Source organism: Mycobacterium ostraviense, assembly GCF_002705925.1.
GTDB classification, from domain to species: Bacteria; Actinomycetota; Actinomycetes; order Mycobacteriales; family Mycobacteriaceae; genus Mycobacterium; species Mycobacterium ostraviense.
In genome coordinates, this window is sequence record NZ_NKRE01000001.1 from 5813185 (window position 1) to 5918302 (window position 105118).

Sequence of the window (105118 nt, forward strand, 5' to 3'; positions counted from 1 at the left end):
GGCGCGGTGCATCAGCGTCATGGCTTCGGCGGCAGCGGTGCCCTCGTCGAGCATCGACGCATTGGCGATCTCGAGGCCGTTGAGGTCGGTGATCATCGTCTGAAAATTGAGCAGCGCTTCCAGGCGCCCCTGACTGATCTCGGGCTGATAGGGCGTGTAGGCGGTGTACCAGGCCGGGTTCTCCATGATGTTGCGCAGCAGCACGGGCGGGGTGAACGTGTCGTAGTAGCCCTGCCCGATCATCGACACCGCGACGGTGTTGGCGTCGGCCAGTGCCCGCAGCTCGGCCAGCGCCTCGGCCTCGCTGGCGGCGGGCGGCAGCCGGTCCAAGCCCGGTGCGGTGCCAGCTTCGGTGAGGGCGTCGAGGATGCCGGCGGGAACCGCCTTGGCCGCCAAGTCGTCGAGCGTGTCGACACCGATGACCGCCAGCATCGTTGCGACGGCGTCGTGGTCCAGCCCGATGTGGCGGTCTGCGAACGTTGAATGGTCGGACACGGTGAACTCCTGAAGGGCAAGGGACTAGCGGCCCTCTCCCTCTGTCTTCACCCGTGCACCAGGCGCCTGAGAGATTCGGCGCCATGGCTGGGGGCGCCTTTCCCCATCGGCGGGTGAGGACCCCCGTGGGTCGCCACCGCTTTCCAGAGGCATCGTTGTCCGGCGCGGTCCGGGTGCCTGAGAGGTTGACGGAGAGGTGTTGCTCCTTCGGCGTCCGTAGCTGGCGGCCACGGAACTCTCCCGCGCGAGAGCGATGCGGAAACCAGTTTACTCGGCTCGCCGATCACCGCCGCGACAGCGCATGCCCGGCCCGTGCTAGCCGATCTTGCGATCGCGCTGCTTGCGGCGCGAAGCCAGCTCGTCTTCCGGAGCGGCGATGGATTCACCGCCGTCGGCGCGCTCGCCGTGAAATTCGGCGATGACGCCGGTCAGCTCCCGCATCGCGCCCGAAACGGCGATACCGAACACGCCCTGGCCGCCCTGGAGAAGGTCGACGACTTCCTCGGCGGAGGTGCATTCATACACCGTGGTGCCGTCGGAGAACAAGGTGATGTTGGCCAGGTCCTGGACACCTCGCTGGCGCAGGTGGTCGACGGCAACCCGGATGTTGTGCAGCGATATGCCGGTATCGAGCAACCGCTTGACGATCTTGAGAACGAGAATGTCCTTGAACGAGTAGAGTCGCTGGCTTCCCGATCCTGCCGCACTGCGGATCGAGGGGACAACCAGCGATGTGCGCGCCCAATAGTCGAGTTGACGGTAGGTGATGCCGGCGATTTGACAGGCACTCGGTCCGCGGTAGCCGACCAGCTCATCGGGCACCGAATCGTCGGGAAACAGCCCCGGCTGAACGGGTTCGGTCGCGTCGCCGTGAGCACCGTGGGCCGCGGTAGTCGCGTGGTCTGCAAGATCGAGCTGTTCTTGACGTGGCCGTTCGCTCACGGTGCTTCCTCTCGCCGATCGCGCTCTTGTCACTAGCTGCGTCATTGGCTGCCTCGGCAACCATGTTTGCTCAGGTCCGAGTGCTTGTGAGCATACGCTGTTGGACTGTTTCGGTGCGCCAGTTGATCATCAAGTCGTCATCAAAGTATCGCTGTTGTCTGACCCGCAGCGCGCCATCCGCCAGGCGTGTCGAGCCCGCATCGCGTGAGATGAGACGCATCCGTGATGTAGCCGACTCAACCGCGAGGTGGTCGCTGCTGTGCATGCCGCCGGGTCAGGTCGCATTGCCCGACGCTAGGTGGCCTTGAAATCGTCGGGTGACACGCTGTCGAGGAACTCTTTGAACTTCTCCACCTCGTCCTCGCGGACCGCGCTACCGGCTTCTTCGTCGCTCTCGTCGGGGATCAGCAGCCCGGCCTGGGCCAGCACGGCCTCCTCGACGTAGATCGGAACTCCGACGCGCAGCGCGATCGCCACTGAGTCGGAAGGACGAGCAGACACCTTGATATCGCGATCGAAGATCAGATCCGCGTAAAACGTGCCTTCGTGCAGATCGACGATGCGCACCTCCTTGAGCGAATGCCCAAGTGCAGCAATGACATCCCGGATTAGGTCATGCGTCAGCGGTCGGGGAGGCTCGACGCCTTGCTGCTCGAGCGCAATGGCGGCTGCCTCCGACTGGCCGATCCAGATCGGCAGATAGCGGTCACCGTCGGCCTCGCGCAGTAACAGCACCGGCTGGTTTTGCGGTTGCTCGACGCGAATGCCGACAACGCGAACTTCACCCATCTGTGTCTGCCCTCCGCCATGCCGCCGTTTCCGTTCAGCGCGGCGACGCGGTGTACGTTCCTTGCCGCGTCGTCGAATACACGCTGTCGAGGAAAGTCTAATCCTCAGCGATGCAGAACGTCGCGTACTGCGGACTTGATCAACGAGGTGTGCAAAGTAATAGCGAGCGCGGCGACCTCTCGGGCTAAGTCGTCGGCGCGGTCACGGGCTCCGGCCTTGTCCGCCTTGACCAACGGGCCGGCGATCTGGGCGATCAGGTCGGACTGACGATCGGCCGCGGAGCGAAATGCGCGCAGGTGCCTGGGCTCCACGCCGTAGTCGGCGAGTGCGTGCGCACATTGCAGGATGACGACCGCGTGCTCGTCGAAGAAGCCGCCCGGGCCGGTTTTGATCACTCCGGCTTTCAGGAGAGCAGTCAGCAGGTCGTCGTCGACTCCGGAGCGGTGTAGGAGGTCTTCTCGGCTGAGTCGAATGCGGGTCGGCGACACCGCCGCCGCGTCGGACCCCGTGCCGGCGGTGCCGTCGTCGCTTACCGGGACCAATCGCGGTACGCCATAAGGGGATCCGAACGGTGGCAGCTCACCGTCGGGCTGAGCGTCCAACTGCGCCCTGATCACCTTGAGCGGCAGGTAATGATCCCGCTGAGCGGTTAGGATGAAGCGCAGCCGCGCGCAGTCGTATGCGGTGAACCTTCGATAACCCGAGGCGGCGCGCTGCGGCGTCACCAGCCCCTCGGCCTCCAGAAACCGAATCTTGGAGATCGTGACATCGGGAAAATCCGGTCGCAGCAGCTCCAAGACTGCGCCGATCGACATCCCGACCAGGGCGGGGCTATCCGGTGCGCTCACCGGCTTCCGGCGCCCCCGTCGTCGTCACCTTGCTTGGGTCCGGTCAAGAAAACCAAGCGGAATTTGCCGATCTGAACCTCATCGCCGTTTGCCAGCACGGCCGAGTCCACCGGCTCACGGTTGACGTACGTGCCGTTCAGGCTTCCGACGTCGACGACGCTGAACTCGTTGCCTTCCAACCGGAATTCGGCGTGGCGACGACTCACCGTGACATCATCGAGAAAGATGTCGCTGTCGGGATGCCGGCCGGCGGATGTGATGGGCTGATCGAGCAGAAAGCGCGACCCCGCATTGGGTCCCCGTTTGACGACCAGCAACGCCGAGCCCGCCGGAAGGCCTTCCACCCCGGATACCGCGCTCTCGGTTCCCGCCTGTGCGGGAGCTTCCAGTTCGCTGAGGAAGTCGGCGCGGAAGACTGAGGTGGTCTCCACGGTGACTTCGTCAGAGGTCTGGTCCTGCTCTCGTTCTGCGTCCATGTCCGTCACCCGCTGCTCCTCACTGGCCGCTGTGGCGTTGTTCGACCGGGCCGATCGGCCGGTGCCTCCCTCGGATTTACCGCCTGTATTACCTTTACTGCTTCTGGTACTGCTTCTCGTACTGCTTCACGTGCCTGCCAACGGCGTCTGACGCTGATGTCTCGACCGTACCCCGCATGTGTCGGCCTCGGGGCGGCGACGTGCTCACCACTGCAGGATCGTAAGCCCCACACGGCGCCTTCTCCTAGCCTTCTCGGAGGGCTTCGCTGAGGCCGTCGCCGAGGCCCATGGCATGGTCCGCATTGTGGGCGCACCCGCCGGCACGGACCTTAGCAACCGTCATTCGGTAATGGTGCCGCGGTAGGCCTCGGCGTCGAGCAGGGCCGCCAAGGCTGCTTCCACGGCGGCGGAACTTTCGACCTGAAGGTCCAGCAGCCAGCCGTCGCCGTACGGGTCCGAGTTCACCAATTGCGGTGTGCCTTCCAGATCGCTGTTGACCGCAGCGACCGTGCCGGATACCGGCGCGTACAGGTCCGACACCGATTTCGTCGATTCCACCTCGCCGAAGGATTCCCCCGCGGTCACCTCATCGCCCACGGCCGGCAATTGAACGAAGACGACGTCGCCCAGCGCGGACTGCGCGAAGTCGGTGATCCCGACCCGGACGGTGTCGTCCGCGGTGTGGCGAACCCACTCGTGTTCGGCGGTGTAGTGCAGATCGGGTGGGATATCACTCACGGTAATCCTGTTCTGGTCGGGCTTATTTGACGGGCTGAGCGTATTGGTGCGGTTTCGGTTGTCGCAAGGCGGTCACATCCACCCGGTCGGCCTGTTGCACCGACATCCGTCCGCCGACGCGTTTGATGCTGTCCACCGCACCACCGGGAATGTTCATGGCCGCGGCCAGCGTCGGTGGATCGCCAATCGCCAGAACCGAATAGGGCGGAGACAGCGCTTTGGTGTCGATGGTCAGCGCGCCCGGGGAACCGACCACCCAGGTGTCGACTCCGACCCGCGCCGACTCGTGTGCGTCGCTGATCTGGATCGCCTCCGCTCCGGCAGCACGCAACTCGTTGATCACGTCGAGCATTGCGTCCGGGGCCACACCGGGACCGGGATCTTCGATGCGCACCGTGACGCCGGGTCCGGTGGCGCCTACCGCGCCCACCAGGATCGACAGCGCCGCCAGTCTGGCCTGCGCGCTTTCGATGGCGGCCTGGTCGTTGTTGCCGGAGGCCTGCAATGCGTTGAGGGTGTTCTGCAGATCCGCCACCTCGGTGTTGAGGGTGGCCTCACGCTGCCGCAATGAATCGAGCAGCACCAACAGATCCGCGGGGCGAGCCGTGTCCAGCGAATCACCGGACTCGGTCTGGCGGACCTGGGTGACGATCGCGACCCCGAGCACCAGGCACAACAAGATTGCCAACGCCCCGAACAGCATTCGGGAACGGCTACCCCGCAGCATCGCGGACAGTCCCGTCCGGCGCAGCGGCCCGATCTCGGGGCGAGGACGGTCGGCGGGCAGTTCGTGACGGCCGCGCCGCGCTGCTTCGTGGGTGTTGCGCTCGGCTTTGGAGTGGCCGTGCCGGGTTGGTGCGCAGCGGCTTTCGTCGCCGGCGCTGTCCGGAGGGTCCTGACTCACGCTGACCTCATCTCCGTCAGGCTCCGAACAGCCGGCGCCGCAGCGCGGCGGTATTGCCGAAGATGCGGATTCCCAGGACCACGATGATCGCCGTGGACAATTGCGTGCCAACGCCCAATTGATCACCCACATAGACGATCAATGCGGCCACCAGGACGTTGAACACGAACGACACCACGAAGACCTTCGGATCGAAGATCCGCTCGAGGTAGGCGCGCAACCCGCCGAATACGGCGTCGAGCGCGGCGACCACTGCGATCGGCAGGTACGGCTGGATCGCCTCGGGCACGCTGGGGTGGAAAACCAATCCCAGCACGATGCCAAGGGCAAGCGCCGCGATACCGATCATGCCCGCCGCAGTCCCGTCCACGTCACTCCCGCGGCAACCACTTTCACCAAAGTTCTTCTCACTAGGACCCAATCTGTTTGGCGAACTTGACGTCCCGGATAGCGCCGGCCGGTAGCGCCAGACCGTCGGAGGCGTTGACGCTGACGCCGACGCCGTAGGAGACCTCCAGCAGTCGAAGGCGGTGCAGACCGGGACTGCGGTCGAAGACATCTTGCATCGCATGCGGTGGTCCGACCGCGAGGATGGTGTAGGGGCTGCTGGTGGGATTGTTGTCGACGAGGATCGCTCCCCCGGCCTGGCGAATGGTCACATTCGGCCCGATCCGGGCGCCGTCGACCGAGATTGCCTCCGCGCCACTGGCCCACAAGGAGTTGACCACCAGCTGCAGGTCGCGGTCCAGGATGATTTGCTGGGTGCCGCTCACCCGCTGTTTGGAGGCATCGGAGAGGTTCGGCCCCACTCCCGGATCGGTCACGGTCACCGTCAACCCCGGACCGATAACCGGCATGCTGGCCGCTGCCAGGCTGAGGGCATCCAGACGGGTGAGCAGTCGCTGCCCCTCGGCGTCGTCGGCCAGCGCCAGCCGTTGCACGTCGTCGACCTTCGCCGAAAGCACGCTGCGCTGCTGGGCCAACCTGGAAGCAGCGGCCTGGGTTGACCGCACATTTGCGACAAGCAGCTGCTGGGCCGCGCGCACCCCGGGTGCCAGGGAGCGGGCCTGCGCCACCGCGGCCGCGAACACCGCTGCGACCAGAGTCGCGGCCAATGCCTGCCACAGCCAGCCGAAAGCGCCGGCACGACCATCTTTGGGCGCGGCGGAGCCATCCCGTTTGGCGGCTGCCGCAGCGTAGCCGGGGTCGAGATGTTCGGACAGCAGCGCGCGAAGCAGCGACGGTACCGGGTTGTGCTTGGGCCGCGTCGCCGCATGCGCGCTGTAGCCGGCGTTTGGGTCATAACCGCCGAGCGCTCGGTCAACCTCGGCCATGGCCGCCCGCTTTTCGCGCAACTGGTTGATACGCCCGGTGCTTGAGTTTGGGCATCCGCCGAACCACCATCGTCATCTGTACTACGTACAGCACAAACGCCCACAGGTAGGCATACATACCCCAGATCAGAAACGCCCAGCCGCAGGCGCCGAGGACGCGGCTCCATAACGCTTCCCACTGCCCCAAGAGCAGTATCGGAAAGCCGGCCATCAGCGCGAAAGTCGCCGCCTTGCCAATGTAGGTGACCGGCAGCGCCGACAGGCCGCGACTCCACAGCAGCGGCAGCGTCGCAGCCAGCGCGGCGTCACGCGCCAGCAGCGTGAGCACAAACCACCACGGCACGGTCCCGCTCAACGCCAACACGATGGGTACGGTCACCATGTAAAGCCGGTCAACTGCCGGGTCCAGCAACACGCCTAGCCGCGACGACTGGTTGAGCAGCCGGGCGATCTTGCCGTCTGCCCAATCGGACGCGCCGCTGAACACCAAGATCGCCACCGCCCAGCCATGGATGTGGGCAATCAGCATGACGTAGACGAACACCGGAATCAGCGCCAGGCGGATGGCGCTCAACACGTTAGGTACCGTCAGCACCCGATTGTGGGTGAGTACCGGCTCCATGAGCCGTGACCTTAGCCCGGCGACGATCCGGTCCGCACGGCGGACCGGTGTGGGGGTACCCCCGGCCGCGGAGCGTAACGCTGTGGCGATTTCCGGCACCGATTTTCGCACTGGCGTTACAGTCGGCGGCTCCAGCCCGACAGGCTCAGCGGAACACACCCGGCAGGCTCAGCGTGGACAACGTGTCGTCGGACAGTGGGTTGTCGTTGACCATGTAGGTCCACGTCGACGTCGGCCGCGCCAGCTTGGACAGATCCAGCCCGGGCTCTTCTTCGAGAACATTGGCCGTTTCGAAGGTCTGCTGTGCGGCCTCGATCGCATCTGCGGCCAGCGACGCGAACGCATCCACCGCCAACCGGTGGAACTCGTCGAGCGGGTTCTGCCGACCCAGCGCTCGCAGGTGGATGCTCTCCCGGATGTCGGCCAGATACGCCAGGTGATCGGCCCAGCCGCGGTCGAGGTGGTAGAGCATGATCAGCCGGCAGATCTTCTCGAGGCGCTCTTCGGACTCATCCTTGGGCATCGCCTGGGCCAGCTCCTGGTACCTCTCGGGCGCCAGTTCGGCCAGTTCCTCACGCGCGGTCGCGGTGCGCAGCAAGGTGTTTCGTCGTTCGACGATGATGGCGCGCTGTTGGGCGATCAACTGGTTGTAGCGCCAGGTGTTCGCATGCACGTCCAGCAACCGGCCTTCGGCGACGCGCTGGGCATGGTCGAGCAAACTACCGGTCTTCGGACTGACGATTCGGCCGTCCTCGTCGGTATCCATCGGCAACTTGTTGGTGTCGAGGTTGGCCGCGACGACGTCGTCTTCCCAGCTCGAGAAGAACACCGACGACCCTGGGTCGCCCTGGCGTCCGGCCCGCCCGCGCAACTGGTTGTCCAACCGCTGGGTGTGATGGCGGCCGGTGCCGACGACATGCAGGCCACCCAGTTCGGCGACCCGGTCATGGTCGGCTTCGTCGGAGCCGCCCAGCCGAATGTCGGTGCCGCGTCCGGCCATCTGTGTGGACACGGTGACCGCACCGAATTTGCCGGCCTCGGCGATGACCTGCGCCTCCTCCGCGTCGTTTTTCGCGTTGAGCACCACTGCGGGAACGCCGCGCCGCAGCAGCCTTTCGTGCAGCTCCTCGGATTCGGCAACGTCATGCGTGCCGACCAGCACCGGCTGCCCGGTGTCGTGTACTTCGGCGATATGCGCGACGATCGCGTCGTTCTTGGCCGCCGCGGTGATGTAAACCCGGTCGGCCTCGTCTTCTCGGATGTTCGGGGTGTTGGGTGGTATCGGCGACACACCGAGCTTGTAGAACTGGCGCAGCTGTTCACCGGCGGCCAACGCGGTACCGGTCATACCGCACACCGTGGCGTAGCGGTTGATCAGCGCCTGGACCGTGATGGTGTCGAGCACCTCGCCGGTTTCGGTGGTCTCGATGCCCTCCTTGGCTTCGACGGCCGCCTGCAGCCCGTCCGGCCAGCGCTGCAGTTGCGCGATGCGCCCGCGCGAGGAATTGATCAGATGTACCGCGCCGTCCCGGACGATGTAGTGCACATCGCGCTGCAACAGCACATGCGCGTGCAGGGCGACGTTGACCTCGGTCAGCGTGGTGCCCACATGCTCCTCGGAGTACAGGTCGATGCCACCGAGCGCCTTCTCGACTTTGCGAGCGCCGGTCTCGGTCAGGTGCACATTGCGGCTGTCGGAGTCGGTCTCATAGTCGGTGCCAGGGGCCAACTCGGCAATCAGGCGGATGATTTCCAGCCGAGGCGTCTCCCGGTGGGTGGTGCCGGCCAGAACCAGGGGCACCAGCGCCTCGTCCACGAGCACCGAGTCGGCCTCGTCGATAAGAGCCACGTCCGGGTTGGGCGATACCAGGTCTTCCACGTCGGTGACCAGCTGATCGCGCAGCACATCGAAACCGATCTCGTTGACCGAGGCATAGGTGACATCACAGCCGTATGCCGCCTTGCGGTCCTCGCTGGCCGACTCGGCCGTGATCCATCCGACGGTCAGGCCCAACGCCTCCAACAGCGGACCCATCCACTCCGCGTCGCGGCGGGCCAAGTAGTCGTTGATGGTCACGACGTGGACATGCCGCCCGGCCAGTGCATAGCCGGCGGCCGCGATCGCGCCGGCAAGCGTCTTGCCCTCACCGGTCGCCATTTCGATCACGTCACCGGCGAGCATGCGCAGTGCACCCAGCAATTGCACGTCGAACGGCCGCAGGCCGGTCGCGCGCTCGGCTGCTTCCCGGGCGATGGCCAGAAACTGGGGGATGTCGGCGGAGTCCGCGAGATCGTCGAGGTTGAGCAGCCCGGCCGCGCGGCGCAGCTTTTCGTCGGTGAGGTCGGCGGCTTCGTCGTCGTACTCTGCCGAAGCGGTCACCTGGGTCAGGGACCGGTTGCGATTCTTTTCCGTACTGGCGCCGAGAAGTCGCCAAAATCGGCTGCTCAGCCGGCCTGGTTCAGCGCGTGTGGTCTTGGGCACACGTCAACGGTACGTGACCCCCCGGCCGGTGCGAGCGCACGTGGTTACCGGCGCCGCGCGCAGCCTCGGCAGAACGGATCTTTGCGCATCAGGCCAAGTTCGACCGCCGCGGGTACGCGACGGTAGGGTCGGTCAGCACATTGACGACCGACGGCAGACCACTGGCGAAGGCCCGCTGCAGCGCCGGGCGCAGCTCGGCGGGCGTCGACACCAGCTCACCGTGCGCACCCAGGGCACGCGCCACCTCATCGTAGCGGGTTCCCGGGCGCAGCTCGGCCACCACCGAGTAGCCGTACAACGCCTCCATCGGGTGCTTCTCCAAACCCCAGATGCCGTTATTGCCGACTATCGACACGACCGGCACATCGTGCCGAACCAGGGTGTCCCACTCCATGCCGCTGAACCCGAACGCGCCGTCACCTTGCAGCAACACCACTTGACGCTGCGGTCGGGCCAATTTTGCGGCCAAGGCGTAACCGGGCCCAGAACCCAGACAGCCGAAGGGACCGCTGTCCAGCCAGCAACCCGGCTGATAGCTGTCGATCACCCGCCCGGCGTAGGACCCGAAGTCACCGGCGTCGATCACCACGGTGGCGTCGCGGTCCAATAGCGGAGCCAACTCGGCGTAGACCCGCATCGGATGTAGCGGGATCCGTTCCTCGGCAAGCTCGACTTTTTCCGCGTCGCGGGCCGCGGTCTCGGCGGTCCGAAGCTCATCGATCCAGTCCCGGTGGTCGGCGTCGCCGGGTCCGGTCAGCGCCGACAGGATCGCGCTGAGATCCCCGTAGAGGCCGGCCGCCACGGCACGCGGATGACCGCGCTCCGGTTCGGCGCGGTCGGCGACGACGAGCTGGGTCTGCGACCCGAACACCCCGCCGAATCCCAGACGGAAATCCATGGGCACACCGACAATCAGCGCAACGTCGGCCTGCCCCAACGCTCTCGAGCGTGCCCGGGAAAAAGCCAGCGAGTGGTCAGCGGGCACCGCGCCACGGGCCATCCCGTTCATCAGCACCGGAATCCGGCGTTCCTCGGCAAGACGCAATAGCGCAGCCTCCGCGTGTCCCCACCAGACGTTGGTGCCTGCCATGATGACCGGACGTCGGGCCGCCGAGAGCAGGCCGGCGGCCCGGTCCAGGGCGTCACCGTCCGGGCGTGCGGCCGTGGGTAAGCCCGTCAGGGCGCCGGGACGACCGTCATCGTCGGACATGGAGAACACGTGGTCCATCGGAAAATCCACGAAGGCCACCCCCGACGGGGCACCAACCGCGGCCTGCAATGCGTCGTCGACCAGCCGGCCCGCATCGTCGGCTGACTGTGCGGTGGCGGCAAAGCGGGCCAGCGGCGCGACAAAAGGTATGTGGTCGATCTCCTGCAAAGAGCCCATCCCCCACCGCAATGCCGGCGCCCGACCACCGAGCACCACCAGCGGCGACTGGTTCTGTTGGGCGGCAGCCATCGCGCTCATCCCGTTGGTGACGCCCGGACCCGCGGTAAGTGCGGCCACCCCGGGCACCCTCGTCACCTTGGACCAGCCCTCGGCGGCGAAGGCGGCACTTTGCTCATGACGGGTGTCGATCAGCCGGATGCCTTCCTCGCGGCAGCCGTCGTAGACCGAAAACAGGTGTCCGCCCGACAGTGTGAAAACCGTGTCGATACCGCTGGCTTTGAGCCGTCGCGCTATCAGCCGTCCCGCATGCATCGTCTGGGCCGGGGCGGCGCCGGCGCTCATATCCGTCATATTTCGAAAGCCTATCTGCATCCTTCCGGTACCTTCGCCGAAGGATTTCTGTTCAGCAGCCGCCTGAACACCTCGACCGTGAGGAGCATCGACCTTGGGCCCGAAGCCGTTTACTCCCTCGATCGACTGGTCGGGGGCATTTGTGGATTCGCTGTACTGGATCGGCAAAGCCTGGGCGATCAGCGCCGTCTGTGTCCTGGTCGTGCTGGTTCTGCTCAGGTTCCTGACGCCCTGGGGGCGACAGTACTGGCGGATCACGCGTGAGTACTTCGTCGGACCCAGGAGCATTGGGGTGTGGCTGATGCTGGGTGTGCTGTTGCTGTCGGTGGTATTGGCCGTGCGCCTGAATGTGCTGTTCAGCTACCAGGGCAACGACATGTACACCGCCTTGCAGAAAGCATTCCAAGGTGCCGCCGCCGGCGATGAGGCGGTGAAACGCTCAGGCGTGCAAGGGTTTTGGATGTCGATCGGGGTTTTCAGCGTCATGGCCGTGATACACGTGGTCCGGGTGATGGCCGACATCTATCTGACGCAGCGCTTCATCATCGCCTGGAGGGTGTGGCTGACCGACCACCTCACCAGGGACTGGCTCGACGGCAGGGCCTATTACCGGGATCTGTTCATCGACGAGACGATCGACAACCCGGACCAGCGTATCCAGCAGGACATCGACATCTTCACGGCCGGAGTGGGTGGCACGCCCAACGCACCGTCCAACGGGACGGGTAGCACGCTGCTTTTCGGAGCCGTGCAATCGATTATCTCGGTGATTTCCTTCACCGCGATCCTGTGGAACCTCTCCGGAACCCTGAATCTGTGGGGCGTCTCGTTTCCCCGGGCAATGTTTTGGACCGTTCTGGGTTATGTTCTTGTCGCCACTGTCATTTCCTTCGTCATCGGGCGTCCGCTGATCTGGCTCAGTTTCCGCAACGAAAAGCTCAACGCCGCTTTCCGGTACGCGCTGGTGCGACTGCGAGACGCCGCCGAAGCCGTGGGCTTCTACCGCGGTGAGCGGGTCGAGGGCGCGCAATTGCAGCAGCGGTTCCGGCCGGTGATCGACAACTACCGTCGATACGTTCGCCGCAGCATTGCTTTCAACGGATGGAACCTGTCGGTGAGTCAGACGATCGTTCCGTTGCCGTGGGTGATCCAGGCACCGCGATTGTTCGCTGGGCAAATCGAATTCGGCGACGTGAGTCAGACGGCCACCGCGTTCGGCAATATCCACGACTCGTTGTCGTTCTTCCGCAACAACTACGACGCGTTCGCCTCATTCCGCGCGGCGATCATCCGGTTATACGGCCTGGTTGACGCCAACGAGAAGGGGCGCGCGCTGCCTGCGGTGCTGACCCGGCCAAGTGACGACGAGTCCGTTGAGCTCAACGAGATCGAAGTTCGCACCCCCGCTGGAGATCGGCTGATCGATCCGCTCGATGTGCGGCTGGACCGTGGCGATTCGCTGGTGATCACCGGCCGTTCCGGGTCCGGCAAGACCTCGTTGCTGCGCAGCCTGGCCGAACTGTGGCCGTACGCCTCGGGAACACTGCGCCGTCCGGACGGCGACAACGAAACGATGTTCTTGTCCCAGTTGCCGTATGTGCCGCTGGGCACTCTGCGGGATGTGGTGTGCTACCCGAATCCCCCATTCGTCATCCCCGACGACACCGTGCGCGACACGCTCACCAAGGTGGCCCTCGCGCCGCTGTGCGACCGGCTCGAAGAAGAACGCGACTGGGCCAAGGTGCTGTCCCCCGGCGAGCAACAGCGCGTTGCCTTCGCCCGCATCCTGCTCACCAAACCCAAAGCCGTATTCCTTGACGAGAGCACATCGGCGCTCGACGCGGGTCTGGAATTCGCGCTCTACGAACTGCTGCGGCGCGAGCTGCCGGATTGCATCATCGTCAGCGTCAGCCACCGCCCCGCGCTTGAGCGCCTGCACGACCAACAGCTCGAATTGCTGGGCGGCGGTCCATGGCGGCTGAGCCCGGTGACGAAGGAGCCGGTGCGGGTCTAGTCGCTGAATCCCGCGCCCACACTCAACGCGCCTGCGCGCCCCCAGCCCGCCGGGCCGCGTGCGCTCCGGCGCGGCGCCCGAAGAACGAGCCCTCGCCCAGCTGTGTGCCACTGGCATACCCCTTGCCGTCCTGGGCGATGTTGGATGCACACGCTCCGGCCGCATACAGCCCGGGTATCACCGAGCCGTCTTCGCACAGCACCTCACCGTCCACCGACGTGGCCAGCCCACCGAGGGTGAAGCCGGCATACATCGCCTTACCCAGTGACATGTCGAACGCTCCCCACGGTCCTTTGTCTTGTGGCGCAAGGAATTCCGGCTGCTTGTGAAAGTCGGGATCTTCGCCGCGCGCGGCATAGGTGTTGTAGCGGTCCAGGGTCGCCGTCAGGTTGCCTCGCGGAATGCCCAGCGCAGCTTCCATCTCGGCGACCGTTTCCCAGCCGTCGATCAATGGGACCAGCGGCATCGTGGGACGTTCCAGGTGCGCCTCGTCGACGATCAGATACGCCGCGCTGTCTGGCTGGTCCAAGATGAAACCCGCAGTCCGCGAGTGGTAGGAATCCTCGGCGACGAACCGCCGCCCGAGCTTGTTGACGATCACCCCGGTGAGCAGGATCGCCGGCGGGTACGGCGGAGCGGTGATGAAAATCTGATCCATGTGCTCGGTGGCACCGCCGGCCGAAACGCCCAACCGGATGCCCAGGCCGTCGTCATAGGTGTTGCCCAGCACGAACGGTTTCTCGGCCAGTTTCGGGGTGTACTTGGCCACCATGTCCGGGTTCATCACGAATCCCCCGGCGGCGATGACCACCGATTTGGCTTTGATCGCCCCGGTTTCGGAGAACCGCTTCCACATCACTCCGGTCACCGCCCCCAAGCCGTCCACAATGAGTTCGGTGGCCCCGGTCTCGTAGCGGATTTGCACGCCCAAACTCGCCGCTCGCTTGAGTAGTAGATCGATCACCATGCTGGCGCCGCCGGTGTCGCCGGGCATGGGCACCTTATGGCCACGCGGCGCCGGCACCGCCTTCTCGAAGAAGGGCCAGACCTTCTCGTTGCCGGTGAACATCAGCCCCTCGGTGTTGGGCTGGATCACCGCCTTGCCCGGGAAGTAGCTGCGCTCGAACTGAAAGCCCAGGTCTTCCAGCCAGTTGAAATGCTCCACACTGCCGTCGCAGTAAGCCCGGATCTTGGCGTGATCGGGCTGCCGCGACACCGCGACCAGATACTTATACATCTCGTCCGGCGAATCAGGATGACCGGTCGCCTGCTGGACCGCGGTGCCGCCGCCCAGGTAGAAATGCCCGCCGGCAAGCGAAGTGGTGCCGCCCGCCGCAGCGGCCCGCTCGAGTACCAGCACCCGCGCGCCCGCCGCAGCCGCCGTCACCGCAGCACAGCCGCCGGCGATGCCGAAACCGATCACCACCACATCGACGTCGTCCGACCATGACGCCACCGAGTCCGCACTGACTGTCGCTGGTAGGTCGGTGCTCACCGTTGCTCCCGTTTGATGTAGTCGTAGAACGCCCTGATCTCCGGCGAGAAATACGCGATCTCCACAAACGGCACCCCGGCCTGCGGTGCCGCCAGGTAGGCAAACTGAATCCCGCCAGGCATCACACCCCGCTGGACCACGGTGGCGCCGTTCTCGGCCGCCTCAACCAGGGCAGCCTCCAGCCGTTCCGGGCTCTCGGCTTCCATGCAGATGTGGTGCAGACCGGGACCAGAGTCACGCAGAAAATCACTATAGATATTCTCCCCGCGGACCGGGGAGATGAGCTCTAACTGCATGTCGCCAAGGTAGCTCAGGGAGATGCTCGCGACGAAGTCGGCAGGTTTGCCGTAGTAGCTGCAAGTATCGGCAGCAAAGTGCACGTCGGGTATCCGCACCCACTTCCGGACACCCAATAGGCGGGTGAGCGCTGTTTCCGTGGCATCCAGGTCCGTGGTCACCCATGCGATCTGCGTCGGCGACGGAACGGGAAAGTTCATCGTTTCGCAGGATAGCTCAGCTTGGTGGCACCAGAAAGGGCCCGCAGGAACTTTGCCGTCATCGCCGGCAGCTGGCCCGAATGAGGCGGATGAACACGTTCTAATTCTTGGTGATTACCGCGTCCTCAATGCTGAGCCAAGACGTCGACCAGTAGCCGTATCTGACTGTCGAAGACCTGACGCGGCTCGGTCAGCGTGTCGGCGCCGTCCTGTCCGAACACCTCCAGGCTGATCGCACCCACCACACCAGCCCACAGCAAGAAGCACTTGGCGACCACACGGTCGTCGCCGGGAAAGTCGAATTCCCGTCGGAGTCGCTCGAAATCGGATGACATCGGCTGGGAGGCAACGTCATTCGTCAAAACGATGTCGCCGGTGGCAATCGCCGCCGCAATTGCGTCGAAGAATGCTCGGACCACGCGGGTACCGACACCGACGGTGCGTTCTGGTGGCGCGTGATACCCGGGGACGGGGCTGCCGTACAGCAGCGCCCACTGCGCCGGGTGCGCGACGGCCCAGCAGCGGACGGCATGGGCGATGGCGATGACATCGTCGCTCCATGAGTCGAGGCCGGCCTCGGCGCGAGCGCGGTCTACGGTGTCGGCCAGATCGGAGTATGCGTCGACAAGTAGCAACGTCAGGAGCTCGTCGCGGCTGGATACGTACCGATACACAGCCGAGGAAACCATGCCCAGGTCGCGGGCGATCGCACGTAGCGATAGCCCGGCTGCGCCGTGATCCACCAGGTGGCGGCGGCCGAGCTCGACGATCTTGGCCTCGATCTGCTCCCTGGCCTCCTGGCGTTTGCCCACGCCGCAATTCTGACATAACCGAGATCACCGCTCTTGCTTTTGCTTCAGGGTTATGGCAGCGTAACCAGTATCGAGAGCAGTGCTCTCTGAAGGTTTCACAAACCTCGGGAGGCTCGGAAGGAGCGCCATGACCACCCGCTACCAAACGCCCACCCGGACCGCCCGTGCCGCCAACACCGCTGTCCGTTGGCTGGCGGAACTCGGGATCAGCATCTCCGGCACCCGGGTGCTGCGCGTCCGGGGCCGCAAGACGGGCAAACTCCGACCCGTGGTGGTCAACCTGCTGACTGTCGACGGCGTGGACTACGTGGTGTCACCCCGCGGCGACACGCAATGGGCGCGCAATGTCAGAGCGGCAGGTGTCGTCGATGTGGGTCCGCGTTGGCGTAGCGAGAACGCCACGGTCAGCGAGCTGGCCGACGATGCCAAACCGAAAGTCCTGAGCCGCTATCTGGCCAAGTGGTATTGGCAGGTCAAAGGGTATGTCGGAGGTTTGACCCCGCAATCCGGCTATGACGAGTTGCGCGCCGCGGCATCGTCGATCCCGGTGTTCGCCCTGGGCAAGGCCGATTGCTAGCTGGCGGCGGGGACGCCGAGGTCCTGACGGAGCTGATCAGAGGCCGCTTGCCAGGAGACGGCGGCGGGATATTGCCCCCAAATACTGTTGAATATTCCGATCAGCTGTCCGGGCCCGTTGCCGATCAAATACACCGGGCCACCGGAGTCGCCCTTCTGGCTGGCGACGCCGCCGGTCATGGTGAACCAGCCGTTGTTGACACTGTCGATGGTCCCGCAGGTTTCCCCGGTGCTGATGCCGAAATGGCAAACCGCTTGGCCCGGTTGGGCGACCACGCCGGGCCGCCACGTCAACTGCCGTCCGCCCGGCAGGACGTCGCTCACCCTGACGCCGTCGACCAGCGCAATCGCCTCGTAGTCGTCGATCGACTGGTCGGTAGCCACAGTGGAACCGCTTGGGGTGTTGTCACGGAACGCCCTCAGGTGCCCGATGACGTTGTTGTCGCGGTCACTGACCGCTCCCTCGCCCCGGCAGTGACCTGCGCTGAAAGCCATGCGCAGCTTGGCGTCGACATATGCCAGAGTGCAGATGTGAATATCCTGGTGGATTTCCATGCCCGGGAACACCAGCGGCGGCTCCGCGTAGGCGGTAGGACCCAGCCCACACGCCAGCGCCGCGACAGTAGCCGATACTGCGAATGCGCGCAGTGCCAGGCGGCGCACCATGGACTCCATCCTTTCAGGGCCGGCATGCCGACGGAATCTGAAATTACGGCGTACCCGACGGATTATTTTTCGTCATCGCCGCCGCCCGCGTTACCGTTCCGGGCGAGGCGCGCTACCGCGACGAGGCGACAGCCACGGCGCCGTCGGCCGCGGCGGCGGCCCTGCGCGGCTGCCAGCCCGGAGGTCCGAAGACGTAGCCGAGCCGATCACGCAGCCGCGTCGCGGATCGGCAATCGCGCGCGATCGCCATATATTCGTACGTCTGCAGTTTCCAGATGTTGAAGGTGTTTACCTGCTTGGTCAGACCGTAATGGGGGCGGAAAACCTCAGCCTGGAAACTACCGAACAGCCGATCCCAGATGATCAGGATGCCCCCGTAGTTCTTGTCCAGGTAGATCTGGTCCATCCCGTGGTGCACCCGGTGATGCGACGGCGTGTTGAAAATGAACTCGAACCACCGCGGCAGCTTGTTGATCCGTTCGGTGTGTACCCAGAACTGGTAGATCAAGCTCACCGAGAAGGCGAAGAACACCATCCAGGGCGGCACACCCAAGAGCGGCAACGGCACCCACATGAGGATCTCGCCGCTGTTGTTCCACTTCTGGCGGAGCGCGGTGGCAAAGTTAAAGTATTCGCTGGAGTGGTGGGCTTGGTGGGTGGCCCAGATCAACCGGACCCGGTGGGCGATCCGGTGGTAAGTGTAATAGAGCACGTCAACACCGACGATGGCAATCACCCAGGTGTACCACTGGCCCGCCGAAAGGTGCCACGGGGCAACATAGGCATAGATTGCCGCGTAGCCCAGCAACGCCAGGCCCTTCCACGCTGCGGTGGTGGCAATCGAAACCAGGCCCATCGAGATGCTTGCCACGGAATCACGGGTGAGGTAGGCGCCGGTGGCCGGCCTGGGCCTTTCGGTGGCGGCCGCCTCGATTCGTTCCAGTTTGCGGGCGGCGGTCCATTCGAGGGCCAAAAGAAAGAGAAAAAAAGGAATGGCGAACAACGCCGGGTCCCGCAACTCCGCGGGCAGCACGGACCAGAAGCCCGTCAAAACACTCACGTTAGACAGACTACTGATAATCCGATCGGTGGCCCAAGGGTCGCCGGGCCCGCGGCCGGAAATCGATCCGGCTCGGCCTAGCCGATCGCCTTCGAGATCGCATCACGGGCACGGTCGAGCAGCGACGCGAAAGGTCCAACGACAAAATTCAACTTCGCCGACTCCACGCCCGGGTGTGGCCTCGTCGGCGCGAGGGCCTGGGCCACTTGCACCGCCTTTGTCATGCGCTGCCGCTCGTCGGCGCCGAGTTCGCGCTGCAATGTGGTGAACTCTTCGTTCTCCTCACGTTCGGCATGTTCTACCACCGCCTGCCGTAGGTTGGTGAGCTCGTCGATGAACTTCTGCGAGGCGATGTCCAGCTTTTCAAGTCTTTTCAAGGCTCGACAGCAGCTTCTTGGCGTCGTGCTCTTCTCGTAGTCGCGCATCTGCGATCTCGTCGCCGCCAGCCACCTCGCGACGGACGCGGGGATGAATGATCATCTCCTCGGCGGTCTCGTGCACGGCCAGGAGCTGGCGCAAGTCGTGAAAGGCGGTCTCGCGCGCTGTGGGGTCCGACGCGTGCAGCACGTCGTCGAACATGTCGTTGATCAGATCGTGCTGAGCTTTGAGAAACTTGACCACTTCTTGTGGCGTCTCGACAAGCATTTCGGCCATGCGACAAGACCTCCGGTGTGATGGGATTCGCGCTGTGGGCTGTGCGCGTATCGACTGGCCGAATACCCGCAGCGAGACCGGCCGAAACGGTCAAGCGCTCGACCCTGATCGACGGAGGTTACCCGGGTGGATGCTCCAGACCGGCCACAAAACCGACGCCGCGTTGGCCCGGATATGTCAGGAGCTGACCCGTTGACCCGCGTGTTGGTGGTTGGCTCCGGGTTCGCGGGACTGTGGGCGGCATTGGGCGCTGCCCGACGACTCGAGCAGCTCGCCGTCCCGCCGGGGACGGTCGACATCACCGTGGTGAGCGACAAACCGTTCCACGACATCAGGGTGCGCAACTACGAAGCCGACCTGAGTGCCTGCCGCATCCCACTCGCCGACGTGCTCGATCCGGCCGGCGTTGCGCATGTCACCGCGAACGTGACTGGAATCGACGCCGGCGCACGCGAGGTCACCACGTCGAGTGGCAAGACATATCGCTACGACCGATTGGTGCTCGCGGCGGGCAGTCGACTGGTCAAACCCGACGTACCGGGTCTGCGCGAATTTGGATTCGATGTCGATACCTACGACGGCGCAATCCGGCTGCAGCACCACCTCAAGAGACTCGTCGATGGCCCTGCGACGACCGCGGTGGCGACCGTGGTGGTAGTCGGCGCGGGACTGACTGGTATCGAGACAGCTTGTGAGATGCCGAGCCGGCTGAGGGCGTTGTTCGTCCATAGTGAGGCGGCTCCCCGGGTGGTGTTGGTTGACCATAACCCGTTCGTCGGCTCCGATATGGGTGGCTCAGCGCGGCCGGTGATCGAGCAAGCCCTGGCCGACAATGGCGTCGAGACCAGGACCGCGGTCAACGTGGCGAAGATAAGTGCTTCGGGCGTATCGCTCTCGTCGGGTGAGCACATCGCAGCGGCCACCGTCGTGTGGTGCGCCGGCATGCGGGCCAATTCGCTTACCGGGCAACTACCGGCGACCCGCGATCGACTCGGTCGCGTCGAGGTCGACGATTACCTGCGGGTGGTGGGCGTACCAGCCGTCTTTGCTGCCGGTGACGTAGCCGTTGCCGAGGTGGATGACGAGCACGTGTCGGTGATGTCGTGTCAGCACGGACGGCCGATGGGCCGCTACGCCGGCTACAACGTGATCAGCGACCTGTTCGGCGAGCCGCTGTTGACGCTTCGAATCCCTTGGTATGTAACCGTTCTCGACTTGGGACCAGCAGGCGCCGTGTACACCGAAGGGTGGGATCGCGAAGTGGTGTCGCGTGGCGCCGAGGCCAAGGCGACCAAACAGACGATCAACACCCGGCGCATCTACCCGCCGCTGACCCGAAACCGCGCCGACCTGCTGGCCGCCGCCGCGCCAGCACTGCAGGCCCGGCCCTGAGCGGTCCCCACATGGACGTCAAATCAGTCCGACGGCGACATCGGCAACATCGGATTGGTTTGTTCACCGGCATACCAGTGCACTGCGTAAATGCCCGGTTGCAAAGACAGTTCGGCCACCAACCGCTCCAGCTTGGCCGGTGTGTGGCCGTCCATGAGTAGGTGAGCGGTCAACGCGATGTTGTCGTCGGTGGCTGTGCCGGTGTGGATGCCGCGCAGCGTGATGTCGTTTCGAGCCGTGTGTTGCACGATCTGAGCGCGCACATACTTCGCGGACTTGGGGCGGCAGAGCACCTGCAGCTGGTAGGGCCGTAGGCTTTCGTCTTCTTCGACGGTGTTGTCGTGGTCGATCAGCCGCCCCAGCGGGCGGCCGAAGAGATGGATGGTGACGACGGTGGCGGTGGCGATCAACGCGAATACCAGGTGCCCGGAGGCGGCGAGCACACCGACCGCAGCCGAGCACCACAAGGTGGCAGCGGTGTTGAGGCCGCGCACGTTGAACCCTTCCCGCAGAATGACCCCACCACCTAGAAACCCGATGCCCGATACCACGTACGACGCGACCCGGGTCGGACTGCTGTCCTCGGTGGCGGCCGCATACAACACGAAAAGGGTCGCTCCGGTGGCCACCAGAGCATTGGTACGCAGCCCGGCCATGCGCGCCCGCCACTGCCGCTCGAGGCCGATCAGGGCCCCGCAGCCTACGCCGACGGCGAGCCGGAGCGTGAATTCGGCGATGCTGAGGTTCTGCACGGCACTGCGTTCCCTTCTGTCCCAGTGCGAGGGCGACGGCAGCTAAGCACATGGCGGTTAACGACGGGTGGCGAGCGGGCGAACCGGTTGCGTTGCGGCGCTGACCAGAACGCGAAACATGCTGGTCCTCAAGCGATTTGAGTCCGAGCAAGGCCGCGTCAGGGCTAGGTCACGTCGAGTTGGCCGGAGTGGCATGGCCCGTGGCGCCGGCCGCGCCGGCTCCTCGCCCAACCCCCTATCAGACGTGGCTCAGGTGGTGCGGGCAGTAGTATGTCGCCGAGATCACCGCGAACTGCGATGCGGCCTCCATGTTGAATCCGGGATTGTGGACCTTCACATCGTGGACGACTTCCAGTCCCGCCTCGCCGTTATCCAGGCACCCGCATACCGCCTGGGCGGATCCGATCGCTGCCGCCGCATTCGGATAGGTGATGCCGGCTTGTTGCAGTGCGGCAAGGAAGCCCGCGTCGTCAGCAGCGCTGGGCTCCTGCGGATCGGCATAGGCAGGTGCCGCGAGTCCGATCATGGCCGGCAGGGCCAGTAGCGTTAGCAGCTTCTTCATGATTTTCATTCCTCCGTCCCCGGTAGCTTGCGGTTGCCCGGTTCTGATTTTGGTTGATATCCGAACTGCCCTGTCCGGTAATGCTTTTGCCGCGACCAATCGACACCACAACCACACCAGGCCGTAGACTGGCCGTGGCGTTACGGCCCTTGGCATCAAAGTCGATCAACATAGAGCTCCAGCCACTTATCATCCCAGCTGTGCATCCGAGGGCACCACTTTGGGTTTATCGCCCTTGGACAGGTGCACTGCGTGAATGCCCGGCTTCTTAGCCAGTTGCTCGAGCAGATTGTCAAGGCCTTCGGGGTCGACGCTGTGATGCTGGACGCTTTCAGGCTTCTCCGATATCTGCGCGACCAGACGCTTGAGTTTGTCCGGCGACGTGGCGTCCTTGAGGTCTTTGAGCGGGGTGATACGGCCGCGGACCCCGGTGCCGCTGACGGCGCTGGGAGCACCGGCGCCGAGGGCACTTCCGAGCATGCCCGCCAGCGCCGTCGAGCTGAGTAGTCCTCCCTCGCCGAGAGCGGCGGCTGGCACGGCCTCCGGTCCGGCGGCCGATAATGCGGCGGCCACGGTCCTGATAGCGGGCGTGGCTGTCGCCCAGCTGGGTGGAACGCTCAACGAGCCGACCAGAGTACCGCGTCCCCAGTGCGCCGTCACGTCGCCCGATGTCGCGCCGGTCAGCCAGCCTCGCCCCCAGTGCGGCGCCAGCCCAAGCCCGGCGCCCAGCCCCTCTTTCGGGATTGCGCCGAGTCCGCCCGCTGCCGAGTGCGGGGCGAATTTGAGGAACTGTGATGCGGGGAAGTTCACCAGCAATCCGATGCAGTTGAAGATCGTGGTGAAGGCCACTGGACCTCTGATGGCCAGAAACAGGCGGAGATAGTCCGCCGCTGCGGTTGGTCCGAAGATGCCGTTCACCAGGTCGTTCATGGCCTTTGTGTAGGCGGTGCTGAGGTCGGCGCCGATTTGCAGCAGCCATGAAAGTGGATCGCCCGAAGCCAGGACGGACTGCGCGGCGGTGCCGGCAGAGGTTCCGGCGGCTTGGCCGGCCGCAGCGGCTTGGCTGGCCAAGCCGGCCGCGTTGACGACTTGCGGCGGCTCGGTGAACGGCGTCAGCTGGCCAGCAGCCGCCGAGGAACCGGCGTAGCCGTCCATCGCGACGGCGTCTTGGACCCACATTTGGCCGTATTGCGCCTCGGTAGCCGCGATCGCCGGGGTGTTCTGGCCGAAGATGTTGGTCGCCACCAGCGACGCCAGTTGACTGCGGTTGGCCGCGATGTCCACCGGCGGCACGTGCTCGGTGAACGCCGTTTCATAGGCGCTGGCTGCCGCGGCCGCCTGGGCCGCCGCTTGTGCGGCCTGTGCGGCGGTGCCCTGCAGCCATGTCACATAGGGTGCGGCCGCGCCCGCCATGGCCAGCGCCGACGGACCTACCCATGGCCCGCTGGTCAGGTTGTCGATAATCGACGAGTAGGCGGCGGCGATGGACTGCAATTCGGCGGCCAGCGCGTCCCAGGCCGCTGCGGCGGCATGCATCGGGCCCGAGCCCGGGCCGCTGTACATGCGGCCCGAATTGATCTCCGGTGGAAGTGCTGCGTAGAACACGTCTGTACCCCTTACCTGGCCGGGTGCTTTGAGTGGCCCGAGCTGGGCCACGGCTCGTCGTAAACGCCGGTCATGACCGTCACCGCCGTCATTCGTCGAGCGCCGGAATAACGATGATGGTGGCGGTGGCGGAGTCAGCCTCGGCGGCGACTACGCCGCCTAATGAATGTGCCGTACCACTGCCTGCGGAGCCGAAACTGGTAGCAGCCAGGGCGCGGCCGGCCAAGCTCGACAGGGCCATTTGGCCGAATACGCCGGCCTCGCCGGAAAACGCCGCCGCGGCCGGGGCGGCGGCCAAGTTGGTGGGCAGCAGTGAGGAGACCAGTCGCATCGCGGGGGCGGCTTGCGTCCAACCCTGGGGCACCGACATGCTGCCCACCAGGGCCGCCCGCCCCATCGCCCCCGTGACCGAACCGCCGCCTGCGCCGCTGGCGGTCAGGTTTGCGCCCAGCGAATCAGCGATCGGCGCCAAGGCCCCGGTGATGGGCTTGGCGGGGGCGAAGAAGGCCTGCAAACCCTGCCCGTTCTGCGCGTAGGCGTAGACCTGCCCGAAGGACAGGAATGGGCCACCCGGTATAGAGGCGAGGCCCTGTAGCGAGTAAGGCCCGTTCAGGGCTGCCATGATGATGTTCCAGTTATCGATATCGGTTGGCAGCCACGGCGGCAAGGCCGGCAACGGCAATAAGGATCCCGGCAACGACGGCGCCGCCGTCGGCAACGACGTGGTCGAGGCCAGGCTTTGCAGCGCGTTCGGCACCGAGGTGATCAGCTGGGACAGCTGTGTCGTGATGTCGGAAGCCGCAGCCGTGCCGGTTGCTTGCCCCACGGCGGCGGATTGAGCCGCCGCTGCCGACGGGTTTGTGGTCTGTGGCGGCTCGGTAAACGGCGTCAGCTGAGTGGCCGTGGCGGAGGAGCCGGCATAGGCATACATTGCGGCGGCGTCTTGGGCCCACATTTCCAGGTATTCGGCCTCGGTGGCCGCGATCGCCGGAGTGTTCTGCCCGAAAATGTTGGTGGCGATCAACGTCATCAGCAGCGCTCGGTTGGTCGCGATCACCGGCGGCGGCACCGTCGCCGCAAACGCCGTCTCATAGGCGGCGGCGGCCACCGCCGCCTGGGCGGCGGCTTCCTCCGCTTGGACGCCCGTGGTGTTGATCCACGCCAGATACGGCGCGGCTGCGGCTGCCATCGTGATCGACGACGGACCCGTCCACGGTCCGATCGTCAGGCTCTCGATGATCGACTTAAACGAGGCGGCCATAGACTGCAACTCGGCAGCCAACTCCGCCCAGGCCGCTGCTGCGGCCAACATCGGGCCAGCCCCCGCCCCCATGTACATCCGCCCCGAGTTGATCTCCGGCGGAAGCGCCCCAAAATCTATCACTTGCTGCCTCCGGTTCTCCGCTGACCGCCATAGTAATCACGGCCGTGTAGTTCCGTACGTAAATTGGATCAGCTCTTACCGATCTCATTATTCGACCCGTCGACCGTGTCACGATTGATTCCGCGCGCTTGCGTCGATCTAGGTCCTCCCGGTATGAATCTTCTGCTGGTCCAGAGTGCGATTGTGGCCGCCCCCAAGCGGCCACCACCGTCATACTGCACAATAATTATTTGCGTTGCGTTCCCAGCGTGTAATCACGACGTTAAAAGTAGCCTTCACCGCATCGTTGATCGCTGGAAAACTCTCAGCTTAGCTATCACTTCAGCCGTCCAGATCACCTAAGTGAGCGCTTGCGGCTATTCGCCCGGAGAACAACGAATTAAACGGTTAGGTGACCCCGCGCGACACAGGCAAAACCGTGAACAGAGGAAATCCGGCGATATTGTACGTGTGTCGGTCAATACGATTGGCCACCATTGCCGAAGAGCATCGACGTGCCACCCGGATCACTATAATTACGATTTCTGCCCATTCGTATCGGCCCGGAAATCAAAAACTGCAAATAATCGGATTATTGCGAGGCGTTCTTGGGGTAAACGCCGGCCCGCGACCTCCTAGATTTGATCCTGCTGGCAAGAAATCGATTGCTAGTCCGCACGGCAACTGAATGTCACGCCACCGGGCAGCGACTGACTGGAGTCCATCGCGCACGACAGCCGCGCTCGGCCGCGCAGGCCACGATCTGGGCCTTGACACCTGATCGCCATGACGTGCTCCTCTTTGCTGAAAGAGAGGACGTTACCGATGGCCTCGGGAACGTACTGAATATTTCGCTGTCACTCCACTGGGTGGTTGCTGGAGAATTCCTGGGAGGCTGTCAGGTCGCGTCGCCCGGAGGCGCAACCCCATGCTTACCGAGTCAGCGGCCGGTAACGGCGACTAAGTCATCGGTGCATCGGTGCGCACCGATGCCGGCGACTAGCCCGCTGCGGGAGGTCGCGCGACGAAGGTGGGGCGGAAGCCGTACTGGGGTACAGCGCGTCCGAAGGGCTGACCGGCCATGTTGCCGAACGGCACACCGGGCATACCGGCCGCCACCGCCGGCGGAGGGGCGACCATCGGCGTGCCTCCCAAAGCCGAACCCAGCGGGCTGTGCAGCGGCGCGGCCGCGGTCCACGCCGGCGGTACCGACAGCTTGCCGACAATGCCCGCGTTGCCCAAACCGGCCGAAACGGCGCTTCCGAGGCTGCCAGTGGACGCAAGCGGGCCCGCCGCCAGCCCACCGCCGACTCCAGCCGCGGCCGCACTCGCATCCTGAGCCGCATCCGCAGCTACTGCGCCAGCCAGGACGCTAGCCATGAAGGGTGCAAACGTGCTACCTGGGACGAAGAGCCCAGTCGAAGTGATGGTGTTCCAGACATTCGCGTTGGGCCCCCAGACGTTCCACAAGGTCTGCCACCAAGCAGGTCCAGACCCGGTCAGCAGGTCCCAAATCACCTGTAGCCAGGATGTGCTGTTAGGGCCCGAAAGTCCCTGCAATGCATTAGGAACCATGGAAATCAGCCCGGACAGCGTGCTCGGCTGATTGCCGGCCGAGTTGCCGGCGGCCTCGGTGACCGCAGCCGCCTGGGCGGCCAGCCCGCTGGGGTTGGTTGACTGCTGAGGCTCCACGAAGGGGCTCAGCTGAGTGGCGGCAGCCGAGGATCCGGCGTAGCCGTACATCGCCATGGCATCTTGGGCCCACATTTCGGTGTACTGTGCCTCGGAGGCTGCAATGGCCGGGGTGTTCTGGCCCAGGACGTTTGTGGCGATCAAGGCCATCAGTTGAGCACGGTTGGCCGCGATCACCGGCGGAGGGACGGTCGCGGCGAAGGCGGCTTCGTACGCTCCCGCGGCGGCCTCGGCTTGTACCGCGGTCTGTTCTGCCTGGACCGCGGTAGTGTTCATCCACGCCACGTAGGGGGCGGCGGCGGCCGCCATCGATGCCGATGCCGGGCCGTACCATTCTTCCCCGGTGAGCGCCGCGAGCACCGAGTGATAGGACAATGCGGTGGCGCGCAATTCCGCAGCCAGGCCCTTCCAGGCTGACGCCGCGGCAAGCATCGGGCCCGAGCCAGGCCCCGAATACATGCGGGCGGAATTGATTTCGGGCGGCAGCATTGCAAAGTCCAGGGCGACGGTCATCGCTGGCCTCTTTTCTCATCGGCTGTAGTAGTGCTGTTGGCGCCGGCGGCCGCAACTGAACCGGCGCCTGGACGACCCGACGTCGCGGTACCTGATCGGTGGACTGCCATCACCTGTGCGGCCACCGCCAGATCCGGACTGGGGCGTTGAATCGTGTTGTGCTCGATCGAGTTTGATTCGTCGCTTGCAGGATTTATCCTCCGCAGTGGCAATGGCCAGTTGCCGAGTGCGGGTGCGGTGTTCGTGTGGCACGGCGCCGGGGGTCGTAGACGGCACAGCTGCACGGGTGATCGCAAACGACATCAAACTTCTCCAGGACGAAGGACCCAACCCGGATCGATGGTGTTATTCATGTGCTCTATCGCCACGTCTCCAAATGCGGAGCCGCGCAACTAGAGAATCAGGCGAACCCGTTCAGAAGGTGAAAAAGGCGCCGGGGTCGGATCGGAACGAAATGCTCGTCGGACTCGGATACGGACTATCGCCGGGACTCATCTCGCTCTCACCTCCTCAGGGCCAGGGCACACGGGGATGCCAGGCAGATTGCACACGGGGTGAGAGCCCAGGGGAACAACTGAGCGCGGCACCCCTCTCGTCAGAGCTTTGGCACCACACGGCGTATCCGGCTAGCCGAAGCCGGAAGCCACTTGGGCTCAACCCTTAAGCCGGGAAGAGCTGTCCTGACCCTGGGCGTCTTTCGACGTTCGAGGTCAGTGGCCTGTATCCGTGCAGACGCCTCACCTAGCGAGGTGCATGCAAGAGCAATCGTGACACTTGTGGCGATGGGAGTCAACCCAACCCGCCGATAACGGCAATACCCCGCTGGTGAACAAGCGGCAACTATTCGCCGTATCAGGTGGGGGTATGGTAAATCGCGCATATTGCGGTGCCCGGTCAAGCCGACCGTACCGACGTCTGGTCGCAAACCGCCTGTGCGACACGGTATCCCGGAACACCCTGGGGTGCGCCGGCGATGTCCTGGCGACAGGGCCAGCGATGATGAGCCGGACCAACTGCCCGGGCCCTGATCCGGATCTCGTTGCGAGACACTGGCACCGGAGCCGCGTGGAACTGCCGGCAGTTGCAGGTGCGTGCCCGCGAACTTCACCACCAACATCGGCCTCGTCGTCAGCCCGCGGCGGGCGGCCGGGACATAATCGTCGGCCTGAACCCGTACCGAGGACCACTGCCGAAGCTGTGTCCGTAGACACCCGGGGCGGGCATCCCCGGCACGCCAGGTGTACCGGCTGCGGCGTCGGGGACACTGGCGGTGCTGGTCCAGCCACCACCCGGGGCGGCGGCACCGGCGTGGTTCACCACCTGTGTGGCCGCCGTCCAGCTCTCCGGCACGGACAATCGACCGACCAGCGCCGCCCGATTGAGCCCCGTCACAACGCTGCTCACACCTGTCGGCGTCGGCGCCGGCGCCGACGCCGAGGCCAATCCGGGGAAGTTGAAATGGCCGCCGTCGGGTGGCGAGATTGCCGGCAGCCCGCCGGCCTGCAATGAGTTGAGGTCTGCCATGGCACCCGTGATTGCCGGCGTGATCAGGTCCGGGCTTACATAACCGGCTGACGTGAAGCCGTTGACCAGCGAGGAGTTGAAGAAGGTCCCGTAGGGGTTGCCGTCGGCGCCGTCCAGGAAATTCAGGATATCGGCGAGTATGTTTCCCAGCACCGGAAGGTCAGCCGCAGAATTCACAGCTTCAGCTCCGGACAGGGCCGATGCCGGCGACGCGAGTCCTTGGAGTGCGGACGGCACTGCCGACATCAGTTGCGGCAGCTCCGACTGCGTCACAGTAGCCGCCGCGCTGCCGGCGGCTTGAGCGACGGCCGCCGCCTGGCCGGCCTGCCCTGCTGGGTTGGTGGTCTGCGCCGGCTCGCTAAACGGTGTCAGCGTCGAGGCCGCCGCAGCGCTGGCCGCGTAGCCATACATCGCCGCCGCATCCTGAGCCCACATTTCCCCGTACTCGGCCTCGGTGGCCGCGATCGCCGGCGTGTTCTGGCCGAATATGTTGGTGGCGACCAGCATCATCAACCGCGCGCGGTTAGCCGCGACCACAGCCGGCGGCACCGTCATCGCAAAGGCGGCCTCGAATGCACCCGCCGCCGCTGCTGCCTGAGCGGCAGTCTGCTCGGCCTGGACACCGGTGATGCTCACCCATGCCGTATACGGGGTCACTGCAGCCGCCATCGATGCCGATGCCGGGCCAAGCCAGCCTTCGCCGGTCAGCTCCGAGATCACCGCATCGTATGAGGCTGCCGTCGAACGCAGTTCGGCTGCCAGCCCATCCCAGGCCGTCACGGCAGCCAGCATCGGCGCCGAGCCCGGTCCGGAATACATGCGCAGCGAATTGACTTCCGGTGGAAGCGCTCCGAAATCCATCATCTTCACCTCCTTTTATCCGACTAGAGCTTCGGTGGCCGCGTCGGCCACTTCGGTCGTGGTGTGGCAACCAACGATCTTCGGCGCGACGGCCGTTGGCGGCTTCTGATCAGCCGCAACTGGTCGTTGGCCGTGGGTGGCGAATCGCGTTGTGGTTACCGCAGTTACGTCGTTGACTGCTTCGTGCAGCGATTCCTGTTGTGTCCTAAGGAAATACATCGGACTTCTCCTCTTGGAGGTTAGTCCAACCGGGCTACGGAGCCTCGCCGCTGGGGGTGGTGTCGGGCAGTTACCAAGAGCACGTACGTTTGCTACGTAGCGCGCCTAGGGTACTCGGCGCCAGCCGATTCAGACGGTGGACAAAGCGCCGTTGACCAGATCGGGATGAATCGGTCATGACTTTCATAGAGCCGCTATTGATCGGGTCCGTTCGGCCCACCTCCTGTCATGATCGGGGCACACGAGGGTGCCGCCGCGGTTGCAAGATCCCGGATGAAGTCACCCTCGTGGAATTTGCCAGGAGCGCCACCCCGGTCGTCCGAGCTTCAGCACCACACAGCGTATCCGGCCGTAGCCGCCGCGGAAGCCAGTTGGGCCTAACCCATAGGGACCGGCACCGGGTAAATCTCGAACCCCTTATCGGCGGTGTGGGGCAATGGCCATTCTCCGTGCGGAAACCCAGGCTCACGTGGGCACACCGGCACTTCTGTGGCACCGCGAGCACTAGGTCAACATCGCCGTTGCACGGTGGGTGACTCAGCGGAAAAGTCTAGGTTCTCCAAATGGGAACCGGTCACGACGGCCGCGCGGGTGCGCTAAACGCTTGCGTTGGAAGGTTAGCTGTCGACGTAACGCGAGACAGCCGCTACGTCGTTGTCTTCTTCTCCGCCACTGCGGCGCTGAGGCCTTCGGCAAGGTCCTCGCGGGTGAGCTCCTTGAACCGGAGCATCTGGTCCTCGCTGAAATCGGTCAGATCGCTGTTCAGTACGGCATCGAGATCAGCGTCGTCCAGGCGGAAACTACGGTGATCGCGGGCTTTCTCGACGACGTTGCGCACGAAGCCGGCGTTGCCGAGCATGTCGATGCCCCGGATCAGATCGCCGTCCTCGGAGTAGGTTTGGTCGTTGTAGAACTTGGTGTACGACGGCAGCAACACCTGGGCGGCTGCGTCGGTGATGACGTCTTCATTCTCCCGGCCCATCAACCGGGTCAGCGCGATCAACTCTTGCGGGGTGTAGCTGAAGAACTCGATCACGGTCGAAAACCGCCGTCGTAGACCTTGATTCACTTCAAGCATCTTTTCCATTGCCTTGGCATAGCCGGCGCCGAAGACCACGAGTTCGTCGCGGTGGTTCTCCATGTAAATCAGCAGGGTGTTGATGATCGCGTTGCCGTAGGGGTCGCCCTGGGAATAACCACGCTCGTGCAGTGTGTGCATTTCATCGAAGAAGACCGCGCCACCCAGCGCACCCTCGAGCATTTCTTCGGTGTTCTTCTCGGCATCGGCCATGTACCGGCCCAACAACTTGGTGCGACTGGTCTCCACCACCAGCGGCTTGCGCAATACCGTCAACCCGCAGAGCTGCTTGGTGAATGCCCTTGCCACCGAAGTCTTTCCAGTACCCGGCGGCCCCAGCAGCAAGGTGTGACGCGATGTCACCGGAACGGGAAGCCCCATCTTGGCCCGCGCCAAGTTCACCTTGGTCGTCGCTTTGATGAGTTTGATTTCCTTCTTGGCCTTTTCCATGCCGAGCATCGCGTTCAGCTCGGCATCCCCTTCCGCCAAATACTTTGCGGCCATCTCGGCATGGCGAGCAGCCTCAGTTTGGGCGCGGGTCGGCGCACTATCCGGATCCCACGGATCTTTGCGCGCTTCAATAGTTTCCGGATCGGTTAGTACCAGCCGGAAGTTCGGATTGTCCAGAGCTTCGCGGGCCGGGGTGAACTTGGGGTCGCGCGAATAGACCCGGCGCAACAGTTCAACGGCTTCCTCCTCGCGGCCCACATGCCGCAAGCACATGCCCTGCGTGTAGAGCGCGATGTTGGCTGCACCGGGCACCCGGTCCCCCTCGATGGCTTCTTGCGCTCGCCGGAACGCCTCCTCGAAGACGCCCAGTGATGCCAGCGCGGTGGTCGCCATCGCCGCGCCGGCGGCCTTCAGTTCCGGGTGACGCCATGGCGTTGCCTCGGGAAACTGGTTGAGCACGTCGGGCCAGCGTTTGGTGCGGAAGTAGAGCACGCCCCGCACATAGCTGACCAGTTCGGTGTCGAAAGGATGGCGGGGGTCGGTGGCGTCGAGTAGTTCGGCCGCCTCCTGGTAACGCCTGTTCTCGGCGAGGACCGCAGCGTATGCGCATGCCAGCGAATCAACGCTGGTGACTGCCAGCCGCAGAAACAACCCGTCGGAGACCTCGGGACGGAACTGCAGGTCCGTCACGCCGAGACGGCGGGTCTCCCAACCGAATGTCCTGACCGCCGCCCAGGCGCCGGCGAGCACTTCGATGCTCTGGTCGCCAGCGAGGATTCGGGCCAGCCAGGCATCACACATGCCGGGATCCAGCTTGGTGGCGGTGGTGAACATTTGCGCCGCCACTTGTGGGTTGTGGCTGGGTTGTAGGCTATTGACCGAGATTCCAGAGGCGAGCAGACCGGCGACCAGGGCGTTGCGGGCATCTTCAGCGGTTGACTGCGGGCGAGTCATTGCCCTCCGGACGAGCTTGCTGCGTGCTCCTGTACTTGGTCCACAGGCAGCTCAAGCTCGTCGTAGTCACGCAATTCGCGACTGGGCACGACCAGTCTGGAACGTTTCCCCGGCACCGGCAGGCTCGCGCGTACGGCGGCCAGCTGGCGGCCGGTGAGGCGGTTGAGCCCCGCCGTGAGCTCCTTGGGCAGACGTGAATCGCTGTGATAGCGAACCCACGCCGACATCTGCGGCCGACCGGCACGCATCGTCAGCCGTACCGTGATCACCGTGGCGCCCACCTCCGGGGTGTCCGGCAACCACAGGTGGTCCAACGTCTCGGAAGTGATGTCCGACGGCGTCACCCAGAAACTGGTGACGAACCCATTGAAATGCTTGAGGCGACGCCAACCCGGCCGGCGCCAGGTCGGCTCCAAATCTGCCAAGACCGCGCTGTCGACCTCGGCCAACTCATCAGCGGTCAGCGGCCGCGCCGCGCAGGTTTGACCGTCCAGATCCTGAACCAACCGCTCAGTGGCCGCCACCAACGTAGAGGCCAACGAATCGCGGGAGGCGACCGCGGCCACGTTGCGCTGCGGATCCATCCGCAACACCAACCAGGTACGGCGCCGGTTGGCGGTGGGCTTGTCCCCCACCACTCCCCACTCCTCAGGACCCCACTCGTCCAATGAAGCCGACGCTTTGGCGGCCTCGGCGCCGCCGCGCACTTCCACCGATACGATGTCAATGCCATCGAGTTGGATGTCGAACTGTCGTAAGTTTTCAGCAACCGCGCCCACCGGCAACACCGCCGACTGCGAGGTCCGATGACGATGTCGGCCCGGCTGGTCGCCCTCACCACCGTCGACCTCGATCACTGTGAGCAACTGGCCCTGATATTCACGCACTCCGACGGTGTCACGTCCGAAGTGGCGCTGGTGATCGATGGCCGGCGTACACCCCGCGCCCAGTGCCGTACCCGGATCGGCAGACCGATCCCACAGCCAGGTGGCGATACCCGAGGTCACGGTGATCCCGTGATAGGTGACGATCGACAACAGTGTCAGCACCACCGCAAGGCCTACCCCGACCCACCATGCGACGCGGTACTGGCCCTGCCACGAGTCTGGGCAGTGGCTGGCGACCACGAGTATGACCACGTCCGCCAAGAACACCGTCGTCAACCGCGGCCACGACAAAGCCAACCCAAACCTATGCTGAGCCTTCATCGCTGCTTCCGTGATCGTCGCATCAACGTTGCTGTACCGAACACCGCACCGCCTATCAATAGTGCCCCGGTCAATCCCCCGGCAGCCACCCAAACCGGGACCATATTGCGTTCGGTGGGTGGTTTCGGCAGCGCCAGCGGCGCTGACAGTTGCTTCGGCGGCTGGACCGGCCCTTCTGGCACATCCCAGGTCAGGGCTGCCACCGGGTCCACCACACCGTAGCCGACTTGGTTGTCCACGCCGCGAGCGGGCGGCCGGGCGGTGTGAATCAATCGGTTCTTGACCTGGTAGGCCGACAATTCGGGGTACTTCGCCCGGACCAGGGCCACTACCCCGGACACGATCGCGGCGGAGAAACTGGTGCCGGCCGGAACCAGCAACGTGTTGTCCGGGCCGTCAATCGCGTTGATCAAGCCGTCGTCTCGAGGCGAAAGGCCGACGACGTCGGTCCCCGGTGCGGCAATAGACACCCACGGCCCGGCAATGCTCATTTGACTCATCGGCTGACCATTGGCGTCGACTGCGCCGACCGTCAGGACGTAGTCGCTGAACCACGACGGGGTCACCACCGTGGTGACCGCGTTCCAGTCACGGGGATCGCTGGGCTGCAACGGATCGAAAACCGGGTTCTGTTTGCAATCCTTCTTGCTGCTGTCGCCGGCCGCGGCCACGATGACCGCGTTCTTGTCGACCGCCGCGTAGTGGACCGCCGCCCCCAACACCCGTTGATCGATCACATTGCGGGCGCTCATGCATGTCACGTCGGAGATGTTGATCACCGAAGCACCCATGTTGGCAGCATGCACGATCGCTCGCGCCATGGTCTGGACATTGTCGATCTTTTGCGACGTCTGCGGATCTTCATCGCCGGTGTACGGGTCTTTGAGACCGAAGGCCTGACTCGATTGGCGGATGGAAATCAGTTCGACATCCGGGGCGATTCCGCTGAACGCGTCGGGCGGCGGCGCTGGTGAGGGCGGCGGGTCGAGCGGATGCGGACCGCTCGGATTGTCGATGCCGATTACCCGCCGGCCACCGGAGTAGCTGGGTATCGTCACCGTTCCACCACCGTGGGTGCCGGCCGGAGCCTGACCCGGGGCCGCCGGAGGCACCGGGCCCGGCGCCGGGGCGGCGCCCGGGGCCCCCTCCTCAGACGGTGGAGCCGGAACCACGGTGATCGTCTGGGTCTGCGGCGGGACCGGTGACAGCGTCACGGTCTGCGGTGGTGGCGGCTTCTCCGTGGTGGGGATGGTGACGGGCCGGCGCGGAACCGCCGGAGGCGGCGCCGCCCCATTGGCCGGAGCCGCGCCGATCATCGACGCCACGATGGTTCCGTGAGCATCGCAGTCCGACAAGCCGTCACCGCCGGCCATCACATAGTCGCCGCCGGGAATCAGGCGCGGAAACCTGGGGTGCGGCGTCACGCCGGTGTCGATGACGGCGACTTTCACGCCCTCGCCCCGGCCGAACTGCCATGCCTCGGTGAGGTTCAGCATCTCCATGTACTTGGGCGGCAACCGAAAGTCGGTGCCGGGTAACGTTCCGACTTCGGTGCAGTAGGAGTTCTGCTTCATCGGGGCGACGGGTCCGGGCGGACCATCAGGTGGCAACGCTGCCGGGTCGATCGTCGGGGGCGAAATCGCGTGCGCCGGCGGCAAACCGGCTAGCGCACCCGAGGCAAGCAGAATCGCGGCGACGGCCGCGGCTGGGCCGCGACCACGCCGCAACCTGTCGTTACCGGTACCGAATCGCTGCATAGACATTCATCAACCACAATGCCAGCGGGAAAATCGGCATCAAGCAGAGATATTCGATCCATTCCACGAACTTGCGGAACAGCGGGCTGTAGATGGTGTTGGGCACCACGGCCGCAGCTGTCAGACCCGCCGCCGGCAGCAGCACCAGGATCGACGCGGCGATCGACACCGACAACGGTGAGGCCAGCACCAGCGCATACCGGATAACCACCGCGGCGACGACGATCACGGCGGTGGCGGCCAGGGTGGTCGCCTGCCATCGGTCGACGTACGACCGTCCGCGCAACAGCAGGAACCCGGCGGTGAATCCGGCAAGTAGTAGCGGCAGCCAGCGTTCCCCGGTGTGCGGATTGCACAGCGAAGTCAGGGAAATGACCATCAGGACACCGAGGCCCACCAGCAGGCCGCTCAGGAATGACCGAGCGCGTTCGGCTTGCAACACCACATCGCGCACCGATGCCGGCCCTTCGAGGGTCGCCGGACCACCACCGGACCTCACCACCGTCGTGGGCAGGTCGGGACGGGCCTCGAAAACCCACCTGCTGGTGGCGGACGGAAACACCGGTAGCCGGATCCCGGCCAGCCGCCGCGACAGCGCGGGGGCTGCGTGATAGAGCAGGACGCAGGCCAGCACCGTGCTACTGAACAACGTCACCGCGCTGGCTGCGGCGACCATCCGGGCCAGACCCGCAAGCGTCGCCACCACGCTGATGGTGACGATCGCGGTGTAGATCCCTAGCCGGCGACCGGTGAATCGCAGCGCCAACGCGGCGGCTACTGACAGCACTCCGAAACCCAGCACCGCTTGCGGCGACCCGACCGGACCGGGAGGCGCCGCCGCGGCGGCCACTGCCAGTGGAGCGAGACCGCTCATCAGCATGATGTCGGCAACGCGCCGATCCGGGTCAGTCTTGGCGCGCATCAACAGCAGCATCGACACCGCCAACACCAGTACGGCGACCACTGACGCGAAAATGGTGGTCAACCACGTGTTGTGGTGCCACCTCCACCAGCCGAGCACTCCTGATGCGAGGACGACGCCGATGGCCACCATCGACGCCCCGACCTGTACGGCGACAACCGGATCGATCGAGGCGAATCGCTTGCTGAGATTGGACGCAACCGCTGTGGAGATGTGCTCGATGACTTGCGACCGCTTCTCGGTGTCCGGGATGAATCGGATCCACAGCCGGTCGCCGTCATAGACCTCTTGTTCGGTCAGCGACTGGGTGGCCCGCAACGGCGAGCCGTCGACCAGACACAACGCCCACCTGCCCCGGCCGGTGGCCTCCAGGGGAGGCTCGCCGAGCTCTCGGAGCCTACTGTTCACCACTTTCAACAGTGGTTCGGTCATCACCGACACCGGGGCATTGGCATCCAGCAGCACGCCGATCTGGACGCCGATACCGGCCATGATGCCGACGACGACGGATCGGGGCGACGAGACGCCCTCGATTTCGGTCTGTGGCGCGTCAGCTACTGCGGTCATCGTCCTGTACCCCCTGCCGTGGCGAACGTGGTAGCCCATGACTTCAGCCGCGCCCGGGGCACCGTCGGTATGCTCACCGAGGCGTCGCCCCGGGTGAGTTGCGGATCGACCAACTCCGAATTCATTTGCCTCGCCTCGCGACTAAATGGTTGTGGTTGACGTTTGCTTTTCAATTGTGCAGCCGCTAACAGAGCAGTATGCCCGGTCCGCATCTGGCTCGCATCCTATGTTTGAAAGCGTTGTAACACTTCGTTTTTCGTAACAGCGTTGTTAAACCCTGCTGTGTGTTTTCCACTCGCCGTACGGCAGCGTGTCCAACACGGTCTTCACCCCGACTTGCACCAACTGTGGGGTTGCCGGGCAGATAGCCAGCCACGCCTCCCCGGAGCCCGCGGTTCGCGCCTGCTGGTAGAGCGCGATGCGCCCACCCGATCCGTCCTTGAGGGACAGCACCGAGGCGCTCGGACCCTTGGCGTCGTCTCGGTACTGCCGTGCATAGACCGCGACCTCGGCCGCAGGATCTGATAACGCCTGGCCCAGCGCGGCCACCGTGGAGGCGCTGATGCCCATTCGCCGCAGATCGCCGCCGGAAAAGACGTTGAAGCCGGATTCCTGCCATGACTTGGTGGCCTCCAGCATCTCCTCCAAAGGCACATTGACCGCATTGATCGCAGCAGGGTCCGCATGGTGAATCGATTCCAGCCCGTCTATCACCAGTGCGGCGATCGATGCGCTGTCGGTTACCGAGACGTCGTCGACGGTGATGTCGTTGCCCACCCGCACCGCGGACACCCAGTGCTGGCCTCGGCGGGCCAGCACCACCCGGAACTCGTTGTCCGGAATGTCGCGTGAACCGGGCGGCTGGTTCTCGTCATCGACTACCCCGTACAGCAACTTGCCCCGGGAGAGCAGGGCTACGACCTCGAGGTCTGGCGCGGCGAGCACCCTCATTCGGGCGGCCACCTGTTCGTTGACCGTGTCTCCGACGACAATGCCCTGCTCGCGCATGACCGCCATTCCGGGATGCTCATTCAGCCAGTCGTTGTTGTCGGTGGATACGTACGGCCGGCACCGCAGCTCGGGCGCAACGTGCCGAATATCCAGCAGCGCCTGGAGCATCCAGAAGCCGTCCACGTTGACGGTGATATCGGTGCGCGTGCTCTGTTGATCCATGCCTAACCTCAGAGGTCTTCAGTTGATCGACTGCCGGTCAACTGCAGGACACGGCAGCACACCCGGTGTTGGTGTGCTGCCGCGCCCGAAGTTTGGTTTTAGGCCCAGCTGGAGCCGACGGCGCTGTCGGTCTGCGCCATGTTGCTGCCGGCGGCCTGGACCTTCTGGCCGTGGGCGTTGGCCTGCTCGTAGATCACCTGGAAGTTGCGACCCAACTGGGTGATGAACTCCTGGCAAGCCACCGAACCGGCACCGCCCCAGAAGTCGCCGGCAGCCAGCACATCGCGAACGATGGCCTGGTGCTCGGCCTCGAGCGACGCCGCCTGGGCCCGAATGGTGGCGCCGTGGGCGTCGACATCGCCGAACTGGTAATTGATGGTCATAGTGGTGTTCTCCTAACCAGTGAAAGCGTACGCAGCTGTGGCTTTGGGCGCTAGCTGCTGAGGATCTGCTGGGAAGCCTGCTCTTGCTGCTCGTAGTTGTTGGCGTCGCGGATCAGGCCGTCGCGCACGCCGTGCAGCATGTTCACAATGTTGCGGAAGGCCTGGTTCATCTGACCCATGGTGTCCAGCGAGGTGGCCTCGGCCAGACCGCTCCAGCCCGCGCCGGAGATGTTCTGCGAGGACGCCCACATCCGGCGGGCCTCGTCCTCAACCGTCTGAGCGTGCATCTCGAAGCGGCCCGCCATCGCCCGCATCTCGTGCGGGTCGGTCATAAAGCGTGAAGTCACCTGAATTTCTCCTTAATTGCCTAGATCTTGCCTAGCTTCGCTAGATTATTTGTCGTCTGTTGTTTGTGGGTGCGATGACCGGCCAGCTACGTATTCACGCAACCGCCGACCGGAGAACTATGGATGATCCCCCCTTCCAGCCGACTGCCACCGGCGTCGCGGCACCGCGACACCGCGACACGGACATCGGTCCCCGACCGCAATCGGAATCGATGACTGCGGCACCTCGGAGCACATGCTCGGCCGCGTGGCACGCATGCGCAATGACCCACCGGCGAGAGGTCACCGTAGAACTCACGTCCGTAACCGCATCCCTCCCCGGCCCACAACTGCCAGCGTGGTCAGCCGGCGGCGGCGGCGTTGGCGGCCTCGGTGGCCGCATACGAACCGGCACTGGTCGCCAAGGTGTTAACGAACATCTCGTGAATCGCGGCGGCCTGGGCGCTGACCGCTTGGTACATCTGCGCGTGCGCGGCGAATTGAGCCGCGGTCAAGGCCGATACCTCGTCGGCGGCCGCTGGCACAACCCCCGTCGTAGGGGCCGCCGCAGCGGCGTTCTGAGCGCTCATCGTGGTGCCAAGACCCTGCAGGCTTGACGCCGCAGCCGCCAGAGCTTCCGGCTGTGTGTTCACAAATGTCATGCTGTTTTCCTCCCTCGATTGTCCCCGGCACCGCTCTACTGCAAGCAAGAGAGTAGATGACCGCGCGGCGCCAGTTTGCTTTCAACGCCACCATTTAGCAAGTGTTCACGTGTTGGCACGGCAAATTCACCTGTGGTAACGACACAGTAACAGCGGGAAGGGCTGTTTGTCGTCCGCTCAGCAAACTCCCAACCAAACGCTTGTAAAGTTGGGCGTCGACACCCGTCGAGATCTGCTGACCCGGGCATGCTGGCGCGTTCCGGGTAGAAGATGCACTGTCGGCGAAACACGGTGCAGCTTGGCCGTCAGCCGGCGAACGGTGGGCGGGCCATGACAGTGGGCCGGAAGCCATAGCGGGGCCCGGCGCCTGCCGCAGCGCCGGTGCCGGCGCCGGCGAGTGGCAGGCCGCCCAGCAGATTTCCGGCTGCCGTGTCCGGCGCCGCGCTGACAGTACTGATCGGCAGTGGGGACGCATGCCCAACCGTCGGACCTATTCCCGAGATCGCGGCCGGCACCGACAGCTTTCCGACAGACGCCGCCTGGCCCATGCTCGCGGCCACCCCACCGCCGCCGCCCAGCAGTCCACCCAGGCCCGCTAAGCCGTTCGCGGCGGCGCTGCCGGCGGCCGACGAAGCGGCCGGTGCGAGGCCCTTGCTCAGCGACAGCAACGTATTCGCCATACCGGTCGAGAAGTATGGCAGGCCCTCGACGTTGTAGATGGGACCGGCGAAGTTTCGGAACGCCGTAATGAACCACTGCGGGTTCAACGTGCTGTTTCCGCCTATCCCGGTTAACACCGAGCCGACGATCGAATTCGGGTTGAAGGCCACCGACCCCAGTGTTTCGCTGGTCGGAGTCAACCCGAGGAGAGCGACGTTCGAGGGCGAGGCGAGGTTTGCCAGTTGGGTCTGCAAGCTGTTAATCAGGTCCGACAGCGTTTGTTGCGCCGAGCCGGCCGCAGTGCCGACCGCCTGGGTGACCGCGCCGCCCTGCACGGCCTGGGCGGCCGGGCTGGTGGTCTGCGGAGGCGACGTGAACGGGGTGATCTTCGTAGCGGTAGCTGACGAGCCCGCATACTGGTACATAGCCGCGGCGTCTTGAGCCCACATTTCGCCATATTGGGTCTCAAGCGCCGCGATAGCGTTGGTGTATTGACCGAACACGTTGGCAGCTAGCAGCTGCGCGAGCTCAGCACGATTGAGCGCGACCAGCTGCGGGGGCACCGTAGCCGCATGCGCGGCCTCATATGCCGCCGCCGCGGCCGTGGCCTTGTTTGCCGCCAGTTCGGCCTGCGTGGCGGCGTTGCTCATCCAGGCCACGTAGGGCGCGACCGCCTCGGCCATCGATGCCGACGCCGGACCGAGCCACTCTTCGCTGGCCAGACCGGTGATCACCGCTTCGTAGGCCGTAGCGACCGCGTTCAGCTCAGCTGCCAACCCATTCCACGCCGAAGCAGCGGCCGTCATCCGCCCCGACCCCGGTCCGATGTACATCAGCACGGAGTTGATCTCCGGCGGTAGCGCCCCAAAATCCATTGCCTGACCCCTATCTGCTCGCGACTGCGTTCGCCGCCTCGGTGGCCGCATACGAGACGGCACTGGTGCCCAAGGTCTTGACGAACAACTCGTGGATGGCTGCCGCCTGCGCGGATGCGACCTGGTAGATCTCGCCATGTGCGGCGAACTGCGCCGCGGTCAGCGCTGACACCTCGTTTGCGGCCGCTGGAACCACCCCTGGCGTGGGTGATGCAGCGGCGCCGTTCTGGGCGTTCAGTGCTGAGCCGATGCCTTGCAAGGTAGCGGCAGCAGCCGACAATGCTTCTGGCTGTGTCGTCACAAACGACATCAGTTTCCTCCCTCGAATAACCCTGTGCCTCGCCGGCTTCAGGGCATCCCGTCCCGTGATCAAGTTATTGGCAGCTATGGCTGGGCATGCTTTCGATGCCAACTATTCATTCCTGGACCGATAGTGTTCATTTATTGCCATCGAGGATTAATCTGCAGTTGGGTTTTGAATCCGCTGCTATGCCGTTTGTCGCCTCCAATTGGTTTAACGAACTGGATGAATCGCCGAACCCTCAATCCCATAGTGATCGAGCCTCCGTCCTGAGTCACCCGGCCGACGGCGGCCGGGTGAGTACGTTGTAGCGGAATCCGTACTTGTTGACGTAGCCGGCGGTGCGCCGACCGGCACCGGTCAGCGGTATTCCGCGCAGTAGTCCCGATGTTCCGGCGTTGGTCGTGGCGTTGAGGGCACTGACGGTTCCAGGTTCACCCGACAGTGGGCTTACTTCTGAAGCCGTGATGGCCGCCCAGGTCGGGGGCACCGACAACCGGCCGATGGTTGCGGCCTTGCCCAGACCGGCCGCCGGGGCGCCCCAGGAACCGCCCACCGCCCCCGGCGGCGCCAGCGCCCCACCGAGCGCGGGATTGGGCGCAGGAGCACCCGGTAGCAGACCGCCACCCCACGCGATAAGTGAATTGACCGAACCCAGCGCGAAGTACGGGTAATTCGTGACCGAATTCCAAATATTTGACGAGTTCCCGAATATTGTGGCCAATAGTCCGGTGGGTCCGACGAACCAGGGCGGAACCGCCAATGACGACGGGGTCAACGAAAATCCCAGTTGCGTCAGAATCGAGTCGATACCCGCTATTGGTGTGGTGGTCGATAGCGGCCACGTCAGGCTGCCCAATAACGCAGTCATCGACACGGTCGGCACAACGGTGGGCGCCGAGTTGGCTGTCGAGGCGGCGACGGCCTCACCGACCGCGGCGGCCTGCCCGGCCACTGCGCCGGGTTGGGTGGTGGCAGGCGGCGGCTGGAACGGCGTCAGCTGTGAAGCGGTCGCCGAGGAGGCGGCATAGCCATACATCGCGGCGGCGTCTTGGGCCCACATCTCGGCATATTGGGCCTCGGTGGCCGCGATCGCCGGGGTGTTTTGTCCGAAGAAGTTGGTTGCGATCAAGGCGAGCAACAGCGCTCGGTTGGCCGCGATCACCGGCGGCGGCACCGTCATCGCGAAGGCGGTCTCATAGGCGGTTGCGGCCGCGCGGGCTTGCATGCCCGCTTGTTCGGCCTGCTCGCCCGTCGCGTTCAACCAGGCCACATACGGTGCGGCCGCGGCCAGCATCGACGCGGACGCCGGCCCTACCCACGGTGAGCTGGTCAGTTCGGTGATCACCGAACCGTAGCCCGCGGCCGCCGTGCTCAATTCCGCGGCCAGCCCGTCCCAGCCCGCCGCGGCGGCCATCATCGGACCCGATCCCGGACCGGCATACATTCGTCCCGAGTTGACCTCCGGCGGTAACGCCCCGAAGTCCAACACCACCCCTCCTTAGCCCACTTGTTGGCCGACCGCGGTCACCACAGCCAAGCCGGTTGCGGCTACACCATCACCTTGACCGCGAACACATCACGGGCCAGCACCGCTGGCCCCCGGCCTGTAACCCCAGGCCGCACAGGTTCCCGATGCTCATCAGGAAGCGAGCCCTCGCCATCCTGTGAGTCAACGCACTAGCGGCAGTCATCGCTCAGCCGACACCTGGCTCATCTGCGACCGCTACGGCGCGAAAAGGTCGAGATTCTAGCATAGCCATCAGCAAATTCGCTCGTTTCGAACCCGTTGCATATCAAACACTTTAGATTGCGGCACGGGGTCCATCAGGCCTACACGCCAACAATTCATTCCACGCAAACAATCGTTAAGCTGTCGTTAAACCACGGGTTCAGTTGAACGCGGGCGACCTGCGCAAAGAGCCGTCAGAAGCGGTACGAAACCCAGAATCATCCGGACTTGCCACCCACCGTTGCCCGCCGGCAGGTACGAGTTTCCTATGCGCAGCGCCGTCGCAGCCCGCTACAGATCGGTGAATGCTATGAAATACCGTCGTAACCCAGTGTGATCAGTCCTCGTCGAGGATGAGCGCCATCTCGGGGCACGATGCGACACCGTCGCGGGTCAACTGCTCGTCCTCGGGGAGCACGACGTGCTCCTGGAGTATCGAGTAGCCCGAATCGTCAATCGGGAACAGCTCCGGAGCCACCGCGTAACACTGGGCGTGCCCCACACATCTCGAATGCTCGAGACGAACCTTCACGTGGTTTCCTCCCTGGACCCGCTCAAGCGAGGCTAGTCGAACAGGCTGCCAACCGGCCAGACAGCGCTCATATCGCCGGATTGGTGCGTGTCTACCACACGTGCGATATTTGGGCTGTGTCAGTAGGGCCTGGCTGCCTCGAAGGCCGTGAAACAAGAAAACGGACCACCGAAGAGTCGAACGTATGAGCATTACCGGAGGAGGCCAGGCTGGCGCGTTTCACCTACCGCGGCTTGAATATTCGACGCTGCCGATGGCCGCCGACAGAGGCTTGGGATGGAAGACCTTGCGCGACGCGGGGCCGGTGGTGTTCATGAACGGTTGGTACTACCTGACGCGCCGCGAGGACGTGCTCGCAGCGCTGCGCGATACCACGGCGTTCTCGTCGCGGCAAGCGTTTCAGTCTCCGGGCAACCCGCTACCGTTGGTACCGCTCGGGTTCGATCCGCCGGAGCACACCCGATACCGGCGGATCCTGCAGCCGTACTTCAGCCCGGCTGCCTTGGCTAAGGTGCGGCCAACGCTGCAGAGCCACACCATCGCCATGATTGATGCCCTCGCCCCCCGGGGTGAGTGTGAGGCGATGGCCGATTTCGCGAATCTGTTTCCGTTTCAGCTGTTTCTGGTGCTCTACGGTCTGCCGGTGGCCGACCGTGACCGCCTGATTGCCTGGAAGGACGCCGTCATTGCCATGTCGGACCGGCCTTACCCGACCGAGGCCGATGCCGCTGCAACGCATGAGCTGTTCGAATATCTCGCACAAGCGATCACCGAACGCAAACAGAACCCGGGCCCGGACGTCTTGTCACAGGTGCTCATCGGTGATGACCCACTGAGCGAGGTCGAGGTGCTGGGGCTGAGTCACCTGTTGATACTCGCTGGGTTGGACACCGTGACCGCGGCGGTGGGTTTTTGTCTGCTGGAACTCGCGCGCCGGCCGGATCTGCGCGCCATGCTCCGCGACAATCCCAAGCAAATCCGGGTGTTCATCGAGGAGATCGTCCGGCTCGAACCATCGGCCCCGGTGGCACCGCGAATCACCACCCAGGTCGTCGATGTCGGGGGTATGACGCTACCCGCCGGTTCCCCGGTGCGACTGTGCATGGCCGCGGTAAATCGCGACGGCACCGACGCGATGTCCACCGACGAGTTGGTCATGGATGGAAAAGTGCACCGCCACTGGGGATTTGGCGGCGGGCCGCACCGGTGCCTGGGTTCTCATCTGGCGCGTTTGGAGCTGACCCTGGTGGTCGGCGAATGGCTGAAGCGGATTCCCGACTTCGGCCTGGCTCCTGGATACACGCCCGAGATCCGATTTCCGTCAAAGTCCTTCGCGCTCAAGACGTTACCGCTGCGTTGGGGCTGACTCAGCCAACCTCAGCCAACCCCAACGCGGCGCTGACGGTCTTACCTTCGCCACTCGGTGGCGGCGACCTGCACGAACACCCCGGTGTCCTCGGCCATCAGCAGGCCGCGGCCACGGGGCAGCGGACCGCCCTTCATCTTGCCGCGGATGAAGCCCTCGTCCGGATCGGCGTCCATCACCAGCAGTGGCGCATTGGCCTGATGCAGCGCGCGCAGCATCGGGTCGCTGCCTGCCGAAGACCAGCCGCCGAAGGTACGGGTGACGATCACGTGCAAGCCGACATCGGCAGCCCGGTTGACGAACGGAACAACCTTGTGCAACGGCGAATCGAAGCCCGGCGGCAGCTGCTGGATGTCGTCGACGATCAAGAAGATCTCCGGCCCGCTCCACCACGAGCGCGACAACAGCTCCTCGGCGGACAAACCGGGCGGCGGCTCACGGCCCGCCAGGGCCGCCGACAGCTCACCCATCATCGCCACAACGCCGTCGAGGTTGTAGGCGAACTTCTCCATATAGTCCGAACCCAGCGCGGTCAGCAACTGCCGGCGCGGGTCGACCAGCCAAACCTGCGCGGAGGGCCGCCCGGGGGGCGGCGGCGGCGCGCTGCTGGCGCCCGGCGCGTAGAGCCGCCCGATTTCGGACATGATCGTCGCCAGCGTCGTCGTGCGCCCGCATTCGCGTCGACCGGTCACCATCAGGTGCGAGTTCTCGGCGAAATTGAGGTAGACCGGCTGCAGATCCAATTCCGATATTGCCCAGGCGATTCCGCCGGCACCCACGCCTTGACGGGTGTCGCGTGCGGCCAGCTCGCGCACCTGTTCCACGCCGAACCGTGCCGGCAGGCGGCGCACTGGCGGGGCTTGGGCGGTTGTCAGCCGGCTCACCGCCGCGACCACACTGTCGCACTCGAAGACGTTGGCGGGCGTGCTGCCCAGCGCCGGCCGCGCCACCAGGGTGTGCAGACCCGCCTGCGGGTCGCTGTCCAATCGGACGTAGTTGACCGCAACCATGCCGCGGCCGGGCTTGACGGGAACATCCTTGGCGAAGCGGGAACGCACCAGCTTGGCGTCCTCCACCGCAGCCAACCGCAGTTCGACCCGGGAACCGAAACCACTGCGCACCGGCGGCCGCAGCTCCGATTCGCGATCCGCGGTGACCACCACGTGCACCCCGAACGAGGGGCCCTGGTTGATGATCAGGTTGACCTGCTCGATCAGTACTTCGTTTTCTTCGGCCAGCGCCCGGTAGTTGTCGATCACCAGGTACACATCGCCGAACCCGTCGTTGGGTACCGGCCCGGCTTCTCCGCCGAACTTGCGCCGGCGGAACATCTCCATCGACGCGATGCCGTGTTCAAGGAAGCTCCGTTTGCGCTCGCGCACCAGCGCCAGCAATTCGGCCACTGTCCGGCGCACGCCATAGGGGTCGGTGGGACCGGCGACCTCACCCACATGCGGGAAGCGCGCCACTGTGGTCAGCGCGGTGCTGCTGTACGCCAGGCAGTAGAACTGAACTTGCTCGGGAGTATGGGTCAGCGCCGCCGAGCAGATCAGCGTCTGCAGAGCGGTGGTCTTGCCCGAACCGCCCGCGCCCAGGATCAAGACGTTGGCACCGGGGCCTGAGGTGTCGACCGTCCACGGTGGCTGGTCGTGCTTGAAGGGGCGGTCGATGATCCCGATCGGAAACACCAGATTCCGCGCCGAGCCGTAGTCCTTCTGCCACGGGTGGCCGAGGAACCGGTTGACCAGCTCATCGATGGCAATCGGAACGGTCAGCGGCGGCTGCCACAGCCGGTAGGGCTCGAATTTGATCTTGCGCAGCTGGTCGATGATCACCGTCCCGACCTTGGGTGTCCGGACGCCTTCTTCCTCTTCGGCGTCGGCGGCCTCGACCTCGATCACCTCGCCGTTGCCATGCGTGACGGCCGCCTCGATTTGCGGCCCACCCACACTCACCTCCAGCGGCGTGAACGAATTGGTAAATAGCTGCGGCCGGATGTAGTCGATGTTGTGCACCAGAACGGGAGCTTCGTCACCGTCGATGGTGCCGCCGGGGGCGTAGTAGTCGCGCCACAGGAACTCGGCCTGGAAGCGGGTGATGTCCTCGAGGCTCCGGCGGAAGTAACCCAGACCGGCCTGTGCTGGCAGGTTCACCGCATTCGGCACGCCGGCGGCCTGGGCGGCCCCGGCGGTACGCGCCTTCAGCACCAGGCGATAACCCATGTTCTCCATGAGCTTTTCGGCCCGGCTCTCGATGGTCTGCGAGGCCATCATCAAATGGATCCAATACGCACGACCCTGCCGGCCGATCGAGTCGAGCACGTCGACCGCGGTCGGCATGATCCGGAACCATTCGTAGAACTCGTCGATGACCACCACGAGCATCGGCAACGGCGGCATGTCCTGGCCGCGGGCCCGCATCCGGAGGCGTACCGAGTTGTACTCCTTGGCGTCGTCGACACCGGCGCTGTCGCATACCGCCTTACGGCGGGCGATCTCGCCCCACAACGCATCCAGGAAGCGTTCCATCAACGCCTGGTCTTCTTCGAGGTCGGTGATGATGCGCGACACGTGCGGCACCCCGGCGAACGGCTTGACCGCCGAACCACCCTTGAGGTCGGCCAACACGAACTGCAGTTCCTCGGGCGGATGGCTCAGCATCAGCGACTCGATCACGGTTCGCACCAGCGTCGACTTCCCGGAACCCGTCGTTCCGGACATGACGCCGTGCGGGCCGTCACCACCTTCGTCCAGCGACTTCATGTCCAAGAACAGCAGTTCGCCGTTGTCGGAGCGGTTACCGAACGGCGCCCGCAATCGCGACCGGCCCATCGTGTCGGTGCGGTTGCCCCACAGCGAGTCGAAGTCGATGCTGCCCGGGTCGTCAATTCCGTAGTAGGACAAGATGTCTCGGGCACCGATGTGGGCGACCCGCTGACCGATCTCTTCGTAGGCCTCGGCGAGCCGCCACTGCGCCAATTTCTGGGAGAACTCTTCGGCCTCCGCGATGCTCATCTGGTCGCTCAGTGCGAAAAACCAGGCCTTGTCGTCGATCACCATCCAGGTGTCGCGGTCGCGGGGCAGCGCCTCGATCACACCCTTCTCGTCGAATTCCAGCTTGCGCTCCGGGACGTCGGTCCACATCGACGAGCCGGTCAGGTCGAAGAACGTCACCCCGTCCACGCCTTCGGCACTGATCACGTACTCCCACTGCGGGTCGTCGACATCAGCGATGATAACGGTGTGCGGTGTCGGCGTCTGCGCCGACGAGCTGGCGTGCCGGGGCGTGAACGACCCACGCCCGGCGAACAATTCGGCTTGCTCGGCGGCGAACTCGCGGACCGAGCTGTAGACCATCCGCGCATTACCGGCCGCATCGTGACGCCGTGAGTCACCGAAGTGCGGAAGCCACTTCACCCAGTCCCACTCGTCCAAATCGGAACTGACCACGATCAACTGCACATGGTCGGGCCCATGGGAGAACGTCAGCTGGCAAATGATCGCCCGCATCAACCCCAGCACCTGCTCACGAGTCCCGACGAGCGCATACCAGGGCTCAACCAGCAGCGAAACCATCTTCGGCAGGTTGTAGACGACGCTTTGATAGCGCCCGAACTCCTGAAGCGCCTTACCGGTCACCGGCTCGAGCTCGATGTCGGTCGGCATATTCTGCGGCTCGCCCCAGGTCACCTCCGGCCGCGTCATTCCCACGCCGACGCGCACGACGCCGAAGTTGAGGTCCTTGCCGTCGGGCTTGCGCTCCCACATCCGGGGTGATCCGACTGCTGCGGCGAGCGTGGTGGGCGCCGGGTGGAACCACCGGTAGTTGGAGTCCATGCTGTCGGCCGATTCCTGGGCCGTCTCGCGCAGCATGTCCAGCATCAACATGAACTGAGCGCGCATCGCGTCCAGCTTGGGACGGCTCATCTGCTGCTGGCCGCCGAACCGGCCGCCGAACATCATCATCATCATCCCGCCGACCATGAAGATCGGGAAGATGGCGCCGGCGCCGCCGAACACGCGTGATCCGCTGGCGAACGTCATCGCGACCATGCCGCCCAGCAGGCCGATCACGACGACGCCCACCACGATCAGCCACCAGGGCTTGCCCTCGGGCGGCGGAATGCTCAGCGGTGTCGGCAGGACGATGTTCTCCGGCTTGATGACCGGCGGCTTTTCCGCCGTCGGCCGGGCAAAACCACGTTTCACTTGGGTACCACCAATTCTGCGGGGGTCATGTCCATGGGTAGGGTGTCGTGTTCGACCAGCGCATCGGCTCTGGACAGCGTGGGACCCTGCGGCAGCAGTCGCAGCGCCACCCACGGGGCCATGCTCGGGGCCAGGCTCAGCCCCAACGCCTCGCGGGCTTCCTTGGTGTCCTCCACCCCGAACCGAGCGCCCGCGTCGGTGAGCCACCACAGCGATTCGGTGGTCTGTGCGGCGGGGTTGTTACCAGTGACGGCCACGAAGTTGGCGTAGTCGGGTCCGAAATAGACGTGGTCGGCCTCACGGCCGCTCATGTCGGCCTTGACCAGATCAACCACCTTGTGCATTTCGTGGGTTGCGACCGGGATGGTAGGCCCGGAGATCACCTTGACGCGGGCCCGGTTCTCACCCCTGGTCCGTTCCCACCACCAGCACGTCGACGGATTTTCCCGAATGTCCAGCACATTGAGCGGTTCATCCGGGTAGGCGGACAGATCGATCCTGTTGACGACGGGCATCTTGGCCAACGCCGAGGGTTCCACCGTCACCGGTTTGGTGTTGCCCGGGCGCCCGGCGTTCTGCATGATCTGGGCCACCAGAGGCGGCAAGGTCTGCACCCCGTCGGCCAAGACCAGCGAATACTGTTGCGGCCCACTGATTTGCGGCGTGACGAGCACCGTACCCACCGGACCGGGAGCACCGGGGAAAGTCGCCGGAGCACCCGCGTTGGGTACCTCGGGCACCAGCAGCTCGGGCCCCACCGGCAGGGCGTCGTAGAGCGCATGGCTCATCGGTCGGGCCTGACTGACCTGTTCCGGAGTCAACCCCAGCGGCAGCAGCACCGACCGGTTCGTGGCGTCGATGCGCGACCGGCGCCCCTCGCGGATCACCCAGGCGTCTCCGGCATAGCTGAGCACCACGGCATCGGAACCCTTCAATACCCGCCGGTGGCTGCTGAGATCGGGAGTGCCGTCAATGACGGTGACGGAGACCCCTTGCGCCGACCCGAGGCTCGACGAGGTGGACACGGTGTCACACACCAGCCATGACGACGACGGCGGACTCTTCGGGTAGAACTGATTCGGCGCGCCCGGGATGCCCACCAGCGGCCCGTGCGGTTGGTTGGCGATCTGGCTTCCCTTAACCAGATGCGGGTTGTCCGGCCGCCCGGTGATCAGCCGCGCCGACGCCAAGTTCAGCGCGGGATACAGCCGGTCCCCTACCCGGACGAAGAGCGCGCCCGAATCCCGGTCGGCGATGATCGGCGACTCGTTCAACTGGCCTGACGGGCTGATGAACGACCACAGCAACGCGCCCAGGCAGATCACCAGGGCCGCGGACACCGATGCGACCACCGCCAGCGTCTGACGCCGGCCAGGTTCGATCTCCATGCGCACCCGCCAGCGGGTCAATGCCATCGCGGTTCGGCGCGCCAGGAACTGATAACCCGTTACCTGGGTCCGCGTGGACAATCCGAGGCCGTACCCCGACCCCCGCTGCCCGCGGCTCTCTTCAGCCACGCTAGATCACCTTCCGGTCTGTTCAGAACGCCTGGATATTGGCCCAAATTGTGGAGAAATGCTGACGACATCGATAACCGTAGGGCACCCGAAAGGACGGCGCCATACGGCCCTTACCGCACTAGATCCCCCAAGGATTTCGTCGTGTCTTCATTGCATCGTAGCGACCAATCGCCGTCTCGGCGCGCGGAAATGTTGCGCCCGGTTTAACGTCTCTGACCTGGGAAGTAAACGCGCGGTGCGGGGAGGTCGCGGCGAACCGGACAAGCCAGACCGCCCCGCCGTCCGCGCGCAGCGGTGTTGGACGCAAGATGGGCGCCATGACTGAGCTCGCGCCCTCGCTGGTCGAACTTGCCCGCCGACTCGGCATCGCCACCGAATACCAGGACTGGACCGGCCACGACGTGCGTGTCTCCGCGGAAACGCTGGTGGCGGTGCTTGCTGCGTTCGGCGTTGCCGCGCGCACCGAGGAGGAGCGCAACACCGCGCTGACGGAGCAACTCCGGTCGTACTGGGCCCGTCGGCTGCCGGCCACCATCGTCGCTCGCGCCGGCGCGCCGACGCGGTTCTGGGTGCACGTCACCCACGGCGCGCCGGCCGACGTGTGGTTGTGCCTCGAGGACGGCACGGTACGCGGCGGGGTGCAGCAGATCGACAACTTCACCCCGCCATTCGACCTGGACGGACGCTGGATCGGCGAAGCCAGCTTCGTGCTGCCCGCCGACCTACCGCTGGGGTATCACCGCGTGCAGCTGCGCTCCGGCGACGACGAGACCAGCACCGCACTCATCGTCACGCCGGACTGGGTCGGGCTGCCGGAAAAACTCGGCAACCGCCGAGCCTGGGGCCTGGCCACCCAGCTCTACAGCGTGCGGTCCCGACGGTCGTGGGGTATCGGCGATCTCACCGACCTGGCTGACCTGGCGCTGTGGTCGGCTTACCGGCACGGCGCCGACTATGTCCTGGTCAACCCGCTGCACGCGGCGACACCGACAACACCCATGGAGCCGTCGCCGTACCTGCCGACCTCGCGGCGCTACTTCAACCCTCTCTACCTGCGTGTGGAGGCTATTCCCGAGTTCGGCGAGCTGGCCAAGCGCAGCCGAGTCCGGCAACTGCGCACCGACGTGCAGCAGCGGGCGGACCGGCTCGACACCATCGACCGGGACAGCGCGTGGCGCGCCAAACGCAAGGCTCTCGAGCTGATCCACCGAGTGCCGCGATCGGCAGGGCGCGAGCTGGCCTACGCCGCGTTCCGGTCCCGGGAGGGCCGTGCCCTGGACGACTTCGCCACCTGGTGCGCACTTGCCGAGAAGTACGGCGGTGACTGGCATCGATGGCCGAAGTCTTTGCGGCATCCCGATGCCCCCGGCGTCGCCGGTTTCGTGGACAAACACGCCGACGCGGTCGATTTCCACCGGTGGCTGCAATGGCAGCTGGACGAACAGCTCGCTGCGGCGCAGTCCGGGGCCACCCGGGCAGGAATGGCGTTGGGCATCATGCATGACCTCGCCGTGGGCGTCCACCCCGACGGGGCCGACGCATGGGCCCTGCAGGACGTGCTGGCGTCGGGCGTGACCGCCGGCGCGCCACCGGATGAGTTCAATCAGCTCGGTCAGGACTGGTCCCAGCCGCCGTGGCGACCCGACCGGCTCGATGAGCAGGAGTATCGACCGTTTCGCGCTCTCATCCGGGCGGTGCTGCGGCACGCGGGCGGAGTCCGGATCGACCACATCATCGGGCTGTTCCGGCTGTGGTGGATCCCAGCGGGAGCGGCGCCGACTCATGGCACGTATGTGCGATACGACCACGAGGCGATGATCGGCATCGTCGCGCTGGAAGCGCATCGGGCCGAAGCGGTCGTCGTCGGGGAGGATCTTGGCACCGTCGAACCGTGGGTGCGTGACTATCTATTCTTGCGCGGCCTGCTGGGCACCTCAATTCTCTGGTTCGAGCTGGATCGTGACGGAAATGGCGGTCCGCTGCCGGCCGAGCGCTGGCGCGAGTACTGCTTGTCGTCGGTCACCACTCACGACCTGCCGCCGACGGCCGGATATCTGGCCGGCGACCACGTGCGGCTGCGCGAGTCGCTCGGCTTGTTGACCCAGCCGGTGGAAGCCGAACTCGATGCGCATCGGGCCGATCAGGACGCCTGGATCGCGGAATTGCGCCGGGTCGGCCTGTTGGCGGACGGGGCCGAAGCCGACCCGGAGCAGACCCTGTTGGCCCTCTATCGATACCTCGGCCGAACGCCGTCACGCCTGTTGGGAGTTGTGTTGACCGACGCGGTCGGTGACCGGCGGACGCAGAATCAGCCAGGCACTACCGACGAGTACCCCAACTGGCGGGTTCCACTGACCAGTCCCGACGGCAAGCAGGTGCTGATCGAGGACATCTTCACGGACAAGAGGGCAGCCACGTTGGCTGAACTGATGCGAGCCGTGACGGCTCCTGCGGTCACCTGAGGATCGTGCTGTTAGCGTCGGATGTCGTGACATCTACGCGGTGCGTCTCCCGCCCTCGCACGGCGGATGTCCCGGTACTCCCTGCGGCTGATGCCGCTGATCCCCACGGGGCGCACTGATGGCAGCCACGCCCTCAGTGGGGGTGGTCGCCCCGGTTGCCGCCGGAGTCACCGCGGACCCAGAGTGGATGACCGCCTTCGCGTTGCACCTCGAGGCTTGCAACTTCGAATCGATCATCGTCGCGGAACACACCGTGCTGGTCACCACGTACGACAGCGTGTACCCGTACGACAGTTCCGGGCGGGTCGGGTTGGCCGCGGACTGCCCAATTCCCGACCCGCTCGATCTGCTCGGGTTTCTGGCCGGCCGGACGACGCGGCTCGGTTTGGCCACCGGAGTCTTGGTGCTGCCCAACCATCACCCGGTGGTGCTGGCCAAACGCGCGGCGACGATCGATGCCCTCTCCGGCGGCAGGCTGCGGCTGTGCGTGGGTGTGGGGTGGCTCAAAGAAGAGCTCGAGGCTTGCGGGGCGGAGTTCGACAGCCGGGGCCGCAGGGCCGACGAACAGTTGGCGGTGCTGCGGACACTGTGGGCCGACCAACCGCACGGCGCTTCTCACCACGGCGAGTTCTTCAAGTTCGACAACGCCATGTGCTACCCCAAACCGGTTGGGCGGCTTCCGATTCACATCGGCGGGCACAGCCGGGCGGCCGCGCGCAGGGCCGGGCGCTTCGGCGAGGGCTTCCAGCCACTCGGCGTGGCCGGGCCGCAGCTCGCTGCGCTGATCGCGCTGATGCGTGCGGAGGCGTCCTCGGCCGGCCGCGATCCGGCATCCCTGGAGGTCTCTTTGGGCCACCTGGTGACCAAGATCGACAGCGAACGCGCGGCCCTCCTCGTCGATGAAGGCGCCGACCGGATCGTGCTGGGCATGCCGTCGACCACCGATATCGAGCAGGCCAAAGACATCGTTTCGGCGTGCGCTCAGCGTCTGGGATTGGCTTCGTGAGGTCTTTTGAGGTCTGATGACCCCCGCTGAGTCTCTTGCGCCGGCCGATCGGCTGGCGCTCAGCGATCTGGTGCATCGGTATGCGGCCCGCGTCGATGATCGTGAATTCGATTCTGCGGCCGCCCTTTTCATTGCGGCAGCCGAGCTGACGACACCCGACCCGCCCGCGACACTGACACCGGTCCATTCGCATCGGGGCCAAAAAGCCATCGCCGCCGCCATGGCGGCCGTCGCCCAAACGATGCGTACCGAACACGCGATCGTCGGGGAGGTCTATGACAAGGCTCCGCGGCCGGGTGTCGCGCGAGGGCGCATCACCTGCATCGCGCACCATTGGAGCCGGCGCGGCGATGACCTGGTCGACGTGGTCTGGCATCTGCGGTACGACGACGAGTACCAGCTGACCGATTCGGGCTGGCGAATCAGCAGCCGCACCTTGACGATCAACGCCATTGAAAGCCGGCCGGTACGCCGATTGCTGCCGCGCCAGCAACCGTCGACCTGAGCGGCTGCTGACTCCGCTTTCATGCGCTTCCATGCCGCGCCAAGCGAAGTCGTTTGGCCATGCGGCATTTCGGGTAATTCCGAAGGTGCTGACCGACCCCGTCGGTTTGCCGGTGCGGAGACCTCACAGTGGAGGAGGCGTTCATGGGGAGCATCTCGCGCCACGCCATCCACCGACGTCCTTACGCCCACGACTCGGTGGAACGCATCGATGACGCCCTGCACGCGCCCGGTCTGGTTGTCGTCGCCGGTGCCGTGCTGGCTTTCGTGGTGTCCATCGCCAATTTCGCGCTCGGACAGGTAGGGCTCGGCCTCGCCGCCGCCATCGGCGGACTGCTCTCGTTCGGCGCCGGTCTGGCTTGGCTTGCCATGGAGCGCAGGCGAGTTCGCGAAGCCGAACGGCAGCGGCCATTCGACCACCAGCAGCGGCCCGAGAGGCCCGAGAGGTAGGAGTGCCGGCTACTGCAAGGCTGCGAGGTTGTCCACCGAGTTCTGAATCTCGCGGCGCAGAACCCTGGCGACGAGACGCCCAACCGGCCCGCCGAGCAGACCGCCTTTCAGGTCAGCCGTCAGACGGAAATCCGACCCCGGATGGTTGGCGGCGACGGTCACCGCAACAGCGATCCGGATTCCGCCCCGACCGCAGCCATGCAGTTGGATCGAGGTCGGCTCGTCATACTCGGTGACCGTCCAGTGAACGACGTTGCGGAAACCCTTCACCTTGATCAGTGACGAGACGCGGACGCCCTCGTCGATCGTCGACGGCACCTCCCCGCGCCACCCCCCGAATATCGTCATCCATTCGTCGAATCGGTGCAGGTCGGAGGCAACTTTCCAGGCGCACTCCGGATCGACGTTAGATGACGTTGACACCTCTACACGCGCCATGTGTCTACCCGCTCTCTGGTTCGGCGGTCCCGTGCTCCTGACCGGCCGCAGCCGGGCCATGCGTTCGGGGTTACATACCCGAGCACCGCAGCCCGATAAACTCCGACAATCCGCCGTCGTCTGCCGGCGAGCCGCCGATTCGCGCCGACCAATCCGGCCTATCGCTGGCCCAATCCCGTTGCCGCAGAACCGGTGCCAACCCAGCGGTTGCCCTCGCCGGCTTGCGGCTAAATTCCTTTCCAGGCGGTATCCAACTGGGCGGCCACGTCGATGACCTGGGCGGCCTGTGACTGCGGTGAATCGATCTCCTCAGCGACGTACTGGGCGATGAACCGCCGGATCTCGCCGTCAACGCCGGCCAGAATGCGCAGCACCTCCCCACGAATCGATTTGGACGACACGTTGACGGTGATATCGGAGGGCCGCGGTTTGGCGACGTCGACAATCAGCAGCAGTGGCTCGGCAGCACGTGCGGTGGCGCGCAGCGCGATATCTCCGGCCACCTTGAACCGTTGCTTGTCGAGCCGGAGGTCCAGCAGCAGGTCAATCGACAGCGGAATGTGAATCACAAATGTGATGAGGTCACCGAGCTTTCGGGTAACCCGCGGCTCGTTGATTTTGACATGCGCGCTGACTTTGGCGATCCCTCCGGGGCCCTGGGCGATCGGTTCCATGTCGAATTCGCTGCCGGCGATTTCGGCGAATGATGCCGCCACCCGCTCCGGTGTGACGGCAACCTCGAAGAATCTGCGGCCGAAGTCTTCATAAGTGAGGTAGTCGTGATGTTGCATAGGCTTATACCGTCTCACGTCAACTCCCGTAACGGTCGCTGATCGGTTCGCGTCGCGCGAAATTTGACGTCATTCGACGTCAGATGCACCAGGCGGACCGGTCCCCACCGCCGCGGTGTGATCTGCGACATCTGCCACGCGTTGTGAACAACGCCACAAGCGGCCGCTTCGATTCGATAAGTCGGGCGGCGGCCTGCCACGCTGGAAGTACCTGGAGGTGTTTGGAGTCTCATGTGCGCCCACGAAAATCCTGATCAGCGCTCGGCCGTAACCCGGATCGAGGGACTGCTGACCTGGCTCGGCGGCGGACACTGGGGTGAACTCGGTGAGTGTCACGAGCGGTCGACCCACGCCGTTGCCGGGGCCGTGGTGGCCTTCGGATCCGGGCTGGCCTGGCTGGTGGCGAGCTTGGCGGTGCGCGAATCGACGGGCTGGCCCACCTGGACCGTCGTTGCCGTGACCCTGGTGTTCGCCCTACTGATCGGCGCGGTGGTCCGCGGTACCGCCGGCGGACCCGGCGTGGACCGGTCCGCCATCGCGGGCCGCGCCGGGGTCGCTCTCGCCGTCGGTGTCGTGGTCGGCGAGCTGGCCGCACTGGTTGCGTTTTCCGGTGCCATCAACCAGCGACTCGACGAACGGGCCCTACGCAATGCCGACTCTGTGCCGGCTGTCGCGCAGGCGTCGGCAACGCTGCAACAGTCCCGCGCTGCGCGGGCCGCGCTCGACAACGGGGTCGAACAGGCTCGGGGTCATCTGGACAAGGCTCTGGTGGTCGCGCGCTGCGAATACCACCCCACACCGGGTTGCCCGCAGACCAGGATCACCGGCGTTCCCGGTCAAGGACCCGAAACACGAACGGCCAACGAGCTTCTCGCCGATGCGCAGCGTGAATTGGACAACGTGTTGGCGGCTCGCGACCGTCAGGCACCCGAGCTCGACGCCAGGGTGCGCCAGGACCAGGAGGCCCTCAACACGGCTCGGCAGGCGGTGGTCGCCGGCGCGGGTCGCGGGCTAGGGACACGCTGGGTGGCCATGAACGACGTAACCCTTGCCAGCGCCGGCGCGTTGGTGCTGCGGGCGCTGCTGATTGCGTTCTTCGCCCTGGTGTATCTGCTGCCGCTGATCCTGCGGCTATGGCGTGGTGAGACGACACATGACCGCCACGCGGCCGCGCGCGCCGAACGGGACCGCGCCGAACTCGAGGCCGAGACCGCCATCGCGATCAAACGCGCCGAAGTTCGCCGCGCTGCCGAAATCATGTGGGCCGAGCATCAGCTGACCCAGACCCGCCTGGCGATCGAGGCGCAGGCCGAAATCGACCGGGAACAGCAACGCCGTCGCGTCATCGAAGCGCTGGAGATTCCGGTGCGCGCGGAGTCGCAGCGTCATTTCGAGGCAGTCGAGCCAGTCGAGGAAGTAGAGGAAGACATGTATCTGCCTATCGCGGCCGAAGCAGAGGCCGCCAGCCGCGCCGTCGCCCAATTGCCGGCTGGAACAGCGGATCGCCTCGCTCAAACCCCGGAACAGCTTCCGGCGCAGGTCGACTCGGGCGGCACGGTGGCAGCGGATGAGACCGAGCGCGGCGGCCCGCTGATTCCGTCGATTCCGGACGCCACCAAAGCTGCGGCGCGATGGATTCGGCCGTTGATGCCCCCGTTCGTGGCGCGGGTGATCGACAACACCACTCAGCCGCTGCGCACCGCACGTCAGGTGTTCGAAGAGGTCGAAGAAATCGCGTTTTCGTTCAAGCGCACCCGCAAGGTCACCGTCAACTCCGAGAGTTCCGACAGCGCCGACAGCTCCAACAGCAGACGTGACCAGCCGGCGCCCCAATCCCCCGTTGCCGAGGGCGTGAACCGTATCGAATCGTCACGTGGCGAAGCCGATACCGGCAGCTACGACGGAAGCTACGAGAGGCTGAGCCCCAACGAGCGATACCGGCCGTTGGAGCAATCTCCGGAAGATCTGGCCGGGTTGCCGATGGGATCGACCGGACGTGCGAAGCGGCGTGAGCTGGTCGGGCGGGAGGGGCCGGCCGAGCTGCGTTCCCCCGATGGTCCGCGTCAGCTGCCCCCCGGTAAGTAACCCCGGTAAGTAACCCCCGGTAAGTAACATGGTGCGACACACGCTGGCCGGCAGCATGCCGGGTCAGGTCGCATAGGATTCTGTCAGCGATGGTATCTCGGCAGGCGCCATCCTGACGGTGCCACCAGCCAGGCATAACGACGGACAAGGACAGGATCTCGTGGGTCTCTGGACGGCAGCACAGGACACGTTCTCACGGTGACATCCCGATCGCCGATCGCAATGCCGGCGGCCTCATGAAGGTCAGCCTTTTCCTGGCGGACGCAGCGCAGGCCGATCCCCAGTCGGGTAAGGTCCACGCCCTCGGGCTGGGCTGGCGACAATGCCAAACACCCACTCCCCCTTTCGCTTTGGTGCTTTTTTTGGACATCGACTGGGATGAGACCAACCAACAGCACAAGTTGACGTGCCAACTGCTGACCACCGATGGAGATCCGGTGGTAGTGACGGGGCCGCATGGCCCGCAGCCCATGCTGTTCGAAGCCGCCGCCGAGGCAGGCCGGATGCCCGGGGCGATCCACGGCACTTCGGTCCGGATGCCGCTTGCCCTCAACATCCCGCCGGGAATTCCGTTGGAACCGGGACTCTATGAGTGGCGGGTGGAGGTGGAAGGCTTCGAGCAGGCCACGGCGGTTGAGGCTTTCATCGTGACCGGTGGAGGCCATTCGCCGGTGGCTTTCGACTAAGAATAGTTCTGAAATAGCCAAGTTACCAACTGTTTTCGTAGAATGACGACGCCATCGGCAGGACGGCAGCCTGACGAGTTACCGCACTGTCAATTCGAGACGTTCGAGGCGGCGCACCAGGATGCTCGGCAACCACTGCCCGACGTCGGCGGCCTCGATTACCGACGTTCGTTCGAGCAGCTGGCGCACGACAATCTGGGCCTCCAGGCGTGCCAGCGCTGCGCCGACGCAGAAGTGCGCGCCCTTCCCGAAACTGATGTGGCCCTTGCCTCGTCCGCGGTCAAGGCGGAATACACCTGGTGTTTCGAACTGAGCCGGATCACGGTTGGCCGCGCCCCACAACAGCAGCAGATGCGAGTCAGCCGGCAGGTCGATCCCGGCCAGGCTGGTGTCGTTTCGCACGTGCCGGTAGTGACCCCGAAAAGGCGCCTCGTAGCGCAGCGTTTCCTCGATAAAAGCTCCCAGCAGGTCCGGGTTGTCGCGCAGCTGCCGCTGGATGTCAGGACGGGTTGCCAGTATCCAGGTCGCGCTGCCCAGCAACGAGGCGGTCGACTCTCCCCCCGCGGCGAATAGGGTGACCATCATGACTTGGGCGGTGAGCGTGTCGATTTCGCCTGATGTGCAGGCGGCGGCAAGTTCCCCCAGCAAATTGTCTTGCAGACCGGCCGCCGCCCGGCTGAATTGGTCGGAGATGTAGCCGCTGAGCTCCATCACGGCGACGCCCGCGGCGGCGAGTTGCTCGTGACTGACCAACCCTTCGAGCAGTTGCGTGGCCGCGTATCCCCACTTCACCAGCTGAGCCGCGTCCGCGTCGGGCACGCCGATGAGCTGGGCCACGACCATCATCGGCAGCCGGTTGGCCATCGCACCCATCCATTCGATGTGGCCGTGGCGCAGGCCGTCGACCCAGAGTCGGCTTGCGGTCTGGGCGGCAAACTGTTCTATGGCGCGGATTCGCTTGGCCGCCAAGTGGCGCACCAGCAGCTTGCGATGCAGTGCGTGGGCGGGATCGTCGGCGGTGGCCAGCACATGGGTCGGCCCGCCGGGCGCGTCCATCTCGAACGGCTTGACGGTTCCGTCGGCCGTGTAGGTCATCGTGGCGGTCAGGTTCGAGGAGAAGTCCTCGGGGCGGCTGACGGCTTCGTGCACGGCATCCCAACCGCATACCGCATAGAACGAGGAGTCAGCGATGCGGTGGACCGTTCCGGCGGCATGCATGCGCTCGTAGAGAGGGTAGGGATCTTGCAGGCATTCGGCACCGAAGAAGGTGTTGGCATCGATGGAGCATGTCCGGAGTCCGGTGGAACTCATCCGGTGATCCATCGCCCGCTCCGGGCGACGGCATCGGCGAGGCGAACACTGCACACGGGTGTCATTGCGCATCCTTTCTGCGTGGTATGCACTCGGGCCGATCGACCGAGAATTCATCCGCGGCATGGCTAAGCAGGGACCTTCACCAGAGTGGTCGGTGGATACACCGGGCGTCAACGACGCGGCGACAATTGAACGACAATTGAAACCGGCATTGCGCGGTGCTGCCTCGGGTTGTCTCACTGTGGCGCTCAGACCTGCGGTGCCGGCGGCGGTGACCGCCGTCGCCGTCTCAGGTTCGAGAAAAGCCAGCTGCTTTTCCGTTGGCGCAGAACCGGGCCGTCAGCGTCGCATTGCGGCTCGGCGTTGCTCAGCGTGTCCAGGCGGGCGAGTCGGCTGCACTGCGCAAAGCTGAAACGATGCGGTCTTCTTTTTCCACGAAACGCTCGGTCGGCGTGGGCACCGAGATCGCGATCACGTTGTCGCCCAACGCTCGTCCGGCGATAGCGGCCGCCGAAATCCCCGGGGTGTGCTCGTCGCGATCGAAAGCGATTCCGGTGCTTCGGATTTCAGCGATTTCACGACGGAGCGCCGCGGCGACTTCGGGGGTGAAGCTGGCGAGGGCGGCCGCAGCGGCGGCCTCGTCAAGTGCGGCGAGGGCCGCCTTTCCGTTGGCGGTCCCGTTCAGTGGGAATCGGACGCCGATCGCTGAGACGGCGCGGAGCCGGTGTGACGACTCGATTTGGTCGATGAACCACATCTTCTGGCCGCGCAGCATCGAAAGGTCGACGGTTTCGCCGCCGGTGGCGGCGGCCACTCGCTCGATGGTCGGGCGGAATACTGCCGCGATGTGCGCTCCGGTGGCGTTGCCGAATCCCAGCAGGCGTTCACCAAGGGAAAAGTGGCCACGGTCGTCGACGCTGGCCAAGCCGACTTCGACGAGACCGACCAGCAGGCGGCGAGTGGTCGACTTGGCCAGCTGTAAGCGCTCGCTGAGGTCGACCAGACGCAACTGGCCCGGGTCGGCGGCGATTTCGTCCAGTGCGGCTGCCGCTCGGCGCAACACCTGGATACCCTCGTCGCGATTGGTCCGGGCATTTCGTTCCGTTCGCGGCACAATGCCACTATAGTGGTCCGCATTGCGGAATTTGAAGAACCGAAATGCGGATCAGAGGAGATCTGGGTGAGCGCACTTCCTCGCGGCCGGCACTTTTTCCGCGGCGATGACGGTTACGAGGCCGCACGCCGTGGCACGGTGTGGCATCAACGAGTGCCCGAACGTTATCCCGAGGTGATTGTGCAGGCTGTCGATGCCGACGACATCATCGCGGGCCTGCGCTACGCCAGGGCCAACGGCCACAAGGTCAGCATCGTCTCGGGCGGGCACAGCTTCGCGGCCAGCCATCTGCGCGACGGCGCCGTTCTCCTTGACGTCAGCCGTCTCGACCACGCGCGGATCGATGCCGAAAACATGACGGCCGTCGCCGGCCCCGGCAAGGGCGGCAGCTTGCTCATGGCCGACCTGCAGGCCCAGAACCTGTTTTTCCCCGGCGGCCACTGCAAAGGCGTCTGTCTGGGCGGCTACCTGCTGCAAGGCGGGTACGGCTGGAACAGCCGAATTTTCGGCCCGGCCTGCGAAAGTGTCATCGGACTCGACGTCATCACCGCCGACGGCGAGCAGATCCATTGCGACGCAGCCAATCACCCCGACCTGTACTGGGCCGCCCGCGGCGCCGGCCCGGGTTTTTTCGGGGTCGTCACGTCGTTTTACCTCAAGCTCTATCCCCGCCCGGCCGTCTGTGGCACCAGCGTGTATGTGTACCCGTTCGACGTGGCCGACGAGGTCTACACCTGGGCCCGCAACGTCAGCGCCGACGTGGATCGCCGCGTCGAGATGCAAATCCTTGCCACCCGCAGCGTCCCCGAGATGGGTCTCGACATGCCGGCCATCGTGATGGCCTCGCCGGCATTCGGCGACTCGGAAGAAGAGGCCAAAGACGCCCTCGCGGTATTCGACACCTGCCCGGTGATCGACCGGGCTCTGGTCAAGAACCCTTATATGCCAACGGATTTGCCCGCCTGGTACGACGTCGTGATGACTCACTACCTGGGCGATCACCGGTACACCGCGGACAATATGTGGACCTCGGCGCCGGCCGAGGACCTGTTACCGGGCATCCGCAATATTCTCGACACCCTGCCGCCGCACCCGTCGCACTTCCTGTGGCTGAACTGGGGGCCGTCCCCGACACGCCAGGACATGGCCTACAGCATCGAGGACGAGATCTACCTGGCGCTCTACGGCTCCTGGAAGGACCCGGCCGACGACGACAAGTACGGCGATTGGGCGCGGTCCAACATGGCGGCGATGTCGCACCTGGCCACCGGCATTCAGCTCGCGGACGAAAACCTCGGCCAGCGCCCGGCTCGGTTTGCCACCGATGCGGCCATGGCCCGGCTGGACCAGGTACGGGCGACCTACGATCCCGACGGTCTGTTCAACAGTTGGATGGGACGAATCTGATGACCGGCGATCTGTACCTGGGCTATCGCAACGACGACGCCGAAACGCCGTTCGCAAAGTTCTTCAAACCCGAAATGGCGTCCCTGCCACCGCATGTCGTCGGGGCGCTACAGCATGGCCCGCAAGGCGGGATGGCGTTGTTGGCATTCGACGACGCCGCAACCGTTGCCGACGAGGGCTATCACCAGACCGAGAACGGTTATGGAATTCTCGAGGACGGCAGCTTCCAGGTCTCGGTCCGCACCGATATGCCCGGTGTCACCCCGGCGATGTGGGTCTGGTGGTTCGGCTGGCATGGGTGCGACACCCGGCGGTACAAGCTGTGGCATCCGCGAGCGCACCTGTCGGCCGCCTGGAAAGATGGTGACGACGCGGGCCGTCAAGGCAATCAGCGTTACCTTGGCCGCTGGTCGATGATCAGTGAGTACATCGGTTCGGCAATGCTCAATGCCGCAATCCAATTCGTCGCACCCGCGGCCCTGGGCCTGCCGCCGGATTCCGACGATGCGGTGGCGATCTGCGCCCGGCTGGGCTCGGGTGACGCTCCGGTGGACGTCGGATGGTTCGTCCACCATATTCGGTCGACGCCTGGCGGCTCGGAGATGCGTTCGCGGTTCTGGATGGGCGGCCCCCACATCGAAGTTCGCAAGGCCCCGAGTGTGGCGTCAAAGGCGGTGCGCCCCATCGCGGCACGGGTGCTCGGCAACCCGGCAGCCACCGCTCGCAACCTATTGGTGCACTGTGCACAGGAGATGAATCATCTCGCGGGGTTCTTGGCCGAACTCCACCAAGACTTCGGTGACGAATAGGCGATCCTCAGTTGTGTTGGGCAAATGCCGGGGCAACAAAGTTCTGCACCAGCCGGCGTTCGGCCTCCTCGTCTTCGCCCGGCCAATAGACCAACGACAGCACGACGCGTACCACCCATTTGGCGGCTTGTGGATCACCGCCGGCGAGGCCGGCAAGGTCAGTAGCAAACTGGGCGGTGAGGGGCGACTCGGCGAGCCAGGCCACCTGACGAGTGCCGCCGCGAATCGAACCGACCATCAGTTGGCACAGTGGGTCTGAGCGGATTTGCTTGATGGTCAACATGATTGCATTGACAAGTCGCTCCACCCCGCTCAGCGGCTCGACGGCCGCGCGCACGGAGTCCACAATGCGGTGCGCGGTTCGCCGGACGACGGCGTTACGGATCTCGGTTTTTCCGCCGACGTAACGGTAGATGGTCGCTCGGGAACTGTGGACGCGGGTGGCCAGCTTGTCGATATCCAGCGCATTGAGTCCGTCGCGGGCGATGAGGTCGGTTGCGGCCTCGTAGATCCGCTCGGCAGCGGCTTCGCGGCGGTCCCCTCCGAGGAGCCAATCATCAACGGGCACGTGGTATCGCGTCCTTTCGTCGAGAGCGTCGAGAGCGTCGAGAAGCATCGGAAGATTTTCTAACGCCGAGACAAAGGTAACACTTTTTCTCACCATCGATGCAGGTCCCGTTGTTCGTGCTGAGACGGCAGCCGGCCGGGGCCGCCACCGACCCATTTCAACTTGTCGTTACGCCGTTGACCTCCATGTTTCCGTTGGTCAGGGTAGTCGGACGACGTCTTCGTCACCGGGCTCGCCGGCTGCGGGGCGGTCGTGGGCTGTCGTTGGCGGCTGCTGGACGAGGAGGCTGGGCGATGAACTTTTCGGTACTGCCACCGGAGATCAATTCGGCTCTCATATTCACCGGGGCCGGGGCGGAACCGCTGTTGGCGGCCGCGGCGGCCTGGGACGGGCTAGCGCAGGAATTGGACTCGGCCGCTACGTCGTTCGGTGCGATAACCGCGGGGCTGGTCGGCGGATCATGGCTGGGGCCGTCGTCGGCGGCGATGGCCGCAGTGGCAACCCCGTATGCGGATTGGCTTTCGGCCACGGCGGCCCAGGCCCGGCAGGCGGCCATGCAGGCCGAGACGTTGGGGGCGGAGTTCGAAGCAGTCCGATCGGCGATGGTGCAGCCAATTATGGTGGCGGCCAATCGTTTCGACCTGGTGTCCCTGGTCATGTCGAATCTGTTTGGGCAAAACGCTCCGGCGATCGCCGCGGTGGAATCCGCATACGAGGCGATGTGGGCCCAAGATGTGTCGGCAATGGCCGCCTATCACGCAGGGGCGTCGGCCGTCGTCTCGGCACTGGAGCCCTTCACCCAGCCGCTACAGAATCTGGCGGGGTTGCCCGCTGCGCTGGCCGGCGCGGCGGCCGCTGCGCCCCTCAACCTGGGCTTCGGCAACCTCGGCGGCGGCAACATAGGCAACGGGAACGCCGGCGCCGGCAATGTCGGCCATGGAAACCTCGGTAATTACAACTTCGGCGTCGGAAACCTCGGCAGCAACAACGTCGGCCCCGCAAACCTGGGCAGCTACAACACGGGCTTCGGGAACGCCGGCAGCTTCAACGTGGGTCTGGCGAACACCGGTAGCAACAATTTCGGGTTCGGCAATACCGGCAGCAACAATATCGGCATCGGACTCAGCGGCACGGGCGGGGTGGGCTTCGGCTGGTTGAACTCCGGCACCGGTAATATCGGCTTATTCAACTCCGGCACCGGAAATGTTGGTTTCTTCAACTCCGGCACCGGTAATGTCGGGATAGGAAACTCCGGCTCCGGAAACCTAGGGTTCTTCAACGCCGGTCTCGCAAACTTCGGCAGCGGCAATTCCGGCAACTCCAACACCGGGTTGCTCAACCCGGGGGATTTCAATACCGGCAGCTTCAACGTGGGCGATGCCAACACCGGTGATTCGAATCTCGGAAACTACAACTCCGGCAGTTTCAACTCGGGCTCGGCCAACACCGGTAGTTATAATACCGGCGATGTGAATACCGGATTCTTCAATTCGGGTAATGTGAACACCGGGGTCCTCAACACTGGTGACATGAATAACGGCTTCGCCTTCAGAGGCACCGGGCAGGGCGGTCTCCGCTTCAATCTGGGCACTCCGGATCTGACCTTGCCGCCAATAAATATTCCCGGAATAGCAATACCGGCTCTGGATTTACCGACGGTTATTACTTCGAACTTGGCGATACCTGCTATCGACTTGCCGAAGATGACCATACCCGCGATTGATGTACCCGGGCTGGACCTGCCCGCTGTGACCGTGCCGGGATTCATGTTGGACAGCGCGCTGTTGGGCGGCTTCACCACACCGAAGTTGGTCATCCCCGCACTGACCACACCCACCGTCAACGTGCCGGGGCTGGACCTGCCGGCCGTGACCGTGCCCGGTTTCAAGCTCGACAGCGCGCTGTTGGGCGGCTTCACCACACCGAAGTTCGTCATCCCCGCACTGACCACACCCACCGTCAACGTGCCGGGACTGGACCTGCCCGCGGTGACCGTGCCCGGTTTCAAGCTCGACAGCGCGCTGTTGGGCGGCTTCACCACACCGAAGTTGGTCGTTCCGGCGCTGACCGCGCCTACCGTCGCCGTGCCGGGGCTGGACCTGCCGGCCGTGACCGTGCCCGGTTTCAAGCTGGACAGTGCGCTGTTGGGCGGCTTCACCACACCCAAACTCGCCATTCCCGCGCTGACCACACCCACCATCACCGTGCCCGGCCTCGACCTACCCAACATCACCACACCCCCCATCGGCGTGCCGGGGCTAGACCTGCCCGCGGCGACCATTCCCGGCTTCAAGCTCGACAGCGCACTATTGGGCGGCTTCACCACACCCAAACTCGCCATTCCCGCGCTGACCACACCCACCATCACCGTGCCCGGCCTCGACCTACCCAACATCACCACACCCCCCATCGGCGTGCCGGGGCTAGACCTGCCCGCGGTGACCATTCCCGGCTTCAAGCTCGACAGCGCACTATTGGGCGGCTTCACCACACCCAAACTCGCCATTCCCGCGCTGACCACACCCACCATCACCGTGCCCGGCCTCGACCTGCCCAACATCACCACTCCGCCAATCACCGTGCCGGGCCTGGACCTGCCCGCGGTGACCATTCCTGGTTTCAAGCTGGACAGCGCGCTGCTGGGCGGCTTCACCACACCCAAGTTAGTCATCCCGCCACTGACGGCGCCCACAATTGACGTGCCGGGGATCACCTTGCCAGAGATATTCATACCCGGCTTCAAAGTCGACAGCATAACCCTCGGCGGCTTTCAGACTCCCACAATAACATCGCCGGAGTTCAACACACCGACGATCCATTTCAATGGCATTGGGATCTACAGTCTGGCGATCAAATGGGACACAAACGTCTTCGCGCTAAAGGGCGTTAATTATCTTCCCGGTACAGCAATTGTCGACCCATTCAATGGCCAAGCGTACTTCAACCTGATTTCGCTGGAATCCTCAGGTTTCGATCTGCCCACCTTGACTATCAGGCCATACACGCTCCCAAGATTTGGCATCGACACTTTCGGTCTTCCGCCGATCACGTTGCCGGACATCAGGATTCCGCAGATCAATCTGGGTGACTTCAGCATTCCGGGGTTCACCACCAATGAGTTTACGATCGATCCGATCGGGGTGGACTCCTTCGGCCTGCCACCAATCACGCTTCCCGACATCAATGTCCCGCCGATCAAGCTGGGCGCATTCACCATCCCGGGGCTCGACATCGATCCCATCCGTCTGGATGGCTTCAGCATTCCGGGGGCCACCACCGCTGCGTTCACCATCAACCCGATCGGCGTGGACTCCTTCGGCCTGCCGCCGATCACGCTTCCCGACATCACCATCCCACCCATCGAACTGGCCGCTTTCACCATCCCGGGGCTCGACATCGATCCCATCCGTCTGGACGGCTTCAGCATTCCGGGCGCCACCACCGCTGCGTTCACCATCAACCCGATCGGCGTGGACTCCTTCGGCCTGCCGCCGATCACCCTTCCCGACATCACCATCCCGCCGATCAAGCTGGGCGCTTTCACCATCCCGGGGCTCGACATCGATCCCATCCGTCTGGACGGCTTCAGCATTCCGGGGGCCACCACCGCTGCGTTCACCATCAACCCGATCGGCGTGGACTCCTTCGGCCTGCCGCCGATCACGCTTCCCGACATCACCATCCCGCCGATCAAGCTGGGCGCCTTCACCATCCCGGCGGCCACCACCGCTGCGTTCACCATCAACCCGATCGGCGTGGACTCCTTCGGCCTGCCGCCGATTACCCTGCCCGACATCAATATCCCGCCGATCAAGCTGGGCGCATTCAGCATTCCGGGGGCCACCACCGCTGCGTTCACCATCAACCCGATCGGCGTGGACTCCTTCGGCCTGCCGCCGATCACGCTTCCCGACATCAATATCCCGCCGATCAAGCTGGGCGCATTCAGCATTCCGGGGGCCACCACCGCTGCGTTCACCATCAACCCGATCGGCGTGGACTCCTTCGGCCTGCCGCCGATTACCCTGCCCGACATCAATATCCCGCCGGTCAAGCTGGGCGCCTTCAGCATTCCCGAACTCGCCGTCAATCCCATCAAGCTCGATCCCTTCACCATTCCGGGCCTGACGATCCCGCCCGTGTACCTCGACGGCTTCACGGTCCCGGGCCTCACGATTCCCAGCGTGACGCTGCCCAGCACCACGATCGCGAGTTTCGACGTCCCGCCGCCGGCGGGTTTCGGCAACACCAGCACCGCACCCTCGTCGGGATTCTTCAACACCGGCGGCGGGGGCAGCTCAGGGTTCGGCAATCGTGGGTTGGGCCTCTCGGGTCTGTTCAACGTGAATCCCGCCGGACTTTTCGGCGGCTCGGGTTACCAAAATGTCGGCACCAGCACCTCAGGGCTGTTCAACTTCGCTAGCGCGGTATCGGGCCTCGCCAACACCGGAACCCTTCCGCTGACCCTGCCCAACCTGCTCGCCGGCATTCTCGGCTTCGGAAATACCGGCGCGGGCTTGTTCAGATTCTGAGTGCAGGCCCTGAGCAGGTCGACCCGGCGGGAGAACCAGCCGGGCGGGCAAACAATTGGTTCCACTCGCGGCGAACCGCCGATTGGGCATCGGCATATGCGTGAGATGTTGCGCCGTCACCCGCGAGGTGGACCAACGCCCATGCCATCGCGAACACCGGCACCTTGTGACGTTGTGCGGCCGTGTGCAACTCATCGAGTGCAGTCCCCGGGGCGCAGCGGCGCAGCCCGATGAGAATGCCCCGCGCGGTGTCGAGAATGCGACCAGCGTTCGGGCCACCCGAGATCTGGGTCGGCACCCAGTTGGCCGTCATGCCCTGTCAACCTCCTGTCGAGTCGTAGCGATACCCACCACAAGTGCCTTGGCCCCCGGGGCGGGTCGCTCGGGTGGGCCGCACCGGCCACCGTGCAATGATTCGGGTATCGGGTCCGCTGTGCCAGGCCGCCGCCCACATTGGGATCCGCCCGTGATCACCTCGATACCGGCCCCGGCCGGCACAGCATCGTCTTCGACGACGATGGCCTTCCGCATTGATGACCGAGGACTCTGTGCCCGGTGCCGGCCGCCGTGCATAGTCAGCGGCATGCTAGGGACGATCCTCGATGTCTTTCGGCTCCGCCAGTACTTCGACGTGCTAACGCGCGCACGCGAATTTTCGGTGGGCTTGCGCCAGGACGCCGGATTTCTGGCGGACGCCGCCTGGGCTGCGTTGCGGTTGCCCTCCGCGGGGACTCAACACCACCAGCCGTTCCCGTCGGCAGCGCCCTACGTCGCGAATATCGCTGAAGGGCAACGGATTGCGCTGGCCGCGACGGGCGGAAGCGGCGCGATGGCCTCGCTGGTAGGGGCCGCGCGGGCATTGGAGGAAGCGGGTCTGCGTCCGTCCGTCTACTCGCTGTGCTCGGGCTCGGCGCTGTTCGGGTTTCCGTTGGCGGCCGGGATCAGCGCGGACGAGGTGGCGGCCTTCACTCTGGGGCTGCTTCCGCGGGACTATGTCGACTTGGACTGGGGCCGGCTGCTGCGGCTGGCGCTCAATGCCGGGCGGGGGTTTGCCGGCATCATTGCCGGCGACGTGATCGAGCAGACCTACCGGCGTCTGCTCGGCGACCTGACGCTGGGCGAACTGCCCATTCCGGCCTACGCGCCGATCTGGAATATCGAACAGAATCGAATCGAATTCATCGGTCCCGGTACGCATCCGGAGCTCACGGTAGCGCGCGCCGTACATATGGCCATCGCGTTGCCGTTGTTCATCCAGCCTGTCGAGTTCGACGGGTTCCACTGGTGCGACGGCGGCATCGTCGACATCTTCCCGGTTCGCCCCTTGCTCGACATCGAGCAGCCCTGCGAGGTCACGCTGGCGATCAACGGGTTCTATCCTGCGGGCTTTGCGGGCGAAGACGCCACCGGTTGGGAGTATCGCCGCGCCAGCATCTTGTACGTCGCCAGCCAGGTGCGCACCTGCCAGCAGATCGAGCTCGCCCGCGAGAACCTGGCCCGGTTACGTGCGGCGTCGAGGTTGATCATGATCGAGCCTGTGCCCTACCAGACGGTGCGGGGACTCGGCTTCTACCGCCAATTCCTTAGCACCCGCGACTGGGCCGGCTTCATGCGAGCCGGACGAACAGAGGCGCGAAAGGCACTGGCGGCAGGCGGGTCGACCGCCCTACCCGCTGCCAGGGCCAGCGCCAATTAGCCTGCGAGCGCCAATACTTCGTCGAAGCCGGCGACGAGAGCGTCGTGGAAGACGTCGTAGTCGGGGATCGCGGCGGTGTCGACGTCGATACCCAGTGCGCAGGTGTCGACATAGGACAGCAGCGTGACGTTGACGGCCGAGCCGATCGTCGGGCCGAACGCGTATTGCGTGCGCACTGCCGCACCTCCGAGGAACACCGGCACCGGGATCCCGGGTACGTCGCTGGCCAGAAAATCAACGTGGCGCAGCACCGAGCCGATGTACCAACGCGGCATCAGGTTGAGAACGCCAGCAATCACCTGGGTGTAGGGCAGCGACTTTTCCTGCCGCACCGCGCCGACGCGCTCGTGGATGGCCTTGATCCGTTTCGCCGGGTCAGCCTCGCCGACGGGAATGTCGAACCGCATCAACGTGATTCGGTTTCCACCCATGTCATCGGTGTTCGTCCGCAAGCTGATCGGCATGGTCAGGTGCAAATCGCCAACCGCAACGCCGTGTTTTTCGTGATAGATGCGTAACCCGCCGGCCACCCCGGCGACAAACGCATCGTTGAGCGCGCCGCCACACCGGTGCGCGGCATCGCGCAATTGCAGCCGCGGCACCTCGTGCACCCCGAGGCGCCGGATCAGGCCGCGCTCCCTGATCAGTGGTGAACCGGTGCGGTTGAGCGGCCGGACCGTCCGGTAGACCGACGCCGCGTTGGCTGCTGCCGACCGGAGCGTCGAGATGGGCCGGCGGATACCGCCGTACACCAGTTGCGGTACTTGCCGTGCCGTGCCGGTCACTGCGTCGGCAAGCAACGAGGCGCTATAGCGCCACGAATCGCGGTACCCCTCCAGGCGAGACGGCTGGGGTATCTCCGGTGCGGCGGGCAGTGACTCCAGCTCGTAATGCTCTGCGGAAAGGTCGAATAGCCGCATCGCGATCTGGATACCCCCGACACCGTCGGTGAGGGCATGGTGGAACTTGCAGATCACCGCCGCGGCGCCGTCGTGTAGGCCCTCGACCAGGGTCGCCTCCCAGAGGGCCCGGGCCCGGTCGAAATCCTGCATTTCGGCCACTCGGGCCATCTCGAGCACGTCGTCGAGAGTGCCGGCTCCCGAAACGGCCACCCGCCGCATGTGATAGTCCAAGTCGAAGTCCGCGTCGTACTCCCACCGCGGCGGGGCGGGCGGCGGAGATTCCACCACCCGCTGGCGAAACATCGGTAGTTCCCGGCTGATCAGATCGAAGCGTTGGCGTATCTGGTCCCAGTCCGGGGATCGATCCAGCAGCACGACCGTGACCACCGTCGATCGCAGCCGTGGGTCGGTTTCCATGGCCCAGGTAAAGGCATCGCTGTTGCGCATGAATTCAGTCATGATTGCTCCACCGCCAAACGTACGGTGCCTGCCGGCTGCGGTCACTAGCGTGTTGGTAGCCAAGGACTTTGGTCCCTGCAAGTGGGGCCATTAGTCGCTTCGTCAGGGGCCGAGCACCCGCCGGGTGTAGTCGTTGAGAAAGACCCGGTTGGGGTCGAGACGATCGCGCACCGCCGCGAAACGCTCCCAGGCGGGATACCGATCACGAAGCGTGCCGGCGCTCTGATAATGGCGCTTACCCCAATGCGGACGGCCCGCATACTCGTCCATGATTTCTTCGACGGCGCGGAAATAGGTTTCGAACTCCATGCCGGTGTACTGGTGAACGGCGATGTAGCAGGTGTCCCGGTTGTGCGCGGTCGACAAGAACGCGTCGTCGGGGGCGCCGAAGCGGACCTCGAGCGGGAACATGATCGGCAGGTTGCGCCGGCGCACAAGGTCGATGACCCGCTGCACGCCCTCGCGCGCGTGCTCGCGCGGGATCGCGTATTCCATCTCGGTGAACTTGACGTTGCGTGCGCTCGCGTAGACCTTCCAGCCATGATCCTGGACGGTGGCCGGCGACATCAAGTTCGTCATGAGTCGGTTCAATGCCGGTGCGGCACTGGGGAATTGACGACCGGTGCGGCAGATCAGGCTCAGCGCCGCGTTTTCGGCGTAGTCGTTGATCCGGCGTTTCCACACCGGTAGCGGCTTGGGCTCCTCGTCGCTGCGGCGCGTGGTGCGGGTCAGCGCCGTATCGCCGTAGGGAAACACGAAGAACTCGAAGTGGTCGTTGCCGTCCACCTGCTCGTCGAGTCGCTCCAGCGTATCGGCCAGCGGGCGCAGCTGGTCGTCGCGATGCAGCGTGAACAGCGGCACCACCCGCAGGGTCACCTGAGAGATCACGCCCAACGCGCCGATCGACACCCGTGCTGCCAGGTAGTCGTCACCCTGCGCCAGGGTCAGGATGTCGCCACTGGCGGTGACCAATCGCAGCGAAACGACCTGCGCCGACACGTTGGTGAAGCGCGCCCCGGTGCCGTGCGTGGCGGTCGCGGTCGCCCCGGTGATCGACTGCTTGTCGATGTCGCCCTGGTTCTCCAGGCCCAGCCCCCGCTCGGCCAGCTGCGCGAACAGCCGGTACAGCCTGGCCCCGCCTTGCACCGTCGCCAGACCGGCCGCCACATCCACGTCGATGACCCGCTGCATGCCGGTCATGTCGACCATCACGCCGTCGGTGCAGGCGCAGTCGGTGAACGAATGCCCGGTGCCGACGGCGCGCACCCGTTCGCCGCGCTGCGCAGCCTTGACGACGACCTCCGCCAGCTCGGCTTCGGAGGTGGGCCGGACAATCTGCGACGGCGCGCATACCTGATCGCCGGCCCAGTTGCGCCATAGGTTGCTCACCGGGCCAGCTCCCGCACCACGGACTCGGCCACCGTTGCCGCGTGCATCACCGTCTCGTAGACGACGTTTTCCGGGGTATCGGACATCTGGTGGTAGTTCGACAGCGCCTTGTGGCGGTCAAAGGAGGAAAAGCAGGCGGTCGGGTAGCCCGCACGACTCATGAGCACGGCGTCGGTGCTGTTGCGCGATCGCAGCCCCCGTCGCAGTGGTGCGTCAGCGCGTTCGGCCGCTCGGGCCACCAGGTCGCGGAACGGCCGGTGGTAGTAGTCCTCCATGATCGTGGTGCCCTCGCCTTCGAGCATGATGAGTTCGGGCGAGCCGACGGTATCGAAGTTGAGGAAATACGTGTGGTCACGGTCCAGCTCGGACTTGTGGCGGGCGATGAAACCGTAGATGCCACCCTGCAATTGCTCCTCGGCCCCTAGCGACACCAGCAGCACCCGCACACCCTGCACCGGGCGGTCGCGTAGCCGCTCGGCCAACGCGACGATCAGCGCGACGGCGGAAAGGTTGTCGTTGGCTCCGGGCACGATCGGGCTGCGGGCGATGTCGGTGAACGCCGCCACCCCGATCGCGCTCATCACGGCCCCGGCGAGCATCATCTTGCGGCTGCCCCGCAGCGCGCCGGCACCGGCTACCATCGGCGCCAGGATCGACGGCCACCAGTTCGGTAGTGAGGTGTCGATGCGCTCGACGATCCCCGGGAATCGCTCGACGAAGAACCGCTGATAGCCGGGTTCGAAGAACTTGCCGCTGTGCGCGGCGTCGTGATGAGCGCACACCACGACCGTCCGCTTGCCGGTGGGGTCGCCGGCTTCGGCCACGACATTCCATGTCGTTCTGGGCTGTTGGAGTTTCTTGCGCACCACGCGTACCCCGTTGGAACAGTCGTCGGCGATCGCCAGGCCCGCGCCCAGACCCGCCAGCCCGGCCAGGCCACGCAACCGTCGGCTGATCAGCCCCGCGACTGCTGCCCCGACCCCGACCGCCGACAGCTTGGCGTGCAGCTGTGGGTAGCCGTCGTAAAACTGTTCCTCTTCGATCCGCGCGTTCTGCACCCCGGCGGCGCGTAGGTACTCGACGATCTTGACCGCAGCCTCCTGCTCGCCGGGGTCGCCGGCGCCGCGTTCGATCGGTGCGAGTGTCTCGATGACCTCACGCATCGTGGCCAGTTCGGTCGGCAATGCGGTGATCGCAGTCATGGCAGCTCCTTGTCGCGCGGTCCGTCGGCGAACCATTCCATCATTAAAGAAACGTGCGACCCTCACCGCGGTAGGTCGGGACGGTGTCGATGATCTGCGCGCCCCGAACCAAATACAACCGATCGAACCGCTCACACAGCTCGCCGGCCTTGGTGTGACGGAAGTAGACCTTGTCGCCGATCTTCAGTTGCCGCGCCGCCGCACCGGACAATGGCGTCTGGACCTCACCGGTGCCTTCCATCGGGTCCAGTTTGAGCCCGCTCGGTAGGTACGGGGTGGGCATGCGGTCTTTCGCGCCGACGCCGCTGGCCAGATAGCCGCCTCCGAGCGCGGTCACGGTGTTGGCGTCGGGCCGGCGGCATACCGGCAGCGCGAACATCGCCGCCGGCCGCAAGGCGAACGTCGAGTAGGAGTCGAACAGCGTCGGCGCGTAGAACCCCGAGCCGGCGGTGGCCTCGGTGATCGCCGGCTCCTGGGCAACCAGCTGAAGGTCGCCAGTGCCGCCGGCGTTGACGATCTTGATGTCGGCGACCTCACGCACCAGCTCGACGGCGCGGGCGCGACGTTCCCGCAACTCCGCGAAGGACCGCCGCTGCATCCACCGAACGGCCGCGTTCTGGGCGGACTTGCCGGCCACGTTGTCGCCGAACCCGGCGATATGGCCCTCGTAGGACATCAACGCCACCAGCGTCAGCGACGGCCGGTGCGCGATCTCCACCGCGAGCGCGCGCGCCTGTTCCGGCGTATGCAATGGCGATCTCTTCGCCCCGATCTTCACCCGCCCGCCGGCTCGCCAGTAGCCGGCGTCGAGGTCCAGGCACAGCCGCACCGGCTTGGTTGTTGCATTTTCGATCAGGTCGAGATGTTCGACGCTGTCGACCATCAGGATCGGCGCTCGTTCGGGGTTCTCAGCGGTGAGCTCGCCGAGCTTGGGCAGTGCCGCCCTATCGGTCGTCGGATAGGCGAGTAGCAGGTTGTCGAAGCCGTGGTCGGCCAGCCAGAGAGTCTCGGCCAGCGTGAACGTCATCAGCCCGTCGAACCGAGCGTTCGAGTCGCGGATTTCGCGCTGTAAAGGCCTGCACCGCAACGACTTCGACGCCACCCGGATCGGCTTGTCACCCGCGCGGGAAAGCAGCTGACCGGCATTGGCCCACATCGCGTCGAGGTCGACGAAGGCAAACGGCGCGTCCAGGGCGGCGAATGCCTTCTCATACCGTTGCAGCCGACCGTGCGCGTCGAGCCTGACCGGCTCGTCGGCACGCTGCTCGCGACCCACCTCAGGCACGCCGTCACCTTACTGAACGTGACGAACTCTGGCAGCAGATCGATGATGTTGCGGCACGTGGTGAGCGTGCCGAACGGCGTGCCGGCTGCGCCGTTGCGATAGGCGACCGCGGTGCGCCCCGCCGGATCAGGCCGTCCCGTTCGTCCCGTTTTGGCCGAAGAGGAATCCGCCGGCGCCGCCGCTGCCCCCGGCTGCCAAGCCGGTGCCGTTTCCGCCGTTGCCGCCGTTGCCGATGATCACCGCGCTGCCGCCGTTACCGCCCGCGCCGAAGCCGCCGGGGGCGCCGTTGCCGCCGGCACCGCCGTTGCCGAAGAACACCGCACCCGACCCGCCGGAGCCGCCGGCGCCCGAGCCGTTGGCGCCGCCGGTGCCGCCGGCACCGCCGTTGCCGAAGAAGAACGAGCCGTTGCCGCCCTGGCCGCCGCTGCCGACACTGGTGCCGCCGCCGGCACCACCGTTGCCACCGCCGCCGCCGTTGCCGAAGATCAGGCCGCCGTTGCCGCCGTTGCCGCCGCTGGCATACAGCCCTCCGTTGGTGCTGGTGGCCCCGCCGTTGCCGCCGTTGCCACCTGTGCCGAACAGATATCCGGAGCGACCGCCATTGCCGCCGATGCCGCCCACCGGCTGCGTCGTGACCGGCACCGCGGCCGTGGTGCCGGCGCCGATCCCACCGCCGTTGCCGCCCACACCTCCGATCCCGAGCAGCTGGGCATCGCCGCCGGCGCCGCCGAAGCCGCCCGAGCCGGCAAAGCCGGTGGTCACGCCGGCGCCCCCGTTGCCACCGAGGGCGCCGTTGCCGCCGGATCCACCGTTGCCCAACAGCAGACCACCGGGGCTTCCGGTGCCGCCGAGACCACCGATGCCTCCCTGGCCGCCCTGGGCGACCCCGGTACCACCGTCGCCTCCCAGCCCGCCGTCACCGCCGACGGCGCCGTTGCCGAACAGCCCGGTGGCGCCCCCGTTTCCACCGGACCCACCATGGCCGCCGAAGCTGGCGAAGGCTCCGTCGCCGGCTCCACCGGCGCCGCCGGCTCCACCAGCGCCCGGAGCGCCGTACAGCAGTCCGCTCTGTCCGCCCAGACCACCCATGCCGCCGTAGCCACCCACGCTCTGGACCGTCGCGTTGCTGAGGCCGCCGGCCCCGCCGGTCCCGCCCGCGCCGCCGACGCCGAACAAGGCCGCTGCCCCGCCGCCGGCTCCGCCGGACCCGCCGACACCGCCCGCGGGGATGATGGTCGGCGAGGGGCCGATGGCCGGCGCGGCTCCCCCGATTCCGCCGTTTCCGCCCGCGCCACCCAAGCCGTAGATCAGCCCGGCGCCGCCGCCGTTGCCGCCGTTGCCGCCGGTGGTGCCGACGCCACCGGCCAGGGGGGCCGGGCCGCCGTTGCCGCCGGCGCCGCCGGCACCGCCATTGCCCCACAGCAGGCCGCCGTTGCCCCCGGCGCCGCCGTTGAACCCGTTGAGACCGGCGGTGGTGGAATTCCCCGCGGCTCCGCCGGCGCCGCCGTTGCCCCACAAGCCGGCGTTGCCGCCGTTGCCGCCGCCCTGGTTGATGCCGCCGGACCCGCCGTTGCCGCCGTTGCCGATCAAGATCCCGCCGTCACCGCCGCTTTGACCCGTCCCCGGCGCTCCGTTGGTGCCGTTGCCGATCAGCGGACGCCCGAACAGCGCCTGGGTGGGCGCGTTGATCAGGTCGAGCACGTCTTGTGCAGCCGAGGCATTGGCAGCCTCGGCGAGGGAATACGAGCCCGCTCCCGCGGTGAGCAGCTGCACAAACTGTTCATGGAATGCCGCGGCCTGGGCGCTGAGCAGCTGATAGGCCTGGGCATGCGCCCCGAACAGGGCAGCGATCGCGGCCGATACCTCGTCGACACCGGCCGCCAGCACTGCCGTCGTTGGCGCGGCAGCCGCGAAGTTGGCCGCACTTATCGACGAACCAACACTCGCCAGATCCGTTGCCGCCGCCGCCACCAGCTCTGGGGCCGCGATGAGATACGACATCAGGGACCTCCCACCACGTCACGGAAACCCGGCGGTCGCCCGGTCGCCATCAACCCTCGGCAAAGGGTATCGCCATCGGGTCAGCACACCCCGCATTTCCGGGAGACCTACCGATGTTTCGCCGGATGGCCCCGGAATGTTTCAGCGATCTCGCGGCTGCCGCCGGCTGCTTGGCTCAGGACGGCTTGGTCTCGGCGAATTCGCAGAACGCGGTGTAGGCCCGAGCGCCGTAGATGGTGGCCGGTCCCCCATGCATGAGGATGGTGACACCGATCGCCTCGGCGGCTTCCTCGGCCGTGGCACCGGCGCGGGCCGCGGCCTGCGCGTGGGAGGCGATGCAGCCGTCGCACCCCTGTACCACCCCGATCGCCATCGCCATGAGTTCCTTGACCTTACGGCTGAGGGCGCCGTCGGTGAGCGCGGCGCCGCTCAGGGCCGCAAATCCCTTGTAGACGTCCGGAATCTGATTCCGAAGCGCCCGGTGTTGCGGCCGCAGATCTTCGAGGACCTGATGATGGTGTTCATCTGACATAACCGTCATTACACCCTGCGTATGGGTGGGACCGGACCGATTTCACCTATGACCTTTCGGTCGCGGCATCCGAACGTTGCAGCTCGTCGATGACGGCTTGGATCCGGCCGGTGACTTCATCGGCGATCGGGGCAAGCTTCGGTTCACCGGTGACGTCGGCCAACAGCCGCGGGTTCATCGCTTCGATGACGACGGTGCCGGCCTGTTCGGGGTCCGATCGCACCACGACATTGCAGGGCAGCAGGGTGCCGATCTGGCGGGTCGCCTCGATTGCGCGGTGCGCCAGCGGCGGATTGCAGGCGCCGAGGATCAGGTAGTTCTCCATGTCCTCGTCGAGTTTGGCTTTCAGGGTTGCCTTCACGTCGATCTCGGTCAAGACGCCAAAGCCTTGCTGGGCCAGCGCCTCGCGGGTGCGCTTGACCGCCTCGTCGAAGCCGGTGTGCAACGTGGTCGACAATGCAATATCCATCACCAATATCTCCTTATTTTTTGTCGGACTCTTTCGGAACTCTGTTCAGGCCAGTGCCAGGAAAAGTTTCTCCAACTCGGCTTCGCTCAACGGCGCGGCGCCGTCGGACCGGGCTCCGGTGATGCATTCCCGTAGGCCGGTGGCCACAATCTTGAACCCGGCCCGGTCGAGCGCCCGCGACACCGCCGCCAGCTGGGTAACCACGTCTTTGCAGTCGCGGCCCTGCTCGATCATCGAAATCACTCCGGCAAGCTGCCCTTGGGCGCGCCGCAGCCGGTTCAGTACCGCAGCCATGCTGTCTTGATCACCAATCACGGTGGATCCTCCCGTCTCATCGGTCTTATCCACCATAGTACCCCGGGGGGTATGAATAGCCACCGCTGACAGGGCCGGAATATACCCCCGTGGGTATTTGTTCCTTAGGCCAGTATTTCCGGGATGGAAGGACCGACATGGCCACCGTCAATCTTACCCACGACACGTTCGAGTCCACGGTTACCGGCAATCCACTTGTGCTGGTTGACTTTTGGGCGTCCTACTGCCGCCCGTGCCAGGCGTTCGCCCCGATCTACGAGCGGTCAGCGCGGACCCATCCCGACGTGGTGCACGCCAAGGTCGACACCCAGGCCGAGCCCGAACTGGCCGCCGCGGCGGGTATCCGCTCAATTCCGACCATCATGGCGTTCCGCGACGGGGTGCTGGTCTACAGTCAGGCCGGGGCGATGCCACCGGCGGCGCTGGAGAATTTGATCACCCAGGTGAAATCGCTGGACATGGATACGGTGCGCGCCAAGATCGTCGCCCGCAGGCAGCCGCGGCCCGTTAGCCGGCCGGCCTCATAGAATCGCGTTGAGGTCCTTGGCCTTTGCGATATCGTCCCAGTCCACATCGAGCTCGAGCAGAATTTCCTCGGTGTGCTGCCCGTGCTCTGGGGCACGCGCGGGATCCGGCGGGGTTTCGTTGAACTGAACCGGCGCGGCCACGATCCGATATGGCTCGCCATGGTCGTCGACGTTGGTCACCACGTACCCGTTGGGTTCCACCTGCGGATCATTGAGGGTTTCCCGCGGCGTCGCCAGGGCCGCCCACACGCCCGGTTCGTCCTCGAGCACCTTCTGCCAGTGTGCGAGATCGTGGCCGGCAAACGCGGTGGCGAAGATCTCGGTGGCCTCGGCCGCATTGGCAATGAGGTTGCTCGACGGCACGAACCGCTCGTCGGCGGCCAGCTGGGCAAGTCCCATCCGCCGGCAAAAGCCGGCCCAGTATTTGTCGGGTTGTAAGAACACCAGCTGGATCCACCTGCAGTCCTTGGTCTTGTACCGGTTGACCAGCGGATTGATGGCCAACCCGGGCGGGGCGCCGGGAATGCCGTCGATGTCGAAGAAGTCAGCCGCCGAAATCGACGGCGCGATGGCCCACATCGCCTGAGCCAGCAGCGACGAATCGACAATGCAGGGCTCCCCGGTGCGTTCCCGATGGAACAACGCCGCGCACACCCCACCGGCGAGTGTCGCCCCGCCCTGCAGGTCGCCGAACGCCGGCCCCTGCACCGCGGGCGTCTCGCTGCCGAAGGGTGTGAGCGTGTATGCCACCCCGCCACGGGCCAGGTAGGTGGCGGCATCGAAACCACCGCGATCGCGATCCGGGCCGCGCACGCCCAGTCCCGTTCCTCTGGCGATGATGATCGTGGGATTGAAGGAGCGAATGTCCTCGACGGTCAGCCGGGCCCGCTCGAGGGCGCTGGGCAGCCAATTGGTCAGAAACACATCGGCACTGGCCAGCAGGCGGCCGAACAGCTCACGCCCGGTTTCGGATTTGACGTCGATCGCGATGCTGCGTTTGCCGCGGTTACCCAACTCGAGAATGAAGTCGGCGTCGACCCGGGCCGCTTCACGGGTGAAGCCCCCCACCACCAATGCCCGGCCGGGATCGCCCGCCGCGACGCCCTCCACCTTGATCACGTCGGCGCCCCAATCCGACAGGGCGGCACCGGCCGACGGTACGTAGGTCCACGACGCCAGCTCGACAACCCGGACACCGTTGAGCACCCCTGCCATCGCAATCCCCTCGGCCGCCGCAGCTATTCCTTGCTATTTTAGATATTCTAGCTAGCGTAGCGGATGGCGATATCCCGGCTGCAGGCATGCGCGGTTCTTTCGGAAGAGATGCGATGGGAACCACCAGGTTCCAGTACGCGGACAGGGGTGGTGATGAGCCGAACAGCGGGCCGGGTAGCCGGTAAGGCAGCGATCATCAGTGGCGCTGCCCGCGGACAGGGCCGCTCGCACGCACGGTTGCTCGCCGCCGAGGGCGCCGACATCATCGCCGTGGACCTGTGCGCCGATATCGAGACGAACGAGTACCCGCTGGCCCGGCCCGAGGACCTCGCCGAGACCGCACGTCTGGTGGAAAGGGAAGGCCGGCGGGTCATCACCGCGATCGCCGACGTGCGCGACCGTGCGGTGTTGGCGACAGCGATCGACAACGCGGTGTCCGAGTTGGGCCATCTCGACATCGTGGTTGCCAACGCCGGCATCTGCCCACTGACGGCCGGCCTGCCACCACAGGCCTTCGCCGACGCCGTGGACGTGGACCTGGTCGGGGTGCTCAACCTGGTGCACGCCAGCCTCAAACATCTGAAGGCGGGCGCGTCGATCATCGTGATCGGCTCCAACGCGGCGTTCATGTCGTCGATGAACACCACCGGCATCGACGGCGGCCCCGGCGGAGCCGGGTACGCCTTCGCGAAAATCGCTGCCGCGCATTATGTCAACGACTTCGCCCTGGCATTGGCGCCCCACTTCATCCGGATGAACGCGGTACACCCGACCAATGTCAACACCGACATGTTGCACAGCGCCCCCATGTACCGGGCTTTCCGGCCGGACCTGAAGAACCCCACCCGTGAGGACGCCGAACCGGTTTTCCCGGTAGTTCAAGCGATGCCGATCCCCTATGTCGAACCCGAGGACATCAGCGAGGCCGTGCTGTTCCTCGCCTCCGACGCGGCCCGCTACGTCACCGGCCAACAGCTACGGGTGGACGGCGGCGGCTTCCTCAAGGTCAAGCCGTGGTCCGGCGGGTGACGGCGATGAGATCAATTAAGCTGTGGCACATGGGAATTGGAGGGACACCGTGAACCCCGACAGTTCCGTTGATTTACGACGCCTTTATGAGCTGATGGTGCTGATGAAGGCGGTCGATGACCGGCTCGCCAAGGGCATCGGCACCGGGGAGCTCATCTGCGTGTACTGGCCGTCTCGTGGCCAGGAGGCCATCGCCGCGGCGATGGGTGTGGTGCTGCGGACCGACGATCAGCTGGTGACCACCTACCGTGGGCTGCACGATCTGATCGGCAAGGGGGTGCCGCTGACGGAGATCTTCGGGGAGATGATGGGGCGCACGGTCGGCGCGAGCCGCGGCAAGGGCGGCACCATGCACATCGCCAATCCTGCAGTGGGCGTGATGCTTTCGACCGGCATCGTCGGCGCCGGGCCGCCGGTGGCCGTCGGGCTGGCGCTGGCCGGTAAGCGCAAGGGCCTGGACCGGGTCACGGTGGTCAGCTTCGGCGACGGCGCCACCAACACCGGCTCCTTCCACGAGGCGGCCAACATGGCCGCGCTCTGGGACCTGCCGTTGGTGTTCGTGTGCCAGAACAACCTCTACGCCGAGATGACACCCACGTCCGCCACCATGAAGCTCCAACACGTCGCGGACCGGGCCGCCGGTTACGGCATGCCGGGTGTCACGGTCGATGGCAACGATCCGCTGGCGGTCAAGTCTGCCCTCGACGACGCGGTGCACACCGCCCGCGGCGGTGGCGGTCCCACCTTCATCGAGTGCGTGACGTTTCGCTTCCGCGGTCACTACTTCGGTGACCGAATGCGCTACATACCGCCCGATCAGCTGGCGGCGGCCATGGCGGCCGACCCGGTGCCACGGTTCCGCAACCACCTCCTCGAAGCCGGAATCTGCGGCCCGGACGAGCTTAGCGGCATCGACAACGCCGCGCTGCATACCGTGGAAACCGCGTTGAGTGCCGTGTTGAAAGCTGATTCACCGTCCGTCGACGAACTCGAACGTGACGTGTACGCCACGCCGGTCGGGTTCCCGGTGTGAGGACGTGGCGGATGGCCGAACAAGAGATGACGATGCGCGAGGCGCTCAACCTCGCACTGGATCAGGCGCTACAGGCCGACGACCGGGTGTTGCTGCTCGGTGAGGACATCGCCGATCCCGGCGCGTCCGGGCCCACCGCGGGCCTGTCGACGAAGTACGGCCACGACCGGGTGGTGGACACCCCGATCTCGGAGGCCGCCATCGTGGGCGCGGCGATCGGCGCGGCGATCGACGGAATGCTGCCGGTAGCCGAGATCATGATCATGGATTTCATCGGCATCGCCGCCGACCAGTTGATCAACCATGCCGCCAAGCTGCGCTTCATGACGGGCGGACGCACCACCGCGCCAATCACCGTGCGCACCCAGGTGTACGCCGGATTGGGCACCGGCGCCACGCATTCGCAGACGTTGGAAGCGTGGTTCATGCACATCCCCGGGATGAAAGTGATCGTGCCGTCCACCCCGCGCGACGGCAAGGGCCTGCTGACCGCCGCGATCTTCGACGAGGACCCCTGCCTGTTCGTCGAAACGATCCGTCTGCAAGGCAAACGCGGACCCGTCCCCGTCGACCCGGGCTTCTCGATCCCGTTGGGCCAGGCCGATATCAAGCGCACCGGCACCGACGTCAGTCTGATCAGTTACGGGCGCAGCGTGTACGACGCGCTCGCGGCGGCCGCCAGGCTGCAGGAACAGGGGGTCAGCGCCGAGGTTGTCGACCTGCGCACCCTGGTGCCACTCGACGCCGAGACCGTCGTCGAATCCGCGCGTCGCACAACAAGAGCCGTCGTGGTGCACGACGCGGTGCAATTCGGCGGGCCCGGCGCGGAGATCGCCGCGATACTGCAATCGGAATTGTTCGGCGAACTCGTCGCGCCCGTCGAGCGGGTCGGCGCCCGGTTCGTCCCCAACCCGGCCGCCGCGGCGCTGGAGGCACAGGTGTATCCCTCACCGGCCCGGATCGTCGCGGCCGCACAGCGAACCCTGGACAGGACGAGAGTGCATGGCTGACTTCGTCATTCGCATCCCGCGCGTCTCGGTCGCGGTATCCGAAGCCGAACTCGTCGAACTTCTCGTCGACAGCGGCCAGCATGTCGAGGAGGGCACCCCGATCTACGTCATCGCAACCGAGAAGGCCGAACAGGAGATCGAGGCCGGCGCGTCCGGCGTCGTGCAGTGGACCGCAGCAGCCGGTGGAACCTACGACATCGGCGTGCCGATCGGCGTCATCACCTCATGATTCAGGAGAAGGTATGGACCTCAAGGAAACTCGCGAACGCATTATCTACGAGAAGACCGGCGCGATAGCGCGGGTCACGCTGAACTGGCCGGAGAAGGCGAATGCTCAGGACCAGAAACTCGCCGAGGAAGTCGACGCCGCGCTGGCCGACGCGGACCGCGACTACGACATCAAGGTGCTGATCCTCAAGGCCAACGGCAAGGGGTTCTGCTCGGGACACGCCATCGGCAACAACGCGGTCGATTATCCGGCGTTCGTCGAGGGCGCCAAGGTCATGGGTACGCCGTGGAAGCCGCAATCCGACCTGTTCGTCAAGCCGGTGCTCAACCTGTGGGAGTTCGCCAAACCGACCATCGCCCAGGTGCACGGCTACTGCGTCGGCGGAGGCACCCATTACGGGCTGACCACCGATATCGTGATCGCCGCCGAGGACGCCTACTTCCAGTACCCGCCGCTGCAGGGGTTCGGCATGCCGTCGGGCGAATGCTCGATCGAGCCATGGGTGTTCATGAATTGGCGGCGGGCGTCGTATTACCTGTACCTGAACGAAGTCATCGACGCGCAGAAGGCGTTGGCGGTGGGTCTGGTCAACGAGGTGGTCCCCCGCGATCAACTCGACGCCCGGGTGGACGCGATCGCCCGGCACATCGCGCAGGCTCCGCTGACCACGCTGTTGGCCACCAAGGCCAACATCAAACGCGCCTGGGAGTTGATGGGCATGCGGGTGCATTGGCAAAGCTCCAACGACCTGGTGGCGTTGGCGTCGATCAGCGCCGACGTGCAGGCTTTGGTGCAGCAGGTGCTGAAGGGCAAGATCAAGCCCGCGGAGATGGCGCGCCGCCAGGCGGCGGCGGCCGAGTCGACCGACGGTGCCCCGGCGACGTAATGCCTTTGGGCGCAGGATGTTACGCCGATGAACCTGACCGACCACGTCGGCAGCGCCGCTCCGGCACTCATCGTGGGTGACGGGCCGGCCATCTGCTACGCGCAGTTGCACGCCCGGAGCCGACGGGTCGCCGCGCTGCTGCACCAGGCGGGGCTCAGGCGGGGCGACGGGGTGGCTCTCCTGCTGGCCAACCGCCCGGAGTTTCTCGAAATCATTTGGGGTTGCCAGCTTTCCGGGCTGTACTACACGCCGGTGAACACCCACCTCACCGTTGACGAGGTGGCCTACATCGTCGACGATTGCGAGGCCCGGGCGGTGTTCGTCGACTCGGCTTTTGCCGATCTGGGGGGCAAGCTGGCCGAACGCAACCCGCGGCCCGAGGTTCTGGTCTGCGTCGGCGGGAGGTTACCCGGCTGGCGTTCCTACCAGGACGCGCTGGCCGGTGCCGGCGCGGATTTCCCGGCATCCGACGGCAGCGAGATGCTGTATTCGTCGGGCACCACCGGCCGGCCCAAGGCGGTGCGCCGTCCGCTGCCCACCGCCAACGGCTCCTGGGCTCAGGCGGTTCTGGAGATGGCGCTGACCCAGCGCTACAAGATGAGCCCGGCCAGCGTGTACCTGTCCCCCGCGCCGCTCTACCACGCCGCCGGCGTGAACTACGCCATGGCGGTCCACCGCGTCGGGGCTACCGTCGTCATCGTGGGCAAGTTCGACGCCGAGACCGTGCTGCGGCTGATCGAAACGCACCGGGTCACCCACGCACAGTTCGTGCCGACAATGTTCGTGCGGATGCTCAAGTTGCCCGAACACGTACGGCGCGGCTACGACGTCTCCAGTCTGCAGTGCGTGCTGCACGCCGCCGCCCCCTGCCCGGTGGACGTCAAGCACCGGATGATGGACTGGTTCGGACCCATCATCCACGAATACTACGGAGGGACTGAGGGATTCGCTGGCACCACGATCGGCCCGCAGGAGTGGCTGGCTCACCCGGGCTCGGTCGGCAAACCCTTGAGCCCGGTGCATGTCGTCGGCGACGACGGAAGTGAGCTGCCCGTCGGGCAGTGTGGCGAGCTCTATTTCGAGGGCGGCCCGCCATTCGAGTACTTCAAGGATCCCGTCAAGACCGCGTCGGTGTGCAACGAACGCGGGTGGCGCTCCTTGGGCGACATGGGCTACGTCGACGAGGACGGATACCTCTACCTCACCGACCGCTCGGCGTTCATGATTGTCTCCGGCGGCGTCAACATCTATCCGCAGGAGGCGGAGAACCTGCTGGTGATGCACCCCAAGCTGGTCGACGCGGCGGTATTCGGTGTTCCCCACGACGAATTCGGTGAGGAGGTCAAGGCCGTGGTGCAACCGGTGGACGTTGTTGTGGCCGGACCCGACCTGGAGGCGGAGCTCATCGACTACTGCCGTGCGGACCTGGCCTGCTACAAGTGCCCGCGCAGCGTCGACTTCGTCGCGGAACTGCCCCGGGACCCGAACGGAAAGCTCTACAAGCGGCGCATTCGCGAACGCTACTGGCAGGGCCGAACATCGCGGATCGTGTGAGCATCGTGTGAGGGAGAAACCAGATGGTGAGCATTGAGGTGAACTGGACTCCGCTGCCGGTGCCGTGGGCGGTCCAGACCGCCGACCGGATTCCCAAGCAGCGCTACTACGACCCCGAGTTCTACGCGCTGGAAACTGAACTGTTGTGGCCGCGCGTCTGGCAGATGGCCTGCCGGCTCGAGGAGATCCCCAAGCCGGGCGACTACGTGGAGTACCAGATCCTGGACGAGTCGATCATCGTGGTGCGGGTAGCCGGTGACGACGTGCGGGCCTACCACAACGCGTGCCGGCATCGTGGGGTAAAGCTGGTGGAAGGCAACGGATCTCGGCGCACCTTCGTCTGCCCCTTCCACGGCTGGTGCTGGGGCATCGACGGGCGCAACACCTATGTCGCGCGGCCGGAGGTGTTCGACGAGCACAACCTGTGCCCGCAGGATCTTCAGCTCGTGTCGGTGCGGTGCGAACTGTGGGGCGGGTGCGCGTGGATCAACCTCGACGACGCCGCGCCCGCGTTGCGTGCCTGCCTGGAGCCGTTCGCCTCGATCTACGACGCCTGGGAGGTCGAATCGCTGCGCACCGAGTGGTGGCAGTCGTGCCGATTGCCGGTGAACTGGAAGCTGGCCACGGCGGCGTTCATGGAGGGCTATCACGTGCCGCAGACCCACCCGCAGCTGTTGCCGTGGGCGCACGGTGCGGCCGCGCCGGGCACCCACCCGGTCATCCAGAGCAGCCTGTATTTCATGCGGACGCTCGGCGCCGGCATGGGTGGCATGACGCACGCCAACGACATTCGCATCGCCGAAGGCCTGCAGCACATCGAGTTGCCGGACGATCCCGCCGAGGCGATGACCGCCTGGCGCGGCAGGCTCAACGACGCCGTCGTCGCCTGGCATCGGGCCCGGGGATGCGATGTTCCCGATCTCAATGAGTTGGCGCGGCGCGGCATCGTCGACGCGATCGGGTTTGGCTTCCCGCATTACTTCCTGTTGCCGCAATACAGCAGCGCTTCCTCGTACCGGATTCGTCCGCTGGGGCCGGAGGAGACGTTGTTCGAGATCTGGTCGCTCACCCGGATTCCACCGGATCAGGTCACCAAGCCCGCCCCGCCGGAACCCAAGGCGCCCGACGACCCGGCCTGGCCGCCGATTCCCGCGCAGGACTTCTCCAATCTGCCACGGCAGCAAAAAGGACTGCACTCCAAGGGCTTTGAATACATGCGATTGTCGAACCAGATCGAAGGGCTGATCTCGAACTTCGAGCGGGTCATCGACGGGTTCCTGGCCGGGCTGCCCTACGACACGCTGGTGCCCGCGATCCAGCAGACCAACACCACCATCGACGTGCCGATCGCCGACCTGGGATTCACTCCGGGCGTTTCGGCGGCACAGTGAGCACCCGGTGGGACCGATCGGTCGACCTGCTCATCGTGGGCAGCGGCGGGGGCGGCATGGTGGCGGGGCTGGCCGCACTCGACCGTGGGCTCGAGCCGCTCATCGTCGAAAAGCAAACCCTGGTCGGCGGTTCCACGGGGCTCTCCGGCGGCATCGTCTGGCTGCCCAACAACCCGTTGATGCGGGCCGAGGGCATCGCCGACACCTACGAAGACGGGCTTGCCTACCTGGCCGACGTGGTCGGCGACGTCGGCCCGGCGTCTTCGGCTGCCCGCCGGGAAATGTTCCTGTCCGCGGGCTACGAGATGATCGATTTCCTTGTTCGCAAAGGGGTTCGGCTGATCCGGTGTGCCGGCTGGAGCGACTACTACCCGAATCACCACGGCGGCAACGCCGCCGGCCGTGCCGTCGAGGGAATCCCTTTCGACGCCGCTGCCCTGGGGGTCTGGAGCCACCGGCTGCAGCCGCCGCTGGCCAAGAACTACGGCTACGTGGTGCTGACCAACGAGTTGCGCTCGGTGCAGTACTTCAACCGGTCGCCACGCGCCTTCGCGGTAGCAGCCCGGGTATTTCTGCGCAGCCGCGCCGCGCGGGTCCGCGGCCGCCACATCCTCACCAACGGGGCATCATTGATCGGCCAGCTGCTCAAGGCGCTTATCGACCTCAGCGACGGCCGGCCGCCGCTGTGGACCAACGCCGCCATGGACGACCTCGTCGTCGACGACGGCCGGGTGGTCGGGGCACGCGTCACCCACGACGGCGTTGCGATGAGTATCGAGGCGCGCAAGGGAGTCCTGCTGGCCGCCGGTGGCTTTGGCCACAACGCCGAGATGCGACGGCAATACAGCGGCGATCAGCCCAACGACGGTAAGTGGTCGATCGCCAATGCCGGCGACACCGGGGAGGCGCTGCTGGCGGCCATGCGGCTGGGCGCGAAAACCGACCTGCTCGACGAAGCGTGGTGGCTCCCTTCGGTATTCATTCCCAATGGCGGCGCAGCGGCGGCGTCACTGGGGTCCGGACGGCAACGGCCGGGCGCCATCTACGTCGACTCGACCGGCCGCCGATTCTGCAACGAGTCGAACTCCTACGTCGAAGTCGGCAAGGCGATGTACGCCGCCAAGGCGGTGCCGTGCTGGATGATCTTCGACCACGGCTACGTCCGCCGATACGTCACGGGCGCCAATCCCCTCAAGCGGCGGTTGCCGCCCGAGTTCATCGACAGCGGCGCCGTCAAGCGCGGTGACACCGTCGGCGACCTGGCCCACCGGATCGGGGTGCCCGTCGACGCGCTGACGCGAACGATCCAGCGGTTCAACCACTTTGCGGCCCAGGGGCTTGATCCCGACTTCGGGCGCGGTCAGTCGGCGTACAACATCTGCCTGGGCGACCCGGGCTACCGGCCCAACGCCGCCCTAGGCCCGCTGCGCCGGGGGCCCTACTACGCAACCAGGGTATTTCCGGCCGATGTCGGGACTTGCGGCGGTGTGCTCACCAACGAGCACGCCCAGGTTCTCGACGAGGATGGCCGGGTGATCGAGGGCCTCTACGCCACCGGCAATACCACCGCGACGGTGATGGGACGCACGTATCCAGGAGCCGGCGCGAGCATCGCCAACTCGATGGTGTTCGGCTACGTCGCCGCCCGGCACGCTGGCCGAGCGTGACGCTATCGTCACGCTCGGCTGCGAATGTGACTGCAGCGTCACGCGGGCGGCAGGTCGGAATCGTCGACGAAATCGCGCGGCTTCAGGCCGGACTGCATCAGCTCGGCACGGCGGGCCTGAACATCGGAGGCCGCGCCGACCATGTTGGTCAGAATATGGCTGACCTGCAGGTGCACCCGCATACCCATCAGCTCCCAGGCTCGCTTGACGTTGTTCTTCACCGCCATCAGCGTGGTGAGCGGGATCTGGGCGATCTTGCGGGCCATCTCCTCGACGGTGGCTTCCAGGTCTTCGCGGGGCACGACCCGGTTGAGCAGGCCCCAGTCGAGGGCTTGCTGCGCCGACAATGTTGGCGCCAGCAGCAGCCAGTCCATGGTGCGGTGCCAATTCATCAGCAACCACGGCTCGATCATGGTGTGCCCGCCGGGCTCGCCAAGGCTTTGGGCGAGCGGCATCTGGAAGTACGCCTCCTCGGACGCGACACAGAAGTCGGTCAACAGGCCAAGATAGATGCCGCCGCCCATGCAGTAGCCGTGGATCTGGGAGATCGTCGGCTTGGGGAATTCCCACAGATACAGCGTGGGCCACAGGAATAGGTCGGCGGTGCCCTTGTACAGGTCCTCGAAGGTATTGCCGAAATCCGGGTATGGGTTTTCGTCCGGACCCCAGCGTGCCACATGGCCGCCGCAGAAGCCGTTGCCGTTGGCCTTGAGAATGACGACCTTGATCTCTTTATCGCGGTCGGCCTCGTGCAGGCAGTTGTCGACTTCGGTGACCAGGACCGCATTCTTGGTGTTGGCCTTGTCGACCCGATTCAGGATGATCCGCGCGATCGGTGGTTCGCGCTCGTAAATGATCGCTTCGAGGACGCGCCGTTGCATGCTGGTGACAGTACCCGACGCAGCTGTACCCGAGCGGCGCCTACAGCGACCGGCTGATGATCTCCTTCATGATTTCGCTTGTGCCGCCGTAGATCTTGGTCACTCGGGCCGCCGCGTACGCGCGCGCGATGGGGTATTCCATCATGTAGCCATAGCCGCCGAAGAACTGCAGGCACCGATCGACGATGTCGACCGCCTTGTCCGCGGCGATCAGCTTGGCCATCGACGCCGTGGCCGGGTCGTTGCTACCGTCGATGTACTGCTGCACGCAGTGGTCGACGGTGGTCTTGATCGACAGCGTCTCGGCCTTGAGCTGTGCCAACTCAAACCTGCTGTGCTGGAACTGGATCAACGGGCGCCCGAACGCCTCTCGCTGCCTGGTGTAGCGGATCGCCTCCAGCACCGCGCATTCGGCCAGACCGGCGCACTGCGAGGCGATGACCAGTCGCTCGCGGGCCAGCTGCTCCATCAGCTGGTAAAAGCCCAGCCCCTCGTTTTCGCCGAGCAAGTTCGCCACCGGTACCCGCATATCCGAGAAGAACAACTCCCGGGTGTCCTGGCCATGCTGGCCGATCTTTTCCAGCACCCGCCCACGTTCGAAACCGCGCAGCTGCTCGTCGGTTTCGGCAACGATCAGGGAAACCCCTGCCGCACCGGCCGCCGGATCCGTCTTGGTGACGATGATCAGCAGATCACAGTGAGTTCCGTTGGAAATGAAGGTCTTCGAACCGTTGATCACATAGTGTGAGCCGTCGCGGACGGCTGTGGTGCGGATCCCCTGCAGGTCGGAACCGGCACCGGGTTCGGTCATCGCGATCGCCAGCACGGCGTCGCCGCTGATAACTCTGGGCAGCCAGCGTTGCTTCTGTTCCTCGTTGCCGTAGGCGTTGAGATAGTGCGCCGCGATCGGTGAGTGCACTGCCCACCCCGAGGAGGTGTCGTGCGCCAGTGCCTGCTCTTCGGCGAAGACGGCGGAATACCCGAAATCGCCACCGGCGCCGCCGAACCGTTCGGGCAGGTCCAGCCCGAGCAATCCCGCGTCGCCCAGCTTGTTCCAATACTCACGATCGACCTGATGGTCGCGGGCCCAGCGTTCTTGGTTGGGAGTGGACTCCTTGAGCAGGAACTCGGCAGCGTACTTGCGCAGCTCGCGATGTTGATCGGTTTCCCAACTAGCCCGGTAGGCCGGGAAAAGCTCGGACATGGCTGCCCCCTGATGTTGCTCCGCGCAATATCGGTTCAGGTTCGCATAGTTTTCGATCGTTGGCGGTGGATTCGGCAAAAAGCCCCGGCATGCTCCCGGGCGCCGCCACACCTGGCATCGGGAATTGTGATGCACGTGCCGAAGTCACTGCGAACACAGGTGCTTCGCAGTTCCGGCCGCGGGGCGGCGGACGGCTAGGAGCGCGCCAACAGCCAGGCCTGCCCTTGGCCTTCCCCAGCGGCAATCACGTCCAGTCCGGCAAACGCCGCCCGGAGCTGGCCGCGCCCGGCGCGGAACGGTCGCGCGGCCGCACCGACCTCGCTGAGCACGGCGATGGCCAGCAACCCGCCCGGTGCCAATCGCTGGATCATCGGCTGGTCCAGGCGGCGATCCAGGAACTTATGGCAGACGATCAGGTCGACGGGTGGCCCGGGCGGTAAACCCGCGTCGAGATCGACAACGTCGAATCGACAGCGATCGGCGACCCCGCAACGCGCGGCCAAATCCCGTGCCTGGCCTATCGCCACCGTAGAGATATCCAATCCCCATACGTCCAAGCCGCGGCGGGCCAACCAGACAGCGACCAGTCCCTGACCGCAGGCCAGGTCGAGAGCCTTTCCCGCGGTTGGGAATACGTCCGCGTGAGATCCGAAGGCGCTGGGCGGCCCGACAGCGCCGACTTCCGGCGGTCCCTGGCTGCTGTACCGCTCGTCCCAGCTGCGGCGATCCTGCTCGGCCACAACCTGTTACACCGGACCGGTGCGCAGATACCCTGGTGCACCGGCCGAGCCTGCTCGCCCGTCCGTCGGTTCTGACCGTCGGCAGCACACCAAGCGTACGATTCCGGACTCTCCCGCGGAAGTCACTGTGCCCCAGAGTTTTCCAGATAGGCAACGATAGCATTGGTCAACCCGCGGCGCGCCTGATCGAGGTCGGAGTAGGTACCCAGCTGCCTTTCGGAGGTGATACCACGCATCGCTCCCGGGATGAACGCGGCGACCTCGCGTACCCGGTCGGGATCGACATCCATATCAGCGAATGCTTTCTGGCAGGCCGCAGACCAGCTCTGCTGCCACGACGCCAGCTCGGCAGCGGTTCGGGGAAAGTGCCGCTCGAGTTCGGCGCGGTTGTTGGGCAGTGCCCGGCGAAGCGTCTCGATCGCACGGGAATCGGTCGAGGTCAGCCCGTCGTACAAGGTGTTGATGATGACCGAGACCCGCTCGTGAAGCGGACCGCCGGAGACGGCATTCGACGGCAATTCGCCACGCCGCTGCGCCGTGCGGTGCAAAACCGCGGCCCACAACCCGTCGATATCGCCGAACTGGTACTTCACCGCGCCCCAGGTGGCGCCGCTGTCCTTGGCGATGCGATTGGCCGACGCGGCCCCGGGTTCGCCGGTGGCCAGCGACCGTATCGCAGCCTCGAGCATGCATTCGCGCGTCGCAAGGCCGCGCTTGTTGGCACGCCGCCCCGCTACGCCCGCCTCAGCCATTCATGCGATGTTAGCGGCAGCGCTCATCGCGCGGCTAGCACCGCGCGTCAGCGATTTCTGCCCTCCTCGACAGAGGCTGCGGCAATCCCGGCTTCAGCGCCGCGGTAATTCAAACCCATTGCCGGCAGCGTGATTTGGGCTTTCGGCGGCTGCCGAGCTTGCAGGCTGCCGGGAATTGGGCTGCGCACCGGGATTCGCGACATCCGTCGTCAACGGCAGAGGCCCGGATTACCGGCCACCACCCGACACGAGTGAACCGATCCCTCAGCGCCTATAGTCCTGCTCGGATCGCGTAAACGGCTCTCGACCAGTCAACAGTGCCACGGTTGCCGCACCTCTTCTGGCCCGGCAATCCGCAGCCGGCCGACGGTGGCGGTCTGGGCCCGGAGGAGGAATACAGGTGTCGGGTCTACGAGAGCTCGCATTGGGCAGTGCGCCCGTCTTCGGTGGTGTCATGTTGGCCGTTGCGGCTGGGCAATTCAAGGGCACCGACTTTCGCGGCCAGCTCAAGCAGGACATGGACCTGCTCGATCGGCTTCCCGCCGACGCCCCGCAACGCGCCGATCTGGAACGCACGATCAACGAACGCATCGGTGACCTGGTGGACGCCGCCGACCGAAGTCGCGCGCTGCGCAAAGCCGCAATGTCCTACCAGGGCAACTGGCGCGACATCGTGCTGTTGCTGTGCGCGGTGCTGTTCACCGTCATCTGGTGGGAGGTCAACCACAGCCGCAGCAACTGGCTGCCGACGTTCATCCTGCTGATCGTGCTGTCGGTGGTGGCTGCCGGTTACGCGCTGCGCGGCGCGCTGCGCAGTGTCACCTCGCTGGCCCGCAAACGGCACGGCGGCCAGCGCCACGAACCGACTTCGGGTGAGCGCGGCAGCACCGAACCGCAACATCGGTAAGTTACGTATTTTTGCAATATAAAGGGGCCGCAGGCATTGCCCCGCTCCCGGCGGCGGTGCCACGCTATCTGCATGACAGAAACCGAGGGGTATGTCGATCAGGCGGTGACCGGCATCGCCGAGCCACAACCCATGTACAAGGCGCTGCGGGAGTCGACCCCGGTGTTCCGGGCGCCGCAGGCGGTGGTTCTAAGCCGGCTTGCCGACATCGAGATGGCGCTCAAACGCACCGATCTGTTCTCCTCCAACATGGATGCCGTCGATCTCGGTAACCTGCGGCCGCTGATCCCGCTGCAAATCGACCCGCCCGAACACGCCAAGTACCGCCGTATCCTCGATCCGCTGTTCACTCCGCGGGAGATGGCTCGGCGCGAACCCCACGTCACCGCGCTGGTGAACGAGATGATCGACCGGTTCGCCGGCCGCGGTGAATGCGACTTCCATGCCGAGTTCGCGGTGCCGCTGCCGTGCACCGTCTTCCTGCAGCTGCTGGGCCTTCCCCTGGAAGACCTCGACAAATTCCTGGAGTGGAAGGACGGCGTCATCCGTCCCGCGGGTTCCACCGGCTACGACGACCGCCACGAGGCCTCGGCAGCAGTAGCACAACAGATCTACGACTACTTCGACCGGGCTATCGACGACCACATCGCCAACCCGCGCGACGACGTGCTGTCGGCGATGATCGCGGCCAACGTCAAAGGGCTAGAAGGGCTAGAAGGGCTAAAAGGCGAGTTAGCCGGCCAACCGCTATCCCGCGAGGAGCTGCTCGACATCTGCTTCCTGTTCCTGATCGCGGGCCTGGACACGGTCACCGACTCGCTCGACTGCTTCTTCGTCTACCTGGCGCGACACCCCGACCATCGTCGTCAACTCATCGAGCAGCCCGACGTTCTGCCGCATGCGGTCGAGGAGCTGTTGCGCTGGGAGACGCCGGTGCCCGGCGTCGCCCGGGTGGCCATGCACGACGTCGAGGTGGGGGGATGTCCGATCCGCAAGGGTGAACGCGTCAGCCCGTTACTCGGCGCGGCCAACACCGACCCGGCGGAGTTCCCCGATCCGGAACGAGTGGATTTCACCCGCAACCCGAACCGGCACCGCGCGTTCGGCGGCGGTCCGCATCGGTGCCTCGGTTCCCACCTGGCGCGCATGGAGCTGCGGGTGGCGTTGCGCGAATTCCACCGCCGCATCCCGGATTACGAAATCAAACCCGGCACCCAGCTGGTTTACACCGCCGCCCTGCGGTCGGTGGAATCGTTGCCCCTGACGTTCCCGGTCGCGCTATGACGCACATCTCGGTCGACGCCGATCGCTGCGTCGGGCACGGACGCTGCTACACCCTGGCGCCGGATGTCTTCGACGCCGACGAGGTCGGACACTCCGTCGTGCGGGTCGCGGACGTCTCGGGCGAGCTGGAGCGGCAGGCCGTGACGGGAGCGGAAAACTGCCCGGAGCAGGCGATCACCCTGTCCCGGTGAGCAGCCGGCCAGATCGCTTGCCGCACAACGCCCTCACGGCCCGACGCCCGCGACACCTGAGGATGCCGGTGACCGACGCGTGAGCACCGGAGGCGGGATATCACCGACGCTGGCGCTGGACTCGTCGTACGCTGACGCAAACCACAGAAGGGACACCTGCACATGCAACCAGGTTCGCTCGATCCGGTGGCCAGCGATCGTTTGTCGCACGCCGAAAAGTCATTCACGTCCGACTTGTCGATCAACGAGTTCGCGCTGTTGCATGGGGCCGGGTTCGAACCCATCGAGCTGGTCATGGGTGTCTCGGTCTACCACGTCGGCTTCCAGTTCAGCGGCATGCGGCAGCAACAGGAATTGGGCGTGCTGACCGAGGCGACCTATCGGGCGCGCTGGAATGCGATGGCGCGCATGCAGGCCGAAGCCGATGCGCTCAAGGCGGACGGGATCGTCGGGGTCCGGCTCAACTGGCGTCAGCACGGTGAAGGCGGCGAGCATCTGGAGTTCATGGCGGTCGGCACGGCGGTGCGCTACACCGCCAAGCCCGGGTCATTTCGGCGTCCCAACGGGCAAGCGTTCTCCAGCCACCTGTCCGGGCAGGACATGGTGACGCTGCTACGGTCGGGGTTCACGCCGGTGGCCTTCGTGATGGGCAATTGCGTGTTCCACATCGCGGTGCAGGGGTTCATGCAGACGCTGAAACAGATCGGCCGCAATATGGAGATGCCGCAGTGGACACAGGGCAACTACCAGGCGCGGGAACTGGCGATGTCGCGCATGCAGAGCGAGGCGGAGCGCGACGGCGCCACCGGCGTGGTGGGCGTGCATTTCGCCATCTCCAACTATGCGTGGGGCCTGCACACGGTGGAGTACTACACGGCCGGAACCGCGGTACGCCGCACCGGCAGCGGGGAAACCATCACGCCGTCGTTCGTCTTGCCCATGGACAACTGATGACCCATTTCGACGCCGATCAGGTGGCCCGGACCATCGGGGCAGCGCTCGCCGGCCCCGGCGGAGTCGCCTTGGTGGTCAACGTTTTCGCCAACCTTCCGGGAGTGATTCACACACCCGCACGACGCGGCCTGTTCCGGTCGAACCCGGAGCGAATCCAGATCGGTGATTGGCGCTATGAAGTTGCCCACGACGGCCGGCTGCTCGCCGGGCACCTGGTGAACGGCATCGTCATCGCCGAGGACATCCTGGCCGCCGGCGCCGTCGGTCCGCACGTCGCCCGCGCGCTGGGTCAGATCGTCAGCCGCTACGGGCCCACGGTCATCCCGAACATCAATGCGGCGGTGGAGATTCTGGGCACCAGTACCGGCTATCGGTACTGAGCCGCCTCCGGAGTAGATAGGGTGCCCCGTGATGGGCGTGTTGCGGTTCCTTTGGCAACGCGTGCTGGCCTTCGACCGAATCGGCTCCCGCATTCCGCAACTGATCCAGGTCTGGCTGCAGGAACTGTTCTTCGTCATGCCGTTGGCCTTCTTCATCGGCAAAGTCATCGACATCCATGGCGCCTTTGGCGTGCCCGGCACCGGCGAGCGGCTCGACGCGACGTTCTGGGGAGCCCTCGTCGTGGCGCTCGTTTTCGGGTTCTTGTTCGTGCGCTCGCTGGTGAAGCCGCGCATCACACAGGGCTCCTGGGCGCCCACGGTGCACGCCGACATCGGAGCGTTCACCGTCTACGGCGGAAACCGGGCCTGGACGGTGACCTATCCCTACCTCACCAGCCACCGTCTTAATGCACTGCTGCTGCTGCTGACCGCACCATCCCCGCCGTGATGGTCGCAGCGACCGTCAACCAGGGCGACAGCACCTTCTACTTCCGGACGTGCGGGATCGTCGGGCTCATCATCCTCGCCTCCATGGCGGTGGCGCGCCTGTTGTCCTGGTACATATTCCGCATCGGCCGCCGCCGGCTCGACGAGCAACTGCGTGGCCTGCCGATCTCACAACGTCGCCTCGGCTGGGAAATCGCCTGGAAACCCGTGCTGGTTCTGGTGGTGCTGATGTATGCGATCGTGTGCATCCCGCTCGGTGCCATGTGGCTGAAGGAGCAGCGCACCATCGCCGCCTTGCCCGTCGTCACCGTTGCCGACACGCAGTATCCCGGCCAATATCGGCGCGTAGCAGGCAAAGTGGCGTCCGAGCCCGTCTACTGGGCGCCGCAAGGGACCGGCCGCGGCGGCAACAACTACGCGGGCGCGGGGATCTTGGCGATGTTGCCGACCGGCGGTGAGGCGCGCGGGCGGGCCATGTTGCTGCTGCCAGAGCCCTGATCCGAGGGAGCCATGCAATGAGAATCGTTTCGGCAGCGGCCGCAGCGGCGACCGCGCTGGGCGTGATGGCGCTGGCCGGTTGTGGCGGGCATCCGAAGTCGACAACGGCCCCGTCGAGCACCGTCGGCCACGGTTCGGCGTCGACGTCGGGCATAACCAGGACGCGGCCATCGAGAAGGGGCTTGCCGGCTGGTCGCCGAGGGCACGCCAGTGCCGAGTTGCCGCGCTACCGCACCGCGCATGCGACGCTGGCCCAGGCGTTGTTGCCGTAGCCGCCCGGATTCCACAGGGACGCCGGCGATTGCGGCTGCAGCGTCCCGGTGTCGTCCCACGCGCGGGTGCTGATGTGCAGCCGGCCGGGCTCGACGTCGACAGTCGATGACCACGACCGCCATGACCATGTGCCGGGCGCCGGGTGCAACTCGGCTTGCCGCCAGGTGTGCCCGTGGTCGAGCGACATGTCGATGCGCGCGACGCGGCGACCGTCGCCGGCGATGCCGTAACCGCGGATTGTCAGTGCGCCGGCGGCGACGACGTCACCGTCGCCGGGGTGCAGAATGTCGCAGTTGAGCGCCAGCGTCGAGAGCGGAATGCCTTCTCCCGCAGCTGCGGTGGCGGAGTCGGCGTCGGGGGGCAGGATCCGGTAGTCATGCGCCTGGAAGTAGTTCTCCGACGGGCCGGGTTGCACGGTGATCGCACTGACCCACTTGACACTGCGGGCGCCGATGTACCCCGGCACCACCACCCGGACCGGGCCGCCGTGGGCAGGTGGCAACGTTTCGGAGTTCATCTGCCACGCCAGCAGCACTTCCGGCGACATCGCCTTGTGCAACGGGATGGAACCGCCGTAAGTCTGGACGGGCCGGGCCTCCGGGGCCACGTCGGGAGCATCGAAGGCGACCTGCAGCCCGTCTTCGACGTGGGTCCCGGCCGCGCCGAGGACGTCGGCCAGGCGCGCGCCATACCATTGTGCGGTCGAGATCGCGCCGTGTTGCCAGGGCTCCTTACCCGGGATCGCTCGCACGCGCAGCAACTCGGCGCGCCGATAACCCGCACATGCCAACGTCGCCCACCACGCTGTGGCACGGGAAATCGTTGATCAGCCGGTCATAGGTCAGCGTCAGCGGTTTGTCCACGCACCCGCTGACCGTCAGGCTCCAATTAGTGGGCGCGATACCGGGAATAGGGCCGTGATTGCGGGCATAGAACGCATCGATCGGGGTGATGTCGCTGCCGGCCAGCGCCGCGACCGGCGGCTCAGCGTTGTAGGGCAGCTCCGCATGCACGATCATGTCGTCTCGCTTGCCCCATGTCGCGGTGGCGTCGGCGGCCATAGTAGAGATGGTCCGCCATCACCGGAGACTGGTCTAGCGGCCAGTGACATTGCCGGCTCGAGCGTGCGGTCGCCGAACAGCTCGGCCGGCGCAAGACGGTCATCGGTCCGGCTGGCTCAGGATCGCAAATCCGCATCGGGATGGCTCGGGTGTCGTACCGTTCTCACAGGTCTCACGCGGTTCAGCGAAGAGCCGGATGCGAGGTCACCGCATCGTGGGACGGGGCTGCGCCGAGGGAAGGGGCTCAACGCGATGAGTAAAGCGACGACCGCGCTGGCGACACTTAGCGTGCTCCTCGCGACTGCCGGATGTGGCGGCTCCACCAGCCGCCAGGCCACCGAAAATTCGCCGTCGGGAAACCAATCGAGCTCAAACACCGCCGCCACTATCGAGCCCGCATCCTCGGGACGGATGAACCCCCGCTACGAAGACGCCGAAACACCGGAGGCGCAACAAGGCCGCCAGCTCATGACGGACGCGAAACTGCTGGAGGCGCTGGCTCAGCAGGTCAACGACACCCTGAATCTGCCCCACGACGTGGCGGTTCTGGGCAAACAATGTGGTGAGCCCAACGATTATTGGGACCCCAATACCAACGAGATAACCCTGTGCTACGAGGACATCCAGCAAAGCGAGCACCGGTTCGCCGCCAGCGGAAACCCGGATCCGGTGGTCGCCGCGGCCGATGCGACGACCTCCGGGTTCTATCACGAACTCGGTCACGCCACCCTGGCCATCTACCAACTCGCGTTCACCGGACGCGAAGAGGATGTGGCCGACCAGCTCTCGGCGTTCATGCTGCTGGCTCCCGGCGCCGACGGTAAGCCCTATCCCGACGGTGTCCGGATTGCGACCAACACCGCCCAGGACTGGAAGTTGAGTGCCAAGGAGGCTGGCGACGCGAACGATCTCCCGTTCTGGGACGGGCACTCCATGGACATCACCCGCATGTACAACTGGGAGTGCTGGATCTACGGGTCCGACCCGACGGCCAACGCGAACATGGTCGACTCCGGCGACCTCCCGGAGGACCGGGCCGGCAATTGCGAGGAGGAGTTCCAGAACATGTCCAAGGCATGGCAGCAGATGCTGGGGCCCCACCTCAAGAAGCCCAGCTGAGCGGGTCAGCTGGGCGGTCTTCCTGAGCAGGAGTTCATGGACCGTTCAGGCATCGGTCGAGCGCACCTCATGAACCGCACACGAGCGACCGTTTATCTCACGGTATGCGTGTCGTCCAGGTCGCCAATTTCTACGGACCTCGTTCCGGCGGACTCCGGACCGCCGTCGACCGGTTGGGATCGGAATACTGCGCACGCGGCCATCAGGTATTTCTGATCGTTCCCGGTGCCCAGGCCACGCATACCCGGTTGCGCACCGGCGTGATGCGAATCACCCTGCCGGCCAAGCTGATTCCCTTCACCGGAGGCTACCGCGCAGTGCTGCCCGGGCCGGTGCGAGCGCTGCTGGAAACGCTGCGGCCCGACGCCCTGGAGGTCTCCGACCGGCTCACCCTGCGATCACTGGGCCGCTGGGGGCGCGACCACGGCGTGACAACGGTCATGATCTCTCACGAACGCCTCGATCGCTTTGCCGGCCAGCTGCTTCCGCGACGCACGGCAAAGGCGTTCGCAGACGCGGCGAACCGGCGAACCGCCGCCGACTACGACACCGTGGTGTGCACCACCGGGTTCGCGCGTAGCGAATTCGACCGCATCGGCGCGACGAATATCGCCACCGTCCCCCTGGGTGTCGATCTGCAGACCTTCCACCCGCGTTGGCGCAGCGCCGTGGTGCGACAACGCTTTGCCGCACCGACGCAGATCCTGCTGGTCCACTGTGGCCGGCTGTCGGTCGAAAAGCGCGCCGATCGCAGCATCGATGCGGTCGCCGCGTTGTGCGACGCCGGTGTCGACGCCCGCCTGGTCGTCGTCGGCGACGGTCCGATGCGCGCCAGACTGCAACGTCAGGCCGCGGGTCTACCCGTCGAGTTCACCGGCTTCATCTCCGATCGGCGCGCCGTCGCCACCATGCTGGCCTGCGCCGACGTGACCCTCGCACCCGGACCGCACGAGACCTTCGGGCTGGCCGCACTGGAATCACTGGCTTGCGGGACACCGGTCGTGGTATCGCGCACCTCTGCATTGGCCGAGATCATCACCACAGACAGCGGTGCATCGGCCGGCAACGACCCGGTTGCCCTCGCGGCGGCGGTCCGCGGCGTCGTCAGCCGCCCTGAGCACGACCGCCGTGCCTGCGCAAGACGCCGCGCGGAGGCCTTCACCTGGCAGCAGGCCGCGGCTGGCATGTTGATTGCACTAAGTGCCCGCGACGGTCAACCCGGCGTTTCCCGTTGTGTGGACGAGGCAATCCGGCTGACGGACGCAGGTTCCCCATTCACCGCATGAAGGTCAGGTGCACGGTAACCCGTGCGGGCCAGCGACTGAAGGAGGGGCGACACGATGATCGCGAAAAGGTTCGCGGGGAAAGCCGTGATCGCCGCAGCGTTGGGAGCATGCGCGCTCGGATTCGGGGGTGCTGTCGCACAGGCTGACCCGGGGCAGCCGTGGATTCCGCCAGGCCCGCATATCAACGATCGGGGTATTGCGAACCCGTTCCCGCCGGGGCAGGTTCAGCAAGTCTGTCCCTGGCAGGCGCCACCCGGCCATTGAATCGGGGCGTTGGCACTACGTCAGCGACTAGTGCCGTCCATCCAGTAAGTATCCCAGAGACGGTGTTGTCAAACCTAACTCCTGCTACTGGTGCTTGGACGACCTCACGGTTTCGGCCGTGCATCCCGGGTCAACCGCTGGTGCTGCCGGGTCCGCGGCGGGCGAATGCGGGGGCATGCTCGGGCCGCACCCCCACGCCGACAAAGTAAGCGGGCAGCATCGACAGCCACGGCAATTTGTCCACTACCGCGAGTAACGCCGCCGGCGGGGTCGGGTCCTTGCCGCCAAGCAGTGGGCCGACCAGCATCCGGTGCAGTACCCGTTGCACCGTTTGAGTCACCACGGTGGGAAGGAGGCGGCGGCGCCGCACGGCGGCCAGGTCGTGATCGGTGATCCGGTGTCGCAGCAGGGGTTCGGCCAAGATAGTCGCCGCCGCGACGGCATCCTGCACGGCCAGGTTGATCCCGACACCGCCCAGTGGAGACATCGCGTGCGCGGCGTCACCGATGCACAGCAATCCATCGGTGTGCCAGCGCCGCAGCCGGTTCACCTTCACGTCGAGATGCTTGACATCGTCCATGGACGTCAGCGCCGCCGCCGACTCGCCCGCCTCGGGAACCAGCGCGGCGACGTCGCGGCCGAACGCCTCGATGCCGCGCGCCCGCAACGCGGTGTCGGCGCCCTTGGGCCCCAGGTAGGCGATCTGGAAGTACCCTTGGCGGGGAATCACCACCAGGGCCTTGCCCGGTCCGAATCGCGGGAGCAACGAGAACTCCGTGGTGTCCTCGTACGGCAGCTTGAACCACCACACATCGAACTTGACCGGGTAGTCGTGTGCTCTCAGCCCGGCCTCCTGACGCGCCATCGACCAGCGCCCGTCGCACGCCACGGTCAGCTCCGCCCTCAGCTCACCGGGGCCGTCGGGTCCTTGGTAGCGCACTCCGACCACCCGATCGCCGTCGCGCAGCAGCCCGGTGGCTTCGGTCTTCATGCGCAACATGAAGGTCGGCTCGGCCTGGGCCGCCTCCGCGAGCAGGTTCAGCAGATCCCACTGCGGCACCATCGCGATGTACGGGTGGGGTAGGCGCAGCCGCTCGAAGTCGACGTAGGTCACCGAACGTCCGCCCGTATCGAAGGTCGCCTTGCGGACCTCGCTGAAGGGCAACGCCGCAAAACGCTCCCACAGTCCCAGCTCGTCGAGCAGCCGCAGGGTCGTCGGATGCACGGTGTCACCGCGGAAATCCCGGAGGAAGTCACCGTGCTTCTCCACCAGGGTGACCTCGACACCAGCCCGGGCCAGGAGCAGCCCGAGGACCATGCCGGCTGGGCCGCCGCCGATAATCGCGCATGTGGTTGTCTCAGACATCAGCGCAAGCATAAGGTGCGCACGCGGCTTACCCGCGCTCAACGGAGCACCGGGGCATCGGTCTCGGCCCAGGCCACCGCTGTATCCGCCGCCGACGGGATGGTGGGCGGTGCCGCATTGCTGGCCGGCCCACACGGGCGCCCCGAATGACCGGCGGTTCAAGCCATGACTGACACCATCCAAACGCTGCTGCAACAGCGCGCATCCGATTCCTCGGTCGCGGTGAAATACCATGATCTGCAATGGACTTGGCGCCAGTATCTGGCGGAGTCAGCGGCGCGCGCCGCGGTTTTGATCGCCGCCGCCGATCCGGGCCGGCCGATGCACATCGGCGCTCTGCTGGGCAACACACCCGAAATGCTGGCCCAGATGGCGGCCGCCGGACTGGGCGGCTATGTGCTGTGCGGCCTGAACACCACCCGCCGGGGCGCGGCGCTGGCCGCCGACATCAGGAAGGCGGACTGTCAGGTCGTGGTGACCGACGCCGAACACCGCGACCTGCTACACGGTTTGGACCTGGCCGGCACCCGGATTCTCGACACCGCGACACCGCAGTGGGCCGAATTGGTCGCCGCGGCCGGTCCGTTGGTCCCGCATCGCAAGGTCGACATGACGGACCCGTTCACGATGATCTTCACCTCCGGCACCAGCGGAAGCCCCAAGGCGGTGCAGGTGTCGCAGCTGATGCCGATGTTCGCCGGGCGCAGCCTCACCGAGCGTTTCGGCCTCACCGAGCAGGACACCTGCTATGTGTCCATGCCGCTGTTTCACTCCAATGCGGTGGTCGCCGGGTGGGCGCCCGCAGTGGTGTCCGGCGCGGCCATTGCGCCGGCGAAGTTCTCGGCCACCCACTTCCTGGCCGACGTCCGCCGCTACCACGCCACGTACATGAACTATGTCGGCAAGCCGCTGGCGTACATCCTGGCCACTCCGGAGCGCGAGGACGACGCCGACAATCCGCTGCGGGTGGCGTTCGGCAACGAGGCCAACGAGAAAGACATCGAAGAGTTCGCGCGCCGCTTCGCGGTGCAGGTCGAAGACGGCTTCGGCTCGACCGAAAACGCGGTCATCGTGATCCGCGAACCCGGAACTCCGCCCGGCTCGATCGGCAAAGGTGCCCCCGGAGTCGCGGTGTACAACAGCGAGACCGTCGCCGAGTGCCCTGTCGCGCGCTTCGACGAGCACGGTGCCCTGCTCAACGCCGACGAGGCCGTGGGCGAATTGGTCAACACCACGGGGTCGGGGTTCTTCAGCGGCTATTACAACGATCCCGACGCCAACGCCGAACGGATGCGCCACGGCATGTACTGGTCCGGTGACCTCGCCTATCGCGACGCAGCGGGCTGGATCTATCTGGCCGGCCGCACCAGCGACTGGATGAGGGTCGACGGGGAGAATCTGGCGGCCGCACCGATCGAACGAATCCTGTTGCGCCACAACGCTATCAACCGCGTAGCGGTCTATGCGGTGCCGGACGAGCACGTCGGTGACCAGGTGATGGCCGCGGTCGTGCCGCATCGGGGCCGCGCCTTCGACCCCGGCTCGTTCGAAGCGTTCCTGGACGCGCAGCCCGACCTGTCCCCCAAGGCCCGCCCACGCTACATCCGCATCGCCGCCGACCTGCCCAGCACCGTCACCCACAAGGTGCTCAAGCGCCAGTTGATCGCCGAGCGAACGAGCGTCGGCGCGGGTGAGACACTGTGGGTGCGCGAGCCACGCGGCACCGCATACCGGATCGCGTTCAGCGGCGACGCCTAGGAGGGTGGTGTTTTTCGCGTGGCGTTGACCCGATAGTCGGGCGTGATCGGTGAGAATGGTTGGGTGAGTTTGGGTTTGACGCCGAAGCAGGCGGAAGGCCCAGCTGGAGCCGACGGCGCTGTCGGTCTGCGCCATGTTGCTGCCGGCGGCCTGGACCTTCTGGCCGTGGGCGTTGGCCTGCTCGTAGATCACCTGGAAGTTGCGACCCAACTGGGTGATGAACTCCTGGCAGGCCACCGAACCGGCGCCGCCCCAGAAGTCGCCGGCAGCCAGCACATCGCGAACGATGGCCTGGTGCTCGGCCTCGAGCGACGCCGCCTGGGCACGGATGGTGGCGCCGTGAGCGTCGACATCGCCGAACTGGTAATTGATGGTCATTGGTCTTGTCCTCCTGAATCGAAGCTGTCGGGCCGGGGCTAGCTGCTGAGGATCTGCTGGGAGGCCTGCTCTTGCTGCTCGTAGTTGTTGGCGTCGCGGATCAGGCCGTCACGCAC

Annotated in this window: 91 protein-coding genes, 4 pseudogenes and 4 riboswitches (1 of these 99 cut by a window edge); of the genes and pseudogenes, 34 read left to right on the top strand and 61 right to left on the bottom strand. The window is 65.5% G+C overall.

Going from position 1 to position 105118, the window contains the following annotated elements; genetic code table 11:
• From gcvP to CDN38_RS27140, 12 genes are all read right to left on the bottom strand, one after another.
• Positions 1-495: the beginning of an aminomethyl-transferring glycine dehydrogenase gene (gcvP, locus tag CDN38_RS27085; protein WP_075511559.1), read on the bottom strand. Its footprint begins 2331 nt before the window's first position; only the first 495 of its 2826 coding nucleotides appear in the window; its start codon is at positions 493-495; its stop codon lies beyond the left edge, outside the window.
• A 31-nt stretch (positions 496-526) separates the two neighbouring features.
• Positions 527-650, bottom strand: a riboswitch (glycine riboswitch).
• Positions 651-748, bottom strand: a riboswitch (glycine riboswitch).
• A 62-nt stretch (positions 749-810) separates the two neighbouring features.
• Positions 811-1437 carry a MerR family transcriptional regulator gene (locus CDN38_RS27090; RefSeq protein WP_075511558.1) on the bottom strand — a complete coding sequence of 209 codons (627 nt, stop codon included), beginning with the start codon at positions 1435-1437 and terminating at the stop codon, positions 811-813.
• 294 nt (positions 1438-1731) lie between these two features.
• Positions 1732-2226, bottom strand: a complete 495-nt coding sequence (locus CDN38_RS27095; protein WP_075511557.1) for a bifunctional nuclease family protein — start codon at positions 2224-2226, stop codon at positions 1732-1734.
• A gap of 104 nt (positions 2227-2330) precedes the next feature.
• On the bottom strand, positions 2331-3074 hold the full coding sequence (ftsR, locus tag CDN38_RS27100) for a transcriptional regulator FtsR (RefSeq protein WP_075511556.1): 744 nt from the start codon (positions 3072-3074) through the stop codon (positions 2331-2333).
• Positions 3071-3550, bottom strand: coding sequence for a glycogen accumulation regulator GarA (gene garA, locus CDN38_RS27105; protein WP_408633049.1), 480 nt, complete (start codon positions 3548-3550; stop codon positions 3071-3073). The genes ftsR and garA overlap by 4 nt, the downstream gene beginning before the upstream one ends.
• A 339-nt stretch (positions 3551-3889) precedes the next feature.
• On the bottom strand, positions 3890-4288 hold the full coding sequence (gene gcvH / locus CDN38_RS27110) for a glycine cleavage system protein GcvH (RefSeq protein ID WP_075511554.1): 399 nt from the start codon (positions 4286-4288) through the stop codon (positions 3890-3892).
• Positions 4289-4310: 22 nt separating this feature from the next.
• Entirely contained in the window at positions 4311-5192 is an 882-nt protein-coding gene (locus CDN38_RS27115) for a DUF881 domain-containing protein (protein WP_075511553.1), read from the bottom strand.
• 16 nt (positions 5193-5208) lie between these two features.
• The gene (locus CDN38_RS27120; protein ID WP_075511630.1) at positions 5209-5541 is read right to left on the bottom strand and encodes a small basic family protein; all 333 of its coding nucleotides are present in this window, start codon (positions 5539-5541) and stop codon (positions 5209-5211) included.
• 61 nt (positions 5542-5602) lie between these two features.
• Positions 5603-6526: a DUF881 domain-containing protein gene (locus CDN38_RS27125; RefSeq protein ID WP_075511552.1), complete on the bottom strand. Its 924-nt coding sequence runs from the start codon at positions 6524-6526 to the stop codon at positions 5603-5605.
• A complete protein-coding gene (locus tag CDN38_RS27130; protein ID WP_075511551.1) occupies positions 6513-7148 on the bottom strand; it encodes a CDP-alcohol phosphatidyltransferase family protein in 636 nt (211 codons plus the stop codon). The genes CDN38_RS27125 and CDN38_RS27130 overlap by 14 nt, the downstream gene beginning before the upstream one ends.
• A gap of 145 nt (positions 7149-7293) precedes the next feature.
• Positions 7294-9630 (bottom strand): accessory Sec system translocase SecA2, encoded by a 2337-nt coding sequence (gene secA2, locus CDN38_RS27135; protein ID WP_075511550.1) that lies wholly within the window; start codon positions 9628-9630, stop codon positions 7294-7296.
• Between the two features lie 88 nt (positions 9631-9718).
• Positions 9719-11362 (bottom strand): acetolactate synthase, encoded by a 1644-nt coding sequence (locus CDN38_RS27140; protein WP_075511549.1) that lies wholly within the window; start codon positions 11360-11362, stop codon positions 9719-9721.
• Between the two features lie 103 nt (positions 11363-11465).
• Here CDN38_RS27140 and bacA point away from each other — a divergent pair, with 103 nt between their 5' ends.
• Entirely contained in the window at positions 11466-13385 is a 1920-nt protein-coding gene (gene bacA / locus CDN38_RS27145; protein WP_075511548.1) for a vitamin B12 ABC transporter pemease/ATP-binding protein BacA, read from the top strand.
• A 22-nt stretch (positions 13386-13407) separates the two neighbouring features.
• On the opposite strand, the gene CDN38_RS27150 is transcribed toward bacA, so the two are convergent.
• The 3 genes from CDN38_RS27150 to CDN38_RS27160 all read right to left on the bottom strand — a co-directional run bounded on the left by CDN38_RS27150 (position 13408) and on the right by CDN38_RS27160 (position 16189).
• A complete protein-coding gene (locus tag CDN38_RS27150; protein WP_075511547.1) occupies positions 13408-14880 on the bottom strand; it encodes an FAD-binding protein in 1473 nt (490 codons plus the stop codon).
• Positions 14877-15377, bottom strand: a complete 501-nt coding sequence (locus CDN38_RS27155) for a VOC family protein (protein ID WP_075511546.1) — start codon at positions 15375-15377, stop codon at positions 14877-14879. The genes CDN38_RS27150 and CDN38_RS27155 overlap by 4 nt, the downstream gene beginning before the upstream one ends.
• 125 nt (positions 15378-15502) lie before the next feature.
• Positions 15503-16189, bottom strand: coding sequence for a TetR/AcrR family transcriptional regulator (locus CDN38_RS27160; protein ID WP_075511545.1), 687 nt, complete (start codon positions 16187-16189; stop codon positions 15503-15505).
• Positions 16190-16316: 127 nt separating this feature from the next.
• On the opposite strand from CDN38_RS27160, the gene CDN38_RS27165 reads away from it, so the two are divergent.
• A complete protein-coding gene (locus tag CDN38_RS27165; protein WP_075511544.1) occupies positions 16317-16766 on the top strand; it encodes a nitroreductase/quinone reductase family protein in 450 nt (149 codons plus the stop codon).
• On the opposite strand, the gene CDN38_RS27170 is transcribed toward CDN38_RS27165, so the two are convergent.
• The 3 genes and pseudogenes from CDN38_RS27170 to CDN38_RS27180 form a co-directional block, all read right to left on the bottom strand.
• A complete protein-coding gene (locus tag CDN38_RS27170; RefSeq protein WP_075511629.1) occupies positions 16763-17431 on the bottom strand; it encodes an Rv1815 family serine proteinase in 669 nt (222 codons plus the stop codon). The two genes, CDN38_RS27165 and CDN38_RS27170, sit on opposite strands and share 4 nt — an antisense overlap.
• Positions 17432-17543: 112 nt before the next feature.
• The gene (locus CDN38_RS27175) at positions 17544-18491 is read right to left on the bottom strand and encodes a sterol desaturase family protein (RefSeq protein WP_075511543.1); all 948 of its coding nucleotides are present in this window, start codon (positions 18489-18491) and stop codon (positions 17544-17546) included.
• Between the two features lie 77 nt (positions 18492-18568).
• Positions 18569-19145 (bottom strand): annotated as a pseudogene (locus tag CDN38_RS27180) (hemerythrin domain-containing protein).
• A gap of 192 nt (positions 19146-19337) precedes the next feature.
• Between CDN38_RS27180 and CDN38_RS27185 the strand changes: the two are divergent.
• Positions 19338-20537 (top strand): NAD(P)/FAD-dependent oxidoreductase, encoded by a 1200-nt coding sequence (locus tag CDN38_RS27185; protein ID WP_082277215.1) that lies wholly within the window; start codon positions 19338-19340, stop codon positions 20535-20537.
• 23 nt (positions 20538-20560) lie between these two features.
• Here the strand turns inward: CDN38_RS27185 and CDN38_RS27190 are convergent, their stop codons facing one another.
• The 18 genes from CDN38_RS27190 to fdxE all read right to left on the bottom strand — a co-directional run bounded on the left by CDN38_RS27190 (position 20561) and on the right by fdxE (position 43208).
• Positions 20561-21289, bottom strand: coding sequence for an MgtC/SapB family protein (locus CDN38_RS27190; RefSeq protein ID WP_075511541.1), 729 nt, complete (start codon positions 21287-21289; stop codon positions 20561-20563).
• Between the two features lie 238 nt (positions 21290-21527).
• Positions 21528-21851, bottom strand: a complete 324-nt coding sequence (locus CDN38_RS27195; RefSeq protein ID WP_075511628.1) for a DUF732 domain-containing protein — start codon at positions 21849-21851, stop codon at positions 21528-21530.
• Positions 21852-22040: 189 nt separating this feature from the next.
• A complete protein-coding gene (locus tag CDN38_RS27200; protein ID WP_075511540.1) occupies positions 22041-23456 on the bottom strand; it encodes a PPE family protein in 1416 nt (471 codons plus the stop codon).
• An 88-nt stretch (positions 23457-23544) separates the two neighbouring features.
• Positions 23545-24840, bottom strand: a complete 1296-nt coding sequence (locus CDN38_RS27205; RefSeq protein ID WP_075511539.1) for a PPE family protein — start codon at positions 24838-24840, stop codon at positions 23545-23547.
• Positions 24841-25818: 978 nt separating this feature from the next.
• Positions 25819-27024: a PPE family protein gene (locus CDN38_RS27210; protein ID WP_075511538.1), complete on the bottom strand. Its 1206-nt coding sequence runs from the start codon at positions 27022-27024 to the stop codon at positions 25819-25821.
• A 580-nt stretch (positions 27025-27604) separates the two neighbouring features.
• Positions 27605-27780, bottom strand: a riboswitch (M-box (ykoK) riboswitch).
• Positions 27781-28152: 372 nt separating this feature from the next.
• Positions 28153-29409, bottom strand: a complete 1257-nt coding sequence (locus CDN38_RS27220; RefSeq protein ID WP_075511627.1) for a PPE family protein — start codon at positions 29407-29409, stop codon at positions 28153-28155.
• A gap of 522 nt (positions 29410-29931) precedes the next feature.
• A riboswitch (M-box (ykoK) riboswitch) is annotated at positions 29932-30107 on the bottom strand.
• A 167-nt stretch (positions 30108-30274) separates the two neighbouring features.
• On the bottom strand, positions 30275-32110 hold the full coding sequence (eccA5, locus tag CDN38_RS27225; RefSeq protein WP_075511537.1) for a type VII secretion system ESX-5 AAA family ATPase EccA5: 1836 nt from the start codon (positions 32108-32110) through the stop codon (positions 30275-30277).
• On the bottom strand, positions 32107-33318 hold the full coding sequence (eccE, locus tag CDN38_RS27230) for a type VII secretion protein EccE (RefSeq protein WP_075511536.1): 1212 nt from the start codon (positions 33316-33318) through the stop codon (positions 32107-32109). Before eccE ends, eccA5 begins: the two co-directional genes overlap by 4 nt.
• On the bottom strand, positions 33315-35075 hold the full coding sequence (mycP, locus tag CDN38_RS27235) for a type VII secretion-associated serine protease mycosin (protein WP_075511535.1): 1761 nt from the start codon (positions 35073-35075) through the stop codon (positions 33315-33317). Before mycP ends, eccE begins: the two co-directional genes overlap by 4 nt.
• Positions 35053-36564 (bottom strand): type VII secretion integral membrane protein EccD, encoded by a 1512-nt coding sequence (gene eccD / locus CDN38_RS27240; protein ID WP_075511534.1) that lies wholly within the window; start codon positions 36562-36564, stop codon positions 35053-35055. Before eccD ends, mycP begins: the two co-directional genes overlap by 23 nt.
• A gap of 270 nt (positions 36565-36834) precedes the next feature.
• Entirely contained in the window at positions 36835-37737 is a 903-nt protein-coding gene (locus tag CDN38_RS27245) for an ESX secretion-associated protein EspG (RefSeq protein WP_023363995.1), read from the bottom strand.
• Positions 37738-37835: 98 nt separating this feature from the next.
• On the bottom strand, positions 37836-38120 hold the full coding sequence (locus CDN38_RS27250; RefSeq protein ID WP_023363993.1) for a WXG100 family type VII secretion target: 285 nt from the start codon (positions 38118-38120) through the stop codon (positions 37836-37838).
• 50 nt (positions 38121-38170) lie between these two features.
• Positions 38171-38467 carry a WXG100 family type VII secretion target gene (locus CDN38_RS27255; RefSeq protein ID WP_036410127.1) on the bottom strand — a complete coding sequence of 99 codons (297 nt, stop codon included), beginning with the start codon at positions 38465-38467 and terminating at the stop codon, positions 38171-38173.
• A 341-nt stretch (positions 38468-38808) separates the two neighbouring features.
• Complete coding sequence (locus tag CDN38_RS27260) at positions 38809-39108, bottom strand: PE family protein (RefSeq protein WP_075511533.1); 300 nt, start codon at positions 39106-39108, stop codon at positions 38809-38811.
• Between the two features lie 305 nt (positions 39109-39413).
• On the bottom strand, positions 39414-40643 hold the full coding sequence (locus CDN38_RS27265) for a PPE family protein (RefSeq protein WP_075511532.1): 1230 nt from the start codon (positions 40641-40643) through the stop codon (positions 39414-39416).
• A gap of 10 nt (positions 40644-40653) precedes the next feature.
• Positions 40654-40953 carry a PE family protein gene (locus tag CDN38_RS27270; RefSeq protein WP_075511531.1) on the bottom strand — a complete coding sequence of 100 codons (300 nt, stop codon included), beginning with the start codon at positions 40951-40953 and terminating at the stop codon, positions 40654-40656.
• A gap of 265 nt (positions 40954-41218) precedes the next feature.
• On the bottom strand, positions 41219-42433 hold the full coding sequence (locus CDN38_RS27275) for a PPE family protein (RefSeq protein WP_142361374.1): 1215 nt from the start codon (positions 42431-42433) through the stop codon (positions 41219-41221).
• Between the two features lie 580 nt (positions 42434-43013).
• Positions 43014-43208 (bottom strand): ferredoxin FdxE, encoded by a 195-nt coding sequence (gene fdxE / locus CDN38_RS27280; RefSeq protein WP_075511530.1) that lies wholly within the window; start codon positions 43206-43208, stop codon positions 43014-43016.
• A 184-nt stretch (positions 43209-43392) separates the two neighbouring features.
• Between fdxE and CDN38_RS27285 the strand changes: the two genes are divergently transcribed.
• Positions 43393-44574, top strand: coding sequence for a cytochrome P450 (locus tag CDN38_RS27285; RefSeq protein WP_075511529.1), 1182 nt, complete (start codon positions 43393-43395; stop codon positions 44572-44574).
• A gap of 41 nt (positions 44575-44615) precedes the next feature.
• On the opposite strand, the gene eccCa is transcribed toward CDN38_RS27285, so the two are convergent.
• Complete coding sequence (gene eccCa, locus CDN38_RS27290) at positions 44616-48782, bottom strand: type VII secretion protein EccCa (RefSeq protein ID WP_075511528.1); 4167 nt, start codon at positions 48780-48782, stop codon at positions 44616-44618.
• Positions 48779-50299, bottom strand: coding sequence for a type VII secretion protein EccB (eccB, locus tag CDN38_RS27295; RefSeq protein ID WP_075511527.1), 1521 nt, complete (start codon positions 50297-50299; stop codon positions 48779-48781). Before eccB ends, eccCa begins: the two co-directional genes overlap by 4 nt.
• Positions 50300-50619: 320 nt before the next feature.
• On the opposite strand from eccB, the gene malQ reads away from it, so the two are divergent.
• From malQ to CDN38_RS27315, 4 genes are all read left to right on the top strand, one after another.
• Positions 50620-52764: a 4-alpha-glucanotransferase gene (gene malQ, locus CDN38_RS27300; protein ID WP_099319489.1), complete on the top strand. Its 2145-nt coding sequence runs from the start codon at positions 50620-50622 to the stop codon at positions 52762-52764.
• 118 nt (positions 52765-52882) lie between these two features.
• Complete coding sequence (locus tag CDN38_RS27305) at positions 52883-53770, top strand: LLM class F420-dependent oxidoreductase (protein WP_075511526.1); 888 nt, start codon at positions 52883-52885, stop codon at positions 53768-53770.
• A 16-nt stretch (positions 53771-53786) separates the two neighbouring features.
• Positions 53787-54275 (top strand): nuclear transport factor 2 family protein, encoded by a 489-nt coding sequence (locus CDN38_RS27310; RefSeq protein ID WP_075511525.1) that lies wholly within the window; start codon positions 53787-53789, stop codon positions 54273-54275.
• Positions 54276-54418: 143 nt separating this feature from the next.
• Entirely contained in the window at positions 54419-54724 is a 306-nt protein-coding gene (locus CDN38_RS27315) for a LapA family protein (protein ID WP_408633027.1), read from the top strand.
• Positions 54725-54733: 9 nt separating this feature from the next.
• Here the strand turns inward: CDN38_RS27315 and CDN38_RS27320 are convergent, their stop codons facing one another.
• A complete protein-coding gene (locus tag CDN38_RS27320; RefSeq protein ID WP_075511524.1) occupies positions 54734-55162 on the bottom strand; it encodes a type II toxin-antitoxin system Rv0910 family toxin in 429 nt (142 codons plus the stop codon).
• Between the two features lie 227 nt (positions 55163-55389).
• Positions 55390-55953 (bottom strand): hypothetical protein, encoded by a 564-nt coding sequence (locus tag CDN38_RS27325; protein WP_075511523.1) that lies wholly within the window; start codon positions 55951-55953, stop codon positions 55390-55392.
• 231 nt (positions 55954-56184) lie between these two features.
• On the opposite strand from CDN38_RS27325, the gene CDN38_RS27330 reads away from it, so the two are divergent.
• Entirely contained in the window at positions 56185-58038 is a 1854-nt protein-coding gene (locus CDN38_RS27330; RefSeq protein WP_075511522.1) for a DUF4407 domain-containing protein, read from the top strand.
• A gap of 236 nt (positions 58039-58274) precedes the next feature.
• Complete coding sequence (locus CDN38_RS27335) at positions 58275-58724, top strand: DUF6941 family protein (RefSeq protein ID WP_075511521.1); 450 nt, start codon at positions 58275-58277, stop codon at positions 58722-58724.
• A gap of 78 nt (positions 58725-58802) precedes the next feature.
• Here the strand turns inward: CDN38_RS27335 and CDN38_RS27340 are convergent, their stop codons facing one another.
• Positions 58803-60035: a cytochrome P450 gene (locus CDN38_RS27340; protein ID WP_075511623.1), complete on the bottom strand. Its 1233-nt coding sequence runs from the start codon at positions 60033-60035 to the stop codon at positions 58803-58805.
• A 370-nt stretch (positions 60036-60405) separates the two neighbouring features.
• Positions 60406-61152: an IclR family transcriptional regulator gene (locus tag CDN38_RS27345; protein ID WP_075511520.1), complete on the bottom strand. Its 747-nt coding sequence runs from the start codon at positions 61150-61152 to the stop codon at positions 60406-60408.
• 66 nt (positions 61153-61218) lie between these two features.
• Here CDN38_RS27345 and CDN38_RS27350 point away from each other — a divergent pair, with 66 nt between their 5' ends.
• Together CDN38_RS27350 and CDN38_RS27355 are read left to right on the top strand one after the other, a co-directional pair.
• Positions 61219-62559 carry an FAD-binding oxidoreductase gene (locus CDN38_RS27350; RefSeq protein ID WP_075511622.1) on the top strand — a complete coding sequence of 447 codons (1341 nt, stop codon included), beginning with the start codon at positions 61219-61221 and terminating at the stop codon, positions 62557-62559.
• The gene (locus CDN38_RS27355; RefSeq protein WP_075511519.1) at positions 62559-63368 is read left to right on the top strand and encodes a DAPG hydrolase family protein; all 810 of its coding nucleotides are present in this window, start codon (positions 62559-62561) and stop codon (positions 63366-63368) included. Before CDN38_RS27350 ends, CDN38_RS27355 begins: the two co-directional genes overlap by 1 nt.
• A gap of 7 nt (positions 63369-63375) precedes the next feature.
• Here CDN38_RS27355 and CDN38_RS27360 read toward each other — a convergent pair whose 3' ends face one another.
• The gene (locus CDN38_RS27360; RefSeq protein WP_075511621.1) at positions 63376-63936 is read right to left on the bottom strand and encodes a TetR/AcrR family transcriptional regulator; all 561 of its coding nucleotides are present in this window, start codon (positions 63934-63936) and stop codon (positions 63376-63378) included.
• A gap of 293 nt (positions 63937-64229) precedes the next feature.
• Here CDN38_RS27360 and CDN38_RS27365 point away from each other — a divergent pair, with 293 nt between their 5' ends.
• Positions 64230-68468, top strand: a complete 4239-nt coding sequence (locus CDN38_RS27365; RefSeq protein WP_099319288.1) for a PPE family protein — start codon at positions 64230-64232, stop codon at positions 68466-68468.
• Here CDN38_RS27365 and CDN38_RS31435 read toward each other — a convergent pair.
• Positions 68458-68781, bottom strand: a complete 324-nt coding sequence (locus CDN38_RS31435; protein ID WP_082277209.1) for an ANTAR domain-containing protein — start codon at positions 68779-68781, stop codon at positions 68458-68460. The two genes, CDN38_RS27365 and CDN38_RS31435, sit on opposite strands and share 11 nt — an antisense overlap.
• Before the next feature lie 270 nt (positions 68782-69051).
• Between CDN38_RS31435 and CDN38_RS27375 the strand changes: the two genes are divergently transcribed.
• On the top strand, positions 69052-70164 hold the full coding sequence (locus CDN38_RS27375) for a patatin-like phospholipase family protein (protein WP_075511517.1): 1113 nt from the start codon (positions 69052-69054) through the stop codon (positions 70162-70164).
• Here the strand turns inward: CDN38_RS27375 and CDN38_RS27380 are convergent.
• From CDN38_RS27380 to CDN38_RS27415, 8 genes are all read right to left on the bottom strand, one after another.
• Positions 70161-71525, bottom strand: coding sequence for a wax ester/triacylglycerol synthase domain-containing protein (locus CDN38_RS27380; protein WP_099319289.1), 1365 nt, complete (start codon positions 71523-71525; stop codon positions 70161-70163). The two genes, CDN38_RS27375 and CDN38_RS27380, sit on opposite strands and share 4 nt — an antisense overlap.
• Before the next feature lie 102 nt (positions 71526-71627).
• Entirely contained in the window at positions 71628-72914 is a 1287-nt protein-coding gene (locus tag CDN38_RS27385; protein WP_075511515.1) for a D-arabinono-1,4-lactone oxidase, read from the bottom strand.
• Positions 72911-74116: a M28 family metallopeptidase gene (locus CDN38_RS27390; RefSeq protein WP_075511514.1), complete on the bottom strand. Its 1206-nt coding sequence runs from the start codon at positions 74114-74116 to the stop codon at positions 72911-72913. Before CDN38_RS27390 ends, CDN38_RS27385 begins: the two co-directional genes overlap by 4 nt.
• A gap of 43 nt (positions 74117-74159) precedes the next feature.
• The gene (locus CDN38_RS27395; RefSeq protein WP_099319290.1) at positions 74160-75401 is read right to left on the bottom strand and encodes an amino acid deaminase/aldolase; all 1242 of its coding nucleotides are present in this window, start codon (positions 75399-75401) and stop codon (positions 74160-74162) included.
• Positions 75402-75527: 126 nt separating this feature from the next.
• A complete protein-coding gene (locus CDN38_RS27400; protein ID WP_099319291.1) occupies positions 75528-77402 on the bottom strand; it encodes a PE family protein in 1875 nt (624 codons plus the stop codon).
• 175 nt (positions 77403-77577) lie between these two features.
• Complete coding sequence (locus tag CDN38_RS27405) at positions 77578-77934, bottom strand: carboxymuconolactone decarboxylase family protein (protein WP_036418944.1); 357 nt, start codon at positions 77932-77934, stop codon at positions 77578-77580.
• A 46-nt stretch (positions 77935-77980) separates the two neighbouring features.
• Positions 77981-78403, bottom strand: coding sequence for a DUF302 domain-containing protein (locus tag CDN38_RS27410; protein WP_075511511.1), 423 nt, complete (start codon positions 78401-78403; stop codon positions 77981-77983).
• Positions 78404-78448: 45 nt separating this feature from the next.
• Positions 78449-78718, bottom strand: a complete 270-nt coding sequence (locus tag CDN38_RS27415; protein ID WP_036418942.1) for a metal-sensitive transcriptional regulator — start codon at positions 78716-78718, stop codon at positions 78449-78451.
• Positions 78719-78855: 137 nt separating this feature from the next.
• On the opposite strand from CDN38_RS27415, the gene CDN38_RS27420 reads away from it, so the two are divergent.
• Positions 78856-79245, top strand: coding sequence for a thioredoxin family protein (locus tag CDN38_RS27420; protein ID WP_075511510.1), 390 nt, complete (start codon positions 78856-78858; stop codon positions 79243-79245).
• On the opposite strand, the gene CDN38_RS27425 is transcribed toward CDN38_RS27420, so the two are convergent.
• Entirely contained in the window at positions 79240-80460 is a 1221-nt protein-coding gene (locus CDN38_RS27425; RefSeq protein ID WP_075511509.1) for a CaiB/BaiF CoA transferase family protein, read from the bottom strand. The genes CDN38_RS27420 and CDN38_RS27425 overlap by 6 nt on opposite strands.
• 153 nt (positions 80461-80613) lie before the next feature.
• On the opposite strand from CDN38_RS27425, the gene CDN38_RS27430 reads away from it, so the two are divergent.
• From CDN38_RS27430 to CDN38_RS27465, 8 genes are all read left to right on the top strand, one after another.
• Positions 80614-81489 (top strand): mycofactocin-coupled SDR family oxidoreductase, encoded by an 876-nt coding sequence (locus tag CDN38_RS27430; RefSeq protein ID WP_075511508.1) that lies wholly within the window; start codon positions 80614-80616, stop codon positions 81487-81489.
• A 94-nt stretch (positions 81490-81583) separates the two neighbouring features.
• Positions 81584-82522: a thiamine pyrophosphate-dependent dehydrogenase E1 component subunit alpha gene (locus CDN38_RS27435; protein WP_082277208.1), complete on the top strand. Its 939-nt coding sequence runs from the start codon at positions 81584-81586 to the stop codon at positions 82520-82522.
• Positions 82523-82533: 11 nt separating this feature from the next.
• Positions 82534-83532, top strand: a complete 999-nt coding sequence (locus CDN38_RS27440; protein ID WP_075511506.1) for an alpha-ketoacid dehydrogenase subunit beta — start codon at positions 82534-82536, stop codon at positions 83530-83532.
• Positions 83525-83761, top strand: coding sequence for a biotin/lipoyl-containing protein (locus CDN38_RS27445; RefSeq protein ID WP_063471491.1), 237 nt, complete (start codon positions 83525-83527; stop codon positions 83759-83761). The genes CDN38_RS27440 and CDN38_RS27445 overlap by 8 nt, the downstream gene beginning before the upstream one ends.
• 13 nt (positions 83762-83774) lie before the next feature.
• Positions 83775-84647, top strand: coding sequence for an enoyl-CoA hydratase-related protein (locus CDN38_RS27450; protein WP_075511505.1), 873 nt, complete (start codon positions 83775-83777; stop codon positions 84645-84647).
• Between the two features lie 27 nt (positions 84648-84674).
• Positions 84675-86201, top strand: coding sequence for an acyl-CoA synthetase (locus tag CDN38_RS27455; RefSeq protein ID WP_075511504.1), 1527 nt, complete (start codon positions 84675-84677; stop codon positions 86199-86201).
• 23 nt (positions 86202-86224) lie between these two features.
• The gene (locus CDN38_RS27460) at positions 86225-87592 is read left to right on the top strand and encodes an aromatic ring-hydroxylating oxygenase subunit alpha (protein ID WP_075511503.1); all 1368 of its coding nucleotides are present in this window, start codon (positions 86225-86227) and stop codon (positions 87590-87592) included.
• Entirely contained in the window at positions 87589-89259 is a 1671-nt protein-coding gene (locus tag CDN38_RS27465) for an FAD-binding protein (RefSeq protein WP_075511502.1), read from the top strand. The genes CDN38_RS27460 and CDN38_RS27465 overlap by 4 nt, the downstream gene beginning before the upstream one ends.
• A 38-nt stretch (positions 89260-89297) precedes the next feature.
• Here the strand turns inward: CDN38_RS27465 and CDN38_RS27470 are convergent, their stop codons facing one another.
• The 4 genes from CDN38_RS27470 to CDN38_RS27485 form a co-directional block, all read right to left on the bottom strand.
• Positions 89298-90140: an enoyl-CoA hydratase-related protein gene (locus CDN38_RS27470; RefSeq protein ID WP_075511501.1), complete on the bottom strand. Its 843-nt coding sequence runs from the start codon at positions 90138-90140 to the stop codon at positions 89298-89300.
• A 40-nt stretch (positions 90141-90180) separates the two neighbouring features.
• The gene (locus CDN38_RS27475; protein WP_075511500.1) at positions 90181-91344 is read right to left on the bottom strand and encodes an acyl-CoA dehydrogenase family protein; all 1164 of its coding nucleotides are present in this window, start codon (positions 91342-91344) and stop codon (positions 90181-90183) included.
• A 194-nt stretch (positions 91345-91538) separates the two neighbouring features.
• On the bottom strand, positions 91539-92084 hold the full coding sequence (locus tag CDN38_RS27480; protein WP_075511499.1) for a class I SAM-dependent methyltransferase: 546 nt from the start codon (positions 92082-92084) through the stop codon (positions 91539-91541).
• 122 nt (positions 92085-92206) lie between these two features.
• Positions 92207-92836: a TetR/AcrR family transcriptional regulator gene (locus tag CDN38_RS27485; protein ID WP_099319292.1), complete on the bottom strand. Its 630-nt coding sequence runs from the start codon at positions 92834-92836 to the stop codon at positions 92207-92209.
• A gap of 394 nt (positions 92837-93230) precedes the next feature.
• Here CDN38_RS27485 and CDN38_RS27490 point away from each other — a divergent pair, with 394 nt between their 5' ends.
• The 8 genes from CDN38_RS27490 (at position 93231) to CDN38_RS29080 (ending at position 97769) form a co-directional block, all read left to right on the top strand.
• Positions 93231-93743: a hypothetical protein gene (locus tag CDN38_RS27490; RefSeq protein ID WP_075511498.1), complete on the top strand. Its 513-nt coding sequence runs from the start codon at positions 93231-93233 to the stop codon at positions 93741-93743.
• Between the two features lie 72 nt (positions 93744-93815).
• Complete coding sequence (locus CDN38_RS27495) at positions 93816-95027, top strand: cytochrome P450 (protein ID WP_075511497.1); 1212 nt, start codon at positions 93816-93818, stop codon at positions 95025-95027.
• Entirely contained in the window at positions 95024-95218 is a 195-nt protein-coding gene (locus CDN38_RS27500) for a ferredoxin (RefSeq protein WP_075511496.1), read from the top strand. The genes CDN38_RS27495 and CDN38_RS27500 overlap by 4 nt, the downstream gene beginning before the upstream one ends.
• Positions 95219-95380: 162 nt before the next feature.
• Positions 95381-96169 carry a heavy metal-binding domain-containing protein gene (locus CDN38_RS27505; protein ID WP_075511495.1) on the top strand — a complete coding sequence of 263 codons (789 nt, stop codon included), beginning with the start codon at positions 95381-95383 and terminating at the stop codon, positions 96167-96169.
• Positions 96169-96552, top strand: a complete 384-nt coding sequence (locus tag CDN38_RS27510) for a DUF5073 family protein (protein WP_075511494.1) — start codon at positions 96169-96171, stop codon at positions 96550-96552. The genes CDN38_RS27505 and CDN38_RS27510 overlap by 1 nt, the downstream gene beginning before the upstream one ends.
• A 31-nt stretch (positions 96553-96583) precedes the next feature.
• On the top strand, positions 96584-97000 hold the full coding sequence (locus CDN38_RS29795; RefSeq protein ID WP_180276396.1) for a hypothetical protein: 417 nt from the start codon (positions 96584-96586) through the stop codon (positions 96998-97000).
• Entirely contained in the window at positions 96997-97497 is a 501-nt protein-coding gene (locus CDN38_RS29800; RefSeq protein ID WP_180276397.1) for a hypothetical protein, read from the top strand. Before CDN38_RS29795 ends, CDN38_RS29800 begins: the two co-directional genes overlap by 4 nt.
• Before the next feature lie 17 nt (positions 97498-97514).
• Positions 97515-97769, top strand: a complete 255-nt coding sequence (locus CDN38_RS29080; RefSeq protein WP_142361342.1) for a hypothetical protein — start codon at positions 97515-97517, stop codon at positions 97767-97769.
• On the opposite strand, the pseudogene CDN38_RS27520 reads toward CDN38_RS29080, so the two are convergent.
• Positions 97724-98831: pseudogene (locus CDN38_RS27520) on the bottom strand (sulfite oxidase). The gene CDN38_RS29080 and the pseudogene CDN38_RS27520 sit on opposite strands and share 46 nt — an antisense overlap.
• 252 nt (positions 98832-99083) lie before the next feature.
• On the opposite strand from CDN38_RS27520, the gene CDN38_RS27525 reads away from it, so the two are divergent.
• Both CDN38_RS27525 and CDN38_RS27530 read left to right on the top strand, forming a co-directional pair.
• The gene (locus CDN38_RS27525) at positions 99084-99950 is read left to right on the top strand and encodes a DUF4344 domain-containing metallopeptidase (RefSeq protein WP_075511491.1); all 867 of its coding nucleotides are present in this window, start codon (positions 99084-99086) and stop codon (positions 99948-99950) included.
• A 104-nt stretch (positions 99951-100054) separates the two neighbouring features.
• A complete protein-coding gene (locus CDN38_RS27530) occupies positions 100055-101236 on the top strand; it encodes a glycosyltransferase (protein ID WP_082277206.1) in 1182 nt (393 codons plus the stop codon).
• Positions 101237-101630: 394 nt separating this feature from the next.
• On the opposite strand, the gene CDN38_RS27540 is transcribed toward CDN38_RS27530, so the two are convergent.
• A complete protein-coding gene (locus CDN38_RS27540; RefSeq protein ID WP_082277214.1) occupies positions 101631-102866 on the bottom strand; it encodes an FAD-dependent oxidoreductase in 1236 nt (411 codons plus the stop codon).
• Between the two features lie 165 nt (positions 102867-103031).
• On the opposite strand from CDN38_RS27540, the gene fadD1 reads away from it, so the two are divergent.
• Entirely contained in the window at positions 103032-104624 is a 1593-nt protein-coding gene (gene fadD1, locus CDN38_RS27545; protein ID WP_075511490.1) for a fatty-acid--CoA ligase FadD1, read from the top strand.
• A 96-nt stretch (positions 104625-104720) separates the two neighbouring features.
• On the opposite strand, the pseudogene CDN38_RS27550 reads toward fadD1, so the two are convergent.
• Positions 104721-105002, bottom strand: a pseudogene (locus tag CDN38_RS27550) (WXG100 family type VII secretion target); the annotation flags it as partial.
• Between the two features lie 38 nt (positions 105003-105040).
• Positions 105041-105118, bottom strand: a pseudogene (gene esxJ, locus CDN38_RS27555) (type VII secretion system ESX-5 protein EsxJ); the annotation flags it as partial.

Excerpts from the sequence above, each read along its gene's own strand:
- CDN38_RS27095 (WP_075511557.1), bottom strand. The coding sequence starts at position 2,226 with ATGGGTGAAGTTCGCGTTGTCGGCATTCGCGTCGAGCAACCGCAAAAC.
- garA (WP_408633049.1), bottom strand. The coding sequence starts at position 3,550 with ATGGACGCAGAACGAGAGCAGGACCAGACCTCTGACGAAGTCACCGTG.
- CDN38_RS27120 (WP_075511630.1), bottom strand. The coding sequence starts at position 5,541 with ATGATCGGTATCGCGGCGCTTGCCCTTGGCATCGTGCTGGGATTGGTT.
- CDN38_RS27125 (WP_075511552.1), bottom strand. The coding sequence starts at position 6,526 with ATGGCCGAGGTTGACCGAGCGCTCGGCGGTTATGACCCAAACGCCGGC.
- CDN38_RS27130 (WP_075511551.1), bottom strand. The coding sequence starts at position 7,148 with ATGGAGCCGGTACTCACCCACAATCGGGTGCTGACGGTACCTAACGTG.
- CDN38_RS27140 (WP_075511549.1), bottom strand. The coding sequence starts at position 11,362 with ATGAGCGCCGGCGCCGCCCCGGCCCAGACGATGCATGCGGGACGGCTG.
- CDN38_RS27155 (WP_075511546.1), bottom strand. The coding sequence starts at position 15,377 with ATGAACTTTCCCGTTCCGTCGCCGACGCAGATCGCATGGGTGACCACG.
- CDN38_RS27165 (WP_075511544.1), top strand. The coding sequence starts at position 16,317 with ATGACCACCCGCTACCAAACGCCCACCCGGACCGCCCGTGCCGCCAAC.
- CDN38_RS27170 (WP_075511629.1), bottom strand. The coding sequence starts at position 17,431 with ATGGTGCGCCGCCTGGCACTGCGCGCATTCGCAGTATCGGCTACTGTC.
- CDN38_RS27195 (WP_075511628.1), bottom strand. The coding sequence starts at position 21,851 with ATGAAGAAGCTGCTAACGCTACTGGCCCTGCCGGCCATGATCGGACTC.
- CDN38_RS27210 (WP_075511538.1), bottom strand. The coding sequence starts at position 27,024 with ATGACCGTCGCCCTGGACTTTGCAATGCTGCCGCCCGAAATCAATTCC.
- CDN38_RS27220 (WP_075511627.1), bottom strand. The coding sequence starts at position 29,409 with ATGGATTTCGGAGCGCTTCCACCGGAAGTCAATTCGCTGCGCATGTAT.
- eccA5 (WP_075511537.1), bottom strand. The coding sequence starts at position 32,110 with ATGACTCGCCCGCAGTCAACCGCTGAAGATGCCCGCAACGCCCTGGTC.
- eccE (WP_075511536.1), bottom strand. The coding sequence starts at position 33,318 with ATGAAGGCTCAGCATAGGTTTGGGTTGGCTTTGTCGTGGCCGCGGTTG.
- mycP (WP_075511535.1), bottom strand. The coding sequence starts at position 35,075 with ATGCAGCGATTCGGTACCGGTAACGACAGGTTGCGGCGTGGTCGCGGC.
- eccD (WP_075511534.1), bottom strand. The coding sequence starts at position 36,564 with ATGACCGCAGTAGCTGACGCGCCACAGACCGAAATCGAGGGCGTCTCG.
- CDN38_RS27245 (WP_023363995.1), bottom strand. The coding sequence starts at position 37,737 with ATGGATCAACAGAGCACGCGCACCGATATCACCGTCAACGTGGACGGC.
- CDN38_RS27250 (WP_023363993.1), bottom strand. The coding sequence starts at position 38,120 with ATGACCATCAATTACCAGTTCGGCGATGTCGACGCCCACGGCGCCACC.
- CDN38_RS27260 (WP_075511533.1), bottom strand. The coding sequence starts at position 39,108 with ATGACATTTGTGAACACACAGCCGGAAGCTCTGGCGGCTGCGGCGTCA.
- CDN38_RS27265 (WP_075511532.1), bottom strand. The coding sequence starts at position 40,643 with ATGGATTTTGGGGCGCTACCGCCGGAGATCAACTCCGTGCTGATGTAC.
- CDN38_RS27270 (WP_075511531.1), bottom strand. The coding sequence starts at position 40,953 with ATGTCGTTTGTGACGACACAGCCAGAAGCATTGTCGGCTGCTGCCGCT.
- CDN38_RS27285 (WP_075511529.1), top strand. The coding sequence starts at position 43,393 with ATGAGCATTACCGGAGGAGGCCAGGCTGGCGCGTTTCACCTACCGCGG.
- malQ (WP_099319489.1), top strand. The coding sequence starts at position 50,620 with ATGACTGAGCTCGCGCCCTCGCTGGTCGAACTTGCCCGCCGACTCGGC.
- CDN38_RS27305 (WP_075511526.1), top strand. The coding sequence starts at position 52,883 with ATGGCAGCCACGCCCTCAGTGGGGGTGGTCGCCCCGGTTGCCGCCGGA.
- CDN38_RS27310 (WP_075511525.1), top strand. The coding sequence starts at position 53,787 with ATGACCCCCGCTGAGTCTCTTGCGCCGGCCGATCGGCTGGCGCTCAGC.
- CDN38_RS27315 (WP_408633027.1), top strand. The coding sequence starts at position 54,419 with ATGGGGAGCATCTCGCGCCACGCCATCCACCGACGTCCTTACGCCCAC.
- CDN38_RS27320 (WP_075511524.1), bottom strand. The coding sequence starts at position 55,162 with ATGGCGCGTGTAGAGGTGTCAACGTCATCTAACGTCGATCCGGAGTGC.
- CDN38_RS27325 (WP_075511523.1), bottom strand. The coding sequence starts at position 55,953 with ATGCAACATCACGACTACCTCACTTATGAAGACTTCGGCCGCAGATTC.
- CDN38_RS27330 (WP_075511522.1), top strand. The coding sequence starts at position 56,185 with ATGTGCGCCCACGAAAATCCTGATCAGCGCTCGGCCGTAACCCGGATC.
- CDN38_RS27335 (WP_075511521.1), top strand. The coding sequence starts at position 58,275 with ATGAAGGTCAGCCTTTTCCTGGCGGACGCAGCGCAGGCCGATCCCCAG.
- CDN38_RS27340 (WP_075511623.1), bottom strand. The coding sequence starts at position 60,035 with ATGAGTTCCACCGGACTCCGGACATGCTCCATCGATGCCAACACCTTC.
- CDN38_RS27355 (WP_075511519.1), top strand. The coding sequence starts at position 62,559 with ATGACCGGCGATCTGTACCTGGGCTATCGCAACGACGACGCCGAAACG.
- CDN38_RS27365 (WP_099319288.1), top strand. The coding sequence starts at position 64,230 with ATGAACTTTTCGGTACTGCCACCGGAGATCAATTCGGCTCTCATATTC.
- CDN38_RS31435 (WP_082277209.1), bottom strand. The coding sequence starts at position 68,781 with ATGACGGCCAACTGGGTGCCGACCCAGATCTCGGGTGGCCCGAACGCT.
- CDN38_RS27375 (WP_075511517.1), top strand. The coding sequence starts at position 69,052 with ATGCTAGGGACGATCCTCGATGTCTTTCGGCTCCGCCAGTACTTCGAC.
- CDN38_RS27380 (WP_099319289.1), bottom strand. The coding sequence starts at position 71,525 with ATGACTGAATTCATGCGCAACAGCGATGCCTTTACCTGGGCCATGGAA.
- CDN38_RS27390 (WP_075511514.1), bottom strand. The coding sequence starts at position 74,116 with ATGACTGCGATCACCGCATTGCCGACCGAACTGGCCACGATGCGTGAG.
- CDN38_RS27400 (WP_099319291.1), bottom strand. The coding sequence starts at position 77,402 with ATGTCGTATCTCATCGCGGCCCCAGAGCTGGTGGCGGCGGCGGCAACG.
- CDN38_RS27405 (WP_036418944.1), bottom strand. The coding sequence starts at position 77,934 with ATGTCAGATGAACACCATCATCAGGTCCTCGAAGATCTGCGGCCGCAA.
- CDN38_RS27410 (WP_075511511.1), bottom strand. The coding sequence starts at position 78,403 with ATGGATATTGCATTGTCGACCACGTTGCACACCGGCTTCGACGAGGCG.
- CDN38_RS27420 (WP_075511510.1), top strand. The coding sequence starts at position 78,856 with ATGGCCACCGTCAATCTTACCCACGACACGTTCGAGTCCACGGTTACC.
- CDN38_RS27425 (WP_075511509.1), bottom strand. The coding sequence starts at position 80,460 with ATGGCAGGGGTGCTCAACGGTGTCCGGGTTGTCGAGCTGGCGTCGTGG.
- CDN38_RS27430 (WP_075511508.1), top strand. The coding sequence starts at position 80,614 with ATGAGCCGAACAGCGGGCCGGGTAGCCGGTAAGGCAGCGATCATCAGT.
- CDN38_RS27435 (WP_082277208.1), top strand. The coding sequence starts at position 81,584 with ATGGTGCTGATGAAGGCGGTCGATGACCGGCTCGCCAAGGGCATCGGC.
- CDN38_RS27440 (WP_075511506.1), top strand. The coding sequence starts at position 82,534 with ATGGCCGAACAAGAGATGACGATGCGCGAGGCGCTCAACCTCGCACTG.
- CDN38_RS27445 (WP_063471491.1), top strand. The coding sequence starts at position 83,525 with ATGGCTGACTTCGTCATTCGCATCCCGCGCGTCTCGGTCGCGGTATCC.
- CDN38_RS27450 (WP_075511505.1), top strand. The coding sequence starts at position 83,775 with ATGGACCTCAAGGAAACTCGCGAACGCATTATCTACGAGAAGACCGGC.
- CDN38_RS27455 (WP_075511504.1), top strand. The coding sequence starts at position 84,675 with ATGAACCTGACCGACCACGTCGGCAGCGCCGCTCCGGCACTCATCGTG.
- CDN38_RS27460 (WP_075511503.1), top strand. The coding sequence starts at position 86,225 with ATGGTGAGCATTGAGGTGAACTGGACTCCGCTGCCGGTGCCGTGGGCG.
- CDN38_RS27470 (WP_075511501.1), bottom strand. The coding sequence starts at position 90,140 with ATGCAACGGCGCGTCCTCGAAGCGATCATTTACGAGCGCGAACCACCG.
- CDN38_RS27475 (WP_075511500.1), bottom strand. The coding sequence starts at position 91,344 with ATGTCCGAGCTTTTCCCGGCCTACCGGGCTAGTTGGGAAACCGATCAA.
- CDN38_RS27485 (WP_099319292.1), bottom strand. The coding sequence starts at position 92,836 with ATGGCTGAGGCGGGCGTAGCGGGGCGGCGTGCCAACAAGCGCGGCCTT.
- CDN38_RS27495 (WP_075511497.1), top strand. The coding sequence starts at position 93,816 with ATGACAGAAACCGAGGGGTATGTCGATCAGGCGGTGACCGGCATCGCC.
- CDN38_RS27500 (WP_075511496.1), top strand. The coding sequence starts at position 95,024 with ATGACGCACATCTCGGTCGACGCCGATCGCTGCGTCGGGCACGGACGC.
- CDN38_RS27505 (WP_075511495.1), top strand. The coding sequence starts at position 95,381 with ATGCAACCAGGTTCGCTCGATCCGGTGGCCAGCGATCGTTTGTCGCAC.
- CDN38_RS27510 (WP_075511494.1), top strand. The coding sequence starts at position 96,169 with ATGACCCATTTCGACGCCGATCAGGTGGCCCGGACCATCGGGGCAGCG.
- CDN38_RS29795 (WP_180276396.1), top strand. The coding sequence starts at position 96,584 with ATGGGCGTGTTGCGGTTCCTTTGGCAACGCGTGCTGGCCTTCGACCGA.
- CDN38_RS29080 (WP_142361342.1), top strand. The coding sequence starts at position 97,515 with ATGAGAATCGTTTCGGCAGCGGCCGCAGCGGCGACCGCGCTGGGCGTG.
- CDN38_RS27525 (WP_075511491.1), top strand. The coding sequence starts at position 99,084 with ATGAGTAAAGCGACGACCGCGCTGGCGACACTTAGCGTGCTCCTCGCG.
- CDN38_RS27530 (WP_082277206.1), top strand. The coding sequence starts at position 100,055 with ATGCGTGTCGTCCAGGTCGCCAATTTCTACGGACCTCGTTCCGGCGGA.
- CDN38_RS27540 (WP_082277214.1), bottom strand. The coding sequence starts at position 102,866 with ATGTCTGAGACAACCACATGCGCGATTATCGGCGGCGGCCCAGCCGGC.
- fadD1 (WP_075511490.1), top strand. The coding sequence starts at position 103,032 with ATGACTGACACCATCCAAACGCTGCTGCAACAGCGCGCATCCGATTCC.